The sequence below is a fragment of the Streptodolium elevatio genome (genome assembly GCF_053592165.1).
This window is the reverse complement of record NZ_JBSFVE010000012.1, coordinates 99,526-214,868: the sequence shown is the minus strand read 5'-3', so window position 1 is coordinate 214,868 and position 115,343 is coordinate 99,526. Positions and strand designations below refer to the sequence as shown.

Below are 115,343 nucleotides of genomic sequence, written 5' to 3'. Positions count from 1 at the left end.
GGCTCGACCGGTTGGGCACCTGGCGGTCTTCTGCTGACGCAATCGGGTGGTCCGCTTCGTTGGCACGGCATGTCAGCGACGGCGGGCCGCCCGTCTGCGTCAGCCTCGTCGCCATGCGCCCGACCAGCCGCAAGACCGGCCGCCGCGTCCGCCGCCGTCGTTCCGCGTCCGCTGTCGCGGCGTGCGCGGCGCTGCTGCTCCTGCTGCCGCAGGCGGCGGCCGAGGTTGCGCGACGCGGTGCCGCCCGGCCTCGTCGCCGCGACGGCGGCGAACCGGGCGCTGACGGCCGGGCACCTGGACTGGCTGACCGCGCGGCTGGGCGCGTACCCGTTCGACACCTACGGCCTGCTGGTGGCGGACACCGACCTCGCGGTGGCGCTGGAGACGCAGACGCTGTCGCTGGTGCCGGGCGGCGAGCTGTCCGGCGACCGGGTGGCGGCCGAGCGGACCATGGTGCACGAACTGGCGCACCACTGGTTCGGAAACGACGTGGGCATCGCCACGTGGTCTGACCTTTGGCTGAGTGAGGGCCACGCGCGGTTCTACGAGCGGCTGTACTCCGAGGAGCACGGCGGCGACCGGTTCGAGGACCGGATGCGCGACGCGTACCGCCAACACGACGTCTGGCGCCGGGACTTCGGCGCCCCCGCCGCGCCGACGGAGCCCGCGCTGTTCAAGCGCATGCGCTACGACGGCTCGGCGCTGGTGCTGTACGCGCTGCGCGAGGAAGTCGGCGAGGCCGTCTTCGCCGACATCGAGCGCAGGTTCTTGTCGTGCTTCCGGGGCCGCGGCGCGAGCACCCGGGACTTCGTCGGCGTCGCCTCGACCGCCGCGGGCCGCGATCTGGCCCCGTTCCTGGAGGCGTGGCTGTACGGGACGACCACGCCTCCGATGCCCGGCCACCCGGACTGGACGACCGATCCGCTACCCCCGGCCGGCACGGCGGCCGCGCGCGTCGCGGGAGACCCGGCGGGAGCCTGACGGCTTGTAGACGGACAGGAACGTGGCGACCACGAGCGCGGTGATCTGCACGCCCACGGCGCCGAGTTGCAGCCACTGGAAGGTGGCGATGCCGGACGCATCGGCACCCGGCGCGCTCTTGTCCTCCAGCGTGCGGACCCACTGCGAGACGGCGCCCGCGCCGATCCCGATGACCAGGAACAGCAGCACGATCTTCACCTGGATCCACAGGTGCTTCCACAGCCCCCACGGGGTCCGCAGGCACAGGACCACCCCGGACACGAGGGCGAGGACGGCGAGCGGAATCCCGGCGGCGTAGACGAGGCTGCGCATCGTCTCGTACGTCATGTGCCGCACCGCGTCGTCGCCGGTGTTCCGGGCCATCAGCCCCAGCATGACCATGACCAGTTCGACGCCGACCAGCCCGACCGCGGTGACGACGTGCGCGGAGTTGACCGCGCGCCGCACGCCCCGCGAGAAGTGCCGCGGATTGCGCCGAGGGGAGGCCTTCGCCGCGGTCCCGGCGGCCGAGGGTGTCACGACGGTGCTCACGATGCCTCCTGGGGACGTCTCCTGCCGACGTCCTCAAGGCTTCCGCGCCGGGGCCGCCGAAACGTCCGGCACCGGAAGGCACTCGTCCTGCTCTCACCGCCGGCGGGGGCGGTCGTCGCGGTACGGGTGCCTACTCCCCCGGGAGTAGGCACGCCCGCGCCGCCTGCGGACCGCCGGGCCGCGGGCCCGGCCCGCGGTTCACCGCGCCGCGGCCGGACGCCACCCGGGGTCGCGGCCGGACAAGGCCAGCGCGCGGTCGAACGCGGAGGCCCCGGCGGGCAGCTCCACGGGATCGGCGAAGCCCTTGTACTCGCGGTAGGTCTCGGCGTACTCCTCGACCACGGCAAGGACGATCTCCGCGGTCTCCGGGGCGCACACGATCTCCTGGCCGGACGCCTTGGCGACGTCCCAGCCGTGCACCACGAGTTCCTTGACGATCATCTTGGCGATCTCCGGTGCGGGCATCGCGAAGCCGTCGCCGAGCGAGATCTCGCCCTCCCAGACGGCCGGGTCGGCCCACGCGGCGACCGCGCGGTCCAGCTGCGCCGCGTATGCCTCGGCCCAGTCGGGCTCGGCGGTGAAGTCGCGTTCGAGCCACTGCGCCGGAAGGGGCTCGCGTCGCGCACGCTTCTCCAGGCCGTACGCCGTGTAGAGGATCCAGTGGTTCAGCAGGGCACGGGTGTCCATCTCCGTGCAGGGGGTGGGGCCGTCGAGTCGGCCGGGGGTGACGCCGCGGGCGATCCGGGCCGCCTCTGCGGCACTTGCGGAAAGGTGTTTGTGCAGGTCCATGGCCTCACCGTAGGAAATGCGCGGGAGCCGGATCTAGAAGAAACGCGACAGCTACCCTGTCCGCATGACCGAGGGGACGAAGCCGGAGGATATGGGGCGCGGAGTCCTGTACCCCGAACTCATGGCGACCAAGATCCGGCTGGACCGGCACGAGCCGAGCGCGGCCGTCGCCCGCTTCGTCGAGTACTACTGGGTGGTCGCGTGGGACCTGCGCGGCAAGGCCTCACACGAGTCCAAGACGCTCTCCCACCCCAACGTGCACCTGGTGTTCGAGGAGCCGCACCCGTCGGTCTACGGCATCGTGCGCGGGCCGTTCGTGCGCCGCATCAGCGGGCGCGGCCACGTGCTCGGCGCGCGGTTCCGCCCGGGCGCCTTCCGCGCGCTGCTCGACCGACCCGTAGCCGATCTCGTGGACCGCGTCGTCCCCGCGACCGGGTTGTTCGACGGCGGTGTCCTCGACACCCAGCGGGCGGTGCTGTCCACCGACGACGACGCCGAAATGGTGGCCGCCGCCGAGGACTTCCTGCTCGCCCGGCTCCCCGAGCCGGATCCGGTCGCGGACACCGTGGCCGACATGGTCGCGCGCATCACCGCCGAACCGTCGCTGGTCCGGGTCGACGAGGTGGCCGACCTCCTCGGCGTGCCGGTACGCCGGCTCCAGCGCCTCTTCGCGGAGTACGTCGGCGCCTCCCCCAAGTGGGTGCTGCGCCGGGCCCGGCTGCACGAGGCCGCCGAACGCGCCAAGCAGGGCACCCGTATCGACTGGGCGGCCCTGGCCCTGGACCTCGGCTACTCCGACCAGTCCCACCTGACCCGCGACTTCACCGCGGCCGTCGGCGAGCCCCCGGCCGCGTACGCGAAGTCCTGACGAGGCTCCGGGCCGGCGGTTCAGCCCCGGTGGCCGCGGGCGTGCGGCGGGCGCGAGTCGGCGGTGCCCGGGACGGGGCCGGCGGCGGGATCGGGTTCGGCATCGGGCAGCACGGTCTTGGCGCCCCACGTGTGCAGCCAGTCGGTGAGCGCCGCCTCGAACTCCGGGTCCATGTGGGCGCGAGCGGCCAGGGCCTGGGAGAGCGACTCGGCCCTCACGGGGTCGTGCGGCGACTGCGCCAGGGCGGTCAGGGCCGCGTCCCCGGCGGTTCCGGAGCGGCGGGACGCCTGGCGTACCAGCGCCCGCAGGGCGACCCACGCGTCGGGGCCGTCGCCGCCCCCGGCGCCCGTGGCAACGGCGCCGAGCAAGACCGCCGGTATCGGTTCCACCTCGTACCCCCTGCACTCGTGGGTCGCACCCCTGGTCGACAGGTCCCACGCTACGGTGCGCCCGCCCCCGGCGGGGGAGTGTTCCGGCCACTTGCCGACCTTGCCGACAGGGAGGGAGGTCGGGCCGGGGCGGCCCCGGGCGGTCCGGTGCGGCGCCGCCGCCGGGCCGGTCAGGCCGAGCCGGCCGCGTCCTGTTCCGCCGCCGGGACCCCGGCCTCGGCCTCCGGCGCGGCCCACAACGACCGGATATGACCCAGGTGTTCGCGCATCGCGGACTCGACGCGCTCGGTGTCGCCCGCGATGATCAGGTCGAGGATGCCCTCGTGCTCCCGCGCCGACGCGACCAGCGCCCCGCGGGCGGCGAGGTTGTCGAGGCCGTGGAGGCGGGAGCGCTTGCGCAGGTCGCCCACGACGTCGACGAGGCGCCGGTTGCCCGCCAGGCTCAGCAGACCGAGGTGGAACTGCCGGTCGGCCTCCAGGTAGCCGATGAGGTCGTGGGCCTCGGCGGCCCGGACGATCTCGGCGGCGACGGGGCGCAGCGCCTCCAGCGCTTCCCGGTCGGCCGTACCGGCCAGCCGGACCGCCACCGGGACCTCGATCAGCGCCCGGATCTCGGTGTACTCGTCCAGGTCGCGCGCGGACAGCGCGGTGACCCGGAACCCCTTGTTGCGCACGACCTCGATCAGGCCCTCTTTGGCCAGATCGAGCATGGCCTCGCGCACCGGCGTCGCCGAGACGCGGAACTGCGCCGCGAGCGTCGGCGCCGAGTAGATCGTGTCGGGGCGCAGCTCACCCGCGACGAGCGCGGCACGCAGCGCGTGGGTCACCTGATCGCGGAGGCTGCGGTGCTCCTGGACCGTGGGCAGGTTCAGCGACCCGCTTCCGGCGGTGGGGGCGAATCCGCCGATGCGGTCGACACTCACGGGCTGTTCCTCCATCCGGGCAGGCTACTGCCACGCGCCTCCGCCCCGTCGGAACGCACGTCGGGCCCGGCCCCCGCCCGGTGGTCGCCGCCGAACCCGGTCGGCACTCGACGTGTCGAGCCAGGCCCAGGTCGTCAACCTGCTCCTGCGGCGGGACCTGGGCACCGCGTTCGTCTTCATCGCCCACGACCTGGCGGTGGTACGGCACTTCTGCGAACGTGTCGCGGTCATGTGCCTGGGCCGGATCGTGGAGGTCACGACCCCGGCGCCACCCCCGGCCACCAGGTGGCCTGCCACTTCCCGACCCCGTTCGGCGAGGCGGTAGCGTGACGGCTACCGCCTGATTGTCCGGGAATATGCCACGCCCCGCAGCCGCCCTGCCCGGCCCGTGCCCCGCCGCAGACCCGGCGGAGCGCCGCCACCACCGACTGGAGGAACCTGTGACCCAGGACCCGTCCCGGCCCGCCGACTCCGCACCGGCCGACCGCTTCCACACCGGCAGCCACGACCTACCGGTCTCGGACGCGCTCGCGGCGTTCATGAGCGGCGGTTGGGCGCCCAGTCCACTGCCCGACCTCACCCTGGCCGAGATCTCGCCGTGGACCGCCAAGCGGCGGGCCCGGCTGTCCGCGCGGTTCCCGGGCGAGCGGCTGGTGGTCCCGTCCGGCGTGCTCAAGGTGCGCAGCAACGACGACGACCACCGCTTCCGCCCGCACACCGCGTACGCGTACCTCACCGGCGAGCAGGAACCCGGCGGCGTGCTGGTGATGGAGCCCGTCGGCGGCACCCACGAGGCCCGGCTCTACCTGCGTCCGCGCTCGCCGCGCGACTCCGGGGAGTTCTTCCGGGACCGTCGGTACGGCGAGTTCTGGGTCGGCCGCCGTCCCACCCTCGACGAGGCGTCCGCGCTGCTCGGCATCGAGACCGTGCACCTGGACCGGCTCCCCGACCTGTTCCGCGGCCCCAACGTGGCCACGCGCGTGTTGTCCGGCGAGGACCCCGCGGTGGACGCGCTCGTGCCGGTGCGCGGGGACACCGAGCAGAACCTCGAACTGGCTTCGTACCTCTCGGAGATGCGTCTCATCAAGGACGAATGGGAGGTCGCGCAGCTCCAGTTGGCCGTCGACCACACCGCGTCCGGATTCGAGGACGTCGTACGCGCACTGCCGCAGGCGCTGCGCCACCCGCGCGGCGAGCGCTGGATCGAGGGGGTATTCCGGCTGCGCGCCCGCGCCGAGGGCAACGGCACCGGCTACGAGACGATCGCCGCGTCCGGCGCCCACGCGTGCGTGCTGCACTGGATCCGCAACGACGGTGCCCTGGACCGCGACAAGCTCCTGCTGCTGGACGCGGGCGTGGAGACCGACTCGCTCTACACCGCCGACATCACCCGCACACTGCCGCTGTCCGGGCGGTTCAGCAGCGCGCAACGGGACGTCTACCAGCTGGTGTTGGACGCCCAGCAGGCCGGCATCGACGCGCTGCGGCCGGGGGCCAGCTTCCGGGACTTCCACCAGGCGGCGATGCGGGTGATCGCGACCGGGCTGCACGAGTGGGGCGTCCTGCCGGTGGGCGCCGAGGAGTCGCTGCGCCCGGAGAGCGGGCTGCACCGCCGCTACACGCTGTGCAGCAGCGGCCACATGCTCGGCATGGACGTGCACGACTGCGCCAAGGCGCGCGCCGAGACGTACCTCGACGGCAAGTTGGAGGTGGGGCACGTGCTGACCGTCGAGCCCGGCCTGTACCTCCAGCCCGACGACGAGACACTGCCGCCCGAGCTGCGCGGCATCGGCATCCGGATCGAGGACGACCTGGTGGTCACCGAGGACGGCGCCCGCCTGATGTCCGCGGCGCTGCCGCGCGACCCGGACGCGATCGAGGAATGGATGGGCGGCCTGATGGGCTGAACCCGCTGTCGTCACGCGTGCGCCGGCGGACCCGTGCGTCCGCCGGTGCACGCTGCTTTGTGCCGGTCGCCGCCAATGCACACAGTTATGGGCATCGATACGGGGTTGTACGTCATCCGCATAGCGCGGCCAGATCCGCGCGGGCGAGACGATGGAATATGCAATCTGGCTCCTCAGCTATGTTCCGTCTCAACCCCGCGGGCTTGAATTGAGTCAGGCAAGAACGCGGAGCACCGCGCGGAACACCACATGGACCACAAGCTGAGGAGCCTGAAATGACGGACACCATCCTGGTTCTGGGCGGCAACGGCAAGACCGGCCGCCGCGTCGCCGAGCGCCTCGCGGCCCGCGGCACCGACATCCGGATCGGCTCGCGCAACGCCGCGATCCCGTTCGACTGGAACGACCCGTCGACATGGAAGGCGGCGGTCGCCGACGTCTCGGCCGTCTACATCACGTACGTGCCGGACCTCGCCGTCCCGGGCGCCCCGGACGCGGTGGCCGCCTTCACCGAGACCGCGGTCGGCGCCGGGGTCCGCCGCCTGGTGCTGCTGTCCGGGCGCGGCGAGGTCGAGGCGCAGAACGCCGAGGAGCGCCTGCGGGTGGTGGCCGAGGGGGCTGGCGCCGAGTGGACGGTCGTGCGGGCCTCGTGGTTCGCCCAGAACTTCAACGAGAACTTCCTGATCGAGCCGATCCTCGCCGGTGAGGTCGCGCTGCCGGTCGGCGACGTGAAGGAGCCCTTCATCGACGTCGAGGACATCGCGGACGTCGCGGTGGCCGCGCTCACCGAGGACGGCCACAACGGCGAGGTCTACGAGGTCACCGGGCCGCGGCTGATCAGCTTCGCCGAGGCGGTGGCGGAGATCGGGACGGCGACCGGGCGCGAGATCGCGTACGTGACGGTTCCGATGGAGGCCTACGCGACGGTGCTCACCGAGGAGGCCGGCCTCGACGGGGAGACGGTCGGGTTCCTGACCTACCTGTTCACCGAGGTCCTGGACGGCCGCAACGCACATCTGTCGGACGGCGTGCAGCGTGCGCTCGGCCGCGAGCCGCGCGACTTCTCCGACTTCGCCCGGGACGCGGCGGCCACCGGCGTCTGGACCGCCTGACCGCCGAACGACAAGCGACAACCGACGACCGACGACCGCGACCGATTGCCCGGAGGGCAGCACTATGGACGGAACCCTGTTCGCACTGACGCTGGCCACCGCGCTCGGCAGCATCGCCATGGGCGGCGTGTTCTACGGATTCTCGGTACTGGTGATGCCTGGCCTGGCCCAGGTCCCGGCCAAGGACGCCACGGGCGTGATGCAGAGCATCAACCGCTCGGCGATCACCTTCCGCTTCCTGTCCGTGTTCATGGGCACCACCGTGGCGTCGCTGGGACTCGGGATCTGGGCGCTGGTCGACTGGCACGGCGACTACTCCGGCTTCCTGGTCGCGGGGGCGGCGACGTACCTGGTCGCGGGCTTCATGCTCACCGCCGGTTACCACGTGCCGCGCAACGAGGCACTGGACAAGGTGACCGCCGGCACCCCCGAGGCGGACCGCATGTGGGCGGCGTACCTGGTCGACTGGACGCGCATGAACCACGTGCGCGGCCTGGCCGGCATCGTCGCGGGCGGCCTGCTGATCGCCGGGATCGCGGCCGGCTGACCGAATCGACCCGGGTTAACCTGATCCGGCACGTCGTTCACGAGGGCCCGGACGCCAGTGGCGTCCGGGCCCTCGCGGCGCCCTGCGACCGTCCGCCGGAAATTCCTCCGACTTTCTCCGCGCCGCCGGGCAACCCGTATCGCCCCGGCCGTACTCGTGCTGCATGAAGGAGGTGCCGATTGAGCCCGGACGAGGCGGCACAGTTCCACGAGTTCGTCCAGGCACGCTGGGCGCGGCTCGTGCGCACGGCGTACCTGCTGACCGGCGACCACGGCGAGGCCGAGGACCTGGCGCAGAACACCCTGGTGAGGGTGTACGGCGCCTGGCACCGCGTGCAGTCCGCCGACAGCCCCGACGCGTACCTGCGCCGCATGCTCGTCAACGCGAACGCCGCGAGGTTCCGCAAGAAACGCATCACCCAGCTCCTGGGGGCGGAGGCCCCGGAGCGGGGCGAGGCGGACTCCGCGGACCGCATCGGGCAGCGTGACGCGCTCATGCGGGCGCTGGCACAACTGCCGCCGAAGCAGCGCGCCGCCGTGGTCCTGCGCTACTGGGACGACCTGCCGGAGACGGAGGTGGCCGAGATCCTCGGCTGCTCGGTCGGCACGGTCAAGAGCCAGGCGTCGAAGGGCCTCGCGAAGCTGCGCGCGGACCCCGGACTCGACGGGCCGCAATGGCACTCCAGCCCGCACGAGAACTCGGAGGAGCTGGTCCATGACCGGTCGTGACGAAGGACAGTGGATGCGCGAGCGGTTCGAGCTCGGCATCGGGGAACTGCCGGACATCCCGGTACCGCACGAGGCGATCGTGCGCCGCGGACGAGCCCGGCGGCGTACCCGCAACGCCGTGGCGGGCTCGGTCGCCTCGGTGCTGGTGGTCGCCGGGCTCGTGGCCGGCTTCACGCTGCCGGGCGGCGGCGGGAAGCAGACCACCGCCACCGACCCGATCCCACCGCCGACCCCGGCGAGTACGGCACCACCGCAGACGACCCCCACGCCGCCGAACCCGCTGGGGCTGGGCCGCGTGCCCCTGGCGTCCGGCCCGATGGACGGGCACACCTGGGAACTGACCCGGGTGCGGACGCAGGGCGAGTACGAGGAGGACACCTACGTCCTGCCCGGGGAGCCGACGCGCGCACCGAAGAAGCAGCAGGGCTACTGCGAGACGTTCGAAATCGCGGTCGACGGCCGGACGGTCGGCGATACCGGGCGCCAATGCGGCGACGCCCCGGACTGGGCCGGTGCCGACCGTGTGCCGGGCCAGATCAACTTCCTGACCGTGGAGGTCGACGACAAGCCGGACCACACGGACCTCGGCTTCGGCACGTTGGGCGCCGTCACGTGGGGTTTCGTGTCCCCGAACGTCGACAACGTCCGCGTGACCTTCAAGGACACCGGCGAGACCAAGACGCTGGCGCCGCAGTCGGCCGCCGGCGTGTCCGAGCGGTTCTACTTGCTCACCGTGGACCACGAGACCGGTTACGGGCGGAACGCGGACCTGGTGGCGTACGACGCCGCGGGCAACATCGTCGCCCAGGAACTCAACCGCCAGGTCAGCGCGGACTAGAAGCGCCTTCGTCGGGTGCGCCGGCGGGCCGTCCTCGACGCCCCCGCCTTGGACGGGCCCGCCCGCCCGTCGGCGCTCGTCGGGCCGACGCCCCTGGCCCCACGAGGAACTGCCGCCCCGGGCCGTCCGTTCGGCGGATATGGGGACCAACACGCGAACAGGACGCAAGGGAACGGGACCCGGCGCGATCACCCCGGACGGCTGCGCGGTCGAGCTCTACACGCGCCTGCCCGCCGCGGCCGAGCCGGACATCATCGCCGCGGCGGTGCCGGCGGGTGCGCGCGTCCTCGAACTGGGCTGCGGCGTCGGCCGGATGACGCATCCGCTGGTCGCCCACGGCTTCACCGTGACGGCCGTCGACGAGTCCCGGGATATGCTCGACCACGTCCGAGGGGCTCGGACCGTCCACAGCTCCATTGAACTCCTGGACCTGAGCGAGCAGTTCGACACGGTCGTCCTCGCGTCGTTCCTGGTGAACACCGGGGATGCCGACGAGCGGCAGGCCCTCCTGCGCACCTGCGCACGACACCTCGCGCCGGGCGGCCGCGTGCTGCTCCAGCGCGAGGGGCAAGGGTGGCACACGAACCTGCCGAGCGAGCGCGTCGACCCGGCCGGCTTCACCGTGCGCATGGTGTCGTCCGACCCGGTCGGCGACGGGGTGAACTCGATATACGCGGAGTACGAATTCCCCGACGCCACCTGGACCCAGACATTCCTTTCCCGACCGCTGACGGACGATCAGCTCGATGCGGCACTCGCGCAGGAGGGCCTCGCGGTGGACGCGTACCTCACCGACGACCGCACGTGGGTCTGCGCGCGCCGAGCCGCTTAGCCTGCCGCGCCGCGCCGAGCCGCGCGGCCGTGGTCCCGGGGCCACCGCCGCGCGGCGCGTACGGGAACCGGCTCGGCGGGAACCGCTCGGGGGAACCGGCTCGGGGGAACCGGCTCGGCCTCCGCTCCGTCACATCGGCGCGGGTCGCGGTTTCTGGTTCCTGTCGAAGGAGTGGACGTGTTGCGCTGGACCACAGGGCTTTCCATGCGATCGGGCATGTTGGCGGTGGGACTCGCCTTCGCGGTGGGATGCGGGTCGTCCTCGTCGTCCGGCGACGGGCGGCAGTGCACGATGATCGGGTCGCGCGTCGGCGTCGGGCTGGAGATAGCGGCGCAATACGCGGAGCGGACCGCCGCCGCGCACATGCGCGCCTGCGCCGGGGATGTGTGCCGCGAGGGCAACCTGCAGTTGTCTCCGTCCAGTTCCGCCGTCCCGCTCCCGTGCACCGGCGAGGTGTGCGGGGCGCAGGCGACACCCACCGGCGCGAAGAACGGATTCCTCGGCGTCCCCGAGCTGACCGGCGCACCGCTACGGGTGTCGCTGACGCTGAGCGACGCGGCGGGGGCCGAGGTGCTGGTCCGGGAGATCGAGGTGACGCCGGCCCAGACGTATCCGAACGGACCCGACTGCGGTCCCGGCGGATTCCAGGCGTCTCTGGCGGTGGGAGCGGACGGGGTGCTCGCGGCGCGCTGAGGCCGTCCGCGCACAATTCGCTTGACTTCAACCGAACTTCAAGTTGCATCGTGAGGGTGAGCGCGGTGCGTACGGCGACCGCGCCCGAACCGACGGGATGTGGCCCATGCACGCTGTGTTGCTCACCGAATTCGGCACGCCCGACGTGCTGCGGCTCACGGAGGTGCCCACCCCGGAGCCCGGGCCGGGCGGCATCCGGGTTCTGGTACGCGCCGCGGGCGTGCAGCCGGCCGACACGATGCTGCGCCGCGGGTTCGGGCCGCCGTCGATGGCGGTCGACCTCCCTCTCGTGCCGGGCAACGAGTTCGCGGGGGTGGTCGACGCGGTCGGGGACGGGGTCACCGAATTCTCCGCCGGGGACGAGGTATTGGGCTGGTCGATGCTGGGGTCGTACGCGGAGGCCGTTGTCGTGCCCGTCGACCAGGTGGTCCGCAAGCCCGCGTCGATGCCCTGGGAGGTCGCGGGCGTGATGTCGGCGTCCGGCCAGACCGCGCACCGTGCGCTGCGCGAACTGCGGGTGGGTCCCGGCGACACCGTGCTGGTGCACGCCGCCGCGGGCGGGGTCGGTACGGCGGCGGTCCAACTGGCCGTCGCCTGGGGCGCCGTGGCCGTGGGCACCGCGAGCGAGGCCAACCACGACTACGTGCGGGCGCTGGGCGCGACCCCGGTGGTGTACGGGGACGGTCTCGCCGCCCGGGTGCGAGCCGCGGCCCCGCAAGGCGTGGACGCGGTGCTGGACGCCGCCGGGCGCGGGGCGCTGGACGCGTCCGTCGAGCTGGTCGCCGACCGTTCGCGCATCGGCACGATCATCGACTTCGAGGGCGCCGAGCGCCTCGGTGCCGTGGGCCTGCGCGGCGGCCCCGGGGCCCGCACGACCGCTCGGCTGGGCGAGTTGGTCGACTTGTACGAGAAGGGTGCGCTCGCGGTCCACGTACGGCAGCGGCTGCCGCTCGCCGAGGCGGCGGAGGCGCATCGGATCGTCGAAGCGGGGCACGGTCGCGGGAAGGTCGTGCTCGTCCCCTGAGTCCGGCCGTCGGCGCCGTCCCGACCGCGGCAGCGGCAGCGGGCTTCGACGACTGCGCTTGTCGCCTGTGGCCTGTCGCTTGTCGCTTGTCGCCACTGTCATTGCCATCACAGTCGTCACAGTCGTCGACGACGTCACTGAGACCGTCGGCCGTGTGCCGTGCCCGTTTTCCGTCTTCCCACGGGCACGGCGCACGGCCGACTTGCGTTCTCGTGCGCCCACTTCGTCCCACGGTGGCTCGCACGCCCGACAGCAGGTACGTCAGCGGAGGCGCGGCCCGAGCGTCACAGGAACGGCGAGAACGGTTCACCCCCGAGACGCAGGTCGCCGACCGCCTCCAGCATGCGGTCCTGGACGGCGATGTGCTGCGACGCCGTGGCGATGTCCCGCAACTGGCGGTCCAGTGGCGTGCGGTCGGTGTAGACGGCGCTCGACCCGGCCAGGTCATACAGCGTCTGGACGGCCTCGCGGCAGGCACGGAAGGCGTACCGGCGGGCGAGCGCGCCCGGTCCGCGGTCGGGCGTGCCGCCCGCGGCGAGCGTCGCCCAACTGTCCTCCAGCGTGGTGCGCACGTACGCCCGGGCCGCGCCGACCAGGGTCTCGGCGTGCGCGAAGCCGGCCTGCACGCGCGGGTTGCGGCCCACCTTCTGACGGGTCATCGAGTCGGTCTTGTCGAGCAGCAGATCGCGGGTGGCGTCCAGCGCCGCCCGTCCGATGCCGAGCGCTACCCCCGCCATCTTGGCGACGAGGTGGTCCGCCGTCGCGTACAACGGGTCGGTGCGGAGCGGCGGATCGGTGAACACGAAGGTGTTCCCGCGGGCCACGAAGGCGTCGTGCACCTCGAAGTCGTGTGACCCGGTGCCGCGGAGGCCGGTGGTGTTCCAGGTCTCCACGACCCGCACCGCCGACGTGTCGAGCAGTGCGACACGCCACGAGGGCGTGTCGTCCTCGGCGAGGATGCCGCACAGGACGTGGTCGGCGGCCTGGATGCCGCTCGCCATCGCCCAGCGGCCCGACACGCGGTATCCGCCGGCGACCCGGCGGCCCCGGCCGAGCGGTGGCAGCACGGCGGCGAGCAGCCGGTCGGGCGAGGGGAAGACCGCCCGTACCTGCTCGTCGTCCCAGTGCATCGCGCACAGCCCGGCGTCGATACCGATCGCGGCGCACCAGGCGACCGAGGCGTCGGCGTACGCCAACTCCTCGATCGCGCTCACGATCTGATACGGCGTCATTCCGGGGCCGCCGAGGTGGGTGGGGAACAGCGCGCCGAGGAGCCCGGTGGCGCGCAGGCCGGCGACGACGTCGTCGGGTACCCGGCCGGCGGTTTCGACCTCGGCCGCTCGCGGTGCCAGCGTCGCGGCGAACTCACGTACCGCTAGCAGAACTTGGTCCGCCACCGGGGGTGATTCCCGGACCGCGGCGGGCGACTCGGCGGCGGCTGCTTCCGCCCTGTTCCGCCGCGTCACCGCGGGCGTCGGTTCCGCCACGCGGGCCGCTTCCGCCGGTGATCCGGGAGGCGTCGCCACGGTGCCGGGGTCGTCGAGGCCGACCGCACGCCACACCAGCGCCGCGACGTCCTTGTGGTCGCCCGCGACGAGCACGGTGGCGAAGCCGAGTTCGGCGGCGGCCGCGATGTTGGCGGGCGAGTCGTCGACGAAGAGCGTCTCCGCGGCCGAGGTCCCGAGGCCTTCGAGGACGGCGTGGTACATCCGCGGATCGGGCTTGCGGGCGCCGAGTTCGTAGGAGCGCACGATGACCGGGAACAGCTCCGCCCACGGGTGGAGGTCCCACCACAGCGGTTCCAGTTCGCGTACCGCGTTGGTGCACAGGGCGAGCGGCACACCTGCCGCTGCCAGGTCGCGGGCGAGGCCGAGGTACGCGTCGTCGAGCGTGAACGGCGGCGGCAACGGCATGCCCGGTGGCAGAGGTGCCCCGGGCGGCGGCAACGGCGGCATGCCGGCGGGTCCGCCCCCGGGGAAGCCGCCTGGGAATCCGGCCGGTCCACCCGGTCCACCGGCGCCCGGCGGGGGCATCGGCGGCATGGGCATGCCGGGCGGCATCGGAGGCAGCGGCATCCCCCCCGGCACCTCACCGGACATCGCCGCCCGGAACAGGTCGGTGAGGGTGATCTCGCCGCGTTCCAGACGGTGCCACGGGTGGTCGCCGTCGGCGCCGGACGGACCGAAGAAGTCCTTGGGCGGCGCCATCGGTCCGCCGGGCGGGTGCGCGAGCACTCCGCCGACGTCGAAGACGACGGCCTTCACCGGACCGGGCGTCGGGTCCTCTGCCATCAGGCGACCTCGGGGTAGTCGCGCAGCCGCCGCGAGTCGAGCATGCGGTGGTAGCGGATGAAGATGGACGTGGCGATGCCCTCGATGGCGGCGCGCGCCGCGTCGACGGTCTCCGGCGCCGCCGCCCAGGTGTCGAACCGCACGGCGTCGGCCTGCGGGTCGGGTTCCATGGCCGGCTCGTGCGGGCTGCGCTTGAGCGTCAGGTAGGGCAGCGGAAGACCGGTCTTCTCCTCGACGCGCCGGGCGAGCGAGCCGACCGCGTCCGCGTACGTCGCGGTCATCTTCTTCAGGGCGACGACCGTCCAGTAGCGCAGCAGGGGGTCGGTGGTGACGTCGATGTGGTGGGTGACGACGGCGCGCAGGTCGCGGTGCGTCTCGGTGGCGCGGTCGAGGTAGATGAACTCGAGGGTGCGGCTCACCGGCCAGTTGAGCCGGTCGTCGAGGCCGAGCGAGCGCCAGTCGACGTACAGCATCTTCGAGCGCGAACCGAAGCGCGCGGCAAGGCGGTTGACGGCGCGTTCGGCGGGAGTGGCCGGGAACGCGTACGGGACCATGTGCCGGTACACGGTCGGGGTGCCCGTGGTGTCGGTGGCCATGAACAGCAGCGCGAGCCGCAGGCGGGCCGCGCCCTCGTCGAGGTCGTCGACGCGGAAGAAGTCGAGGACGCCGGAGTCCGCGACCTTGTCGGTCTCGTGGCGCAGCGCGGCGACCAGCGGTTGCTGCGTTGGATGCGGGTCGGTGGGCCAGAAGTTGAACGTGTAGCCCTCCGGCCACAGGGCGTCGCCCTGGTAGTCGCCTTCGCGTTCGATGGCCTCGACGTCTGTGGGCGGACTGGCCTGCGTACGGCGGCGGAACGCGAATCCGCCCTGCGACAGGGTCTCCTGGGCGAGTTGCAGCATGTGGCTGTTCTGCTCGTCGATGAGCTCGAAGGCGCGTACCGCGAGGCGGATCGCGTCGTCGCGCTGCTCCTGGGTGAGCTCCATGTCGGCGAACACGGCCTCGTGCTCGTCCTCGACGGCGTGGCCGGTCTCGCGTTCGAGGTGGTACTGCCCCCAGTAGATGAGTTCGCGGCCGGTCCTGGCCGTGTAGCGGTCGGCGAGTTGCGAGGTGTGCCGGAACAGGGCGTTGCCGCAGGCTTCGATCGCCTCGACGACGGCGTAGCGTACGGCCGGGTCCTGCGCCTCGATGTAGAGCTTGGTGATCGCGGTGGTGCGGCGGCGCAGTTGCTCGTTGACCTCGCTGCTGAACAGCCAGTGGAAGACCTCCGACGGCTTCCACTCCAGCAGGTCGTCCCAGCCCAGGGTCTTGAAGTCCGCCATGAACAGCCGGGAGTGGGTCATGTCCTCGTCGGCGTGACCGGTCAGTGCGGCACGCGGGGCGTCGAGCGGGGGCGGCGGCGCACCGCTGCCGCCTGCCGGGCTGCCCCCGGGGCTGCCCGCCGGGCCGGCCCCGGGCGTTGTGCCGGTCCCGCCCGTCCCGCCGATCGTCGTCGAGTCGTAGGCGATGTGGTAGATGTTCAGTTCGCGGAAATACATGATGAAGTTCGTGAAGTACAGCGAGAACCAGAGTTTCTTTTCCGGCTCCGTGTCGTCTTCCTCGACCAGCCACTGGTGCAGTGGATGGTCCTCGATCCGGTTACGCCAGTCATCGATGATCTTCCTTACCTGCTCCATGGCGGGCTTTCTAACAGCGCCCGCCACGCACCAAGAAGAGAAAGTTTGACTCGCACACACAATCTCGACAAACGGCGTCCGAACTTCCGTTTGTTTACGGCGATTTAAACGGCGGACTGGCCTCCGTCGACTGCGAGAACCTGCCCGGTGATGTATGAGGCGGCGGGCGAGGCGAGGAACACCGCGACGGCGGCGACCTCCTCGGGCTGCCCCCAGCGGCGCATCGGCACGATGGCGGCGGTCTGCTCGCGAGCGGCCGGGTGCTCCCAGAAGGGGCGGTTGAGGTCGGTGCAGACCGGGCCCGGACAGATCGCGTTGACGCGTACGCCGACCGCCGCCCACTCGGCGGCCAGGCTCCGGGTGAGCGCGACGATGCCGCCCTTGGCGGTTCCGTACGCGGCCAGGAACGGCACGCCGAGCATGCCCGCCACCGAGGTCATGTTGATCACCGAGGCGCCGTTCCGGGACAGCAACTCCGTTGCCAGGGAACGGCATACGTTCACTGCGGAGTCGACGTTCAGGCGCCAGGCGGCCTCCCAGGCGGCCGGGTCGAGGCCGGCCGCCGGACCCGCGGCCGGAACGCCGCCCGCGTTGTTCACGACGGTGTCGACGTGCCCGAGCCCGTCGACCGCGGCCCGGACCGCGGCGGCCACCGCCTCGGCGTCGGTGACGTCGCACGGCAGCACGAGCGCGCGTCGGCCGAGCGCTTTGACCTCGTCGGCGACGACGTCGAGGGCGTCGGCCGCGCGGGCCACGAGCGCGACGTCGGCCCCGGCGGCGGCCAGCGCGAGCGCGGTCGCCTTGCCGATGCCGCGCGACGCACCGGTGACGAATGCCGAACGCCCGTCAAGATCGAACATTCCCATGCCTGTTCCCCCTGCTCCAGGTTTTCGGCCATGATTCCGTGCGGTACGGCACCGGGATGCGGAATCCACCGATACGGATCCGCGGTCCATCATATTTCGGCCATCCGGAGGGGCGATGAAATTCGGACTCACGATGTTCGCGACCGACCTGACAATTACCGTCACCGAGATCGCGGTCGCGGCCGAGGAACGCGGCTTCGCCTCGCTTTTCGTTTCCGAGCACACGCATCTGCCGACGAGCAGGCGCAGCAATCTGCCGATGTTCGACGAACTTCCGGTCGAATACGGACACACGCTGGACCCGCTGATCGCCCTCACCGCGGCCGCTGGCGCGACACGCGGCCTGCGGCTGGGCACCGGCGTGTGCCTGCTCGCGCAGCGCGAACCGATCGTGACCGCGAAGGCCGTGGCGTCGCTCGACCTGCTGTCGGGCGGACGGTTCGAGTTCGGGGTGGGGTTCGGATGGAACGAGGAAGAGGCGGAGGACCACGGCGTGGTCTGGTCGCACCGACGCGGCGCGGTCCGCGAACGGGTCCTCGCCATGCGGGAGTTGTGGCGAGAGGAGGTGGCGTCGTACGACGGCCGGCACGTCCGGTTCTCGCCCAGCTGGTGTTGGCCGAAACCCCTCCAGGCAGGCGGACCACCGGTGCTGCTCGGCGGCTTCGGCGGGCCGGTCCTTGCGGAGCACGTGGCCGAGTACGGGGACGGGTGGCTGCCGGTGGGGAGCATGAGCGTCGAATACGGTCTGCCGCAGATACGCGCGGCGTGCGAGCGCATCGGGCGGGATCCGGCGGACCTGCGCATCATCCCGTGCGGCGGCTTCCCACCCACCCCGGCCGAACTCGAGCGCTACCGCGAACTGGGCGTGATCGAGCAAGTCGTCCTGACAGTCCCCCACGCCCCGAGAGACGAGGTCCTGGCCACCCTCGACCACTACGCAAAGACGTTCCTCCCCGACTAGCGCCGCCCGGCGTCCTCAGGCCGACTCAAGCGCTGTGGTCATTCACCACCAACACCTGAGCCAACCGCACCGCCGCCCCAACCACGGCGGGCCACCCCGCCGCATCCAGGTAGACCTCATCGCACGCATCCGCGCCGACCGCGTCCTGCACCGCCCCGTACGCGACACCAAGCCGTCCCATCAGTTCGACTTCCCCCTCGGTGCGGAGAGTTTGCCCCAGCCAGGGCAGCGGATCGTCCGCGTCGCAGAAGTCGTCGAAGAGCACGTGCACGGCGTAGCCGAGGTCCTCGAACTGATCCGGGTCGAGCCACACTTCCCGCCGCCACGTCGGACTGGCCAGCCCCACGACCGCCGACACGACATGGCGGCGGCAGTGAGGGAAAGGAATCCCGTGATCGGCCACGAGCGCAAGGTACCCAACTCGCAATCGACCGGACCGGTGTGGCGCCGAAGGTTCTTGCCGCAGATGAGAGCTGCCGCGCGGGTCAGAGACGCGAGAAAGAGGTCGGACCTGTCAATGGCTCGTGCTGTCCTGGTCCGGTACGAACAGGCTCAGCCTGTGGGTCGTCGGATGCGTGAGGCGCCCGCAGAACATGTCAATGCGGGTCCTTGACCAGTCGATCTGGTTCTCTCCGGATCGCAGGCGGATCAGCTGGTCACGCCACTCGGACTCGTCTTGAGTCTCAAGAACGACCACCCAGCGACCCGTGCCGGGTGCGGTGCGAGCAGCAAACCGCCGGTACTCGTCCTGCTTCTTGCGCTTCCTGTTCCGTTGCCCCGGCATTGCTCCAGCTTCGCGGACCGCTGCGGCGGTCGTCCACGTGCTGACCACAGGAGTGGGCCCGCGACGCACGTCGGGGCCGGGCCGCGCCCCTGGGGCACAAGACGTACAGCCTGCGGAACGTGGCCGAGTGTCGCATCAACTGGCTCAAGCGGTGGCGTGGTGGCGACTGAGCGTTGTCGTGCCCAGTCGGGCTACCTCCGCCCGGCGGTGCGGCCCTGCCGAGGCGCCGGACCGGACAGTCTCGTCCCCTGTCGCCGGGCGGGGCAGGACAGGCAACACGGGCCGGTCGGGCCGCGGACCGGATGGCCACGAGGGGCCGGTCAGGCCGCGGGCCGGATGGTTCCGGGGCCGGTCGGGCGGTAAGGGCCCGGGCGGGGACCGGCGGGGAACTCCGTCTCTTCCTTATGCGTCACTCAGACTGGGGGGCTGCTGCTGCCGATTTTCCGCGCTCGTGATCGCTCGCCTCTCCTACGGCCACCCCTTCTGAACTGTTTATACGCAAAGTGTGCAAGGGTGGCGTTTTGGGGAGGGGTGCCTCGGTTGCCCCGCAAGGAGGGTCCAGCCGCCTGCGGCGACAGTCGGGAGTACGTCAGACCGTGTTGCGAGTCCTGCTCTTCCTGTGGCGCACGCTCGCCAACGAGTTCAAGTCGATCGTCGTCGCGCCGTTCCGCGAACTGATCGTCAACCGCCGCTGGGGCGGGCTCAACCTCGCGGTGATCGCCTGTCTGGGCGTGATCGTGCTGCACGCGATCCACCTCACCGACTGGGGCTACGACTTCGTGCGCATCATCGGCGGGGTGCAGGCGAGCCTCCCGCTCCCGATCGCGCTGCTCCGCACGCCCGTGTCGCTCTACGTCCCGGCCCTCAACCTCCCGGTCTGGGCCGGCCTCACCCAGTTGTTCATCGCGTTCGCGCTGGCTCAGTTGACCCTGGGCTGGAAGCGCACGCTGCTGGTGTCGTACGTCGCCACGCTCGCCGGCACGATGTCCGCCCGCTTCATGATCTGGCTCGGCCCCGACCACCCGCTCGGCATCGGGCGGCACGAGGCGTACGTCCTGGACACCGGCCCGTCCGCGGCGGTCGTCGGCCTGTTCTCGTACATCGCGGTGGTCAAGCGCGCGCCGGTGCTGTTCTCGCTCACCAGCCTGTCGATGATCATCGAGTCGATCGCCGTCCCGAACCTCGCGGGCCGCGAGCACCTGATCGCGATCGGGGCCGCGATGATCATGGGGTTCGTGCGGCTCTACCGAGAGTCGAAGGGCATCGACGAGGGCGCTTTCGCGCGCGGCATCCGCAAGGCGGCGGTCCGCGGGTACGAGCGCGTACGTCCCCGCGCCGCGCGGCCGGTCCCCGATGCCGCGCCCGCCTCCGCACCGCACAAGCCCCTGGCCGACACGCCCGGGCCGGCGCCGAACAGCCCTCCTTCCGGGTGAAGCCGCGTCGCACCGACCCGTCGGTCGGCTCACCCGGCTACGGTGGGACGCAGTGGACGACAGCACTCCGGACCAGCCGGAGAACTCTCCGGAGCCGCCGCCCGGGTTCCCCGAGGACCTGACGGTGGTCTGTATGACGTGTGACGGCGACGGCTGGCGCTACGTCGGCAGGGCCGCGCGGATCGGCGGACGCATCGCGGCGGTGGGCAAGCAGGAGGCGTGCCTCGTGTGCGAGGCGATGGGCCGGCACAACTGGGACACCGGCCCGGGCGCGTGGGTCAAACGCCATGAGCGCCGCCCGATCCCCGGCTACTGACCGCGCCCGGTTCGCCCGGCTGTCGGGACCGCCGGACCGCACGGATCACCGGCCGCCCTGCTCCCGCATCCCACAGCGTGGTCAGGCTTGGTCCGGGCCGTGGACGGCCTATTGACGATATATGGACGCCGCGCGAATAATCCGAACTGGCGAAGCCGGGGAGGGGGACGACGATGCGCGGCACACGCGGTACGGACTTCCCCCGACCACTCCCCCTCGTCTCCGGGCGCTTTCTGAGGCGCCGTCACATCGATCTCCTCCGGGTCTGCAGCGCGGCCTAGCCTCTGTCGCGCGTCGGCTGTTCAGGCCCGTGCGAACCCGTGAGTGCGTTCTCCGAGCACCGGCCCGTCTGTCCGCCCGCGCGGCAAGACCCCGCGCGCCGCGAGTACGCGCGCCCACGCTCCGCGTCCGTCCGCCCACCGACCCTGTGTCCGCGTACCCGTGTGCCTCGGCCCACCCGTGCCGCCGCACGCACCGCAGTTTTCCCTGCCCGACTCGGCCTCCAGGGAGTCCCGCATGCACGCCCAGCCCCCCGTACGCCTGCCCAGGTCCGCCGACCCCGTCGATTTCCGCGTCCACGGACGCCACCGGACGCTCGGGCGCCCGGCCCCGCGCTTCGGCGGCCGCATCGGCCGCGCCCCGGGCAGCGGATTCACCGCCGACCCGCACCGCTACCACCTGTACGTCTGTCTGGCCTGTCCGCGCTCGCTGCGCACCGCGATCACCCGCAGCCTCTGCGGCCTCGAGGACCGCGTGTCCATGTCCGTCGTCGACCCGGTCCGCGACGGACGCGGCTGGGCCTTCCGCCCCGGCGACGGGCACGGCCTGGACACGGTCGCGGGGTTCGCGCTGCTGCGTGAGGCCTACGAGGCCACCGAGTACCACTACGACGGCCCGGTGTCCGTCCCTGTTCTGTGGGACCGCTGGAGCGGACGGATCGTCAGCAACCAGACGCCGCACATCCTGTACGACCTCGCCACCGCGTTCTCCGACCCCACTCCCGGGTTCCGCATGGGGCACCCGGACGCCGGACCGCCGCACCCCGTGCTCCACCCGACCGGCGCCGCCGCCGATCTCGCGCGCCTCGGTGCGCTGTTCGACGACGACGTATGGGAGGGCGCGCAGCAGGCGGGCCGCGCACGGGCGGGTGCCCGGTACGAAGAGGCGATGCGAACCGTCCTCGACGCCCTCGGCCGGCTCGAACACCACCTGTCGGAGCGCCCGTTCCTGCTGGGCGACCACCTGACCGCCGCCGATGTGCACCTGTGGACCACGCTGCTGCACGTGGACGCGGTGCACCGGCTGCACCTGCGCGCCGAGGACGTGCACCGCATCGCCGACCACCCCGCGCTGTGGAACTACTTCGAGCGCCTGCTCGCGAACCCGTCCTTCGGCGGCAACGTCCGCCTCGACCACATCGCCCGGCACCATACGAGCAGCTGCCGGGGGCCCGCGGCAGGCGGCAGTTCAGTGCCGATAGTGGACTGGCCGCGGCTCACCGGGTTGCCCGATCGCCCGGCCGTCGGCGCGCGGGGGGCGTGCGGCTGACGCTGCGGCCGACGGTGCTCCTGACCACGACAAATACGGGACGGCCGGACGCGGATCGCGCGCCGGCCGCCTGTCCTCCGCAGCCCCCGCCAACCGGCCGGACGTCGTGCGCCGTTGACAGCGTTCGCCGGGCTTCGTAGCGTCTGTCGCCACTTGCACCTGCGTTTCCGCCGCACCCCCGAGGTCCTGTTGGCCGACGTCCCACCTGTCCGAGCTCCGCTGTCCGTCGCCGTCATCGGCTGTGGTCCCGGCGGTACGTCACTGCTCGAACGCCTGTGTGCGAACGCACCCGACCTGCTCGCGGAGGACCGCCAACTGCACGTCCACGTCGTCGACCCGCACCCGCCTGGCGGCGGACGCATATGGCGGCGCGAGCAGTCGTCCTTGCTGTGGACCAATTCGTTCGCGTCGGACATCACGGTGTTCACCGACGAGACGAGCACCTGTGCGGGTCCTGTCCGCCCCGGGCCGTCGCTGTGGGAGTGGGGGCGCGACCGGGCGGCCGAGGCCCGCGAGGGACGGTTGTCCGCCGAACTCGCACCGTTCGCCGAGGAACTGGCCCGGCTCACGCCGCAGTGGTTCGCGAGCCGGCCGCTGCTGTCCGCGTATCTGGCCTGGGCGTTCCGCCGGACGGTCGCCGCTGCGCCGCCGAATGTCCGGGTGGCGGTCCACCGCTCGCGGGCCGTGGACGTGGTCGACGTGCCCGGCGTGCCGCTCCGCCAGCGCGTCGAACTCGCGGACGGGACGCGGATCACGGTGGACGCGTTGGTGCTGACCCAGGGCCACGTCGACGTCGGACCGGAGCCGGAGGAGCGGCGGTTGTCGGCCCATGCCGCCGTGCACAACCTGGCGTTCGTGCCGTGCGGCAACGAGCCGGACGTCTCGGTGCTGCGGCCGGGCGAACCGGTCATAGCCCGCGGTATGGGCCTGGCGTTCGTCGACCTGATGGTGCGGGTGACCTCGGGGCGGGGCGGCCGGTTCGTCCGCGGCACCGACGGCGTGTTGCACTATCGCGCGTCGGGACGCGAGCCGGTGCTGCTGGCCGCGTCACGCCGCGGGGTGCCGTACCGGTCGAAGATCGGCTACCGGTTCGCCGACAGCCGGGTGGCCGCCGCGCCGCGCTTCCTCACCGCCGAAACCCTGCGGCGCCTGCCGCCCCGTCCCGGCGCGGGCTGGGAACTGGACCGCGACATCCGGCCGCTCGTGCACCTCGACATGGCCTGGGCGCACTACCACCGGCTGTTCACCGCGCACCGCGACCGCACGACTGTGGACTGGGACGCCTTCTCCGGCGAATTCGCCCGGCTGGCCGACGATTTCGTCGCAGGCTCCGACGGTACGCGTGCCCTGCCCCCGACCCGCGCGACGTCGTCGCTGGTCGCGCGGACCGTGCCCGATCCGGCGGACCGCTTCGACCACGTCCTGCTGGACCGCCCGCTGGCGGGCCGCAGGTTCGGGGACTTCGCCGCGCTCGACGACGCGATACGCGCGCATGTCGCGGCCGACATCGCACGCCGTGCGGACGCGCGCTTCAGCCCGGACCTCGCGGCGCAGCAGGCGCTGGGGGCGGCGTACAGCACGATCGGCCGGCTGGCCGCCGCGGGGGAACTCTCGGAGCGCTCGCGGCGCGAGGACATGCCGGGCTTCCACGGCTTCTTCAGCTATCTGTCCAGCGGTCCGCCGCGGCCGCGGCTCGAAGAACTGCTGGCACTGTCGCGGGCCGGGGTGGTCCGCTTCCTCGGCGAGGACGTGGCGGTCGCCGCGGACGCGGACGGCTTCACCGCGCAGGGGGCGTCCGTGGCCGCGCCGGTGCGCACGCGCGCGCTCGTCGAGTCCCGCCTGCCGCTGCCGTCCCCGGCGCGTGCTCGGGATCCGCTGCTGCGCGCGCTGTACGCCCGCGGCGAGGCCGCGGACGAGATCCTCGCCGGGCGCCCGTCCGGTCGCGTGCGCACACTCCCCGGCGAACAGCGCCTGGTGGCCGCGGACGGCACGGCGCACCCGGCGCGCTTCGCGGTCGGCCCCGGCGTGACGGGCGGCGTCACGGTGCACGGGTTCGCGAAACCCGGGCACGACGCACAGGCGTTGCTCGTCAGCGACGCGCTGGCGCGTACCGTGCTCACGTCGCTCGTGCGGCGCGGCGAGGCGAGCACGGACCCGGTACGCGTTGCCGTATGACCGACTCCCCGTGACCCGACTCGCCCTGACCGAGTGGGCCTGACCGAGTGGGCCTGACCGAGTCACCACCCTGACCGACAACCTCCGACCGACGCGCTCCGCGTCAACCGGCCACGTCAGCCGGCCGCGTCCTCAGCTCCCACGCGCAGCGACTCGATCGCCATGCGCAGCCCGGTCTCCAGGTACTTGGGGTTCTCGGGTTTGTGCACCAGGAAGTGGAACATCATGCCGTCGATGAACGCGAGCAGCACTTCGCCGTCATTGGCCGCGTCCTGTGACCCGCTGGCCAGGGCCACCAACTCGGTCAGCTTCCAGAACTCGCGCGCCGAACGGCTCATCGCCTCCTGGATCGCCGGCTCGCGCGTGCCCGCCAACTGCATTTCGTAGCGCGCCAGTTGGCGGTCCCGACTGGTGGACCACCAGGCGTGGGTGAGTTCGGCTATGCGCGGGTAGTCCGGCCGGAACGGGCGTACCGCCATCGTGCGCAGCAGTTCGTCGGCGACCTCGCCGGCCTGCCGCCGCTCCAACTCGGTCATGCGGTCGATGACACCGAACACCAGTTGGTCGCGCGTCTTGAAGTAGTACGTCACCGAACCGTGCGGCAGCCCGGCCTCCTGCTGGACGGCGCGATGGGTGAGGCCGCGCAGGCCGTGGGCCGCGAGGACCCGGATCGCCGCGTCGAGCAGTTGTACGCGGCGGCCCGGCGGCCCGCCGGGCACCCGCTCGTGGGCGACATCTTCCGTGGCTGACATCCATCCATTATGCGCACGACTTGACGTGCGTAGAAGTTATCCCTACAAACGTAGAAGTCAGTTCTACGAATGTAGGAGGGGTCCATGCCGACCCACGGCACCGCTGCCACCGCACGCACCAAGACCGTCGATCCCAGATTCGTGCTCCTGCTCGTCTGCACCGCGCAGTTCGTTCTGCTCATCGACGACACGATCGTCAACGTGGCACTGCCGACCATCGGGTCGGACCTGAAGTTCTCCGAGAGCTCGCTGTCCTGGGTCACCAACGCGTACTTCCTGACCTTCGGCGGCTTCCTGCTCATCGGCGGAGGGCTGGCCGACCTGCTCGGCCGGCGCCGCCTGTTCGGCTGGAGCCTCGCCGCCTTCGTCCTGGCCTCGGCAGCGTGCGGCCTGGCCCCCAACGCGGGAACGCTGATCGCCGCCCGCGCCGCGCAGGGCATAGCCGGCGCGCTGCTGTCCCCCGCGGCGCTGTCGATCCTGCTCGCGACCTTCCGGGAGCGCGGGGAACGCGCCCGGGCACTAGGCATCTGGGCGGCCCTGACCGGCCTCGGCGCAGCGACCGGCCTGCTGGTCGGCGGCGCGCTCGTCGAATGGACCCACTGGCGCTGGATCTTCCTGATCAACCTGCCGGTCGGCGCCGTCGCGCTGTTCCTGCTGCCCCGGGTGATCCCGGCCGACGACCGCAGCGCGCCGGTCCGCGCACCGGACTTCGCGGGTGCCGCACTGGGCACCCTGGCGGTCCTCCTGCTCGTCTACACGGTGGTCGAGACCGACACCCACCCGTGGGACTCCGGCCGGACGATCGCCGGCCTCGTCGGCGCCGCGGTCCTCGCCCTGGGATTCGCGCTGCGCCAGCGCTCGGCCGCGGAACCGCTCATCCCGCGCAGCCTGCTCAAGATCCGCCAGGCGGTGCTGGCCCAGCTCATGGTCCTGGTCGCGGCCGGCGGGCTGTTCGCGATGTTCTTCTTCCTCACCCTCTACATGCAGAACGTGCAGGAGTGGTCCCCGCTCCGCACCGGCCTGTCCTACCTGCCGTTCAGCGTCGGTATGGGGGTCGCCAGCGCGGTCACCGCCAAGCTCCTGGCCACGCGCGGACCGGCCGTACCGCTGGCGCTGGGCCCCGCGATCGCCGCGGGCGGTATGTACGCGCTGAGCCGCCTGGACGCCGAAAGCTCCTTCGCGGCCCACCTCATGCCCGCACTCGTCGTCGCCGGACTGGGCCTGGGCATGGCCTTCGTCGCCGTCATCCAGGTCGCCACCGGCGGCGCCGGCGAGGCGGACGGCGGGGTGGCCTCCGCGATGGTCACCACCTGCCAGCAGATCGGCGCGGCCATCGGCATCGCCGTCATCGTCACGATCGCCACGAGCTACCGCGACGAGCGGCGCGCCGCGGGAGCCCACCCGCTCGACGCCGCGGTCGACAGCTTCAGCCGCGCCTTCGAGATCCAGTCGATCCTGATGGGCGCCGCGGCCGTCCTCGGAATCGTCGTCGGCTGGGCCGCGCACCGTGCGGGCCCGCCCGACACCGCGGCCCTCGGGTCAGCCGTCAAGTCCGGCTCCGACGCCCGGCCGCACGCGCAGCCGTCGTCGGTGGGCTGAACCGCACCGCCGACTCCCGCACAACGCGCCGCACTTCGCCCGACACGCCGCACGACCACCCACCCCCGACCCGACGCAACGCCGTCGCACCGTGCGGCCCGGACGCCCGCCGACCCCGGCATCCGGGCCGCACGGCCGCGTCGTACGCCTTTGCGGTCGTACCCCGTCGCCGCGTCGTACGCCGTCGCCGCTCTCGCTGCTCTCGCGCCTCGCCGTCCCCGTCGGCAGCCGACTCCCCTCCACGGCCTTCGCACTCGCGCTCCCGCCCTCGCAACCCGCGCCTTCCGCCTTCGTCGCTACCGACGCGCGACCAGCCCCGCGTCGTACGCGACGATCCCGGCCTGCGTGCGGTTGTCGCAGTGCAATTTGTCGAGCAGGCGCGAGACGTAGCCCTTCACCGTCGCCTCGCTCAGGCACAGCCTCTCGGCGATGTTGGCGTTCGCGAGCCCCTCGCCCAGACACGCGAGCACCTCGCGTTCGCGCTCGGTCAGTTCGCCGATGCGCGACAGCGCGCGGCGGCGTACCGCGTCGTGGTCCGCCGAGGCGCTGACCAGGCCACGCGTCGCCGCCGGGGACAACACCGTGTGTCCCTCGTGGGCCACCCGCACCAGGCCGATCAGCTCCTCGGGAGGCGTGTCCTTGAGCAGGAACCCGGCCGCACCCGCGTGGAGCGCCCGCAGCACGTACTGGTCGGGGTCGATGGTCGTGAGCACGACCACCCGCGGCGGGGAAGGCATGCGCGCGATGCGCCCGATCGCGGTGATGCCGTCAACGCCGGGCATGTGCAGGTCCATGAACACCACGTCGGGCGCCAGGCGGATGACCGACTCCACCGCCTCGGCCCCGTCGTACGCCTCGCCGACCACCTCGATGTCGTCCGCACTGCCGAGGATCGCCCGAAGCATGCGGCACACCATGCGCTCGTCGTCGACGACCAGGACCTTGATCATTTCGCTCCCGCGGCTGCCGCACCCGTTGCGGCCTCCCCGGCGGGGAGGCCGAGCGGGAGATCGGCGGCCACCTCGAAGCCCCCGTCGCCGGTCGGACCGGCGCGCAGTGCGCCGTCGACCATCTCGACGCGCTGCCGCAGCCCGGTCAGGCCGGTGCCCTCCCCCGCGAAGCTGATCTCGTACGGGCCGGTCGGCGCGGTGTTCAGCACGGTGACCCGCAACCACCCGTCGGCGTGCCGCACCCGGACGTCCACCCGCGCACCCGGCGCGTGCTTGTGCACGTTGGTCAGCGACTCCTGCACGATCCGGTACGCGGTCCGCACCACCACCGGCGACGCCACCGGCGGCCCGTCCACGACGTCGAGCTCCACCGCGACACCGGCCGCCCGGGACTCCGCGACGAGCCGCGAGAGGTCCAGCTCCGTCGGCTCGGCGGTGCGCGCCGAGCCGAAGCGGTCCTCGGTACGCAGGATCGTGACCAGGTTGCGCAGCTCTTCCAAGGCCTGGCAGCCGACCAGGCGCAGGTCCTCGAGACCCTCCCGGGTCTCGTCGTCGGACGTGCGGGTCCGCAGCGCGCCCGCCTGCAGCACCATCAGGCTGACCCGGTGCGTCACCACGTCGTGCATTTCGCCCGCGAGCCGGGCGCGCTCCTCCGAGCGGGCCTGCTCGGAACGCAACTCCTGTTCGCGCTCGGCCCGTTCGGCCCGCTCCGCCAGTGCCGCGATGAGGCGCCGCCGGGACGCGGTGTACAGGCCGTACAGCGCGGGGGCCAGGGCGAGCAACGCGGTGGCGATCAGGTCGCCGGTCGTGGTGTAGTCCCACGGGCGCGCCCACACGATGCTGATCGGCACCACGATCGCGAAGACCCGGCGCCGGTCCTCCACGAACAGCGCCACCGCGTACGTCGCGAAGGGCAGCGCGATGACCTGCTCGGGAATCGAGAGCAGCGTGCAGAACACCGCCACCGCGACCGCGCGCCGACGCCGGAACCACAGGGACATGCAGGCCACCAGCTGGGCCACGCCCTTGAGGTACTCGGTCGCGGCGATGCCCTCGTGCCGGTCGTTCCATCCCGCGACGCCGAGCACCACGGCCAGCAGCACCGTGAGGCCGACCGCGAGCACGCGGTCGAACGTCTCGGGGGTCATCCGCGTGAGGGAACGGCTGGTCACGCTCTCCACGGTACCCACCGTCCCCTCTCCGTCATCGCACGTCACCCGCACCACGCAGGCACTCGTCGTCCCACCACCCGACCACTCGTCGTCCGCGCCACGCGCTCATTCCGTACGGATGGCCCCGAGCACCTCCATCCGGGACGCCCGCCTGGCCGGCCAGGCCGCCGCCAGCACGCCCACCAGCCCGGCGAGGACCAGGAACACCCCCATGCGCTCCCACGGCACGACGGGCGTCAACTCGCTGGTGCCCTTGGCGGCGTTGACGCCGAGCACTCCGATCAGCAGGCCGAGCGCCATCCCGAGCACCGCACCGAACACCGAGATCACGACCGACTCCAGCCGGATCATCGAGCGGATCCGCCGGCGGTCCATGCCGATCGCCCGCAGCATGCCGATCTCCCGCGTGCGCTCGAACACCGACATCGCCAGGGTGTTGATGATGCCGATCACCGCAATGACGATGGACATGCCGAGCAATCCGTACAGCAGGTTGAGCAGCAGGTCCACGATCCCGCCGAGTTCCTTGCGGTAGTCGTCGCGGGACATGATCTTGACGGCCGGGTTGTCGCCGAGCGCCTTCTCCAGGTTGCCGCGCAGCTCGCCCGCCGCGCCCGGTGCGGCGCGCACCAGGATGTCGGTGTCGACCACGCGGTCCAGGTGCGGGGTCAGGGTGTCGTTGGACATGACCGCCTCGCCCAGCAGGCCGTCGTCCTCGTATATGCCGCTCAGAACGAGAGTCGTGCGCTGCCCGTCCGGGAACGCCACGGGTACGCGCGACCCGACCGTGAAGCCGCCGTCCTTGGCCTTCTTCTCGCCGAGCAGCAGGCCGTCCGCGAACCCTTCGGGCCCGCCCTTGACGAAGTCCGCACGCAGCAGGCCGAGTCCGGTCCGCGCGTCCATCGACACGACCTCGGTCCCGTCGCCGGACTCGTCGTCGGCAGCCGCCCCGATCCTGACGTGGGCGCTGCGCAACTGGCTGATCTCGGTGACACCCGGGGTCCTGGCGACCGCCTCCGCCATCGCCGGGTCCATCGGGATCTCGCCGATCAGCGACACCCCGTAGTCTGCGGTGATCCCGCGCAGCGCGATGCGGTCCAGCTCCTGCTTGAGCGACGCACCGAACACCGACAGCGTGCTGACCAGGATGAGCCCGATCATCAGCGCGGACGCGGTGGCTGCCGTACGCCGCGGATTGCGCACCGCGTTCTCGCGGGCGAGCCGGCCCGATATGCCGAAGGCCGCGGACAACGGCCGCCCGGCGAAGCGGATGACCGGCGTGGACAGCAGCGGGACGAGCATGATGACGCCGACGAGGGCGACAAAGCCGCCGCCCATGATCAGGTAGACGTCACCCGTCGTCTTGTCCTTGGTACGCCCGACGCCGTAGCAGATGACGATGCCGATCGCGAGCAGGAAGGCACCGATTCCGTTCCGCGTCCGCAGGCTCTTGGCGGTGGGCGGCAGGTCGCTGCGCAACGCCGCGACAGGCGGGATCGACGCCGCCCGGTGGGCCGGCAGCCAGGCGGCCACCACGGTGACCACCACCGCCACGGCCAGCGCCGCGACGACCGCGCTGGGCGCGACGACCACGGGGCCGGGCGGGAGTTCGGCGTCCATGGAGTTGAACAACGAGCGCAGTGCCTCGGACAGGCCGATGCCGAGCACGAACCCGATGGCCCCGGACACCAGGCCCAGGACCGTCGCCTCGACGAGCACCGCACGGGTGATCTGCCTGCGGGTCGCGCCGATCGCCCGCAGCAGCGCGAACTCCCGGGTGCGCTGGGCGACCAGCATGGTGAAGGTGTTGGCGATGATGAACGTGCCGACGAACAGCGCGATGCCGGCGAACACCAGGAGCACCTGGGTGAGTTCCTTGGTCCCGCTTTCGATCTCGTCGGCCTGGTCGGCGCGCAGCTTGACACCCGTGACGGCCTCGGCGCCGGACGGCACCAGCGGGCGCACCGCGGCGAGGACGGCCTCCTCGCTGGTGCCGGGCGCGGCCGCGACGGCGATGTCGTCGTACCGGCCCGGTTCGCTGAACAGTTCCTGCGCGGTGGCCCGGTCGAACAGCGTGATGGTGCCGCCGACCTCGTAGCGGGCGTCGTCCGTCGTGAACACACCGACCAGCACCGAGGTGAGCACCGGCCCGTTCGCCACGACGCGCACTTGGTCCCCGACCTGGTAGCCCGCGTCCTTCGCCGCGCGCTCGTCGATGGCTATCTCGCCCTCGCCCCGCGGCCCGTGGCCGGAGGTGAACCGGTACTTGGGGTCCTGGCCGTCGGGACCGGGCGCGAAGGTCGTGCCCTTGGTGTTGCTGCGCCCGCCGATGCGGTCGCCGTCGCGGTCGACGATCGCGGTGTAGCCGGTGTTGGTGGCCCGCACCGACGCGACGCCGGGCAACCCGCGCAGCGCGCCGAGGAGTCCGTCGTCGAGTGCGGGGACCTGCCCGTCGCGCTCGGCGTCCTCGGTGGGCCGTACGTCGACGGAGACGTCCTGGTAGTCGGTCGCCGAAGCCTTCTTGAACGCTTCGGACAGCGTGTTGCTCAGCGTCAGGACGCCGGAAACGAAGGCGACGCCGAAGATGATCGCGGCGGCGGTCAGGGCGAGCCTGAGCCGGTGCGCCAGGAGATTGCGCAGCGTGGTTTTCAGCATGGTGAGTCCTCGACGCCGAGTCGCGGGGCGAATGGAACAAATGCCAAGATTCAAGGGACAAAAGGACGTTCGCGCACGCCCTTCCGGGCAGGCGACATCAACCCGGCGACCCCACAGCCAGGAGACGGGGTCGACAGGCAGACCGACACACAGCGGAACAGGGAGTGAAACAGGGCGCGAAGAACAGCCGAGCGAAGACCAGGCTGGTGAGGAACAGGCAGGGTCAATCGACTGGACCGCGAGGCAGGGCAGGCTCGTTGAGCACCACCAAGCCGCTGCGCCGCAACACCACGCCCCCGTCGTCACACCGGGGCCCGGGCCGCGCCGCCTGTTGTCACACCGGGACTACCGCACCCGACATCGCGGAACGTGCCCGTCAGGACCCGGCCTCAGGACTTGCCCGTCAGGAACTGCCTGTCAGGACTTGCCCGTCAGGAACTGCCTGTCAGGAACTGCCCCCTCAGGACACGCCCGTCAGAACACACCCGTCAGGACGTGCGTATCGCGTCGAAACGCTTCATGCGCTCCAGCACCCGGTCGGGCGTCGGCGCGTCCATCTCGTCGACTATGCGGCCGTCCCCGAGGAAGACGACCTGGTGCGCATAGGACGCCGCGGTGGGGTCGTGCGTGACCATCACCACGGTCTGCCCGAGCACGTCGACGCTGCGCCGCAGAAAGGTGAGCACTTCGGCACCCGAGCGGGAGTCGAGGTTGCCGGTCGGCTCGTCCGCGAAGATGATGTCCGGCCGCCCGGCCAGTGCCCGCGCGCAGGCGACGCGTTGCTGCTGTCCGCCGGACAACTCGGCCGGACGGTGCGTCAGCCGGTCCTGCAGACCGACCGCCGTCACGACCTGCTCGACCCACTCCGGGTCGGCCTTGCGGCCGGCGATGTCCATGGGCAGCGTGATGTTCTCCTTCGCCGACAGGGTCGGCAGCAGGTTGAACGCCTGGAACACGAACCCGATCTTGTCGCGCCGGAGCTTGGTGAGGTCCTTGTCCTTGAGCCGCGTGATCTCGGTCCCGGCGATCCACACCCGGCCGCGGGTGACCGAGTCGAGCCCGGCCAGGCAGTGCATCAGCGTCGACTTGCCGGACCCCGACGGGCCCATGATCGCGGTCATGCGGCCGCGCGCGATGTCGATGTCGACCGCGTCCAGCGCGACGACCTGGGTCTGGCCCTCGCCGTACGCCTTGGTCAACTGGGCGGCCCGGGCGGCCACTCCGGGACGGACGGGCGGTTCCGGCACGGACGCCGAATCGGTGTGCGATGTGTCGTCGCGACGGTGATCCACGGTTCCTCCCAGGTTGCCGCCGGCGGGTGCCGACGGGTGCCGCTCCGGACCGGCTTGATCCGACACCGTCAAGACTCCTCCGCGACCCCCGCCTCCCGGTAGACCGGATCGGCGGAACCCTCACCTACGAAAGCAGAACCCCCACCTACGAAAGTCGTGAGCCGTCGTCCTCGGGGAGGAGCCCCACCTCGTCCGCAGCCCCCGTCCCCACCCGCGCCCGCCGCGGAACCGCAGCTCATACCGGGTGGCACAGCGCCGGTCAACCGCCTGCGGGTGGCCTCGGCACACCACCGCCGACGCATGAGGCAGGGTGAGCCCCTAGGGGCAGACGTACACCGGCCGCCCCCTACTCCTCCTTGCGTAGGAGCGGCCGTTCCCTTCCTGACGACGATTCATCGGGCACCCGCCGCCCAATACGGTGATCGTGTTCACTCGAACCAGTTCGCCCGCAACGGCGGAGACGCCGTTCGCGGCGTCCCCCCGCATGCTCCGGTGACCGCACCGGTGACCGCGCCCTGCCCGGCGCTCCGATCCGGCGCTCCGATCCGGCGCACCAGCCACGCACACAACCGCAGGAGAGACTCGTGACCACGGCCACGGCAGCCAAGAACCACGCGGATCCCCGGGGGACCGGCATCGCCGCCCGCGCCGCCCAGCTCACCAAGGCGTACGGAGAGGGCGAGACCCGCGTGGTCGCGCTGAACGCCGTCGACGTCGAGATCGCCCGCGGTCAGTTCACCGCGATCATGGGCCCGTCCGGGTCCGGCAAGTCCACGCTCATGCACTGCCTCGCGGGCCTGGACACGGTGACCTCGGGCCGGAGCTGGATCGGCGACACGGAGATCACGCAGCTCAAGGACAAGGAGCTCACCAAGCTCCGCCGCGACAACATCGGCTTCATCTTCCAGGCGTTCAACCTGCTCCCCACGCTGACCGCGCTGGAGAACATCACGCTCCCCATGGACATCGCCGGGCGCAAGCCCGACCAGGCCTGGCTGCAGAACGTGATCGACACGGTCGGGCTGCGTGACCGCCTGACGCACCGCCCGGCCGAGCTGTCCGGCGGCCAGCAGCAGCGTGTGGCGTGCGCCCGCGCGCTGGCCAGCCGTCCGGAGATCATCTTCGGCGACGAGCCGACCGGCAACCTCGACTCCCGCTCGGGCGCCGAGGTGCTGGGCTTCCTGCAGCGCAGTGTGCGCGAGCTGGGCCAGACCATCGTGATGGTCACCCACGATCCGAGCGCCGCGTCGTACGCCGACCGCGTGCTGTTCCTCGCGGACGGCCGCATCGTCGACGAGATGCACCGGCCGACCTCCGAAGCGGTCCTGGAGCGCATGAAGCGCTTCGACGCCGCCCGCACCAGCTGAGGCGGGGCCGACCACCATGTTGAAGGCAAGCTTCAGAAGCTTCCTGTCCCACAAAGGGCGAATGGCGCTTTCCGCCATCGCCATCCTGCTGTCGGTGGCGTTCGTCTCCGGCACCCTGATCTTCACCGACACGATCACCAAAACGTTCGACGACTTGTTCAAGTCGACGTCGGCCGACGTGACCGTCTCGCAGGAGTCCGACAAGGACACCGGCGACCTCGCCGCGACCGGCCGCGTGCTCTCGATCCCCGAGTCGACAGTCGAGCGGGCGGCGAACGTCCCGGGCGTCGCGAAGGCGCACGCCTCGGTGAGCGTCGAGAACATCACCGTCGCCGACAAGAACAACAAGGCGATCGGCTCATCGACCGGCGCGCCGACGATCGGCGTCAACTGGTACGAAAGCGACCGCTCCGCGGTCAAGCTGACCAGCGGGCGTGTCCCACAGGCTCCCGGCGAGGCCGTCGTCGACGCCGACACCGCCGACCGCAAGAAGATCAAGATCGGCGACCCGCTGCGCATCATCGCGCCGGCGGGCGGCTCGTCCGACGCCACGGTCGTCGGCATCGCGACGTTCACCACCACCAACCCGGGCGCCACGCTGCTGTTCCTGGAGACCGAGTTCGCGCAGAAGGCGCTGCTCGGCTCGACCGACAAGATCTCCTCGGTGGAGCTCGACGCCGCGTCCGGCGTCAGCAACGACCAGCTCAAGGCCAACGTCCAGAAGGAACTGGGCGCCGGCTTCGACGTGAAGACCAAGGCCGAGGCCGCCAAGAAGGCCGCGGACGACGTCGGCCAGTTCATCGACTTCATCAAGTACGCGATGCTCGGCTTCGCCGGAATCGCGGTCCTGGTCGGCATCTTCCTGATCTTCAACACCTTCCAGATGCTGGTCGCGCAGCGCACCCGTGAGCTCGGGCTCATGCGCGCGATCGGGGCGAGCGGCAAGCAGGTACGCCGGTCGGTCCTCCTCGAGGCGATCCTGCTGGGCCTGGTCGGCTCGACGATCGGCCTCGCGGCGGGCTTCGGCCTCGCGGTCGGGCTCAAGGCGCTCATCGGCCTCGCCGGCATGAACCTCAAGGGCACGTCCCTGGTGTTCAAGCCGTGGACGCCGATCGTGGCGTACCTCGTGGGCACGCTCGTCACGGTCGTCGCGGCGTACATCCCGGCGCGCCGCGCGAGCCGCGTGTCGCCGATGGCCGCGCTGCGCGAGGCGAGCGCCCCGGCGCAGAAGTCGCTCAAGGTCCGCACGATCATCGGCCTGGTCCTCACCGTGGTCGGCGTGCTGGCCCTGGCCGGCGGCGCGTCCGCGGACAGCGGCGCCACCGGCGGCGGCCTGCTCGGCCTGGGCGTCGTGCTGACGCTCGTGGCGTTCGTGGTGCTCGGCCCGGTGCTGGCCCGGACGGTCATCCCGGCCCTGGCCGCGGGCTACCCGAAGCTCTTCGGGTCGATGGGCAAGCTGAGCCGCGAGAACGCGATGCGCAACCCGCGCCGCACCGGCGCGACCGCCGCGGCGCTGATGATCGGTGTCGCACTCGTGGCGGCGCTGTCGGTGGTCGCCGCGTCCATGAACGACTCGATCTCGAAGCAGATCGACGAGTCGTTCGGCGCCGACTTCACGGTGCAGAGCCAGGGCACCGCGTTCCCGACCGAGATCGCCGACAAGATCCAGGCGACCGACGGTGTCGGCACCGTGGTCCGGGTCCGGGTCCTCTCCGAGGACGACGTCGAGGTCAGGTACCCCGACGGCAAGACGACCGACAACGCCATCGGCGCCGAGCAGGGCTTCGACACCGTGTGGAAGCGCGCGGTGGTCTCGGGCAACGGCGGCGACATCGGCGCCGACGGCAAGGTCGCGGTGAGCGAGAAGGTCGCCAAGGACCACAACCTGAAGATCGGCAGCCCGGTCGAGGTCGTGTTCAAGGAGAAGAACCAGACCGTCAAGGCCGAGGTCGGGGCGATCCAGGAGAACGAGGACCCCGGGGTCGGCTTCGGCGAGGCCGTGGTGCTGCCGCTCGACATGATCAAGCAGAACCTGCCGGAGGTCCAGGACTTCATCGTCTTCGCCAACTCCAAGGCGGGCGCGGACAAGACGCAGGTCAGTGAGTCGGTCAAGCGCACCATCGACCCGTACCCGCAGGTCAAGGCGCGTGACCAGGCCGACTACAAGAAGCTCGTGCAGGAGCAGATCAACATCCTGCTCTACATGATCTACGGCCTGCTCGGTCTCGCGATCATCATCGCGATCCTCGGTGTCATCAACACGCTGGCGCTGTCGGTGGTCGAGCGGACCCGCGAGATCGGCCTCATGCGGGCGATCGGTGCCTCGCGCCGGCAGATCCGCCGGATGATCCGCCTGGAATCGATGGTGATCGCCGTCTTCGGCGCTCTCATCGGCCTGGCCCTGGGCCTCGCGTGGGGTGTGGTCGCACAGCGGCTGCTCGCCTCCGAGGGGCTGGACGTCCTGACGATCCCGTGGAGCACGGTGATCACCGTGGTGGTCCTGTCGGCGGTGGTCGGCCTGCTGGCCGCGCTGCTGCCGGCGCTGCGGGCCTCGCGGATGAACGTGCTGAACGCGATCGCCACCGAGTAGCGGCCGCGATACGCGAAGGGCGCCCGTCCCCGGGATCCGGGGACGGGCGCCCTTGCCGTGTACGGGAGTCCGGTGGCCGACGGTCCGCGTGGGGTCCGAACTCCTACCCCGTTGTACGCGCTTCCGCTGCCGCCGCAGCGAGCGCCGCGCGGCACGCACCGTCCGCCTGCCGGGTCGTCTCCGGCAGCCGGAAGTGCGGGCTGAGCGCCAGGACGTGGCGGCACGCCTCGGCCAGGTCGAGGCCGTGTCCCACCGACACGAACACCGGCTTGACGTCGCGCTGGGTACGCAGCACGGCACCCACCACCTCGCCGTCGAGCACGAGGTCGGACGACTCGCCCCGGGCCGGGCCGGGCGCGTCGAACGTACCGACGAACGCGGTCTTGCCGACGCCGATGCTCGGGATCCCGGTGTGCACGCCGAGGTGGCACGCGAGGCCGAACCGGCGCGGGTGCGCGAGGCCTTGCCCGTCGCACACCAGCAGGTCCGGCGCGGTCCCGAGGCCGTCCAGCGCCTCGACCAGGGAGGGCAGCTCGCGGAACGCGAACAGCCCCGGCACGTACGGGAACCGGGCCCGGCCGAGGACGACGGACCGCTCCAGGAGGGTGAGCGTGTCGGCGTCCAGGACCACCACGGCCGCGGCGAGGCGGTCGGAGTCCTCCGCGTACGCGACGTCGAGGCCCGCGACGCGGCGTACCGCACGCGGCCCCGGACCGGTCGTGTCGACGAGCGGACGCAGCCGGTCCTGGAGGGCCAGGGCCTCCTCGACGGTCTCGGGCCACGGCTCGGACCGGGGTTCGGACCGGGGTTCGGACCCCGGCTTGGACCGGGAGTCAGGCCGGGGTTCGGGGGTCACGGGGATCGGCACACCATCCACAGTAGGCCGGACGCGTTGCCCCACCTACCGGATATCCCCGGGTATCGGCTCCCGGCTCCGGGCCGCCGGCTGTCCCGGGTGTCGCGTCGGCCTCACTGCTCCCGCGTGTGCGCCACCGGGCAGCCGCCGGTCAGCTTGCCGAGGAACGCGTTGGGGTCGTAGAAGTGCTCGACGTCGACCAGCCGGAGATCGTCGCTGACCTTGGCGACGCTCACGCCGAACATCTCCACCCTCTCGTTGCTCGGCTCGAAGCCGTGGTACTCGCCTTCGAACGTCCCCCAGTGGCGCCACTTGAACGTCACCACCGGCGGCGGGGACAGGACCTCCAGCACCTCCCAGAAGAACCCCTCGGGGAAGGCGTCGTGGAAGATGTCGTGCGAGGACTCGAAGCTCTCCTCGCCGGTCCGGTAGAAGATGCTGTCACCGATGAGGATGTTGTAGCTGCCCTGCTCCGTGATGTCGGCGGCGTTCGCCCACGGACCGCCGTTGACACGTGTGCGGAACCGGTCGGTGACCATGGACACCCAGGTCGCGGGGTCCTTCTTGTGCGAGACCTCCATCTCGAAGACCTGCACGATGCTCTCGACGACGGCCTCCAGCGACCCCGCCTCGAACTTGTGGGTGCGCTGCGCCGGCATCACGGTGTGGGACAGGTGGTAGTCGGGGGCTTCCGCACGCCAGTCGCCGGGAGCGGCGGCGGCCACCACCGCGTCGCGGCCCTGGAGCCACAGCGGAGTCTCAGGGGCTTCGGTGCTTTCGGAAGTCGTCATGCGGGCGATCCTGACCTCTGGCGCGCGCCATGGCAACCCTCCGGATGGCAACTCTCCGTATATCTCCGCGAGTTACCGCAATGCGCGGTTGACTCGCGTTGCGAGGGAAGGCTCCGCGTTCGCCCCCGTGGCCAACTCCCTTGGCATGCAAGGGAATTGCAAAGAGATGCGGAATGGAGAATACCGGTTCAGGCGGCGGAGGCGCTTACCGGGGAGCACCGCGGCAGAGGCAGGCGCGCATGCACTCCGTGTCCGGAGCGGTGGATCCGGAATTCCGTGGCGTCGAGCCGGGCCCGGGCCGCCGCGCGCGGTACACCGTACCTGCCGAGCAGGAGTTCCAGTGCCTGCGACTGGCACTGCGCCAGGGCCCGGTCCACGTCGGCGTCCAGACCGAGCGGCACCAGGTGGTCCGGCGTGGTGACGTACGGCCGACGCCCCGCCCCCGACCAGTGGCGCACCTCGGCCTGCGGGATCACGTCCAGCCGCACCGTCGCGCGCAAGGGACCGTGCCACACGAGGCCGGGCACGCCGCGCAGCGTCCCGTACCGCGGACCGCCCAGGTGGAACAGCGCACCCGGCACCTGGACGGGCAGGTGCAGCGTTGCCCCGACGGCGAGTTCGGGCAGATCCAGGTTGCCGCCGAAGGATCCGGCACGTGTCGAGTGCCGGCGCAGCCCGTCCGACGTGGCCGCCCCCATCACGCACAACGAGGGCCGGAATTCGAGCGGCGTGCCGTCGCCCAGAGCCCCCATGCGCGTCACCGGGTCGAGGTGGCACAGCCGTTCCGGTCCCAGTCGCCCGCGCGGCGCGACGACCCCGTACCCGGACCGCGGGGCCAAGTCCTCGATGCGCACCGCGAGTACATCCCCCGGCCGGGCCCCGCGCACCTCGATCGGACCCGTGACGACGTGCGGCCCGTCGACGGCCGGCTCGTGGGCCGCCCCCGACTCGGCGAGCGCCCGCAAGTCCGCGGGAACGTCCTGCGGATCGATCCCGAAACCCCCGAAGTACGCCACCGGGTCGCGTCCTTGATCCCCCGTCAGACCTTGGTGGGGAACCGTGTCCACGAGTACGGTGTCGCCCGTCCCGACACTCATGACGGGTCGGTCGACGGCGCCCGGCAACCACCCCCACAACACGGTGCCGGGCCGCGACACCAGCAGATCTCGGGACATGTCCGAGGTTGTACGCCCGGCCCGTAACCGGCTCGGGTCGGCGCGGTTACGTACCGGTTTCGCGGCGGATCGCCGGGGCCGTAACCCCTCGGTAACCCGACGGCAACAGCCCGCCTCCACAGTGGTCGCACAACACTGTTCACCCGCACCGGAACCATCCACGCTCCCCGGCGCATGAGGAGATGCCGTGACCGACACGACCACTTTGACCGGCGTGATGCTGCCTGATGGTCGCGTCCGCAACGTCGTCCTCCGGCACGGCAGCGTGAGCCACATACGTCCGGTCGGCATACCCGATATCGGGCAGTCCGCGATCGACCTGACCGGCTATCTGCTGCTCCCCGCGCCCGTCGAACCGCATCTGCACCTGGACCGCGCGCTCACCTGGGAGCCGATCGGCAGCGACCCGGACGGGCGGGACGGCGCGGTGCGTTCGTGGCGTGCGTCGCCTTCCCGGTACGGCACCACCGACCTGCGGCGGCGGGCACACAGCGCACTCCAGGCGATGTCCGCGAACGGCGTCACCGCGGTACGCACGCACATCGACATCGGCGTGGGCGCCGGCGCTCCGCTGCGCGCCGTCGAGGTCCTGCGGGAACTGCGCGAGGACCTGCACCGCGTGCTCGACCTCCAGATCGTCGCGGTCCCTTCCCCCGACCTGTCGGACCGCTCCGCGTTGGAGGCCTTCTCCGCGGGTGCGGGCCTGCTGGGCGGCCGTCCGCACCGCGCGGCGGACCCGCGTGCGGAGACGCGGCGGCTGCTGCGTCTCGCGGACCGTGCCGAGGTCGATCTCGACCTGCACCTCGACTACCAGCCCGACAGGCGCGTACTCGCGGTTGCCGATCTCGCCCGGCTGCTGCGCAAGTCGGGCTTCGGGCGGCAGGTGACCGCGAGCCACTGCGCGACGCTGGGCCTGTTGCGGCCGCCCGCGCTGGCGAAGGTCGTGGAGGCCATCGCGGCGTCGCGGATGGCGGTGATCGGCCTGCCGTCGACGCCGCGCGACGACGCGCGGGCGGCGGTGGCGCCGTGCGGGGGCCCGGGCCCGTTGCACGCGCTGCTGGAGGCGGGGGTTCCACTCGCGGCGGGCGGCGACCACGTGCGCGACGCCCTGCACCCCATGGGCCGCGCGGACGCCCTGGAGACCGCCTCGCTGCTGATGACGACGGGTCAGATCAGCGCGGACCAGGCGTACGCCGCGGTCAGCACCTCCGCCCGGGCGATCATGGGACTGCCGGTGGCCGGCACCGAGCCCGGGGCCGTGGCCGACCTCCTGGCGGTACGCGCGAGCAGCCTCGCCGAGGCCGTACTCACCACTCCCGCCGACCGTGTCGTGCTGCGCCGCGGGCGCGTCGTAAGCCGTACCTCTGGGCGGCGCACGCCCGCACTCCAGGGCCGGTCCGACAGCGGCTACGGCCGTCGCCGCGGCCGTGTCCCGGCGGGGGCCCGCTGACGCCGACGACCGATGCTTCCCCTGGGCCAGCCGCCGTCCGCCACTGGGATACGTCACGATCAGTCCCTATTTGACACTGCCTTGCCGCCCGCGGCGGACATGATCATCCGTCCGAATCGCTATGGCCATCGCTCCTTGCTCATCGCATGATGACCCGCGGGCCCCTCCCGGCCCACCGGTCGACGGCACGACGGCACGACGGCAAGGAGCGCGGCATGGGCACAGTAGAACTTTTGGACGGGCACGACACGGTCGGCCTCGCCGAGCTGGTGCGCACGGACCAGGTCAAGCCCGCGGAGCTCCTCGACGCGGTCGTGGCCCGGATGGAGGAGCGCAACCCGGCACTGAACGCGGTGGTGGCCACGCGGATCGACGCCGCGTACCGCGAGATCGAGGCGGGGCTGCCGGACGGTCCGCTGCGCGGCGTGCCGTTCGCGGTGAAGGACCTCGGGTGCGACGTCGCGGGACTCGCGACGACGAACGGCTCCCGGCTGTTCGCGAACAATGTCGTCGCGCACGACGGGATCCTCGCCGGCCGCTACCGCGCGGCCGGGCTCGTCATCGTCGGCAAGACCAACACCCCTGAGTTCGGCAAGAACGCGAGCACCGAGCCGCAGTTGTTCGGCCCGACCCGCAACCCGTGGAACACCGCGCACTCGCCCGGCGGTTCGAGCGGCGGCTCGGCGGCCGCGGTGGCCGCGGGCATCGTGCCCGCGGCACACGCCAACGACGGCGGCGGCTCGATCCGCATCCCCGCGGCATGCTGCGGCCTGTTCGGCCTGAAGCCGTCGCGCGGGCGGGTGCCGAACGACGGGGGCAACGCGGCGTTCGCGTACCCGCTCTCCATCGCCAACGCGGTCACGCGCACGGTACGCGACAACGCCGCGCTGTTGGACGCGGTCGCCGGCCCGGTACTCGGCGACGCCACCCTCGACCCGGCGCCGCCCGGCTCCTTCCTCGCCGCACTCGCGGAAAAGCCGGGCCGGCTGCGGATCGGCTTCGCGACGGCCGCCGCGGACGGCACACCGGTGGCCCCGGCGGGCGCCGAGGCGGTCCGGCGTACGGCCGCCCTGCTCGCCGAACTCGGGCACGACGTCGAGGAGTCCGCGCCGCGGTGGGACATGTCCGATGTCGTGTCGGTGCTGAGCCAGGTGATGGGCGCCGCGACCGGCGCGCAGATCGAGGACCACCTCGCCGCGCTGGGACGCGGGCTCGCCGACGACGACCTCGAACCCGCCACCCGCTGGCAGCACGACCGCCTGGCCTCCGCGACGGTCACCGACCTGAGCCGCGCGCTCCGGCTCGCCGAGACGCTCGGGCGCCAAATAGCCCCGTGGTTCGCCGAGTTCGACGTCTGGCTGACCCCGACGCTGGGTCTGGACGTGCCGGAGTTGGGCTGGATGGACACGACGCGCCTGGAGACCATGGCCAATGCGGGCAAGATGACGTGGTTCACGTCCGTGTTCAACGTGACAGGCCTGCCCGCGGCCTCCGTGCCGGCCGGGTTCGACGGCCGGCGTCTGCCGGTCGCGGTGCAACTCGCGGGCCGCATGGGCTCCGAGGCGACACTGCTGCGCGTCGCCGCGCAGTTGGAGGAAGCCGCGCCTTGGCCGTGGCAGGCCCCCTGGAACCCGGGCGCCTGACGCGCCGCGCGATCTGGTGCACGCGGCCCGGTGCCCGCGGCGGGGAATCCCGCCGCGGGCACCGGGTCCGAACTCACGCGGTGCCCGCGCTCATTCGCGATTCGAGGTCACTCGAGAACTGAGACCACGCGACACCTGAGGTCGTTCAAAACCTTGGGCTCATGCGCGGTCCGACGTCACGCCGCCGCTTCGGCCGGGGTCGGCTTGATCGGCGTGCTGGCGCGGCCGTCGACGCCGACCGGGATGTCGCCGTCGACCGTGGTGCGGTGCAGGACCCGGGTGACCCGGCCGAAGTCCGAGACCGCGCGGTGCTGCGTCGCCCGGTTGTCCCAGATCGCGACGTCGCCCGCCTGCCACGACCAGCGCACCGTGTTCTCGATGCGCGTGACGTGGCCCTGGAGCAGGTCGATCAGCAGCTTGGAGTCCTCGCGCGAGTAGCCCTGGATGCGCTGCACGAATCCGCCGAGCAGCAGCGTGCGTTCGCCGGTCACCGGGTGCACGCGGACCACCGGGTGCTCCGTCTCGTACTTCGTCGACGCGAAGACCTCCTGGTACTTCTTGAACGCCTCGGGGTCCTTGTCGGGCGAGAAGCCCGCGTAGTCGTACACGTTGGTGTGCACCGCCCGCAGGGAGTTCGCCAACTCCTTCAGTTCGGGCGTGAGTTCGTCGTACGCGGTGGCGGTGTTGGCCCACACGGTGTCGCCGCCGGCCTCCGGAATCTGGATGCCGCGCAGGATCGAGGCGAGCGGGTAGGCCGGCACGAACGTGACGTCGGTGTGCCACTGGTCCGCGGCGCCGCCGTACTCGCTGGTGATCGGCAGGACGTACTCGCCCTCCAGGTTCACCGTGGGGTGGCCGATCGGGGTGCCGAGCAGGCGGGTGAACTCCAGCTGCGTCTCGTCGGTCAGGTGCTCCTGGCCGCGGAAGAACACGACCTTGTGGGCGTGCAGCGCGTCGCGAATTGCCTGCACGGTGGCTTCGTCGAGGTCGCCGGAGAGGCGGACTCCGCCGATGACGGCGCCGATACGTCCGGCGACCTTCGTGACGGTGACGCCAGTGGCGGCAGCGGTGGCAGCAGGGGTGGTGGTGGTGGTGTCGAGCGTGGTGGCGGTCACGGGGATTCCCTTCCAACGGGTCACATGGCATGGCGGACAGGCATGGATCAGGCGGCTCAGGCGAGACGGAAGCCGGCGTCCGCGAACGGCGTACGGGGTGGCGTACGGGATCGGGACACACGGCAGCGCGCGACCGCCGCGCCATGGGCGCGGGAAGGCGTACGGCAGGGGCGGCGCGCGTCGGTCAGCGACAGTGCGCGCCGGGAGGCACAGGCAGATGGGAGATGCGGTGGCGGATCAGCGCGCGCATCGATGCTCCCCTCAGGCCCGGCAAGACCGCGGGCATGGGGCCCGCGTCACGTCGATTGTGGGCGAGATAGGTGCACTGGTCAACTATTAACGGATAGACATACCGCGACACACCCGTTTGAGTGTTGCTATTTCTGATGAACCATGACATTCGCGTCTTACTGTGAGGGTCCATCAGATTTCTGACCCTCCGGACGAGGTGAGTCGTGCGCTCCGCTCGTGGTGCAGCCCTGCTCGTCGTCGTCGCGGTCCTGGCCGCCGTGGGATTCGTGTTCCTGGCCAAGGACAGCGACGACAAGAGCGCCAAGAACGACAGTTCCAAGGCCCCGGCCGCGGGCAAGGACGACAAGTCCGTGCAGGCCGCCCCGCCGCCCGCCGGCGCCGTGACCCTGATCGGCGACGGTTCGACGTCCAGCACCGGCGTGCAGCCGAACCGCATGCCGATCGAGAAGCTCAAGCCCGGTGAGACTCCCCCGCAGTTCGTGGTCTTCTCGTGGGACGGCGTGGGCGAGGACAACCAGAAGCTCTTCTCGCATTTCCGCAAGGTCGCGCAGGAGTCCAACGCGACGATGACGCTGTTCCTCAGCGGCATCTACGTGCTCCCGGCCAGCCAGCGGGCGCAGTACCAGGGCCCGAACAAGGCCGTCGGCCAGAGCGACATCGGCTTCCTCGACGCCAACGAGGTGCGCGACACGATCGAGCAGCTCGGCCTCGCCTGGAAGGACGGTCACGAGGTCGGCACGCACTTCAACGGCCACTTCTGCGGCCCGACGGGCGGCGGCTCGTGGTCGGCCGCCGACTGGGTGAAGGAGACCGAGCAGGCGCTGAAGTTCGTCCAGACGTGGCGCACCACCACCGGCATCACCGACCTCCCCGCACTGCCCTTCGACTACAAGAAGGAGCTGGTCGGCGGGCGGGCGCCGTGCCTGGAGGGCCAGAAGGCGCTGCTGGAGGCCGCGCCGCAGCTCGGCTTCCGGTACGACTCCAGCGGGCCGGGCGGACGCCAGATCTGGCCCGCAAAGGCGAACGGCATCTGGGACATGCCGCTGCAGTCGATCCCGTTCCCCGGACACAAGTTCGAGGTCCTGTCGATGGACTACAACGTCATGATGAACCAGTCGCGGACGGTCAAGGGCGACCCGTCGAACCACGCGGCATGGGAGAAGCAGGCGTACGAGAGCTTCATGTCGGGCTTCAACCGCGCCTACAGCTCGAACCGGGCGCCGCTGATCATCGGCAACCACTTCGAGAGCTGGAACGGCGGCATCTACATGAAGGCCGTCGAGCGGACGATGCGCGACGCATGCGCCAAGGAAGGCGTGCGCTGCGTGTCGTTCAAGCAACTCGCGGACTGGCTCGACGCACAGGACCCGGCGGTCCTCGCCAAGCTCCAGAAGCTGAACGTGTCGGAGAAGCCCGACTGGGCGACCTTCCTGACGCCGGCCGCGCCTGCCGCGCCCCCCGCGGTCCCCGCGCAGCCGGTGCCGGGCGTACCGGCCGCGGTGAAGCCCGGCACCTGAGCCATCACCCGTACGAGGGGTGCCCCGGCGTCGACCACCGCCGAGGCACCCCTCGTACGCGTTCCGGGCGCGGGGGGCGTCCGGCGTGGGACCGCAATCAGCGGCGGAAATAAGAAAGTTCGTCGAAGGAGTCGGTCGGCACGGCCAGGCCGCCGGTGTCCATGACCGTCTCGAAGCCGTCGAGAAGCGCCCGCATCGGCGCCTCGGCCGCCTCACCGTCGGCCCTGTGCAGCCCCGGCGTGACCCCGAGCACGACGCGCGCCACACGTCCCGCCCCCACACTGAACAACTCACCGGTGCACGGCGCGAGTTCGTGGGCCAGCAGCCCGACGCACGCGGCCGTCTGCCCGGCGCGGAAGGCGTCCCGGAACGGCGGTGCGCCCTCGGGGCCGAACTTGGCGTCGTAGACCTGCTCGAAGCCCGATGCCGTCATGCGCGTCCAGGCCACCGGGAGAACGGCGTTGACCCTGATGCCGTCCGGGGCGCCCTCGATGCCGAGTACCCGGGTGAAGCCGATGATCCCGGATTTGGCGGTGGCGTACGGCAGCACGAACGGCATGCCGAACACCGACCCCGAGCACGTGTTGACCACGCGCCCGTACCCGGCAGCGCGCATGTGCCGCCAGGCAGGGCCGGTGACATGGAACGCTCCGTCGAGGTGCGTCCCGAGGACCCTGCGGTACTCCTCCTCGCCCAACGTGTCGACACCCGCCCCGCTCGGCGCCACACCGGCGTTGTTGACGACGATGTCGACGCGTCCCCAGGTGTCGAGGGCCGTCGCGACGATCGCCTCGCCGCCCTCGCGGGTGGCCACCGTGTCGGTGTTCGCGACCGCCTCGCCGCCCGCCGCGACGATCTCCGCGACCACCTCGCGCGCCGGTGAGCCCACGTCGCCGTCGCCCGCGTCCGCGCCCTCGCGCGCGCCCCGGATGTCGCCGCCGATGTCGTTGACGACGACGCGGGCGCCGTGCCGGGCGAGGTGCAGCGCGTACGCGCGACCGAGCCCGCCACCTGCCCCCGTCACGACCGCGACGCGTCCGTCGAAAGCCAACTCGTCCATGCCCTGCTCCCTCCCGTTCCCCAAATACTTGACCAAAGCAGGTACCTGGACACCGCAAGAGGCCGCGCCTAGCATCGACCGTCATGACCGACCCGGCCGACCACCGCCCCGCTCCGGCGCCACCGTCCTTCCACGGCCGGGCGGTTCTCGTCACGGGGGCGTCGCGCGGCATCGGCCTCGCGACCGCCGAGGCGTTCCTGCGGGCCGGTGCGGACGTCTGCCTCACCGCCCGCAAGCAGCACGAACTCGACGAGGCGCTCGCCCACCTGGACGGGATCGGCGCACCCGGCCGGGCCGTCGCGTACGCGGGCTCCGCCGGCGAACCGGAGCAGGTCGACGCCGCGGTCGCGTACGCCGTCGCCGCGTTCGGCCGGGTCGACGTCCTGGTCAACAACGCCGCGACCAATCCGGCGTTCGGCCCGCTGATGGACGTCTCGCTCGGCGCGTGGCGCAAGACCTTCCAGGTCAACCTCGACGGCCCACTGCTCTTCGCGCAGGCGGTGTGGCGGGCGTGGATGCGCGACAACGGCGGCGTCATCCTGAACATCAGCACCGAGGGGACGTACGGCGTCGCCCCGATGATCGGCGCGTACGAGATCAGCAAGGCGGCACTCGCCCACTTCACGCGGCAGCTCGCCGGCGAACTCGCTCCGGGCGTACGCGTCAACTCGCTCTCCCCCGGCCTGGTCAAGACCCGCATGGCGCGGGCCATCTGGGAACCCGACGAGGCCAAGGCCTCCGCCGGGATCCCCCTGGGCCGCATCGGTATGCCCGACGACATCGCGGGCGCGGCCCTGTGGCTCGCGTCCGACGCCGCCGCGTGGATCACCGGCGCCGACCTGATCATCGACGGCGGGTCCCGGGTACGCGCCGCCGCCGCGAAGCCCGCCGGCGGATCCCACGACGGCGTCGCCGACAACCTCCGCGGAGCCGCCACATGACCGCCACCCCCGCCGCGCCGCTCCTCGACCCCGCCCGGCTGGGCACCTGGCTCGACGGCCTCGGCCTCGCCCCGGGCGAGCCGGTCGAGCACTCCGCGCTGTCCGGCGGCAAGTCCAACGCCATGTTCCAGATCCGGCGCGGCGAACACGCCTGGGTGCTGCGCCGCCCCGCCGGCGTCGCCCTCGACCGCGCCGAAGACGGCCTGCGCCGCGAGTTCCGCATCTTGACCGCCCTCGCGGACACCCCTGTCCCGCACCCGCGCGCGGTCGCCTTCTGCGACGACCGCGGCGTCCTTGGCAGCGCGTTCTACCTCATGGCCCGCGTCGAGGGCTTCGCCCCGTTCCCCGAGGCCATCCCCGCGTCCTTCGGCACCGCCGGCACTCCCGGCACCCCCGGCACCCCTCCCGGCTCATCCCCCGGCCGTGAGATCGGCCTCGCCATGGCCGACACTCTCGCCGACCTGCACGCGCTCGACCCCCAGGCCGTCGGCCTCGGCGACCTCGGCCGCCCCGACGGCTTCCACGAACGCCAGGTCGGCCGCTGGATGAAGCAGTTGTCCGGCTACCCGGAGCAGGGCACGCTGCCCGGCGTCGAGGTCGTCACCTCGTGGCTGGGGAAGAACCTCCCGCCCGCGTTCACCCCCGTACTCATGCACGGCGACTACCACTTCGGCAACGTCCTGCTCGCCCCCGACCCCCCGCCGCGCGTCACCGCGATCGTCGACTGGGAGACCGCCACCATCGGCGACCCGCTGCTCGACCTCGCCGGGTTCCTCCGCATCTGGTTCGAGACCGGCCCCGCGGAGGGGAGCTCCTGGGACGAGATGGCCGCCCGCTACGCGACCCGCGCCGGCCGCGAACTCCCGGACCTCACCTACTACATCACCCTCTCGCGCTTCCGCCTCGCGGTCCTCCTCGAAGGCATCCACCAACGCGCCAAGTCCGACCCCACCCGCACCCCCCAACCGGGAATCGGCACCTACGCCCGCCGCCTCATCACCGACGCCGTGAAGTCACTCCGCTAAGCCGCGACCCACAACAGCCTCAGGGCCGGCCCGAGTAGCCACTCACGGCGTCCGGCCCGGGCCATGACGCCGGGAACGCATCGATCGAGGCCCGGTCTTCGAACAGAGCCACGAGGAACGCCGTCAGCCCGCCGTCAAAGGTCGACCATTCCGCTCCCTTGTCGCCGCAGACCACCACCGTCCAGTCATCCGGGTCGTCCGACTGCACGTTCCAGCAGCATTCGTCGCCGTTGATCGTGATCCCCCACACCAACAGTCCGCGCTGACCGTCGAACGGCGCGAAAGGGATCATGTCCTCCCAGTCCGGATCGGCGATCATGTCGTCCAGCCAGTCCTTGAAACCCGCCGAGGCCCTGGCCACATCGTCGAGTCCCGAACTGTCGACAACGGGCGGGATCACCAGGAGAAAGCCCCCGACCGACAGCCCGGGCAAACCTTCCGAGATCGCCTTGTAGTCACCGGGCAGCCGCGCACCAAGACGAGACTCGATCGCCGACCAGTCGTAGTCCCGACGATCGTCCGTGCCCGGCCGAAGGCCAAGCACTCGACTAATTGCCGCAAGTGTCTCGCACATACTTCGTCACCGACGCGTTGAGCGCGTTTCCTTCCTTCTTACCAGGCAGGTTGGGGATGATGACGTTACAGAACGGCGTGGTTGCGCCAGTCTTCCGGTCCATCAGGTACACCTGCATCATCACTGCCGACGGCTCCAGGTCCGTATCCCGGACGTAGATCGGCGTGGCCATGTACAGGGCCGCATACGGAACGTCAGCCCCGGACTTGTTCAGCTTGCGCCACGTGCGGTTTTCCACAGTCTGCATCCACGAGTTGTTCGTCGCGTGGTGGTAGCACGTGAAGAGATTCACCCGCTCGTCGCCAGTGCCCCCAGTCGCTTTGCGATGAAGTGGCAGCGGGCCCGGAAGTTGTCGCCGGGCGTATTCGGACTGGGCAGACCCGGCGTGTCCACGTCGGCATGGCTGCCGTCCGGATCGCCCTGGCAAATGATCCCCCACGCTCCGGTCGGTGTCGGTTCGGAGGCGTTGGGACCGTTGTTGCTGTAGGGGTGGTAATTGAGCCTCGCATCCTGAGGAGCACGACAGTGTCCCTGTCGTCATCGCCATCAGATCCCGACCCGGGAACCTGCGGGAAGCGGTCGAGGTCTTCGACGAGTTGGTCGGCGAATTCCTGTACGTCTTGGTCCGCCGACATTTGGTCGATGTGTTCCTGCGGCGGCGTGTAAGGCTGACCGGCGACCACTACGTCGGCGACGGACTGGAGGATCGCGCCTACCTGAAGGCCGGCTCGGATCATCGCGGCCACTGCTGCGGCCTGGTCCACCACTGCGGTTGCCGGGGTCGGCGGGCGGTTGGTGGGGGCGGTGGGGCGGTGCGGGGGCTTGGGCTTGACGGGGGGCTTGGGCTTGGTCGGGGGCCGACCGCTCGGGTTCTTCGGCGGCCTGGACGGACCCCGCGGGCCGGACGGGCCGGGCGGCGCGGTCGGGGTGGTGTAGGAGACGAGCGGAGGTGTCGGGAAGACGCACCAGTAGCAACTGTTGGCGACTCCGGCGGCGTACGCCAGGTCTGCGTCACCGCTGTACTGCGGGGATTGCCCGCCGCCACTGCCGCCGCTGGGCCCGTCGCCACTGCACGCGCCCGTGTAGTGGTCGGCGACCTCCCAGCCGACGTCCCACGCGACGGTTGCGATCAACCCCCAGGCTCCCCCGCGACGGGACACGGTCTTCACGGTCTTGGTGGTCCGGCTCTTGGTCCACGCCGGGACGCAGTGGCCCGTCGGGTCGGTGTTGCCGAGCGGATCGGCGTTGGCGTACCCGTATCGGTTGGCGTTGCCCGAGGGGCTCGGGTCGAGGGTCCAGGTGTCGCGGCTGCCGAAGCCGCCGGTTTCCGGGTCGTACCAGCGGGAGGCCATGTTGACCTGTCCGGTGGCCGGGTCGGTGTAGCCGCCCTGGTAGCCGAGGCTTCCGTTGGCGCCGGCCTGTGCGGTCACCTTGCCGAAGGGGTCGTAGGACTTCGATCCCGCGACGGCGACGGAGTCGTCCGGGGTGGTGGCCAGTCCGGCGACGACGTCGCCGTGCTGGTCGGCGATGGTGAGTTCCACCGAACCACCGTTGGCCGGGTCGCCGTTACGGGCGGAGAGCAGGGCGCCGTCCGGGTCCCTGGCGAACCTCGAATCCCCGGCCTTGACCAGGTTGTTCGTCGCTCCGTCGTAGCTGTAGTCGCCGTCACCGTCGCGCTTGGCCACGCGTCCGAGGGCGTCGTACTCGTAGGTCGTGTTGCCGTCTTCGAGCAGTTGCTCGAACGCGTCGTACTTCGAGGTGAAGACGAGTCCCGGCACCGTGGTCGTGGCGCGCGTGCCCCGCGGGCTGTAGGTGTACGACGTCGTACCCGCCGTCAGGAGGCGGATGCGTTCGTCGTACGTGGCCGTCGTGGCTCCCGCCTTGGTGCGGTTCCCTGCCGCGGGGTGTAGTCGATGTCGAGCTTCACGCCGTTGTTCGGCGCGGTGTCGAACTTCTTCCAGGTCCTGGGGTCGTTGAGGGCGGTGCGCACGGTGAGCCCGTGGTTCGGCTGTCCGTTGGCCCAGCCCTGGATCGCGTTCGCCCCGGCGGTGCCCAGGTCGACGACGCCCCAGCCGTCACCGCATCCGTCGCTCTCGTTGCCGCGGCCGAAGGTCGCGGAACTGAGGGCGCCTCCGTAGGAGGGCCCCGGGTAGCGCACCGTGCTCGGGTTCCACGCGGCCGTGTTCGCGTGCACGGTGACGGCGCGAGGGGCCTGGCAGTCGTACGTGTGCACGTTCCAGAGGTTCAGGCGGGCCCCGGTGATCAGGTGATCCTTCAGCGTCGTGGAGACCGAGCCCGTGTTGAGCAGGATCGCCGCGTTGTTGCAGACCCCACCGTCGCAGTTGTAGCCGAGGCGGTAGACGTCCGTCTGGAAGTAGTTGCGACCCTGGACGATGCTCACCGAGTTGGCCGCGGGGGTGACCTGCAGGGTCGGGTCGACCTTGACGGGGTACACGCGCCGGGGGTCGTCCAGCCACGCGCGGTCGAGCGTGACCTTGAGTGCCCACGCCCCCGGTGCGCGCTCGATCAGGGCGTACGAGACACCGCCCGAGGTGACGCCGTCCCCGGTCGCGGGGTTGACGGCGGAGTCCATCATCCAGCCCGCCGGAATGACGGCCCGGACCTCGCCGGCGGCGTCCTTGAGAGCGACGTTGCCCGCCTCGTCGAGGCTCGGCAACAGCCCTTCCAGCGCGAGCGGGAACGTCCATGTGTCGGGCGATTGGCGGGACTGGAGGTGGATCGTTTCCTTGAGGCTTCCTTCGTTCGCCTGGAGGGTCAGGTCGGCCATGTCACGCACACCTGAGAAGGTCACGGTGTCCCGGTCCGCGCGGCCGGTCGCGGGAGTGGCTCCGTCGAGGCCGAATCCGGCGGACTGCCCGTTTCCGACCCGCATCGTGGCCAAGGTAGGCGAGTTCGCCGCGCCGGCGATCGCGACCGGGTAGGCGCCGGCCTTCGTCTGCCAGCCGCCCTGGACGCGGCCTTGGTCGGCCGAGGCGACGCCGGCGCGTGCCGACGATCCGGGAGCGGTCACGAGTGTCGTGTCGATCGGCTCCCAGCGGCCGTCCTGCGTAAGAAAGTTGACCGGTTCCTCGGACACGCGCAGGGTGCGCGACCCATCGGCGTTGTCGAAGACCTGCGTACGTTCACCGCGTTCCGCGACCACCTCGGTGCTGGTGGCGGGGTCGTACGACGAGGACGCGGGGGCCTTGGGTGTCCGGGGCGGCGCGGACGACGGGTTCATGCCGACCGCCGGCCCCTGTTGGTGGGACGGCACGGACTGGACGACCGGTGCCGATTGCGAGGGCTCCGGGGAGTGGCCCTTGGACTCGACCGGGACCGGCAACAACGATTCCTCAGGAGGAAGCTCGTTCGACGCGGGGGCGCCGGGTCCGCCCGCCGCGGATTCGTCGAACCGCGTTTGCTCGGTGCCCACTTCATGGGGACGGCCGGCGGCCGATCCGGTTTCCTGGGTGGGACGTGGCTTGTCGGGGCGCTCCACGTCGGGTGCACCCGTCGCGGCGGCCGCCGAGACTCCCCCGAGCGAGAGCCCGGCCACCAATGCCAACACCACTGACACTGCTGCGAAACGGCGTGCGGGCGTGCGCGGTCCAGCCGACATGCGGAATCCCCCCAAGGAAGCCCACCGTAGGTTCGGCAGATCCAAGCGCAGCTTGATCAGCGAAATCAAGGTGCCTTCAGGGATATGTCGATATCCCATGTCAACTAACCGGTGCTCTGCGGTATTTGCCGCCCGAAGTCACCAACTCGCGGTGTTGAGGCGGCTCGTGGGTGGCGCCATGCGAACCTTCCGCAGGCCTGCGGCGGCTGGATAGCGGCACGTGGGTGGGGTCGGGAGGATTGGGCCGGCGTTCGGGGGGCTGGGGGCCGGGGCGCTTGGCGAGGCCGGTTCAGGAGGCTGCGTGCAGCGGTACGACGGGGGTCGCGGGCTGCGGACCGGACTCGGGTTCGCGGTTGCGGCACAGTTGATCTGGGGTCTGCAGCCTTTGTTCTGGCCGCTGTTGGACGGCATGACCACGGCGGAAATGCTGGCGCATCGGGTCTTGTGGTCGTGGGCCGTGGCCATGCTGGTGGTAGCCCTGCGGACTCGAACTCGGCGAGGCGTCAGGGAACTTGTCCGGGACCGACGGGCCGGGTGGACGTTGGCCTGCACCGGATTGCTCATGGGATGTGCTTGGGGGCTCTACATCTACGGCGTGGTGACCGGCCGTGTCGTGGAGACGTCGTTGTCCCTGTTCGTCGGACCGCTCGTCACGGCTGTGCTGGGGGTGGCGGTTCTGCGCGAACGACTGCGCGCGTACCAGTGGTTCGCGGTTGCGGTATCTGCGGTCGGCGTACTGGTGCTGGGGTGGGGGTACGGGGGTGTCCCCTGGGTCGCGCTGCTGATTGCCGGCACGGTGGCGCTGTACGGGCTGGTCAAGAAGCGGCTCGCAGTACCTGCCGTCGAGGGCATGGCGGTCGAGACGGTCTTCCTGACCCCGTTGGCGATCGGCGGCCTGCTGTGGCTCGGCGTCACGAATCGCCTTGTCTTTCCCGGCACATGGGGCGTCGCACCACTGGTGCCGCTTGCCGGGGTCGTGAGTACGCTGCCGCTCCTCTTCTTCGCCGCGGCGGTCAACCGCGTGCCGCTGTCGACGTTCGGACTGGTCATGTACCTGAACCCGGTGATCCAGTTCGCCATCGGGGCCTGGGTACTCGGTGAACCGGTGACGCCGTCGCGGTGGCTCGGATTCGGTCTCCTGTGGGTCGCGCTCGCAGTCTTCGCGCTGGGCGCGGTGCGCACGGCGAGGCGGGCGGTGGCGCACGAACCGGAGCCCGCGGACCCGGTGGCTGCCGGTCAGTGGTCTTCGCGGAGGGGCTGGGGGAGGTAGAGCGCTCCGGAGCCGAAGCGGGCGGCGGTGTCGTCGGGGTTGGAGATGGCGCACCGCTGGAGGGAGAGGCACCCGCAGCCGATACAGGATTCGAGGCCGTCGCGCAGGGTGGTGAGGGCGGCGATCTCGGCGTCGAGCCGGGAGCGCCAGCCGCGTGAGATGCGGGCCCAGTCGGCCTTGGTGGGGGTGCGGGACTCGGGGAGGGTCGCGAGCGCGTCGCGGATCTCGTCGAGCGAGAGGCCCACGTGGCGGGCGGCGCGGATGAAAGCGAGCCGGCGCAGGACGTGGCGCTCGTAGCGGCGCTGGCCGCCGCCGGTGCGGTGGGCGGTGAGCAGCCCCTCGCGCTCGTAGAACCGCAGCGCGGAGGCCGCGAAGCCGCTGCGTTTGGCGACTTCGGCCACGGTCAGCTGGTCGGTGTCCTTCATGGCCGCGAACCTCTTCCTGGCAAAGCTTGACCTGAAGTCAACTTTAACTTGCAGCATGGGTGACGGAAAAGGCCACTGACGAACCATCACAGGAAATGGGGATGATCCTCATGCCCGTCGCCCTCATCACCGGCGCCTCCCGCGGACTCGGCCTCTCGCTCGCACACGGACTCGCCGAGCGCGGCTGGACCCTCGTCGTCACGGCGCGCGGCGGCGACGAGCTCGCCTGGGCCGCCGCCGACCTGCGGACCGAGACCTCGGTCGTGACCGTCACCGGCGACGTCTCCGACCCGGGGCACCGCCGCGAGCTCGCCCGTACCGTCGCCGGCCTCGGCGGCCTGGACCTGCTGGTCAACAACGCCGGGACACTCGGCGTCAGCCCCCTCCCTCCGATCGCCGAGTACCCGGCGGCCGACCTGGAGTCCGTCTTCCGCATCAACACGGTCGCCCCGCTCGCACTCGTCCAGGCCCTCCTGCCGCAGCTCGACGCCGCGAAGGGCACCGTCGTCAACATCACGTCGGACGCGTCGGTCGAGGCGTACCCGGGGTGGGGCGGGTACGGCGCCTCCAAGGCCGCGCTCGACCACATCACCGGGACGCTGGCCGCCGAGAACCCCGGCATCCGGTTCTACGCCGTCGACCCCGGCGACATGCGCACGGTGATGCACCAGGACGCGTTCCCGGGCGAGGACATCTCGGACCGCCCGGAGCCGGGCACGGTCGTGCCGGCGCTGCTCGCGCTGCTCGACCGGCGCCCGGAGAGCGGCCGCCACCGCGCGTCCGACTTCACCGAGTCCGACTTCACCGAGTCCGGCATCACGGAGTCCGACCTCCGCGTGTCGGCCGACTCGACTTCCGACTCCCCTGCCGTTCCCGTCCCGACGTCCGTCGAGGAGCTGTCGTAATGAGCGTGATCGATTTGGCCACCGCCCGCACCCGGTTCACCCTTCCCGACGAACTCCACGCCTCCGAGCCGCCCGAGGCGCGCGGACTGTCCCGCGACGAGGTGCGCCTGCTGATCACCGACGGCCGGGCCGGCCGCGCCGACGACAGTGGTTCCGCCCCCGGAGCCGGCGGAGGCGAGGTACGCCACGCGCGCTTTCGGGACCTCGGCGGCCACCTGCGCGCCGGCGACCTCCTGGTCGTCAACACATCCGCCACCCTCCCGGCCGCGGTCGACGCGCAACGCTCCGACGGACGCGGTGTGATCGTGCACTTCTCCACCGAACTGGACGACGGGCGCTGGCTCGTGGAGATGCGTCCGCCGGAGAACGGCGGCGGCCCGGTCCCCGACGGCCGGGCGGGCGAAGCCGTCGCGCTGCCCGCGGGGGTGGAGATGACGGTCGAGGAGGCGTACCCGGATCCGGGCCTGACCAGCGGCAGCCGCCTGTGGAAGGTGCGGGTCGGCGCGGCCGTCCCGGCATACCTCAACGAGCACGGACGCCCCATCACCTACGGCTACCTGCGCGGGCGCTGGCCCCTCTCGCACTACCAGACCGTGTTCGCCCGCGAACCGGGCAGCGCCGAAATGCCCAGCGCGGCCCGCCCGTTCACCAATGACCTGGTGCTGGACCTGATCGCGCGCGGTGTCGTGGTAGCGCCGGTCACCCTGCACACCGGCATCTCGTCGCTGGAGGCGGGCGAACCGCCGCTGCCCGAGCGGTACCGCGTCCCCGAGCAGACCGCGCGGCTCGTCGAGTTGACCAAGCGCAACGGCGGAAGGGTGATAGCGGTCGGTACGACGGCGACCCGTGCGCTGGAGAGTGCGGCACTTCCGGACGGCACCGTGTTGCCGAGCGAGGGGTGGACGGAACTCGTGCTGGGTCCGGACCGGTCGGCGTACGCGGTCGACGGCCTGATCAGCGGACTGCACGCCCCCGACGCCTCCCACCTGCTGCTCCTGGAGGCCGTCGCCGGCCCCGACGTCGTCGGCCGCGCGTACGAGGCCGCGCTTGAGAAGCGCTACCTGTGGCACGAGTTCGGCGATTCGAGCCTGCTGCTCCGGTAGGCCCGCCACCCTCCCTGCCGCGATCGAGAGCAGAGCACAGCCCGGCGCAGCACCACGCAACACACCCACATGTGCTCCACCGCGCGAACCCAGATGAGGGGGTCCGCGCGGTGGAGTTCCCCCTTTTCACGGGTTTGTCCTCGGTACAGCCGGTGGGACACGCAGGTCGCGAAGCTCTCGTACGTCCCGAAGTTCGCGGACGAACCGCAGGCTGGGACGGCCGTCGACCTCCTCCTCGCCGACCGCCTCGAACCCGGCGCGGGCGAGCACGGCCAGCGACGCGGGGTTGTCGAGTGTGGTGACGGCACGCAGCGACAAGAGGCCGTAGGCGGCGCCGGCCCGCACGCAGACCGTGCGGACCGCGGCCGTGGCCACCCCGCGTCCGGTCGCGCGCTCGGCCACGCGGTAGCCCAACTCCGCCGTTCCGTCGGCCACATCGACGAGGTCGACGCGACCGACGACCTGTCGGGGTGCCTACGCCGCGCTGGGTGGAGGCCATGACACACCGGAGGAAACGACCGAGACCCTGATCCTGGGGAACACCGTGTACAGCAGGGCGGATCCGGCATCGGTGCTGTTCAACGGCGAGAGGCCGTGGTGGAGGTGCACGGTCGAGTCGCCGCTGCCCTCTGCCCCGCAGGGCACCGCGGCCGCCGGTACACCCTGGGACGACGGGCCGATGGCGGGCGCCTGCGTCCGCTGATCGACTCGGGAGAAGTCGGCGTTGTGGGACGGGAAGTCGTCGACGGCGTACAGACCGTCCACTACGCCGAAACCCTCTCCATGCAGGTCATGCTGGAGAAGAACCCGGCGATGACCGACAAGGCGCGTGAAGAGGTCCTTCGCTCCCGGCTGGTGCTGGGTGAGGATCCGGTGGCGATCGACGTGTGGATCGGGCCGGACGATCTGCCCGTCAAACAGGTCTCCGTCAACCTGCTGCGGACGCCCGGCCCGGCCAAGTCGGTCAGGGCGGCCCAGCCGGTGGTGGTCAGCACCACGTCGTACTACTCCGGCTGGGGCGAACCCGTGGACCTCACGGCGCCGCCCGCGAACGAAGTCAGGGATGCCGGGGAGGCTTTGCCGCCTCCCCTGGATCCCAAGGTGTCGGCCGAACCTCCGGCCGCGGTGTCTCTGCCGGACCCTCCGGACGACGCGCCTTAGCAGCAGCGGCAGATGGGGGTCTCCTCTCGCCTCCGCCGGCGCCACGCCTCGTACTCGCGGCGCGTGGGCGAGGGCCGGTCGGGATTCTCGCGGCGGTGTCGTTCGCAGTGCCGCTCGTAGGCGGCATCGCCGGAGACCTCGCGCAGGTACCAGCGCACGGCGGCCAGAAGGCGGCGCGGATGCAGGCCGCCGCCCGCGGCTTCGCGGTCGGGCCCGGGGGCCGTCACGCCCGGTCCGTCTCGGACGCGGCGACGGTCGCGGGCTTTCGGGCGCCGGGCAGCGACACGTGGAGCTGCGATTCGACGTACGGGGTCTCCGTCGTGGGCAGCGAGCCCGCGCGGATCGCCCGGACGCAGATCACCGCCGCATTGACGATCACCACCGCGACCAGGACGAGGAACACGGCGATAAGCACGCCGTCGACCGTGCTGTTGAGCACGACCGTGTGCATGTCGTCCATGTTCTTGGCCGGGCCGAGCACCTTGCCGTCGCCGATGGCGTCGGCATAGCGCTCGCGTTGGGCGAAGAACCCCACGCGCGGGTCGTCGGAGAAGATCTTCTGCCACCCCGCGGTGTAGGTGACCGCGACGTCCCAGACCAGGGGCACCCCGGTGACCCACGCCCAGCGCAGCTTGCCGCGCTTGATCAGGATGGTGGTGGCCACGGTGAGCGCGATGGCGGCGAGGAGCTGGTTGGCGATGCCGAACAGCGGGAACAGCTGGTTGATCCCGCCGAGCGGGTCGGTCGCGCCGGCGTAGAGGAAGTAGCCCCAGCCCAGCACGACGAGCCCGCTGGCGATCCAGATACCGGGCTTCCAGTTGACCCGGCCCATCGGCTTCCAGATGTTGCCGAGCATGTCCTGCAGCATGAAGCGGCCCACGCGCGTGCCGGCGTCGACCGTGGTGAGGATGAACAGCGCCTCGAACATGATCGCGAAGTGGTACCAGAACGCGCGCAGGCTGTCGCCGCCGAAGACCTCGGAGAAGATGTCCGACATCCCGACCGCGAGCGTGGGCGCTCCACCGGTACGCGCGATCAGGCTCGACTCCTCCACCGCCTGCGCTGCGGACCGCAGTTGCTCGGGCGTGATGGTGAAGCCGAGGTTCGCGACCGCCTGCGAGGCACTCTCCGCCGTCGAACCCAGCACGCCCGCCGGCGCGTTCATCGCGTAGTAGAGACCCGGGTCGATGACGCAGGCGGCGACCAGCGCCATCACCGCCACGAACGACTCCATCAGCATGGCGCCGTAGCCGATGGCCCGGACCTGCGACTCCTTCTCGATCAGCTTCGGCGTGGTGCCGGACGCGACCAGGGCGTGGAACCCGGACAGCGCGCCGCAGGCGATGGTGATGAACAGGAACGGGAACAACGCGCCCGCGAACACCGGCCCTTCGCCCGAGCCCGCGTACTTGCTTACCGCGTCCGCCTGCAGCGTCGGCGCGGAGGCCAGCACCCCCACCGCGAGCAGCACGATGGTGCCCACCTTCATGAAGGTGGACAGGTAGTCGCGCGGCGCGAGCAGCAGCCACACCGGCAGCACGGAGGCCACGAACCCGTAGGCGACGAGGCAGAACACCAGGGTCTTCGGACTCCAGGTGAACGCCTCCGCGAGTCCGGAGTTCTCCACCCATCCGCCGGCCACGATCGCGAGCAGCAGCAGCGCGACGCCGATGACGGTGGTCTCGACGACCTGTCCCGGTCGCAGGAACCGCAGGTACACGCCCATGAACAGGGCGATCGGGATGGTCATCGCCACCGAGAAGGTGCCCCACGGGGAGTCGGCCAGCGCGTTGACCACCACGAGGGCCAGCACCGCGAGCAGGATGATCATGATGGCGAACACCGCGAGCAGCGCCGCCGCTCCGCCGACGCGCCCGATCTCGTCGCGTGCCATCTGCCCGAGGCTCTTGCCGTCCCGGCGCATCGACAGGAACAGGACCACCATGTCCTGCACCGCCCCGGCGAAGATCACCCCCACGACGATCCAGATCGTCCCGGGCAGGTACCCCATCTGCGCCGCCAGCACGGGTCCCACCAGCGGTCCGGCCCCGGCGATGGCGGCGAAGTGGTGCCCCAGCAGTACGCGTCGGTCGGTGGGCTGGAAGTCGACTCCGTCGTCCAGGCGTTCGGCGGGCGTCGCGCGCGTGTCGTCCGGTTCGAGGACGCGCCGGGCGATGAAGCGCGAGTAGAACCGGTAGGCGATCGCGTACGACGCCAGCGCCGCGACGATCAGCCAGACCGCCGACACCTCCTCCCCCCGGGCCAGGGCCAGCACGCCCCAGGCGATGGCCCCCACCACCGACACGGCGGTCCACACCAACACGGTCCGCGGCGCCACGGCACGGCGCCGCATGCCGGTCTCGGACATACAAACTCCTCGGGTTGCGGCGGCACTTCACCGGCGCCTGGCCGGGTGGCCACCGAAGTCGGACGCGCGCACAGCGCTGTGCCCGGGCGGTGCGACGGCAAACGCAGCGGCTACGGGTGCCGGGGCCCGGCGGGGCACATGTCAGGAAGCGGCGGTGGACGGCGCCTTGGGCGCGTACGGCAACACCGCGGCGGCGGCACGGCACGCCGATATGCAGGCTCGCACGCGCACCTCCTCATGCCCGTCCCACACGGACCGATCGCCCCGCACCGGGCGGCGCACGTGTCGCGAACCGCCGTCCCGGCGAAACGGAGTCCCGGGCATTCTCCCACTGTTCGCGACGCACGAGCCGCAAGCGCCGCCGCCCCCGACGGGCACTCGGCGTCGCGCCCGCGACACCGCGAAGGATTCAGGAGTGTTCACTTTGGAGCCGCCACGTGGCGCCAAAAGGTCTGGTCACGCGGCACCTCAGCCGGTGCGATGGGCGCATGCTCACGCTGCCCATCGATCACCTCGGAAGGCGGACCATGCGCAGGAAGCGCTTCTTCACCACGGCTCTGTACGCCGTCGTCCTCGGCGTGTCCGTGTCCGCCTGCGCCTCTGGAGGCGGGTCGTCGGAGGCGAAGGGCGACACGGCGAGTTCCGCGAGTTCCGCGAGCACGGGGAGTTCCGCCGTGCCGTCCGCCTCCGAGACGGCATCCGCGGCAGCCGGTACCGCCGGAGCGGCAGGCGGTGGAGCGAACGTCTCGGCGCTCGCGGGCAAGGTCGCCACTGCACGTGACCAGGCCGCCCACCAGCAGACGTACAAGAGCAAGACCGTGCTGGAGTACAACGGCGAACTCGCCTCGGTCACCGAGAGCCAGGTACGCACCTCCGACTCGGCCCAGCGCACGCTGACGACCACCTACCCGGCCGCCTACACCGCGATCGGGGCGCCCGAGGAACTGCGACGCGAGTCGACGTCCGAGAGCCTGATCCTCAAGGATGCCGTCTACTCGAAAAACGACCTGAATTCGCCGCTGTTCAAGGACGCGAAGCCGTGGTCCAAGAGCACCCTCGAAGAGCCGCTGGTACCCACCCCGGAAAGCACCGCGGCCGATGCCGGGCAGAACAACGGGCCGCTGACGCACCTGGACAAACTGATCGACTCCGGGGAGATACGCATAGCGGGGCAGGAGGTCGTCAACGGCGTGCAGACCACCCACTACGCCGGCACTATCTCGTTGGTGCGCCTGGTGCAGGACACCGATCAGACCGACGAGGCCCGTGAACAGACACGACAGCTGTACGAGGCACTGGGACTGGACCGCACGGCCGTCGACCTGTGGATCGGGCCGGACGACCTGCCGGTGAAGGTGGTGACCGTGGCCCCGATCAAGCTGGCCAAGCCGATGGTGGCGAAGACCACCGTCACCTACTCCGACTGGGGCAAGCCCGTGGACCTCACACCGCCGCCCGCGAGCGATGTCGAAGACCTCGGAGTCCTGCCGCCGATCCGCCCCAGGCCCACCGGCCCGGCAACCGCCCTGCCGAGCACGATGACGCACTGAATCCCGGGTGCGGGGCCCCTTCTGTACGTGTCTCTATGAGTCTCTATGTGACGACGGGCGGCGTGTTGTCGGGGACGCGGTCCAGCACGATGCCGAAGTGCTCCCGGTACGCGGCCAGGATCGCGGCGTCGTCCGGCAGTTCCTCCTGGTGTCGGCCGTCCGGGCCGGTACGGATGAGCGTACGGCCGGCGAGGGTGATGCGGCCGCCCTCCGGTGTCATGCGGGTGCAGACCGGGCCGCGCGTGAAGTGGGACAGCGGGGAGGTCTGGTGCCACCAGGCTCCGGCCGTGAAGTCGACCAGCTCACGCGGCCGGATCTCCATACGGAACTCCGGACCGCCGTCGCCGTGTACGTCGACGTCACCGTCCGGGCCGTCGACGATCCGGAACACGCCTTCCGCGTCCGCCTGTTCGTCCCGTACGTCGAACCGCAGCGGCTCGCGCGCGAAACGGCCGAAGCCGACGTCGGCCAGCCACGGTTCGTCGAGGCGGACGAGCAACGTCATGTGGTCGTACGGGATCCCGACCGACGCCCCGCCGTCCACGAACACACGGGCCGCGAGCAGGGACACGTCGTAGCCGAGTGCCCGCAGCAGGGCGCCGAAGGCGCCGTTGAGTTCGTAGCAAAACCCACCGCGGCGGCGGTCGACGACCTTGGCCACCAACTCGTCCTCGACGAGGCGGATCGGTCGGCCGAGGTGGATGTCGAGGTTCTCGAAGGGGACGGCGGCCAGGTGGCGCCGTTGGAGTTCGGCGAGCAGCGCGGCGTCCGGCGCACCCTCGGGACGCGCCACCCCCAACAGGGCCAGGTAGCCGTCAAGGTGTTCCTGCCGCACGCCGCGCTCCCGTCGTTCCACTCGTCGCCGTCACACATCGGGCATCACGCAACGCCGTCACTCGTTGTCGTCCACAGGCCCGCAGCGCTGCCAGAACAATACGCACTTACCGGGCCCGGGTCCGGTGTGCAAGGCGGACCGCCGCGCGTCGGGTTTCGGCGACGGCGCGCGCCTGGTGTCGCCCCGGCTTCGAGTCTCGGCCGGACCTGCGGTGCGCGGGGGAAGCGAGTGTGCTCCACGAGCGTGGAGCCGTCGCGTCGCCATCGGGCAGAGCCGCCGCGATACGCACGACAGGTGCGGGGAACGCGGGCGCGGGAACGGCAAGACCGGCGACGGGGAACTGCACGGGCGACTCCTGGAGAGGCGTGACTGCGGGGGTGACAGGGATGGCGGGGGTGACGGGGGTGACGGTATCGGGGGTGACGCGGGTGATCGGATCATCTGCGGGGTGTGTCAAAGTGCGTTCCTTTCAGACGAGGTAGTCGCGGAGCAGGGACGCCCGCGACTTCATACGGAGCTTGGCCATGGCCTTGACCTCTATCTGGCGGATCCGCTCCCGGGTCACGCCGAAGCGGCGGCCTATCTCCTCGAACGTCTTCGGCTCGCCGTCACCGGCCAGGCCGAACCGCAGCGTGACGACCTCGGCCTCACGTTGCGTCAGGTCGGCCAGCACGCGGTCGAGTTCGGCGCGCAGGCCGGCCATGGCGACCTGGTCCTCGACGGGGGCGGAGGCGGTGTCCTCGATGAGGTCGCCGAGTTCGCCCTCACCTTCGGAACCGATGGGCATGTGCAGCGAGACGGGGCGCCGGTCGTACCCCTGAACCTGCGTCACCTTCTCGGCGGTCAGGTCGAGTTCGGCGCCGATCTCGGCCGCCGTGGCCGGGCGGCCGAGGTCGCGTTCGAGGCGGCGGCTCGTACGGTCGACCTTGGCGATCAGCTCGGCCATGTGCGACGGCACCCGGATCGTGCGCGACGTCTCGTCCACGGCGCGCTGCACCGCCTGCTTGATCCACCACATCGCGTACGTCGAGAACTTGAACCCGCGCTCGTGGTCGAACTTCTCGACCGCCCGGATCAGCCCGCAGTTGCCCTCCTGGATCAGGTCGGGGAGCGGAACACCTGTGGCGGCGTAGCGCTTTGCGACGGAGACGACGAGGCGCAGGTTGGCCTCGATCATGTGCTGCTTGGCCATGCGCCCGGCTGCCGCAAGCCATTCGAGGTCGGCGCGGGCGGCGGCGGTGAGGGTGTGGTCCGTGTCCAGGCGGTCCTGTGCGTACAGCCCCGCCTCGATCTGCCGCGCCAGCGCGACCTCCCGCTCGGCGTCGAGCAACGGCGTGCGGCCGATGCGCTTGAGGTAGTCGGCCACGGAGTCGGTGCTCGCGGCGGCGACCGGCGGTACTGCGGTACGGAAGGTCATGCGGCTCCTCGGCCCGGCGGATCATTCAGTAGGACGAACATAAAATTAGGCTGGGCAAGGTCACCTGTCAAGCATAAAAATAGGTCCACTACAAAAAAGTGTTGGACCTATGAGAGGATGCCGCCCATGACCTCGACAGAGCCGGTCGGCCTGCGCGCGCAGAAGAAGCTGGAGACGCGCCAGGCGATCTCCGACCACGCGACGCGCCTGTTCATCGAGCGCGGTTTCGACGCGACGACGATCGCGGACATCGCGAGCGCCGCGCGCGTGGCCAAGATGACGGTGACGAACTACTTTCCGCGTAAGGAGGACCTCGCGCTCGACCACGCGGACGCGTTCGTCGCGAGCCTGGCCGGGACCGTCGCGGCGCGCTCGCCGGGGCAGTCGGCCGTCGCCGCGCTGCACGACGCCTTTCGCGAGGCACTGGCGACGCGCAACCCCGTCCTCGGGTTCAGCGGCCGGCCCTTCGCGCGCATGGTGGCGGAGAGCACGGTGCTGGTCGCGCGGCTGCGCGAGCTGCACGAGAAGAGGGAAGAGGCGTTGGCGGAGTTGCTGGCGGCCGAGGCGCGGGAGGCGGGGGGCGGCCGTCCGAGTGCGGGCCGAACGGGGGAAGCGGGCCCGAGCGGAGCGGACGAGCTCACGCCGTACCTCGCGGCCGCGCAGATCGGCGGCGTCCACCGCGCGCTCTTCCAGGAACTTCAGCGGCGCAGCGTGGCCGGCGAATCCGAGGAGTCCATCGCCGCGGCGGTCACCCCGGCGGCCGAGGCGGCATTCGCGCAGCTCACCCGCGCGCTGGGCGACTACGCCGTACGACCTCAGCCGCCCGCCACAGCCGACGGCGCCGCCGCCGACGCCGACAAAAAGGCCGACGAAGAGGCCGACGAAGACGACGAGGCCGAGAACTCCTGATCATCCGAACGGGGCGATGCCGCGGCGATTGCGTCCGCATACGCCGCGAGATCCGCCGGTCGGCCCGGCAGGTGAGCCGGGCCGATCCGCGGATCTCGGTGCGGACAGTGGCACTGTCAGTAAAGACAGTAAGGACGCGCGGTCGGGCCGACGGGTCAGCCGACGGATCAGACGCCGTAGCCGCCGTCGACGTCGAGCTTCTGACCGCTGATGAATCCCGCCCGGTCCGAGGCCAGGAAGCAGACCGCCTCGGCGATGTCGGCCGCGATGCCGAAGCGGCGCAGCGGGATGTTGTTGCGGGCCACGTCGAGCGCGCGCTCGTCGAGGTCCCCGCTGCCGATGAGCTCGGCGGCCATCCCGTCGGTGAGCATGCCGGGGCCGACACAGTTCACGCGTACGCCGAACCGGCCCTCCTCCGCCGCCAGCGCCCACGCGACCTGCTCGACGGCGCCCTTCGGCGCGGACGACAGGCCGTCCCGGATCGGGTAGCGCTTGGTGGCCGCGGTCGTGACCGCGACAATGCTGCCCTTGCCGGCGCGCAGGTGCGGGAGTGCCGGGTGCACGAGGTTGAAGAAGGCCACCGCGTCGTTGTCGATCTGGCTGCGGAACTGCTCGGGCGAGACGCGGCTGAGGTGGATCATCGGGACGTGCGGGCCGGAGGCGTACACGAGGGTGTGGATGCCGCCGAACTCCGCGGCGGCCTCGTCGAGCACCGCGGCCACCCCGGGCGCGTCGGTGAGGTCCGCGCGGTACGCCTTGGCCCGCCGCCCGTGCTTGACCCGCGCCTCGTCGGCGATCTCCTCGGCCGCACCCGCGTTGCTGCGGTACGTCAGGACCAGGTCGCTGCCCCGCTCCGCCAGCATGCGGGCGATCGACGCGCCGAGTCCGCCGCTGGCGCCGACCACGACCGCCGCCCCGGCCTTCGCCGCGAAATCCTCAGCCAAGCCGGTCATCGGCGCACTCCTCACCTAGATCTGATTACCCGTCAGATCTACGCGGGCGAGCGCGCGTTGTCAATCGTCGCCAGGCGGGCCGTGAGCGGGGCGACACGGCAGGCACAGCGGCGGGGTCACCCGACCGGAGCAAGCTCACACGAGGGGACGAGCGGCAGCGTGCACCCGCACGCCGCGGCAGCCGCCGCGCCGCCCCTCACGGGCACGGTCACCCAGCCGGGGCAGCCACCTGGGACCCGGGCTTATTCGGTGTCGAGCACTCTCCGAGATCGGGTACTATTTTTCACGCAGCAAGCGCCGCTAGCTCAGTTGGTTAGAGCAGCTGACTCTTAATCAGCGGGTCCGGGGTTCGAGTCCCTGGCGGCGCACCAAGTCCAAGGCCATCCATGTCCGCAGAGAGCGCGGAGTGGGTGGCCTTGGTTTTTTTGTGCGCGGCTTCGCCGCGCTTTGTGGGGGCTTCGCCACCCACACCCCCGGCGCCTGGCATTCGCTGGGGTGGGGGGTCGGGCGGCGAGATTGAGGGGTTCGCTACCACGCCCCCGGCGCCCGAAGTGAGCTGAGGCCCGGCGGCCAGGCGGCGAGAGTTCCTCTTTGGGGCTTCACCGCCCACCCCCCTGCGCCTGACGTTCGCTGGGGCCGGTGGTCGGGGGGCGAGAGGTCTTCTTGGGGGTTTCGCCGCTCATATCCGCGGCGCCTGAGCTCGTGCGGTGTCGTCTACGCGGATCTCGATCCGTGCGCACTCGGTGCTCGCCGCGACCTGATCCAATGCGAACGGGAGCGTCGATCTCAGTCGCCCGATGCGGGACACCTCGGCCTCGCATTCGGTCTGGGTGTGCACTGCCGGGCGGAAGGTCACGTACGACGGGTCGAACGCGGTGGGCTGCGCTCGCATGGCGGTCAGGAACCAGTGCCTGTTCACGCCGATCCACCGGCCATCCGCCCCTGGGCTCGGCTGTTCGGGTGACCGGCGCACCGGGTGCGCTTGGCGGACGCCTGTTCAGCTGTGGGGTGTTACTCCTGTTGGCTCAGCGGTGGCGGGGGTGGGCCGGGGCGGGCACCGCGGGTCGCGCAACCGGGGGCTGGGGCTATCAGGCGTGCCGCATACCACAGTTGGTGGCATTTCGTGGCTTCCTCGGCATTTGCGGGGTTTCAAAGTGCATTGCCGCAAAAGTCTGCTGATGATGAGTGAGGTCCCACGGGGTCCAGTGCGGTCATCGACGACCGCAACCGCCGTGGCTGCCGAAAGGAATCCTTGTCATGCGTCGTGCCTGTACTTACGTCCTTGGCGCTTCCTCCGCGATAGCCCTGCTCGCCATCGCCCCCACTGCCGCACACGCCCAGGGTGCCGAGGTCTTCCCCGGCTCCGGTGCTCCCGGCACCTCGATCACCGTCAACGACGGGAACCTCTGCGCCGGGACGGCGGCCAGCGCCACGTCCGAAGCATTCGGGACCATCACCCTGTCCCAGGGCACCGAGACCATGGTCGGCACCGGCACCGTGAGCAACGTGGCGGCCGGCTCGTACGCCGTGCGGCTCACCTGCGGCAACGGCCGGACCGCGTCCGGCACCTTCATGGTGACCGGCGGCACCGCGACCGCCACCCCGACCACGACCGCGACCGCGAAGCCGATCGGCGGCGTCGGCGCCGGTGGCGGCGGCACCCAGAGCGACATCAGCGCCGCGGGCCTGGCCGGCGGCGGTGCGCTGCTGGTCGCCGGTGGTGCGCTCGGCGTGTACGCGATGCGCCGCCGCGGCATGGGCCGCCACACCGCCTGACGGCAGCACCAGCCGGTATCGAGCCGGTGGTCCCGCCCCGTACGGCGTCATCGTCGCCGTACGGGGCGGGACTCTGCCACGCGCCACTCGACACACCCACGAGCCGATCCAGGAGGACCTGGTGGCCAACGCCGAGCGACAGAGCGGGCGTTCACCCGGACGGCCGTCGCGCCTCCTCGTGTTCGCCGCCGTCCTGGCCTTCGTCGCCTTTCTGGCCGGCGGAACCCTCGTCCTCCGGGCGTTCTCCGAGGGCGACGGCGGCCCGCCGGTCCCGCCCGCGTCGGCCGCGCGGCCGAGTGCGGCTCCGGCCGGTGGAAGTGCCGGAACCCCGGCCGTACAGCCGGCAGTTCGACCCGACACGGCCCAGCCGCCGGTCGTACCGCTGCCGCCGTCCCCGCCGACCCGTGTGGTGATCCCCAAGATCGCGGTGGACGCCCCCTTCGTCGCGCTGGGCCTCGAAGCGTCCGGCGAACTGGCCGTCCCCGACCCGAACAACCGCAACCTGGCGGGCTGGTACAAAGACGCCGCCACCCCGGGCGCGGTGGGCACGGCCGTGGTCGTGGCGCACGTGGACACCAAGTCCGGCCCGGCCGCCTTCTACGGCCTCGGTGCGCTCCGCCCCGGCGACACCGCGGACATCGTGCGATCCGACGGGATGGTCGCGACGTTCCGCATCGAGTCGGTCGAGGTGTTCGACAAGAAGAACTTCCCGGCCGACCGCGTGTACGCCGACACGTCGGAGGCGCAACTGCGCCTCATCACCTGCGGGGGCACGTTCAAGAAGGGTGCCGAGGGCGGCTACGAGGCGAACGTCGTGGTGTTCGCGAAGCTGGTCTCGACGCGCAGGGCCTGAGCGGCGGATCAGTCGTCGGACGTGTCGCCGTACGCCGCCGCCGTCTCGATCTGGTCCTCCATCGCGTCCAGCGTCGCCTGCGGCAGCCGGGTGTACGACAGCAACCGCCCGCCCGCCTCGCGGATCCGCACCGCGACCTCGCGCGCCCACACGTTCTCCACGAACACGACGACGACCAGCGAGTCCGGCGGCATGATCAGGCCGATCTGCTCCGCGTCGCTCTCCCCCGCGAGCCCGAGCATGCGGCGGGCCGCGACCTCGGCGGCCATGTCGCGCAGGTCGTCGTACTCGCTGATCTCGTGGTGGGTGATGTCGCCGTGCACGTCCTTGACCACGATGAGCATGTCGATGACCCGGACGTCGCCGCGCGCCTCGACCTCGTCGACGGCGTCGAGGACGGAGCGGGTCAGCCGCTGGCCCGGGAACCCCAGCACGATCGCGTCGACCGGACCAAGCTCGCCCATCTCCATGCCTCCTCCAAGACCGTCACCGGCAATACGCTTTCGCGGCCCGCCGTGCGGGCGCGTCTTCCACGCTAAGCGGGTACGCGCGGGGGCGCATGTGGATCCCGGATTCGCCGCACCAGCGCGCGGTCTGCATCCACGCGTTCGCAGTAGCGGCCGAACTCGCCGGGCGGACGCGCCCCGCACGCGCCGCGAACACGCCACGGACGCGGCGGGGACGCGGCACGGTCCAAGGGCGTGGACCGCCGTGGAACCGGCGTGGAACCGCGGTGGAACCCCGGTGGAACCGGGCGGGGAGACGATCACCGGGCTCCGTCTCCCCAGCTGACCGCCGAGAAAGAGGACCGCCCCGTGCTCCGTTCCAAGATCGCCAAGACCCTGGGCGCGCTCGGCGCCGCCGTCGCGCTCACCGCCCTCGCGCAGAGCCCGGCCGCCGCGGCGCCCGTGCCCAAGAACTGGACCACGACGTATCCGACGTGGGGCAACGCGAAATGCTCGTCGCCGGTGCAGCTGACTGACAGCCGGCACGTGATCATCGCGTGTATGGAGTACGGCAACGGCTACGTGCAGCCGTACGCCATTGTCATGAACTCCAACGCCGACGCTCGGTACGTGCCCGAGACTCTGCTCTCCTCTTTCTCGGACGCGAAGTGCGCCGTGTCGTCGATGCCCAAGAACAGCACCCGCATCTGCAACGGCAACATCGAGCAGGCCCCCGCCGGATGCAACGACGTCGGGGGCCTCATGAACTACTTCTGGTACACGGACCACTGGATGTTCCTCCCGGTCGTCAGCGTCTGCCGCTGACACCCCGGCCCGGAACTCGGCCGACGAACCGCCGCACCCGGCGACGGGCTATCCGCAACGACAGCCTTTCGCCGGGCGCTCGCCGCGCAGTATGCGCTGGTGCACGCGCCGCGCCTCGGGCCCGGGCTCGACTCCCAGGCCGTCGACCAGCAGCGTGCGCAGCCGCTGGTACGTGTGGAGCGCGTCGGCCCGCCGCCCCGCGCCGTCCAGCGCGAGCATCAGCCGCGGCCACCACGGCTCGTGCCACGGGTTCCCGGCCACCAGGCCGGACAGTTCGTCGATGACCTCGCGGTGCCGCTCCAGCGCCAGATCCGCGTCGACGCGCGACTCCAGCGCGGTGACGCGCAGCCGGGCGAGGTGCGCGCCGTGGCATGCGACCGGGCCTGCGGGGTCGGCGCATTCGACGCCGTCGTACGGCTCCCCGCGCCACAACCCCAGGGCCCGCCCCAGCAGAGCCGACGCCGAGGCCGCGTCGCCGCACGCCAGTCGGGCGCGGCCGCGTTCGACCAGCAGCCCGGCGACGATCGCGTCGATCTCCATGTCGGGGATCCGCAGTTCGTAGCCCTGTGGCCGGGTGGCGATCAACACCCCGTGCCGGTCCCCGAGCAGGCGCCGCAGCCGGTGCACCACCTGGGCGACGGCTTTGGTCCGCATCGCGGGCGGTTCGTCGGGCCAGACGTCGGACAGCAGCCGCTCGGTCAGCACGACGCGGCCGGACGCGGCGACCAGGCGGGCCAGGAGTGAGCGGGGGCGCGTACCGGGGACCGGGCGCCAGCTGCCGGACTGGGCCGGGCGTAACTCCACCGGCCCGAGGACACCGATTCCCGCCGTGCCCCGCACAGGACCGGCCGCGGCTCCCAATTCCGACGCCGCAATGGCGGTACGCGCCATCCGACACCTCCCCCGGGCTGTCTCGGCTTGCCCCGGCAGGCTAGGCAGTCGACACGTGCCGACACGCAGATGTATCCCGAAAGCGCGGCCCCTGTCCGGCAGTTCGCCCCGAAAGCGCTATGCGCGCAGGCCGACCGCCTGCTCGCACCGGGAGGGCCCACGGTCCGGGACGCCTCACCGGGACGACCACCGGGACGCGCGCCTACCAGCGGTTCCAGTGGAGGACGTGTTCGCGGGGTATCCGCTTGGCCGGTTTGAAGTCCGTGCCGATCGTGTAGGCGAGCGGGATGAACGCGGCGAGCATGACGTCGTCGTACGGGACGCGGAGCACCTGGGCCAGTTCGCGTTCGAGCGGCGCCTGCGCGGTCGTCCACACGGTGCCGAGGCCGCGGGCGCGGGCGGCGAGCATGAAGCTCCATACCGCCGGGAGTATCGAGCCCCAGGTCCCGGCCTGGGTGGCGACCGGGGCGCGATCGGTACGGCCCTCGATCGCCGGGATCACAAATGCGGGGACCCGGTGGATGTTGTCGACGAGGTGCCGCAATCCGTCAAACACCCGCCGCGTCGAGGTGGGGTGGTGGTTCATGCGCCACAGATCCAGGTCGGTGAGCGGCTGTCCGCCGCCCTGCGCCAGCGAGCGCACGAATATGTCCGCCACCGCGCGACGCTGCGCGGGCTCGGTGACCACCAGGAAGTGCCAGCGCTGCCGGTTGCGCCCGGTGGGCGCCTGGACGGCCAGGTCCACGCACTCCTCGATCAGCTCGCGCGGTACTGGCCGGTCGAAGTCGAGACGCCTGCGCACCGCGCGGGTGGTGGAAAGCAGTTCGTCGGGGGTGAGGTCTAGGAGCATGCGTTGCCTCCGGGCGCCGATGAGCCGTGGCCGATGCCAAAACCGTATGTGCGCCAATCATCTGCCGTCAAACAATTGGCGCGCAGATCGAATTGCTAGAGTGGGCGGCGCGACGCGACGCGGAGGGACGCCATGCCGACGAGAACGACAAAGAAGACCGGGACGGCCGAGGCGGCCGACGCGGCCCCGGCGGCCGGCGGACCCGCGCGCCCGAGTTACTTCCCACAACTCGCCGCCGAACGTCCTGACATCGCGCTGTGCCGGGCCTCGACCGCCGTCGCGCGCGCCGCCGAGGCTCACGCGGGCGCGCAGGGCCTCGGGGTCGGGCAACACCTCGTCCTCAAGATGCTGGCCGCCGTCGGCCCGTGCTCCCAGCAGTCGCTGAGCGAGGAACTGCGCATCGACCGCAGTGTCATGGTGGGCCTCTGCGACGACCTGGAACAGGGCGGCCTCGTGCGGCGCGAGCGCAACCCGCGGGACCGGCGCTCGTACGCCGTCACCGTCACCGAATCCGGCCGGGCCGTGCTCGCCGACGCCGAGACGGGCGTCGCCGGCTACCTCGACACGGTGTTCCTGCCGCTCGATCAGGACGAGCGCCGCCAACTCGCCGGGCTGCTGGGCAAGCTGCTGGCGGGGCCGGGGGCCTGACGGCCGCGACTTTCCTCGGGCGTGAGGGAAATCCCGCTGGATCCGGGGGGTCCGCTGCGGGACGATGAAGGGCTCTCACGGCCCCGGAATGTCCCAGGAGTGTCCCAGGTCGACAAATGTCCACCAAGCGCGCGCGTCGCACGGCCCAACGGGGCGGGTGCTGGCATACAGTGCGGTCGAGTGGAGGACAAAGAGATAACCCGGACGGGGCCGGGACGAGCGGAGAGGGAGGTGCCCATGGGCGCATTGCGCAAGGCCGGCTCCTGGCTCGGGCTCGGTTCGGGGGACGAGGACGACGACATGTACCGCACCGGCAGGGGCGCGTACGACACAGGCTCCTACGACGAGGACGACGACGTGGACGCCGGCTGGGTCTACGACGACGAGCCGGAGGACCGCTCCCGCCCATTGGAGGGCAGCGTAGTGCCGGCCTCGGAGATCTTCGCCGCCCGCGCGGCGGCGGCAGCCGAACTCACCAAACCGACCTCACGGATCTCGGTCGTACACCCGAAGAGCTACCACGAGGCCCGCGCAATAGGCGAGTACTTCCGCCAGGACATCCCGGTCATCATCGATCTGACCGCGATGGACGAGTCGGATGCCAAGCGCGTGGTCGACTTCGCCTCCGGTCTCACCTTCGGCCGCCGGGGCACGATAGAGCGTCTCGCCAAGCGGGTGTTCCTCCTGCTGCCCGGCGACGTCGCGCTGCTGACCGGGGATCCCGGCAGCAACAATCACGACGGGTTCTTCAACCAGGCATAGCCCGCGGGCACCGACCGGGATCACCCCCGGGACCACGGGAACAAGCTGGAAGCCAAAGGGTGTGGGGACGAACGAACGGTTCGTCCCCACACCCTTCGGCATGCACGAAGTCGGCATGCACGAGGTCGGAGCGTCGTCTCCCGGACCCGCGCGCCGCCCTGCGGGGCCGAGGGGTCACCTAAGGCGCAGGGCCAGGAAGAAGTCGACCTTGTCCTCCAGCCGCGACAGATCCCGTTGCGTCAGTTCCTCGATGCGCCCGATCCGGTAGCGGAGCGTGTTGACGTGTACGTGGAGCCGCGCCGCGCAGCGCGTCCACGACCCGTCGCAGTCGAGGAACGCCTCCAGCGTGGTGACCAGGTCCGCCTGATGCCGTGCGTCGTACGCGCTCAGCGGGCTCAGCAGGCGGTCCCGGAACCCGCGCCGCACCCCTTCCGGCGCCGCCGCCAACACCAGGACGTGCGAGGCCAGTTCGCCGTGCCCCACGACCTCGAACGAGCCCGGCCGCCCTTCCGCGATGCGCGCGGCGTGCCATGCCTCCTCGAGGGCTCCGCGCAGCGCGTCGGCCCGCGCCACCGGGGCGCTGACACCGAGGCTGAGGCGGATGCCGTCGCCCGCCGAGCCTTCCAACCCGGCCAGGCGCGCGCGCAGTTCGGCGGCCACGTCGTCCGACGAGCCGGGACCGTCCGCCGAGCCGGGGACCAGGGCCACCGCGCCGTAGCCGATCGCCGCCACCAACGCCTCGCTTGGCAGATCCGCCAAAGCCTCTTCGAGAAGCGTGCGGGCCATGCGCCCCGCGGTGTTCGCCCCGGACGAAGTGTGCACGGGTGCGGCGGCCGCCGCCTCCGATCCGGCCGTGCGCGGCGCGCGGGTGGGGGGTGGGCTCCCCGGTGCCGCGGACTGCGGATCATCCGGGGTGCCCGGCACGGTGACCGCCGCCGCGACGAGCTGCCAGGTCACCGGCGACGCGGCGGCCGGTTCGGCGACCCGCAGCCGGGCCGCGATCTCGCCGGGATCGGCTCCCGAGTTCAGCAGCGCGAGGACGTCCTCGGCGAGGCGGCGGCCGAGCCGCCGGTTGTCCTCGACGCGGTCGGCCTCGACCGCGACGAGCCGGGCCAGCTCGTCCAGCAGGCCGCGGCGCTGCTCGGGCCAGTCGGCGACGTCCTCCTCCACGACGAGCGACCATTCGCTCCACACGCCCTGCTCGGCGGCGAGCGAGCCGTCGTCGCGGTCGACCGGGAGCATCGAGAAGACCCGGCCCGCGGTGCGCTCGCGGTACGGGGGCCGCGCCCGCCGGGCCCGGGCCGCCAGGTGGGCGCGGGCCAGCACGGTCCGCAGCTCCGCGTCCAGCGGGTCCGCCCCCGCCGCGACCTGACGGCCGGTCAGCGACAGCACCCAGCAGCGGATGTCGATGTCGGCGGCGACCAGCCCGAGGATGCCGTCCAGGCCCGCGCCCCCGGTGGCCGCCTGCACGAGGCGGCGGTGCCGGTCGACGACGGCCGTCAGATCGCTCGCCCGTTCGGTGGACACGCGGCGCACCACAAATTCGGTGAGCCGGGCGAAGGACATCTCCTCGTCGACCATGAACAGCGGCAGCCGGTGCCGTGCGCACGCCTCGACCAGGTCGTTCGGGACGGGGCCGACCTCGGTGATCCCGGCGGCGAGGCCCGCGGCACCCGCGCCCACGAGGACGCGTACGAAGTTCTCGGAGTCCGCCGGGTCGGACCGCCACAACATCCCCGTGAGCACCAGCTCGCCCCCGGAGAGGTACCGGCTCGGGTCGTTGAGGTCGGTCGTCATCACCCCGCGTACGCCGCGATCGAGCTCGTCCTCGCCCGTGAGGAGCCGGATCCCCGGAACCCCCGCGTCGAGCAGTGCCCGCAGCCGCACGTCCTCGCCTCCCACCACTTCTTTCCCGACCATGATCTCCTACGTCCACGCGTCCGGGTCTGCGTGTCCTGTCATACCGGGGGCGGCCGTGGGTCAACGATTAGATGAACCTACGAGAACTTGCAGGCATCCGAGGCCGACGCTTCATGGTTTCCGTGGCTACTGCGATCGTGCCGGGGCTGTGTGTACTGGGTCACACCCCGCAGGTCCGAAGCAGCGCACGGCACCGCCCCTCCCGCGAACGAGCAGCACCCCCGGCACAACAGGAGGAGAACCCCGCTATGGAGTTCCTGCGCCCCGCGACATGGGACGAGGCACTCGCCGCGAAGGCCGAGTACCCGACCGCGGTACCCATCGCCGGCGGCACGGACGTCATGGTCGACCTGAACTTCGACCGACACCGTCCGGCGGCGCTGATCGACCTCAACCGCATCCCCGAGCTGCACACCTGGGAGATCGGTGCCGACGAGGTCGTCCACCTGGGTGCCTCGGTGCCGTACACGAGGATCATCGACCACCTGACCGACCGCCTGCCGGGCCTGTCGCTGGCCTCGCACACGGTCGGCTCGCCGCAGATCCGCAACCGCGGCAGTGTCGGCGGCAACCTGGGGGCGGCGTCGCCCGCCGGCGACGCGCACCCGCCGCTGCTCGCGTCGGGCTGCCAGGTGGAGGTCGCCTCCGCGGCGCGCGGGGCGCGCCTGATCCCGATCGACGAGTTCTACCTCGGCGTCAAGCGCAACGCGCTGCAGCCGGACGAGCTGATCCTCGCCGTGCGCATCCCGTCGGCGACCGCCCCGCAGCAGTTCGCCAAGATCGGCACGCGCAACGCGATGGTGATCGCGGTGTGCTCGTTCGGCATCGCGCTGCACCCGGAGGCCGGGACGGTACGCACCGGCATCGGCTCCGCCGCACCCACCCCCCGCCGGGCGGCCGCCGCCGAGGAGTTCATCGCCGCCGAGCTCGCCGACTCCGGCCGGTGGGCGTCGCGCGCCGAGCTGGCCGCGTCGACCGCCGAGCGGTTCGGCGAGCTGGTCGCCGAGGCCGCGTCGCCGATCGACGACGTACGCGGCTCGGCCGCGTATCGCCGGCACGCGCTGTCGGTGATGGCGCGCCGCACGCTGACCTGGACCTGGAACGACTACCGCGCAGCCGGGAGGGCAGCCGCATGAAGGTCACATTCACCGTGAACGGCCGCCAGGCCGAGGCCGAGGACGTCTGGGAGGGCGAGAGCCTGCTCTACGTGCTGCGCGAGCGCGTCGGCCTGCCCGGCTCGAAGAACGCCTGTGAGCAGGGCGAATGCGGCAGCTGTACGGTCTACCTCGACGGCGACCCGGTCTGCGCCTGCCTCGTCGCGGCCGGCCAGGTGCAGGGCCGCGAGGTCCGTACCGTCGAGGGCCTCGCCGACGGCGACACGCTCGACCCGGTCCAGCAGGCCTTCGTCGACGCGGGCGCCGTGCAGTGCGGCTTCTGCACGCCGGGTCTGCTCGTGCAGACCCACGATCTGCTGGAGCGGCGGGCGCGGCCGAGCGACGCGGAGATCCGCGAGGCGCTGTCCGGCAACCTGTGCCGCTGCACCGGCTACGAGAAGATCATGGACGCGGTCCGGCTCGCCGCCGCCCGCAAGGCGGAGGCGCCCGGAGCGTCCGCCGGAGCGGGGGCCTGACATGGCCGCCACCGCACGGGCCGTCCCGAGGAACCTGCAGGAGACCCACGCGCCCGGCACGGACGGCATCGGCGCGTCGACCCTGCGCCCGGACGGCGTCCTCAAGGTCAGGGGCGACTTCGCGTACTCGTCCGACCTGTGGCACGAGGACATGCTGTGGGGCATGGCGCTGCGCAGCCCGCACCCGCGGGCGCGGATCCGGTCCCTGGACATCTCGGCGGCCGTCGCCCAGCCGGGCGTGTACGCGGTGCTGACGCACGACGACATCCCCGGCTCGAAGTTCTACGGCCTGGAGGTCGTCGACCAGCCGGTGCTGGCGATCGACCAGGTGCGCTTCCACGGCGAGCCGGTCGCGCTGGTCGCGGCCGACCACCCGGAGACCGCGCGCCGGGCGCTCGCCAAGATCCGGGTCGAGTACGAGGTCCTGGCGCCGATCACCACCACGGCCCAGGCGCTCGACGTCGACGCCAACGGCTATGTGCACGCCCCTGACGAGTACAAGGCGCACGCGTCCGGCAACGTCGTGCACCGCCAGCGCATCGTCTCCGGCCTCGGCGTGACCGACGAGGTCCGGGCGGCGGCCGACGTGGTGGTCCGGCACGACTACGAAGTGGGCATGCAGGACCAGGCGTTCCTGGGTCCCGAGTCGGGGCTCGCGGTGCCGGCCGAGGACGGCGGTGTCGACCTCTACATCGCGACGCAGTGGCTGCACGTCGACCGGGACCAGATGTGCCCGGTGCTCGGGCTGCCGCCGGAGAAGGTGCGGCTGGCGCTCGCGGGCGTGGGCGGCGCGTTCGGCGGGCGCGAGGACATCTCGATGCAGGTGCACGCGTGCCTGCTGGCGCTGCACACCGGCAAGCCGGTCAAGATCGTGTACGCGCGCGAGGAGTCGTTCTTCGGGCACGTGCACCGCCACCCGGCGGTGCTGACGTACGAGCACGGCGCCACGCGCGACGGCAGGCTCGTGTACGTCGAAGCGTCCATCAGCCTGGACGGCGGCGCCTACGCCTCGTCCTCCCCCGCGGTGGTCGGCAACGCCTCGTCGCTCGGCATCGGCCCGTATGTGGTGCCGAACGTCGAGATGAACGCCGCCGCCTACTACACCAACAACCCGCCGTGCGGCGCTATGCGCGGCTTCGGCGCGGTGCAGGCGTGCTTCGCGTACGAGAGCCAGATGGACCGGCTGGCCGCCGAACTGGGCATGGACCCGGTGGAGCTGCGGCAGCTCAACGCGGTCGAGGAGGGCTCGGCGATGCCGACCGGGCAGATCATCGACTCGCCCGCGCCGGTCGCCGAACTGCTCCGGCGGGTCAAGGACATGCCGCTGCCGCCCACCCGGCCGTGGGAGTCGGACGGCGGCACCGACGTACGCGAGCTGCCCGGCGGGCTGTCGAACACCACGCACGGCGAGGGCGTCGTACGCGGTGTGGGCTACGCCGTCGGCATCAAGAACGTGGGCTTCTCGGAGGGCTTCGACGACTACTCGACGGCGCACGTGCGCCTGGAGGTCGTCGGCGGCGCCCCCGTCGCCTCGGTGCACACGGCCGCCGCCGAGGTGGGCCAGGGCGGCATCACGGTCCACGCCCAGATCGTGCGCACCGAACTGGGCGTCGAACAGGTGACGATCCATCCGGCGAACACCCGGGTCGGTTCGGCCGGCTCGACGTCCGCCTCGCGGCAGACGTACATGACCGGCGGCGCGGTGAAGCTGGCCGCCGAGGCGGTGCGTGCCTCGGTGCTCACGCTGGGCCGCGAGCGGTACGGCTGGTCGGCGGATCTGGTCGCGGGCCTCCGGCTGGAGGCCGGAAAAGTCGTCGTCGGGCGGGGCGAGGTGGTCGCCGACCTTGTCGACCTGCTCGGGGACGACGCGGTCGAGGCGACCCGCGAGCACCACCACCGGCCCACCCAGGCGTTCGACAGGGTGACCGGGCAGGGCTTCGGCCACGTCCAGTACACCTTCTGCGCACACCGCGCGGTCGTCGACGTGGACGTCGACCTCGGCCTGGTCAAGGTGGTGGAGTTGTCCGCCGCCCAGGACGTGGGCGTGATGCTCAACCCCTTGTCGGTGCTCGGCCAGATCCAGGGCGGCTCGACGCAGGGGCTGGGCCTCGCGGTCATGGAGGAGATCCTCGTCGAGGACGGCAAGGTCAGGAACCCGTCGTTCACGGACTACCTGATCCCCACCATCCTGGACACTCCGCCGATGCGGATCGACGTCCTCGAACTGGCCGACCCGCACGCGCCGTACGGCCTGCGCGGTGTCGGCGAGGCCCCCACGCTGTCCTCGACGCCGGCCGTCGTGTCGGCGATCCGGGCGGCGACGGGACTCGCGCTCAACCGTGTTCCGGTACGCCCGGAACACCTCACCGGGACCTGAGGCCGACCGCTTCCGCCCGTCACGCAACACCACGTGCACGACTACACGTGGCCGAAACGCGCCCCCGAACGCACACCCCCGCCTCGCGCGGGCATGCACCGGCTTTGGCATGCTCGCGCGGGGCCGGATTCCAGCACCACCCCAACAACACCTCAGACACTTGGGAGTGGTCCATGACGCAGATATCTGTGCACTCGGACTCAGAGCAGGGCCCCAGAGAACCCGGATCCACCGGAACCCAGCCGGCCCCTCCGGCCGGGAACGGTTCGTTCCTGGACACATATTTCAAAATCAGTGCGCGTGGCAGCACCGTCGGCCGGGAGTTCCGCGGCGGTGTGACCACGTTCATGGCCATGGCGTACATCCTGCTGCTCAACCCGATCATGTTGAGCGGCGCGGACGTCCTGGACAACAAGCTCAACCCGGGCCAGGTCACCGCGGTGACCGCACTGGCCGCGCTGATCACCACGGTGCTGATGGGCGTCATCGGCAACGCGCCGCTGGCACTCGCGGCGGGCCTCAGCGTCTCCGGCGTCCTCGGCACGGCCGTCATCGCCGAGATGACCTGGCCGCAGGCGATGGGCCTGTGCGTCATCTACGGCGTGATCATCATGATCATGGTCTTCTCGGGGCTCCGAGAGACGATCATGAACGCCATCCCGATGTCGGTGAAACACGCCATCACCATCGGCATCGGCCTGTTCGTCGCGATGATCGGCATGGTGAACGCGGGCTTCGTGCAGGAGAACGCGGCACCGGGCGGCGGCCCCGTCGTGCTGGGTCCGTCGGGCGAGCTCAAGGGCTGGCCGGTCGTGGTCTTCGCGGTCACGCTGCTGTCGATCTTCATGCTGATGGCCCGCAAGGTGCGCGGGGCGATCCTGATCGGCCTGGTGATCGGCACCGTCGTGGCGATGGTCGTCAACGCGGTCGTGGACGTACCGGCGAAGGCGTGGGGCCTGGGCGTACCGGAGTTCCCGGACAACGTCGTCGAGACACCCGACTTCTCGCTGATCGGCGACGTCAGCGTGTTCGGCGGCTTCGGCGAGGCCGGGGCCATCACCGCCTCCGTACTGGTGTTCACGCTCGTCTTCGCGGGCTTCTTCGACGCGATGGCCACGATCATCGGGATCGGGTCGGAAGCCAACCTGGTGGACGAGAAGGGCCGCATGCCGGGCCTCAACAAGGCCCTGGCTGTGGACGGCGCCGGCGGCGTCATCGGCGGTGTGACGGGTTCGTCGGGCCAGACGGTGTTCGTCGAGTCAGCGACGGGCGTCGGCGACGGCGCGCGGACCGGTCTGTCCAGCGTCGTGGTCGGCGGGCTGTTCGGCCTGATGCTGTTCTTCACGCCGATCGCGGGCATGGTGCCCAGCCAGGTCGCGGCCGCGGCGCTCGTGGTCATCGGGTCGATGATGATCACGCAGGTGCGGCACATCGACTGGGAGGACCTGTCGTCGTCCGTCCCGGCCTTCCTGACGATCGTGATCATGCCGTTCACGTACTCGATCACGGCCGGCGTGGCGGCGGGCGTGATCTCGTACACGCTGATCAAGACCGCGCAGGGCAAGTGGAAGGATCCTGGAGTACTGATGTGGATCCTCAGCGTCGCCTTCGTGGCGTGGTTCGCGCTGCACCCGATCAAGGAATGGCTGGGGGTCAGCTGACGGGCCGCGCCGCTCGGGCGGCCGAGCCACGGACCGGGCGGTTGATCCGCCGCGCGATCCGAGTAACCGTAGGGAGATGACGATGTTCGACATCGTGCCCGAGCTCACCGCTTGGCGCGCCCAGGGGACGCGCTTCGCGCTGGCCACGGTCGTCGACGTCGCCGGCAGCGCGCCCCGGCTCCCCGGGGCGGCGCTAGCCGTGAGTGCGGACGGCGAGGCCGTCGGCAGCATCTCCGGCGGATGTGTGGAAGGCGCGGTGTACGCGCTGTGCAGCGAAGCGCTGGAGTCCGGGACACCCGTGCTCCAGCGCTTCGGGTACAGCGACGAGGACGCCTTCGCGGTGGGCCTGACCTGCGGCGGCATCATCGACGTGTTCGTGCACCCGGAGCCGGACGTGGACGCGGCCATCGCGGCTTTGACGGCCCGTACGCCGGTGGCGGTGGCGCGGGTTGTGGCGGGGCCGGCGCATCGGCTGGGCGCGACGCTGGTGCACCACGGCGGTGCGGCACCGTCGACGGGCTCGCTCGGCGGTACGCCCGCCTTCGAGGCGGCGGTACGGGCCGAGGTCGCCGCGATGCTGGATTCCGGACGGGGCGGGATGCTGACGTACGGGCCGGACGGGCGCCTGTGCGCGGCCGGGCCGGACACCGCGACGGTGTTCGTGGAGGCGTACACGCCGCCCCCGCGCATGATTGTCTTCGGTGCGATCGACTTCGCCGCGGCGGTGGTGAAGGTCGGCAAGTTCCTCGGTTATGAGGTCGTCGTGTGCGACGCCCGCGAGGTCTTCGCGACGCGGCGCCGGTTCCCGGACGCGGACGAGGTCGTGGTCGACTGGCCGCACCGGTACTTGGACTCGATCGAGGTCGACGGCCGGACCGTGTTGTGTGTGCTCACGCACGACGCGAAGTTCGATATCCCGTTGCTGGAACGGGCGTTGCGCCTGCCGGTGGCGTACGTGGGGGCGATGGGCTCGCGGCGTACGCATGAGACCCGCTTGGAGAAGCTGCGCGCGCTGGGCCTGACCGAGGCGGAGTTGTCCCGTCTCCGCTCCCCCATCGGCCTGGATCTGGGAGCGCGCACGCCCGAGGAGACGGCGATTGCTGTCGCGGCGGAGATCATCGCCCACCGCCGCGGCGGATCAGGGGCACCTCTGTCGGTGACGGAGGGCCCCATTCATCACGACGGCAAGGGCTCGATCCAGTCGGTGATCAGGACGTCCCCAGACCACCACGCGGCGTAATGCTCCGCGGTTCGGCGGTGTGGGCTACCGGAGCTGCCCGGTGAACCCGGCCCACGCCTGCTCGGGGATCATGAGGTGGCCGCGGGCGGTGTCCTTCGAGTCACGGACTGGGACCTGGGCGTCGGCAACATCCGCGACCTCAACGCACTCACCACCGCTCGCCCCGCTGTACGACGACTTGCGCCAGACGTGCACTACACCGACACAGTTTGCACCGCTGCCGGAGGACTTGCTCCACACGACTGGAGGTTGCGGGTTATCCGTCACTCGAAGTCCTCCGCCAGACGCTCGATCATGGTCAGCGAATCACAGGGCGACATCGCCGCTGCCCTCACATGATCGTAGGCCTGTTGCGCCGCCGCGACCACAATCGGATCATCCAGCAGATTGCCCGTCAGAACCCCTTCAACATAGGCAACTGATGGAGCGTCAGCAAACGACATGAGGTAGATCGAGCCCTCCATCAGCGCATGGGCCCCCGCCGCGACGGGAAGCACCTGCGCGATGATCCGTCGTTCTCTCGCGAGAGTGGCAATGTGCCGAAGCTGCTGCCGCATCACCTCCGGCCCACCTACCGGCAGCCTCAACGCCGACTCATGCAGAACCACCCACAACTCCGGACGTGTTGCGGCCTCCAACAATCGCGTTCGGTCCATCCTCGCCCGGAGACGGCCATCGATATCCGTCTTCGAGGCCCATGGCAGACCCGCCTCGAAGACGGCCAAGGCATACTTCTCGGTCTGGACCAGCCCGGTGATCAGCGTCGGCGCGAAGGCACTGATCGTCGCTGCCAGGCACTCAAGTTCCGCAGCATCCGCGAAGTGGTCCGCATGGCGCGACTTGTTCGCCAACACGCACAGGCGTCTCAGCAAGCCGTCCGTGCCGAAGACCGCGTCCAGTCGGACCGACATGTCCAACTGGGGCTTGCGTACCGCCGATTCGATCTGGCCGATATATGCGCCTGAGCAGATGACCATCTCGCCCAGCTTCTCCTGCGACAGACCCGCCGCCTCGCGCAGTCTGCGCAACTCCGAGCCATAGAAAGCCCGGGGTGAGCGCATCGGGTCGACGTCTTTCGGGTGGGCCATCCGGTCCCCTCCGCCTACAGAACAACTGTTGGGATTCAGCCACTCCCCACGCTAACTCCAGACCGCGACGCTTGGCGTACTAAAAGTGACATCCACCGAGAGGCGTCCGGTTCATGAGCAAGCCCATCACGCGAAGCTACGTACTCCCCGACGCGCCCGGGTCCGCCAAGCTCGCGCGAGATCACGTACGGGCTCTGCTGTTCGCGCAGCGATTGCCGCACCTGACCGACGACGCCGCGCTGCTCGCCTCCGAGTTGACCACCAACGCGGTCCTGCACGCGTCCGGCCGACCTGAACTGCGGCTGCGGCTCGACGAGTCCACGCTGCGAATCGAAGTGGTAGACAGCGGCCAGGGCGTACCCGGTACACCTCCGCCCAGCCTCGACCGCACCTTCGGTCGAGGACTGTGGATCGTCGAACGCCTCTCCACCCGCTGGGGATTCACCCGCGGCACCGAATCAAAGTCCGTGTGGTGCGACCTGCGTACCAGATCCGACCTTCCCCTGTGAGTACGCGGCTGAACCGCGACACCCCCGCGGCTCAGACCCCACCGGGGCGCCAGGAGCCGGGTCCGCCGATTAGGCATCAGGGCCTGGCCGCGCTGACACGTGTCTCAATTCCCTTGCAGCACATGAGACTTCGAACCAACCAACCGTTATACCTTGTCCCCATTCTGACTGTGTGTCAGCCTGCTGGCCGCACCACACAGCGTCTCCTGAGTACCACCTGCCCCACGCAACAGCGCACGGCGGTGCTCAGGCCATGGGCACCGAGTCTGTCCATGCGAGAGGACGCAGATGCGAATACGCAGACGTACCAGAACCGCGTTCGTGGCGACCGGCATTGCCGCCCTGCTGAGCCTTCCCACACAACCCGCGGGCGCCGAGGACTCGTCCTCGGCGCCCGCGGTGTCCGTGGACGTCCGGGAACTGGGCGCCCAATCCGAGGCGTTGCCCAACGAGCAGCCGCGTGTGACCCCTGACGCGACCGTCACGCTGATCACCGGCGACAAGGTGACCGTGCGCATGGAGGACGGCAAGCCGTCCGTCAGCGTGCGGCCCGCCGAAGGCCGCGACGGCATCCCCATGCACATTGCCAACGACGACTCCGGTATCGCGGTCGTGCCGCACGACGCGGTGCCCGCGATCCAGACCGGGAAGGTCGACGCGCGCCTGTTCAACGTCACGCAGCTGGTCGAGTGGGGTTACGACGACGCGCGGTCGTCGTCGATACCGCTGATCGGCAAGCGGCCCGCGGGGGTTGACGCCAAGACGGCTCCGCCGAAGGGCGTGCAAAAACTACGTACGTTCAGCGACCCCGGCAACTCCGGCTTCGAGAGCCTGAAGGCCGACAAGGCCGCCGTCGACGATCTCTGGAACGAGCTGGTCGGCAAGGTTCCACACGGCCGAACAACTGACCGCAGCAAGCCGCTTGGCGGCGAGAAGGTCGACAAGATCTGGATCGACGCGAAGTCCAAGGTGTCACTGGACGCGAGCCGGTCCCAGGTGAACGTCGGCCCCGCCTGGCAGCAGGGCTATAACGGCAACGGCGTGACGGTGGCCGTGCTCGACTCCGGATACGACGCCACGCACCCTGACCTGCAAGGGGTGGTGACGGCCGCGCAGGACTTCACGTCGTCCGCGAGCGGTACCGACGACGAGCTCGGGCACGGCACGCATGTCGCGTCGATCATCGCCGGGACCGGAGCCGCGTCCAACGGCAGGTACAAGGGCGTCGCGCCGGGCGCAGAGCTTGCCGTCGCCAAGGTCTGCGACGACGCCGGGGACTGCCCGGACTCGGCGGTCATGGCCGGCATCCAGTGGGCCGCGGGACTGAACATCAAGGTCATGAACCTGAGTCTGGGACGTCCCGCCGCACCCGGCTCCGACCCGCTCGTCGACATGGTCAACACGCAATCGATGTGGGGCGGCCGGATCATGGTCGTGGCGGCCGGCAACTCCGGTTCCGGTTCGCGAACGGTCGAGGCCCCCGGCACCGCCGCGGCGGCGCTGACGGTCGGCGCCATCTGGTCCGGCGACCGGGTCGCGGGCTTCTCCAGCCGTGGACCGTCGATCGACAACAACGTCAAGCCGGACATCGTCGCGCCCGGTGCCGGTGTGGTCGCTGCCCGCGCTGCGGGCAGCACGATCGGCTACCCCGTGGACGCGAACTACGTCGGACTGGACGGAACTTCGATGGCCGCCCCGATGGCAGCCGGAGCCGCGGCCATCCTCGCCCAGCAGCATCCGACCTGGTACGGCTGGCACATCAAGGGCGCGCTGACGGAGTCCGCACGCAAACTGCCGGGCGCCAACGCGTTCCAGCAGGGTGCCGGCCTGCTCGACATCGGCGCGGCGGCCACGCGCAAGGTCGTGCCCTATCACGTGAACCCGATCCCGCTGCCGTTGCCGCACACCGCGGGGCAGAACGCTTCATCGTTGGCGTACTTCATGAACGACCTGCCGCAGGCCGTCACGCTCACCTTCACCGTCGAGGCGTTCACCGAACTCGGCGCGCCGACATCCGCAGGACTCGCCACCGTTCCCGCGGCTCCGACGACCATAGCCGCGGGGCAGTTGGGGAGTGTCTCGGTGACGGCGAACGCGGGCGCCGCGCCGCCCGGCGCATACTACGCGCGGGTGACGGCGCGGGACACGAACGGGGTCGTGGTCGCATCGGTGTACGTCGCGATCGACATCGAGGCCGCCAAGCCCACGCTGACGGTCAGCGCACTGGACCGCAGCGGCGCGCCCGCCAACGGCGTGCTGCAGGTCTACAGCCACGACCGCGGCGAGGCACAACTGTTCCCCGTCGCAAACGGCGCGCTGAGCTGCTCCGGGGTTCCCTGCACGGTCCCCGCCGGCCAGTACTCCATGCTGGCGCTTCTCGACGAGCCGCAGGCCGGCGGGTCGGGGATCGCCGGATACAACGTGGCGTTCCGAAAATTGAACGTCGCCTCGAACACGGCGCTCACCTTCGACGCCCGGCAAATGGTGCCCACCGGTGGCTCCGTGGACACCGCGGGAGCCGTGCGGACCAGCACGAGGCTGTCCGCTCTCACGGGCAGTGGCCAGATCCCGAGCCTCACCTTGGTCATCAACAGGGGCGGCGGCGCGGTCCCGGCGATCGACAACCTCCGTGTGCTGCCCGTCAGCACGCCCGGCATGACCTACCTGAACCTCTCGACCTGGTCGAACAACACTGGCAGCAGCCCCTACCGCTACGAGGTTCTGGAGGCCCGCGAGAACGGCGTCCCGACGAACCCCGGACTGGCTGCGACCAAGGCGACCATGGCGCACCTCGAAACCGTCTACAAGGCGCAGGGCGTGGCCGCGAATGGCGCGGTGGCATACGGCGTGCGGTACAAGGGGATTGAGGTGGGCAGCGGGTTCTACGAGAACATCCCGGTGCCCCACCGCGTCGACGAGTATCTGACGTCCAACGCAGACACGACGTGGAAGGGGTACTACGACACGCATGCGCCGGGTGCCTACACGCACAGCATGCACGACAAGACGTACTCGACCTACTCGGTCGGGACGGTGAGCATGATCCGCGGTTCCGCCGTCATCGGACCGACACTTCCGACCACTGTCGGGACCCGCCAGGGTGACGTCATCAGCTTCGGGCACACCAACTTGCCGTCACTTCTGGGCGACGGGTGGACCGGGGGCCTCGGCATGGCCATCCCGGACCCGGGCGCGGAGGCGACGCTCAGCAGCGGCGGCCAGGTGCTCGGATCCGTGCACCCGTACGCCGGCATGTTCAATATGGCCCTGGAAGTGCCGGTCTCGTCCTCGGCCGCGACGTACACACTCTCCGCGTCGATGTCCCGGACAGTGCCATATGCCGCACTGTCGACCCGAGTTCGCGCGGACTGGACCTTCAGTTCCGCGCACACCGACCCGGCAACAGGCACTCCGCTGCCGCTGTTCGGGGCCAGGCCCATCTGCGGTCTGCAGAACATGAACGACTACAACCAGGTCACCGCGAACACGAACTTGCTGTGCTGGCTGGCGTTCGAGTATCAGCCCGGCGTGGGACCGACCTACGCATCGGTTTCGTCCGGGACCGTGCAGTACTCCACCAACGACGGGCAGACCTGGACCAACCTGCCCGCCATCTCGGCCCCCAGCGGCGTCACCGGCATCACCATTCCCAACCCGACGCCCGGATTCGTGTCGCTGCGCATCTCCGGCACCGACACCTCCGGCAACTCGGTCACCTCCACGGTGATCCGCGCGTACCAGGTCATCTGACCCGGACATGACGGCGCCGGGTGCGTGGAGAAGTTCTCCGGGCACCCGGCGCCGATCTCGTCAGATGAGGGTCAGGGTGAGCGTTCCGGAGTACGCGCCTGCGGCGGCGAACTGCGGTGTGGTGAGGGTGATTTGGGCGTCAGCGGTGAACTTTCCTCCGGTGGTCCCGCCGCCCGCGGCCACACTGCACAGCACGGCAGCGGCCGAACCCAGCGGACCGGCCGTACCGTTGGCGACCTCGTCCAGACTTCCCGGGGTCGCCGCGCACGACGGCGTCCAGGCGAGGTTCCCCGCCGGGATCTTGTCCGTGCCGTTCGCCGCCACCAGATCGGTCATCGCGCCGGTCAGCGACCAACCCAGGTTGCCGCCACGGGCGTCCGTGACCGTCACCTGGTTGAGGCTCGCGGTCAGCGTCTGCGCCTCGCCGTTCAGCGTCGCCGACCCGAAGTCGATCCCGGTCCCGGCCTGCGACATCGACAACGTCCCAGGAGCCAGCGTCACCGTGGGCGCCTGCGTGCCCTGCGCGGTGGCGATGTGGAAAGGCAGGATCGCCGCGGTGGAGTCGTCGGTCCCGGCCCGTACCCGGATGAACGACGTCCACGGGTCGGTGACGGTGAACTCCGTGGGAGGGACGGTGCCGTCCGGCAGGCTCGTCAGGTTGACGAAGCCCTCGAGGTCGAACTGGTCGGCGTCCAGCGCGCTGATGTTGATGTTGCCGTTCGGCGGCAGGTTCTCGGCGGTGACGGTGACCACCGTGCCGAGCGGTCCGCTCGATGTGCTCAGGAACGCCCTCGGCGGACCGTCGGGCACGAAGTTCTTGAGCGTGACCGTCGCCTTGCCGGCGCCGGTGCCGTCGGTGACCTGGACGACGTGCGGCCCTTCGGAAGCGGAGGGCGAAACCGTGGCCGTGCCTGTCAACTTGCCCGCGCTGTCGACCACCAACGTATGGGTGGTGAATCCGCTGGTCTGGCACGCATTTCCGGCCGCGTCGCACAAGGTCAGATGCGGCGTCGCGTTCGGCGTGTAGTCGGCGCCCGACAGGTCGATGGTCGCGCCCGGACGTACCTCGCCCGAGGGGGCGGTGAGCGACGGGCCACTCGACTGCCCATCCTGCACGGTCAACGTGGCCACGGTCCCGGGCGCGGCGCCCAGGGGCTCGCACCGTGTCTCGGCATCGATCCCAAAGGCCTCGATGAACGTGAACGTACGGTGGTTCTTCGGCGCGAGGTCGACCGTGCCGGCCGCGTTCAGGGTGAACGTTCCGGTCATGTCGCTGAGGATCAGGTCGGTACCGACCGGCGCCTCGGGGTTCAGCCGCGGGCCTTCGACCGTGACGGTCCCGGTCTGTGCTCCCGTCAGTTCGAGGTTTCCGACGGGCTTCGTGGAGTCCTTCGGAATGGAGGGCAGGCCGGCGTTGGGGACCTTGCTGTACGACTTCCACTTCCAGCTCACGGTGACGAGGTCACCGACGGTGTAGACGTCCTTGACCGGCGAGACCGTGACGTCGACCTTGGTCTCCGACGGCGGGATGTCCAGCCCGGTGGCTATCTGGTTCACGCACTTCGATGTCCAGGTCGTCTCCTGCGCGTTCGCGGCAGGCGCGGTGAACACGATCGCCCCCGCGAGGGCGAGCACCCCCGTCGCCACGACCGCCGCGGCTCTTCGGGGAATCAGTTGTCTCGCCACAGTTCTCCTCCATCGCACGAGGCCGAAACCATGGGGCCTCAGATCAGGGTCAGGGTCAGGGTCAGGGTCAGGGTGAGCGTTCCGGAGTACGCGCCTGCGGCGGGATGACGAGCCTCAGCACCGCGTTGGGGGCGCCCCCGCCGGTGGCCTCGGCGTCCGCCGACTGGCTGCACCGGTCGACGGGGCCGCCGATGCGCCCGGCGTGCGGCCGGCCAAGGTGCCGAGGCCCCCTGGCTCGCGGCGCACGAAGGGGGCAACGAGATGGTCCTGGTGAACTGACGCCCCCCGCCGATGCCCCCACCACGAGCGAACTTCGCCACCGGCCGAACGCCATCAAGGTGTTGTCGGCAAATGGTGTTCCGGGAATTGGCACGGAATGTGCTCGGTCGACGAGGGGAAGTCAATAGCGGTTGACTTCCCTGTTCGGTCGACACGTGCCAACGGGACGGCCCTGCATCCCTTTCACGGAAATCCGTTACTGCACCCTGCAGTTCGTGATCAGCCGGTGTCCGTGAGTGCATGCTCCGGCTCGGCCGCCGGACCAAGGCGGATCGGCTCGGTCCCACTACGGCGTCGCCGCAACCCGGCGCCGGCGTTGCGGTCCATGCCACAAATGCCGTGCGGCACACCCGAGTTCCCGGGTGTGCCGCACAACCGCGCAGTAAGCGGATTCAGCGATCGGTCACGGGGTGTACGTGAACGGCGCCGATGCCTTGATGCTGGAGTTGAAGGTCTCCTCCGCGACGATCCGGACGGTGGTCGGGTCGTTCAGGTACATCCAGGTGATCCAGTTGCCGGCGCCGTCGGCGGCGGCGTAGTTGTAGTCACCGGTCTTCTGGCCGGCCGCGTTCACGCCGTACAGCTTGATCCACGCCCAGTCGGCGAAGTCGTCACCGGTGATCCAGGTCTTCGTGCCCAGCGGGCCGGAGCTCGGGGACAGCGAGATCGAGTGCTTCTGCACGGTCAGCGGAGTGGTGGCCGAGATACCGCCCGCGGTGACCTTCACGGTGTAGTTCGCGGGGGTCACGCTTCCGGCGACCTTGACCGAGCCGCTCAGCGCGCCGGCCGCGGAGACCGTCAGCGTCGAGTTGGTGAGCGAGGCCGCGTTGCAGTTGTTGCCGGCGGTGTCACACAGTGCGGCGGTCGGCGAGGCGCTGCCCGGCCAGTTCGAACCCGACAGCGTCACGACGCCGTTGCGGTACGAGACCGCCGGCGAAGCGGCGACGGTCGGCGGTGCGGTCGCGACGGTGAAGGGCACGAACGTCCGGTTGGCAGGGTTGGCGCCCTCGCGAACGCGGATGCTGGCGGTCGTCGGCGCGGAGATCGTGTACTGCCCGGTGAACGTTCCGTCCGGCGTCGTGAACGCGTTCACGCTGCCACTCACCGCACCGTTCGCCCCATCGACCGCGGTGAGGCTCACGTTCGAGTTGGGCTCCCAACCGCTGCCGTTGACGGTGACGACGGTCCCGACCGGGCCCGAGGTCGGGTTCACCGTGCCATTCCGGACGCCGGGCACCGGCACGAACGCCTGCACGGTGATCGGGCTGGACGCCTGCTTGGTCCCGGCGGTCACCGTGACGTTGTAGTTCCCGTTCGGAATGCCGGAGATCGCCAGGGTTCCGGTGCCCGAGAGCGCGCCTTGCGCGGACACGGCCAGCGTGCTGTTGGTGATCGGGTTGACGACACAGGCGCCGCCGCCGACCGGGCATACGTCGACGGTCGGGGTCTGGCCGGTCGGCCAGCCCAGCCCGGCGAAGTTGAGCGTGTATCCGGGGCGCACCGTGCCGGTCGGCGAGCTCAGCGTCGGCTGCGCGGAGCCCGGGCCCTGGACGTTCACGGTGCCGATGCTGGTGGCTCCGGACACCACGTCACACGGGGTCTGGTAGGTCCCGCCGAACACCACGGTCTGGGTGTTGGTCCGCACAGGGGTGAAGGAGACCAGCCCCGACGCGGTGCTCGGAACCACGAAGTCGCCCGCGTAGGTGGGGATCGGGACCGGCTGTCCGGCCGTGGTGTTGATCGGGATGGTCGGCCCGGTCACCGTCACTGTGCCGGTTGCACCCCCACTCATCGCCAGTTGGATCGAGGGGGTGGTGGGAATGTTGCTCAGGGTCTGCGTGCTGTTGACCGGGCTGAGCCCCAGCGTGACCACCGCGTGCACCAGCGAACCCGGCGCGGCGTTGGCCGGGGTCAGGGTCACGTCCATGGTCTGCGGGCCGGTGCCCTCGCCCTGCCCCACGGGCAGGACGCAGTGCACCGTCGGTGTCGTCACACCGGCCGTGGCGGTTGGCGCCAGGGCGGTGAGCCCGGCCCCGGCGAGCACCAGGCCGGCACTCGCGAACACGGCGCCGGTGCGCCGCGTCAGGACACTTGAGAAACGAGACACGGGTCTCCTCAACTCCTCGCATGCGAAACGAACAGGGGACGATCGGCCGAGTGGCCGCGGACTCGCCGATGCCGGGCCCGACTACCCTCGGATTTCTTCGCGGTGAACATGGCGAGCCCCCGGCGCATCGCGTTCCTCGATTCCAGGATCTGGAGTCGTACGGTGCACCGGGGGCCCGGCAACTCAGCCCCCTGAAGGGGGTTTGCGCCCTAAGGCGTCAGATGAGGGTCAGCGTGAGCGTCCCCGTGTAGGTCCCAGCAGCAGCGAACTGCGGGGTGGTGAGGGTCACTTGAGCGTCAGCGGTGAACTTTCCACCGGTCGTCGTGGTACCCGGAGCCTGGCTGCACAGCGCAGCCGGGCTCGAACCCAAAGCGCCGGGCGAACCGTTCGCGACCTCGCTCAGGCTGCCCGGTGTCGCGGCGCACGACGGCGTCCACGCCACATTGCCCGCCGGGATCTTGTCCGTGCCGTTCGCCGCGACCAGGTCGGTCATGGTACCCGTGAGGGACCAGCCCAACTTGCCGCCGCGAGCGTCCAGGATGGTCACCTGGTTCAGGTTCGCCTGGAGGGTCTGGGCCTCACCGTTCAGCGTCGCCGAGCCGAAGTCGATCCCGTCACCGGCCTGCGACATCGACAGCGGACCCGACGCCAGCGTCACCGTCGGGTACTGCTCCCCCGTTGGGACGGTACGCACCGTGAACGGCACGAAGACCCGCAGTGAGGTGTCGGCACCGTCGCGGAGCCGGAACTGGGCGGTGTCCGCACTGGTGATCGTCACCTGAGTGGAGAATTTGCCCGTCGCGTCGGTGAAGGCGTTCGCCGACGAGGCGACTCCGCTGCCAGCGGCGTTCATCGGCGTGATGCTGACGTTGCTGTTGGGTGTCCAGCCGGTGCCGCTGACCGTCACCACATCACCGACGCCGGCAGCGGCCGGGTTGACGGCCCCGTCCCGGGGAGTCGGCGAGACGTACGGGGTGATGGCCAGCGGGGACAGAGCCGCCTTGGTCCCGTCGGAGACCCTGACGGCGTAGGCGCCGTCAGGTATGCCAGAAGGTGCCAAAGTGGCCTTGCCGGTCAGCTTGCCCTGCCCGTCGATCGCGAGCGTGTTCGCGGTGAACGAACTCGCCGAGCAGTTCGATCCGTCCGGCGCGCAAAGCGAGAGTTGCGGCACGGCACTCGGCGCGAAGTTGCTGCCGGTCAGGTCGATTTCGAAGCCGCGGTGCGACTCCGCCGGCCCGTTCAGCACCGGATCGGCCGTCTGCGCGCCTTCGACCGTCAGCGTCGCGACGTCGCCGGGAACCTGTCCAGCCACCGGCTGGCAAGTCGTCACCGACTGGATGCCGAACACCGTCGACACGGTCTTGTAGCCCTTGGGTGCCAGGGTCAACGTGCCCGGCGCGGTGAGGGTGAAGGTCCCGGTCATGTCGGGGACCTTCAGCTCTTCACCGGCATTCGCCGGGGGGTGTTCCTGGGGCCCGGTAACCTGGACGACCTCAGTCTGCGCACCGGTGACCCCGACATCGCCGAACGGCTTCGTCGAGTTCTCCGGCAGCGTCGGGATCGGGCTGGACAGCGGAACCTTGGGGAAGGCGACCCACTTCCAGTTGACGGTCACCACGTCGCCGACCGTGTACTTGTCCTTCACCGGCGACACGGTGACGTCGTACTCGCTCGGGACTTCGCCCACCGGACCGACGAAGTCGTTGACGCACAGGGACGTGTACTTCACCACGGTGGCGTTGGCGGCCGGTGAGACGGCCACCAAGACCCCCGTTACGGCCAGGACGCCCGTGGCCACGGCGGCGGTGAGCCTTCGGGGCTTCATTCTTCGCAACACCAGGATTGTGCTCCTTCGTGAGCGCCTGGCGCCGGGGGCGCCAGGGAGGTCGACCGCGGCCCATTGCCCAAAATCAAGATCCCCAGCCGGCGAACCGATTAGTAGGCGGCGTGCGGAGGTCCAATGGTTCTCGCGGAACCTGCCCGGAAAATCAATCGAAGTCAATAGGAGAATCGTGGTCGACCCACTCGACACGTGTCACCGGCAAACGTGAGGTCGACACCCTTGAAACACGCCCGACGGCAACCGAGCATGAGATCGCAAAACCCGTCGATAAACACGGCGAAGAATATTGACGACAAACAGATCAAGCGCTTGAATGCCTAGTGGGCCGCCTAGGCTCCGCACGGCCCGCACCCGTCACCCCCGGCACGGAACGGCCGTTCTGCACCCCCGAGGACACCGCGTTCCCTGCCTCCAAGAAGAGGAAGGCACACCCTTGTCCAAGATCAAGAGTCTCGCCGTCGCCGCCGCCACGGCCGGCTTCACTTCGGCCGCGGTCATGTTCGCCGCGCCGGCCATGGCCGCCGAGGCGAACGCCACCTACAGCTGCGGCGCCTACGGCACGATCAGCGCGAACTTCGAGCGCATCGGTGCCACCGGCCTTGAGATCAACGCGACGATCCCGGGCGGCTTCACCGCACCGTCGCCTGGCAGCACGAGCATCACGAGCAAGCTGAACGGCACGACCGGTCCTTCTGCCAGCCTCTCGCCCGGTACCTACGGCAGCATTCTGCTGTCGGGCACCTTCGGCACCTTGAGCTCGGCACCCTCGACCATCCAGCTGACCGCCAGCAACAGCGCCGGAACGACCATCATCAACTGCACCCTCTCCTCCGGTGGCAGCGGCTGGCCGATCTGACACACCCTGGCCACTGATGCAGGCGCATCGTCCGCGCCGGCCTCGAGTGCTCGCGGTTCCGCTCCTCGTACTCCTAATACGAGGAGTGCCGCGAGCACTCTCGGCCCGGACGCGCCGCACTCGCACTGCGGGTTGCGGCGAGCACACGGAGCGCAAGCGTAACAACTGCGTGAGTCGGGCGGGTTAACCCGTCGCGGCACGCGTGGCAGTGCCCCGCCGAGCCTCGGCGGGGCACTGCCGCGTTCCGGCAGGAGCCACCCCCGACCGATCCTCCGCACTCGTTCCCACGTGCGCTCCCGGACGGTTTCGCGCGGTCCGCGATCTTCGGTATTTGTCGATTCTGAACGAATCCGACCGGTGACACGTGCCGATTCTCCGAACGCCAGGCGCTCCGCGCCGGCTCGAAAGAATCTTGGACATCAGTTGTTGACATGCGACGAAGACATCGGTTAAATAGGCTGTTGCAAGTTTTGCATTGATGATTTTTCCGCAGCATATCGGCGACGCAGGGATAAAATTCGCCGCGCCCGGTCCACGGGTACGGGATTCGCTCGCAGAGGAATTCTGCGCGCCGCGCCGTGGCAGATGATATTTCCCTCCTGCAACCCGGAGGAATCATCGCCCGTGCCGCGCGAGCGTGCGTCGCGCGGTCGGCCGACGAATTCGGCGTCCGCGTCAAAAACACCTACACGTGTCATCACGCTGGGCGCAGCGTCGACAACGTTTCGACGTACCAAGATCCGCTCCCCGTCTCATCGGGAGTCGGACGAAGCCTCCGCCGGAGAATCGGAGGATGCGCCGAGGGGCACTTCGAGAAGTGCCTGCACTCGACGTGAGAACTCGTGGGTCAGGTCGCCGTCGAGACCCCCCAGGGGGGCGACAAGTCGGTCCAGGAGTTCATGGACGACGCTGATTGCCGCCTGGGTCTTCTCGCGGCCCCGCTCCGTGAGTCCCAGCCGGATGGCCCGGGTGTCCATGGGGTCGCGGGTGCGTTCGATGAGGCCGTCGGACTCGAGGGTGCGGGCGAGTTTGGAGACGTACAGGGCCTCCAGGCCGGCGTGATCGGCGAGTTCGCGCTGCGTGGGGCTCGCGCCGGACCGGGTCATGCCGAACAGCGAGGCGAGCAGCGCGTATTGCGCGTGCGTGAGGCCGAGGGGCGCAAGGGCGCGGTCGACGGCGACGCGCCACTTCATGGAGAGCCGCCAGACCAGGAAGCCGGGGGTGGGTCCTAGGGGCTCGTCCGCCAGCTTGTCATCCGTCATGCAGATACTATACATGGCTACTAAATTGCGTGCCGGGGACACCCCTGAAAAGGGCGCCCATCACGGTGCGGGCGGCACTCTCCGCGAATGCCGCCCGCGTGCCGCGGTCACAGCGCCAAGTCGTGGCCCGTCGTGCTGTCGACGTGGTCGGGGATGTCGCCCTCGTGGCGGTTGCCCGTCGTGGCGGTGCCGGAGGGCTCGAACATCAGGATCGACCCGCCGGGCGAAGTCGGCTTGTGCTCCGTGCCCTTGGGGACGACGAACGTGTCCCCCTTGGTCAGCACGACGGTCCGCTCGTTGCCGTCGGCGTCGCGCATCGCGATGTCGAAACGGCCGTCCAGGACGAGGAAGAACTCGTCGGTGTCCTCGTGCACGTGCCAGACGTGGTCGCCGAGCGTGTGCGCGATGCGTACGTCGTAGTCGTTCATGCGGGCGACGATGCGCGGGCTGTACACGTCGTCGAACGAGGCGAGGGCGGCGGTGAGGTTCACGGGTTCCATGACCCGATCCTCACCGATCGGGCCGCTCGCGGCACGGATTATTCGTACGCGCGGTCACACCTCCAGCGTGACCGGGTACACGTCGTCCGCAGGGTGGCCGGCCATCGCGTGCACGCGGCGCACGGCGTCCGCATCAGGCCCCTCGGCCAGGCAGAACACCATCCCGGAGTCCGGGTCGGCCCACGCGTGCTTGAACTCCACGTGCTCCATGTCCTGGAGCGCCAAGTCCTGCTGGTGGGCGGCCTTCAAATCGTCGGCGCTGATCCCCCGCATGTTGCGGTGCACATCCATGAAGACAGGCATGGTCTTGCTCCTCACCGTCGGCAGGCGTCGGAGAAGTCGACCCTTCAAGTCAAGCACTCATACCGGTACAGATCTATACGAAACGGCTATTGGTCGATGCCACGCACCCCATGGCGCGACTTCGCCGCCTGCCGGGCGAAGCGCTCCTGAATGTCGGGGCGCTTCGCCAGCTTCGCCGGGTAGCCGGGGCCCATCCGCATCGACGTGTCCTCGAAGCGGAGCCGTTCGCCGCACGACGTGCAGTGCGTGTCGGGCTCGGTGACGTTGCCGCAGCGGTCGTGGTGCACCAGGACCGGCGGGCCGGACTCGTCGGTCGTCCAGCGGTCGCCCCAGCGCATCATGGCGACGAGCACCGGGAAGAAGTCCGTGCCCTTCTCGGTCAGCACGTAGTCGTAGCGCACCGGGTCGGTCTGGTACGCCCGCTTCTCCATCAAGCCCTCGTCGACGAGCGTCTTCAGACGGTCCGACAGCGTCGTCCGGGCGATGCCCAGGCCCTGCTGGAACTCGTCGAACTTGCGGACGCCGTAGAACGCTTCGCGCAGCACGAGCGGCGTCCACCAGTCGCCGAGCAGGTCCATGGTCCGGGCGACCGTGCACGGCCAGTTCGCGAAAGACGTACGCCTCATGCCCTCCACCCTACGGTCTTGACGCAGTAAGTCTATCTAGACAACTCTGCTGTTCAGAGAGCCCTCTCGACGGAACGGCCAAGGAGCCCCAGATGGAGTGGACAGGACAGCGCTACGCCGACACCCCGACCGTGGCGGTCGAGACGTACATCGAGGCGCCACCCGCGCGGGTCTGGGAGTTGGTCTCCGACATCCACTTGCTGCCCCGGCTGAGCAGCGAACTGCGGTCCGTCGAATGGCTCGACGGCGCGACGGGCCCCGCGGTGGGCAACACCTTCGCCGGCGACAACGAACACGACGCGTTCGGTGAGTGGCGGACCACGTCGTATATCACCGAGTGCGAGCCGCCGCACCGCCTCACCTGGGCCGTCACAGACCCCGAAGAACCCACCGCCACCTGGCGGTTCACGGTGCGCCCCGAGGGCTCGGGCACGGTGCTGGAGCAGTGGGTGCGCATGGGGCCCGGGCGTTCGGGGCTGAGCGTCGCCATCGAGCAGATGCCGGACAAGGAGCAGAAGATCGTGTTCGTCAGGCTGCGCGAGTTCGAGGCGGGCATCACGGCCAACCTCGCCGCGATCAAGGACTTGGCGGAGGGACGGGCATGACGATGCGTACCGCGACGACGATCGAGGGCTCCGGCGGGCCGAGTTGGGCGGAGACCGTCGACTTCGCCGTCGAGGCGGAGAAGATCGGTCTCGACATCTGCTGGGTGGCGGAGGCGTGGGGGTCCGACGCCCCGTCGACGCTGGGCTATCTGGCGGCCTGCACCAATCGCATGCTGCTCGGCTCCGGCGTCATCCAACTGGGCACGCGCACGCCGGTGGCCGTCGCACAGGCCGCGATGTCGCTGGCGCACATGACCGAAGGGCGCTTTCTGCTCGGCCTGGGGCCGTCCGGCCCGCAGGTCGTCGAAGGGTTGCACGGCGTGCCGTTCGCACGACCGCTGACGCGGATGCGCGAGACCGTCGAGATCGTGCGCAGCGTGTTCGCGGGAGACAAAGTCGCCTACTCGGGCGAGGCGTTCGCGATCCCGCTGCCGGACGGCGAGGGGCGGCCGATGCGCGTGAGCATGCCCTCGGTGGAGGTGCCGGTGTACCTCGCGTCGATGTCGCCGAAGATGCTCGAACTGACGGGACAGGTCGCGGACGGGTGGCTCGGCACCAGCTTCGTGCCGGAGGGCTCGCAGGCGTACTTCGCGCACCTGGACGCGGGGCTTGCCGCGAGCGGGCGTACGCGCGCCGACCTCGACGTCTGCCAGGGCGCGGAGGTCTACTTCGTCGACGACCAGGAGGAGTTGACCGCGTACGTCGGCGAGCGGAAGAAGGAACTCGCCTTCTCCCTCGGCGGCATGGGCTCCGGCCGCACGAACTTCTACAACAACGCCTACAGCAGGCAGGGTTGGGCCGAGGTCGCGGCCGAGGTACGCGAGCGCTGGCAGGCCGGCGACCGCGACGGCGCGGCCGGGCTCGTGACCGACGAGATGGTGCTCGCCACCACGCTCATCGGCACCGAGGACATGGTCCGCGAGCGCCTCCGCGTATGGCAGGACGTAGGCGTCACGACGGTACGCATGTACCCGTCCGGTGCCACGATCGCCGACCGCCTCGACACCCTGGGCCGCGCGATCGAGCTGGTGCGCGAAGTCGGTTGAACCCGTGAGCCGCCTACTCGGTCCCCCACGTGAAGTGGGGCGCGCGGCGTTCGGTGAAGGCGGCGAGGCCCTCGCGTACGTCTGCCGACGCCCGCGAGCGCTGCTCCCACGCGTGCACGCGCTCCGGGTCCGGGGTCGCGGTGCTCAGCAGGTCCTTGGCCGCGCGCACGGTGAGCTGGGAGCGCGACGCGATGGTGCGGGCGAAGGCGTACACGCGCTCCTCGGCTGCCTCGGGCCTGAAGACGTCCTCCACCAGCCCGACCCTCAAAGCCTGCTGACTGTCCATCAACTCGGCCGAGAACAACAGGTACTTGGCGGTCGCGACACCGACGACGCGGGCAAGGCGGGCGGTGGAGCCCGCGTCGTACACGATGCCGAGCTTCGCCGGGGTCACGCCGAACCGCGCGGTGGCGTCCGCGAATCGCAGGTCGCACGCCACGGCGAGTTGGCAGCCGCCGCCCACGCACGCGCCCCGCACGAAGGCGATCGTCGGCTTCGGGAAGGCGGCGAGCGCCTGCTCCGCCGCCGCGTTCAACGCGTGGTAGGCGTCGGCCGACTCGGCCGTGGCGTAGTGGCCCTGGAGTTCGCGGATGTCCGCGCCCGCGGAGAAGACGCCGTCGGTGCCGGTGAGCACCAGGACGCGCACCTCGCGGTCGACCTCCAGGCCGGCGAGGATGTCCGGGATCGCCGACCACATCGCGGCCGTCAGCGCGCCGCGCGCCTCGGGCCGGTCGATGCGCAGCGTCGCGACGCCGTCCTCGACGCCGAGGGCCAGCCCCGCGACTCCGGTGTCCACCTGCCGTGCGCCCATGCCGCTGTCCCGCCTTCCCTCCGCCGTACCGGCCGCGCAAGGGTCCGGTCCCGTGGCGACCACGGTACGGGGGCCGCCCGGCGCTACCCGGCGAGGGGTTCCAGCACGAGCACCGGGATCGTCCGCGCGGTCGCGGTCTCGTAGTCGCCGAAGGACGGCACAAGCGCCTTGTGCGCGGCCCACAGTCGCTCCCGCTCGGCGGGCTCGACGACTTCGGTGGCCCGCACCACGAACGTACGGTCTCCGGCCTCGACGATCGCGGCGGGGTCGGCGAGCAAGTTGCGGTACCACTCCGGGTGCCGGTCCGAACCGCGGTTCGAGGCCGTGACGACGTAGCGGGACCCGTCGCCCGAGTACGCGAGCGGCGACGTTCGCGGCACACCGCTGTGCCGCCCGGTCGTGGTCAGGAGCAGCATCTGCCGGCCTTCGAAGGCCCCGCCGAGACGACCGCCGTTGGCCCTGAACTCGGCGATCAGCGCGGCGTTGAACCGCCTCATGTCCTGCGGGCTCATCAGGGTCCGTTTCTCCGTGTACGCGGTCTCCCGCACGTTAGGCCACGGCCCCCCGGTACCCGCAACGAAACCGGGCGCCGACACGCCCACCGGTGGCCGACACCCGGCTGACATTCGCCGCTTGTCCACTACAAACGGACCAGACACATCAAGAACTGAGAAAGAACCTGATATGCGTAGTCACCTCGTAGTGCCTCCCCTCGTCGCGGTCGCCGCGGCCGCCGGCCTCGCCTCCGCAGCACCGGCCCAGGCCCAGGCCGCCGAACCGCCGCTCGGGGACCTCGCGCTCCGGTCCGACTGCGGCGAGAGCGGCCACGACCTCGGCAAGGCCTTCCACCTCGGCGGACCGCTCCCCATCGACCACGACGGCTGCGCGAGCACCGACCACCAAACCCTCCGCCTGGCCCCGAGCGAACTCACCGGCCTGTAGCGCCGTGACCGGGTTGCCGCGGGGCTCCGACGGCAAGTCGGCCGCCCACCGCTTCCGGCAGTTCTTCCACGCCCGGCATCGTCTTCCACTTCGCCGACCGGCGCGTCAGGCGCCGGGCAGCGCCTTGCCGCCCGGAGCGGACGGGGCGGCGGAGATGTCGCCCTCCAGCGGGGGCGCGCCCACCGCGCAGTTCGTCCGGCAGGCGGGCTCCGCACGCGGCCCGGAGTCCGCGGTGACCTCCAGCGCGTCGGAGCGCACGGTCGTCCAGGCGAGCACGGCTCCGAGCACCAGCAGTCCGGCGCAGATCCACATCGCCTTGTCGAAGCCCGAATCCACGGTCGCCGGGACCCGGTAACCGTCCCCGGTCATGCCCACGATCGCCGGGAGCCCGGCCACCGCCAGCAGGCCGGCCGCGCGGGCGGCGGCGTTGTTGACACCCGAGGCGATGCCCGCCCGGGCGACGTCCACCGACGCCAGCACCGTCGCGGTCAGCGGGGCGACGGTCACCGACAACCCGAGGCCCAGCAGCGCGACACCCGGCAGCACCTCCGTGATGTACGGCGCGTCCGCCCCGATCCGCAGCATCAGCAGCAGGCCGCCCGCGCACAGCAGCGGCCCGACCGTCATCGGCAGGCGCGGCCCCATGCGCTTGGCGAGGTCACCCGCACGTGCGGACAGCAGCAGCATCAGGACGGTGATCGGCAAGGTGGCGAGGCCGGAGTTCTGCGGCGAGTAGCCGGAGACCGTCTGTAGCTGCAAGACCAGGAAAAACAGGACGGCGCTGAGCGCGGCGTACACACACAGGGTCACGATGTTGACGGCGGTGAACTGGCGGGACGAGAACACGTCCAGCGGCAGCATGGGCTCGCGTACGCGCCGCTCGACCATCACGAACGCGACCCCCGCCGCGATGCCCGCGACCCCGGCGACCACCGCGGTCGGCAGCGAGTCGGGGGCGGAGATCAGCGCCCACGTCACCCCTGCGAGACCGAGGGCCGCGAGCGCGGCGCCGCTGATGTCGAAGCGGCCGGACTGCCGGGCGTCGAACGTCTCGGGCACGTGCTTGAGCGCCACCACGATGGTGACCGCCGCGAGCGGCAGGTTGATCAGGAAGATCCATCGCCAGTTGACCGAGTCGACCAGCCAGCCGCCCAGGAACGGCCCGATCGCGGTGGCCACGCCGCCGAGCCCGGACCACGCCCCGACCGCGCGCGGCCGGTCGTCGGCGTGGAAGGTCGCCTGGATGATCGCCAGCGACCCCGGGGTGAGCAGGGCCCCGCCGATGCCTTGCAGGGCCCGGGCCAGGATGAGCATCTCGGCGTTGGGCGCGATGCCGCACAGCAGCGAGGCGACGGCGAACCACGCGACGCCGATGACGAAGACCTTCCGGCGGCCGTAGCGGTCCCCGAGCGCGCCGCCGAGCAGGATCAGGCCCGCGAGGGTGAGGGTGTACGCGTTGACGATCCACTGGAGCGCGGAGACCGAGGTGTTCAGGTCCCGGCCGATGGTCGGCAGGGCCACGTTGACGACCGTGCCGTCCAGCATGACGATGCCGGAGCCGAGGACCGTCGTGAGCAGGATCCACCGTCCGGTGGCCGAGCCGTACCTGATCTCGCCCACCCGCGCCGCATCAGCCATACCCCCGATGATGGTGGGTGCACGGGGCCGCCGCGCGCTGAAGAGCCCGTACGGGCAAGGCCCGCACGGGCTCCGGTGGTGCTTCGGAAGGCGTCCGGCGTCAGCGCACCGGGACGCGTGGCGCGGGGATTATCCGGACCAGCTTCGCGTGCGGCGAGCGGTCCGGGAACGGCACGATCACCATCGCGATGGCCAGCAGGAGCGTCGCGACGAAGGCGTCCAGCCAGTAGTGGTTGGCGGTCACGACGATCACGAGCAGCGTTATCGCGGGATGGAGCCAGATGAGCTTGCTGCCGGCGCGGCGGAGCGGGTCGCGGTTGCACCAGACGGCCATGACGCCGATGGCGACGACGACGGCCCAGCCGAAGTGCAGCGAGGGCATCGCGGCGTACTGGTTCGCGATCTTGGCACCGGCGCCGGAGTAGGGCGAGGTGCCGTCGGCCATGCCGGTGTCCTCGAAGCCGGGCATCATCCGGGGCGGGGCCAGCGGCACCAGGATGTGGATGACCAGCGCGACGCCGGTCATTATGGCCAGCAGATTCCGTATCCACTTGTAGTGGTCGCGGTGCCGGACCCACAGCCAGATCAGGAATGCCACGGTGACCGGGAAGTGCACGTAGGCGTAGTACTGGTTCGCGAACGACCTCAGCCACTCGGACTGAATCCACCAGTGCTGCACCACCGACTCGTCCGGCAGACGCAGCGCGTTCTGGATGTTCAGGACTTCCTTGGCGTTGTCGAAGGCCTTGCTGTCCGCACTGGACGCGAGCCCGCGCCCGAACTTGTAGACCAGGAACAGCGCCGCGACGAGCAGCAGCTCGCGGAAGGCGTCACGCGCGTACTTGCGGCGCTTGGCGCGCTTCGCGGCGGCGGCCTCCTCCGGGGTGAGCGGCTTCGGCTCGGCGACGGATGCGGCGGATGCGGCGGCGGTGGCGAGGTCCGGCTGTCCGGTAGCCCTCGCTTTGAGTCTGCTGATCACCGCTCCCCCATCTCCGTCCTGACGCCCGGTCAGATGTGCCATCTTCGTAACCACTTCATCGCCCACGGTCACCAAGTGGTGAATTTGGGCCGTCGGCCAGCCTAAGCCCGCCGTCAACCTGCAACACAATCAGCGGCCTTGGGCCCGCAACCTCTCAGACACCCCTCGGTGGCTTTCGGTTGCCGGAATCCCCGAAGACGACCCGAAGGCGCCCGAGCACTCCCCTGACGAAAACCGACGAGTCCCCCTGCGAGGAGACCCGAAAAGAAGACTCCACGAGGCTATGGGACTCATCGGCGGGCGGGCATCCGCCTGAGGACGGAGCCTGCCTCCTAAGGACTCAACCTCTGTACCGAGACCTGTGTTCCCTCCGTACGCTGCGGTCCATGACCGACCACAACGCGTCCGCGTCCTCGTCGTCGTCCGCCTCGCCGCCCCGCCCGCCGTCGGCCGGGCCCGCGGCCGCACACGCCGTCCCGGTGGCCGGTCCGGGCGAGCAGCGCCTGGTCCTGGTGGTCGAGGACGAGCCGACCATCGCCGAGGCGGTGGCTGCCCGGCTGCGCGCAGAGGGGTTCACCACCGCCGTCGCGATGGACGGCCCGGCCGCGGTCGCGCTGGCCGAGCAGACACGCCCGGACGTGGTCGTGCTCGACGTCATGCTGCCGGGACTGGACGGCCTGGAGGTGTGCCGGCGCATCCATGCCGCGCACCCGGCCGTGCCCGTCCTGATGCTGACCGCGCGCGACGACGAGACGGACCTGCTCGTGGGCCTCGCCGTCGGCGCGGACGACTACATGACCAAGCCCTTCTCGATGCGTGAGCTGGTCGCGCGCGTGCACGTGCTGCTGCGGCGCATGGAGCGCGCCGAGGCGGCCGCGCGGCAGGCGGCGCCCGAGACGATGCGGCTGGGCGGGCTGCGCGTGGACCGCACACAGCGCCGCGTCCACCTCGACAGCGCCGAGGTGCACCTCACGCCGACGGAGTTCGACCTGCTGGTGTGCCTGGCGTCCCGGCCGCGCGCGGTGCTGTCGCGCGAGCAGTTGCTCGCCGAGGTGTGGGACTGGGTGGACGCGTCGGGCACGCGTACGGTCGACAGCCACATCAAGGCCCTGCGCCGCAAGCTGGGCGCGGAGTGGATCCGGACCGTGCACGGGGTCGGGTACGCGCTGGAGACCCCCGGGGTCCCCGGTGCGCCCGGGCCTGGCGCACCCGGGCCTGGCGCACCCGGGCCTGGCGCACCCGGCGTCGGTGCCCCCGGCCTCCCCGGCACGTCGGGCGGGGTACCGGGCCAGGCCGGCCCACACGGCGGGTGACGGCGGTGCCGCGGCCCGCGTGGCTGCACGCCCGGCCGCTCGACCCGCTGCGCTCGATCAAGACGAAGCTCGGGGTGCTGGTCGTCACCTCGGTGTTCGTCTCGACGCTGCTGATGATCCTGGGACTGCGGGCCGAAGTGCAGTTCCGCTACATGTTCGTGGTCACTTCGCTCGCATGCCTGTCGGTCACCCTGCTGCTCGCGCACGGCATGACGTCGCCGCTGCGCGAGATGACCGCCGCCGCCCGGGCGATGGCCCGCGGCGACTACTCGCGTCGGGTGCGCGACACCTCGCGCGACGAGGTCGGGCAGCTGGCGAGCGCGTTCAACCGCATGGCGTCGGACCTCGAACAGGTCGACCGGCACCGGCGCGAGCTGGTCGCGAACGTGTCGCACGAGCTGCGTACCCCGATCGCCGGACTCCAGGCGCTGCTGGAGAACATGGTCGACGGCGTGCAGGAGCCCGACAAGGAGCATCTGGGCCAGGCCCTCACCCAGACCGAGCGGCTGGGCCGCCTCGTCGCGGACCTGCTGGACCTGTCGCGCCTGGACGCCGGCGTGGTGCCGCTGCGGCCGCGCGAGTTCGCGGTACGCCCGTTCCTGGAGTCCGTGCTGCGCGAGGCCGAGGCACTCGGCCACGACGTCGTCTTCGTCGTGGACGTCGAGCCGGCCGCGCTCAACGCCGTCGCCGACACCGAGCGCCTGCACCAGGTGGTCACCAACCTGCTGGCGAACGCCTGCCGCCACTCGCCGCCGGGTGGCCGCGTCAGCCTGCACGCGCACCAGGAGGACGTGCCGGGCAGCCTGCGCCTGGAAGTGCAGGACCAGGGGCCGGGCATTCCGCGCGAGGAGCGTACGCGCGTGTTCGAGCGGTTCATCCGGGGCGGCGACCGCTCGGCGATCGGCGGCGAGGGCGCGGCGGTGCCGTACCGGGGCGCGGGCGGTCGGCGGGAGGGCGGCGGGACCGGTCTGGGGCTGGCGATCGCGCGCTGGGCGGTGGATCTGCACGGCGGTGAGATCGCGGTCGCGGAGTCGCTCTACGGGTGCCGGATCAGGGTCGTCCTCCCGGCCGACGCGGGCCGTGCGCGGCAGGATGCGGGCTGAGTCCGCGACTGGAAACGTGGACGTCCGATTGATGACGTTCCGTGACGATGACAAATCCTCACAAGACGACTTCTCGCACAGTTGTACTGGCCAAGCACAGGTGGGCGCGTGTTCAGCGCACGGCGGCAACGGAATGTGGATAGGGACCGACGTTCCGGTTATGACGTTCCGTCACCTAGAATCCCCTATTAAGGGACAAATCTCCGCCACTCGGTCATCTCTCTGTGATCTACGCGACGCGTAGGACGTAGGGCCTGCGCACCATGGCCGAAAGGGCGTAGCCTTGTTTCCCGCTGTCCACCACCCCAGGAAGCGGAAGAGGGCGGTTGCCGCCGTGTCGTCACAGTCCCCTAGCAACCCGATGGCCAGCTTCGGCCCCAACGAGTGGCTTGTCGACGAGATCTACCAGCAGTACCTACAGGATCCCAATTCTGTGGACCGTGCCTGGTGGGATTTCTTCGCCGACTACAAGCCCAGCGGAGACGCGGTAACCGCACCCGCCGCAGACTCGTCGAACCGGAGCGGTCCCATCACCACCAGCACTCCGAGTGCGCCCGGCGCCGCCGGCACCGCGCCCGCACCGAGCCAGGCCGCAGCCGCGGCAGCCCCCGCCACCGTTCCCGCGGCTCCGGCAGCCGCCGGTGCGGCGGCGACGACACCGGCACCGGCGTCCAGCCATCCGATGGTCACCAGCGGCGTATCGACCAACGCCGGCGCGACCGCCGGCAGCGCGGCCCCTGCCAAGCCGACGCCGGCCGATCCGCCGCCCGCCAAGCCGAAGTCGGCCGCCCCCGCGCCGGCCCCGGCCGGCGCGGGCCCCGAGACCGTGGCCATCAAGGGCCCGGCCGCGCGCGTCGTGACCAACATGGACGCGAGCCTCGTCATCCCCACCGCGACCAGCGTGCGCGCCGTTCCGGCGAAGCTGCTGATCGACAACCGCATCGTGGTGAACAACCACCTCAAGCGGGCCCGCGGCGGCAAGGTCTCGTTCACGCACTTCATCGGGTACGCGCTGGTCCAGGCGCTCAAGACGATGCCGGCGATGAACCACGGCTACCAGGAGAAGGACGGCAAGCCCTTCCTGGTCAAGCCCGAGCACATCAACCTCGGCCTCGCGATCGACCTGACCAAGCCCAACGGCGACCGGCAGCTGGTCGTGGCGGCGATCAAGAAGGCCGAAGAGATGGACTTCTTCGGCTTCTGGCAGGCGTACGAGGACATCGTGCGCCGCGCCCGCGCCAACAAGCTCACGGTGGACGACTTCCAGGGCGTCACGGTCTCGCTGACCAACCCGGGCGGCATCGGCACGGTGCACTCCGTCCCGCGCCTCATGCCCGGCCAGGGCACGATCGTCGGCGTCGGCGCGATGGAGTACCCGGCGGAGTTCCAGGGTGCGTCCTCGGACACCATGGCCCGCCTCGCGGTCAGCAAGATCCTCACCCTGACCAGCACTTACGACCACCGGATCATCCAGGGTGCGCAGTCGGGCGAGTTCCTGCGTCGCATGCACCAGCTCCTCCTGGGCGAGGGCGGGTTCTACGACGAGATCTTCGCCTCCCTGCGCATCCCGTACGAGCCGGTGCGCTGGGTGCAGGACATCTCCGCGAGCCACGAGGACGACGTCAACAAGACGGCGCGCGTGCAGGAGCTGATCCACTCGTACCGCGTACGCGGCCACCTCATGGCCGACACCGACCCGCTCGAGTACAAGCAGCGCCGCCACCCGGACCTCGACGTCGTCGAGCACGGGCTGACGCTGTGGGACCTGGAGCGCGAGTTCGCGGTCGGCGGCTTCGCCGGGCAGTCGATGATGACGCTGCGCGAGGTGCTCGGCGTGCTGCGCGACTCGTACTGCCGCACCGTCGGCGTCGAGTACATGCACATCCAGGACCCGCAGCAGCGCAGCTGGATCCAGCACCGCATCGAGCTGCCGCACACCAAGCCTGACCGCGAGGACCAGCTCCGGGTGCTGCGCAAGCTCAACGCGGCCGAGGCGTTCGAGACGTTCCTCGCCACCAAGTACGTCGGCCAGAAGCGCTTCTCGCTGGAGGGCGGCGAGTCGACGATCCCGCTGCTCGACGCGATCCTGTCGTCGGCCGCCGAGGCGGGCCTCGACGAGGTCTCGATCGGCATGGCCCACCGCGGCCGCCTCAACGTGCTGACCAACATCGTCGGCAAGAGCTACGCGCAGGTCTTCCGCGAGTTCGAGGGCAACATCGACCCCAAGTCGATGCACGGCTCGGGCGACGTGAAGTACCACCTGGGCGCGGAGGGCACGTTCACCTCCGAGGACGGCGCGCAGGTCAAGGTGTCGCTGGTGGCGAACCCGTCGCACTTGGAGGCCGTCAACCCGGTCCTCGAGGGCGTCGTGCGCGCCAAGCAGGACATCATCGACATGGCCGGAGCCGGCTTCACCGTGCTGCCGCTGCTGCTGCACGGCGACGCGGCCTTCGCCGGCCAGGGCGTCGTGGCCGAGACGCTGAACATGTCGCAGCTGCGCGGCTACCGCACCGGCGGCACCGTGCACGTGGTGATCAACAACCAGGTCGGCTTCACCGCCGCCCCGGCCGCGTCGCGCTCGTCGATGTACGCCACCGACGTGGCCCGCATGGTCGAGGCGCCGATCTTCCACGTGAACGGCGACGACCCCGAGGCGTGCGTGCGCGTCGCACAACTGGCGTTCGAGTACCGGCAGGCGTTCCACAAGGACGTCGTGATCGACCTCATCTGCTACCGCCGCCGCGGCCACAACGAGGCCGACAACCCGTCGTTCACGCAGCCGCTCATGTACGACCTGATCGACAAGAAGCGCTCGGTCCGCAAGCTCTACACCGAGGCGCTCATCGGCCGCGGCGACATCACCGTCGAAGAGGCCGAACAGGCGCTGAAGGACTACCAGGACCAGCTGGAGAAGGTGTTCGCGGAGGTCCGCGAGGCCACCACCGCGCAGCCCTTGGCGCACGCCGCGCCGCAGGAGCTGCCGGAGTTCCCGGCGTCCGCGCAGACCGCGATCGCCGCCGAGACGGTCAAGCGCATCGTCGAGTCGCAGATCTCGCTGCCCGACGGCTTCACCGTGCACCCGCGCCTGCAGCCGCAGTTGCAGCGCCGCGCGGCGATGGTCGAGGACGGCACGATCGACTGGGCGATGGGCGAGACGCTCGCGTTCGGCTCGCTGCTGATGGAGGGCCACCCGGTCCGCCTGGTCGGCCAGGACTCGCGCCGCGGCACCTTCGGCCAGCGCCACGCGGTGCTGGTGGACCGCGACTCGGGCGGCGAGTGGACGCCGCTGGCGAACCTCACGCCCGAGCAGGCGAAGTACACCGTCTACGACTCGCTGCTCAGCGAGTTCGCGGCGATGGGCTTCGAGTACGGCTACTCGCTGGCGCGGCCCAACGCGCTGGTGCTGTGGGAGGCGCAGTTCGGCGACTTCGCCAACGGCGCGCAGACCATCATGGACGAGTTCATCTCGTCGGCCGAGCAGAAGTGGAACCAGCACTCCGGTGTGGTCCTGCTGCTGCCGCACGGCTTCGAGGGCCAGGGCCCGGACCACAGCTCGGCGCGCATCGAGCGCTACCTCCAGCTGTGCGCCCAGAACAACATGACGGTCGCCTCGCCCACGCTGCCCAGCAACTACTTCCACCTGCTGCGCTGGCAGACGCACAACCCGCACCACAAGCCGCTCGTGGTGTTCACCCCGAAGTCGATGCTGCGCCTCAAGGCCGCGGCGTCGAAGATCGAGGAGTTCACCTCCGGCGAGTTCCGCCCCGTCATCGGCGACACCACGGTGGACCCGTCGAAGGTGCGCCGCGTGGTCATGACGTCCGGCAAGTTCTACTACGACCTGGAGTCCGCGCGGACCAAGTCGGGTGTCGACGACGTCGCGATCGTGCGCGTCGAGCGGCTGTACCCGCTCCCGGTCGAGGAGATGCGCGCCGAGCTGACCCGGTACGGCATGGACCGGTACGGCAACGGCCTGGAGCTCGTGTGGGCCCAGGAGGAGCCGGCCAACCAGGGCCCGTGGCCGTTCATCGCGCTCAACCTGGTCGAGGCGGGGCTGCCGACGCCGCGCCGCATCGCCCGCCCGGCGGCGTCGTCGCCCGCGGTCGGCTCGGCCAAGCGCCACGAGGCCGAGCAGCAGGAGCTGGTCGCCGAGGCGTTCAAGTAGCAGCGGTACCCCGGACCGCGCGCGGTCCGGGCGGTATTTCCGACGGGTCCGCCCCGGCGCCTACGATGCGCCGGGGCGGACCCGTCCGTTCGTCCCTCAGTGGGCTCATCTATCGGGAGAGCACGTGTACTTCACCGACCGGGGCATCGAGGAGCTGGAGAGCCGGCGCGGCGAGGAGGAGGTCACCTTCGCGTGGCTGGCCGAGCAGCTGCGTACCTTCGTCGACCTCAACCCCGAGTTCGAGACCCCGGTCGAGCGCCTGGCCACCTGGCTCGCCCGGCTCGACGACGAGGACGACTGACCCGGTCGGTGCGCGGGCGGCCCGCGCAACGCCTCGCGCGACGCCCCCTTGCTCGCCTCCGCATCCGCATCCGTCTAGGCACCCGCACCCGCACCCGGCACGCTCATGCCGACGAGCGCGAGAGGCGCTGGGCGGTGGTGGCGCGCCACAGAAGCCAGGTCGTGCCGTAGAGGAGCAGCGCGACCGCGGTCCAGCGGCCGAAGCCGGTGGCGAAGTAGAAGCCGAAGACGTCGAAGGGCTGTTCGACGTGGGAGTGGGAGGCGCGTACGGCGCCGACCGTGCCCGCCAGGACCAGCGCGCCCGCCACCGCGGCGCGGGCGGCCACCGGGATGCGCATCGCGGGACGGGGCGGATGCGCGGGGAGCGCGGCGTACCGGCGCAGGCCCCACCAGGTGAGGGCGATCAGGCCGACGAAAGTGCTCGTGTACTGGAGCACGCTGAACCACGGGCGGCCGTCGGGCAGGAAGCTCGGCTCGCGCAGCCAGGGCGCGACGTCGGCGACGCCGGGGTCGCCGTGGTGCGTCCAGGCGTCCCAGAAGATGTGGGTCGTCGAGCCGATCCACGCGGACACCGCGAACCAGCCCGCGGTGCCGAGGAGTTCACCGGCGACCGGGCGGCCTTCGCGGCGGGCGGCGCGCAGGTCGGCGGGGAGGCGGGGCAGCAGGGGCGTCTCGACGCGCGCGCGTACCGCCTCCGGCAGGAGGGCCAGGAGCGGGCGCAGGAGCAGCAGGTGCCAGACGGCGACCGCGAGCGCGGTGAGCGCGAGGTTGTGCATCAGGACGCCCGGGACCACCGCGTGGGTGTCCTGCCGGGTGAACGAGAACGGCAGGAAGCCGAAGTCGAAGAAGAGCACCGCGTCCGGGACCATCGTGGCGAAGGCCATCGCCGACGCGACGAGCGGCCCGCGCCGCTCCCCGGCACCTGTCCGCGTCCCCGACTGCATGGGCAGCACGGCGGCGATGTGGCTCACGGTGAACGGCATTCACGGTCCTGGACGTCGGGGGCGTGGTCGTGGGAAGTGCGGCGGCCCCTCGGACGCGTCGTCGGAGCTCCCCGCCCGACACTGCCCGACCGCCATCTCCCCGGTTGTAGGACTCGCGGGAACAGCCGGTGGTTCCCGGCCTCTTGACGCCTCGTCAACGCGATATATCGTGGATGACGGGGGCACGCGATATATCGCGTATCGCGGCCGCCGGACCATCCACCAGGCCATGGTGCGCCCTGCCGCGCACGGCCGGAAGGGGAGGGGGGATTCATGTCCCAGTGGACCGTCGCCGAACCGCAGGTGCTCGACTTCGATCCCGTGCGCGTCGTACGCGTACGCGCGGTCGCCGGAATCGTCGACGTCGTGGGCACGGACGGACCGGCTCGGCTGGAGGTCTCGGCGGTGGAGGGGCCGCCGCTCGACGTCCGCCACGAGGAGGCGTCCGCCGAACTCGTGGTCGGATACGACGACCTCACCTGGAAGAACCCGAAGACCTGGCTCGACCGCCAGGTCCACGGCCGCAGTTGCACGGTCTCGCTGGCCGTGCCGTGGGACTGCACGATCGACGTCGCGGTCATGTCCGCGCACGCCACGGTCTCCGGGATGCACGGCGGTGTGACCGTGCGTAGCGTCGCGGGCGGCATCACCCTGGTCGGTCTGACCGGCTCGGTCGACGCCGCGACGGTGGCCGGCAACCTCGAAGCCGAGTCGCTGGCGGGCGACTTCCAGGTCGCCACGGTCTCGGGCGACCTCACGTTGGTCGAGGGCACCGGCGGCCGCGTCCGCGCGCACTCGGTCTCCGGCGCGATGGTGATGGACCTTGACGCGTTCGGCCGCAACGATGTGCACCTGTCGACGATTTCGGGGGCGCTGACGGTACGCCTGCCGCATGACGGCGACATGGATGTCGACGTCCGCTCGTCGGGCGGCACGGTCGGTTCGGCGTTCGAGGGGCTCACCGCCCGCACCGCGTTCGGAACCTCGCGGCTGGTGGGCACGTTGGGCGGAGGGACGGGCCGTCTGAGGATCAACTCGGTGTCCGGCGACGTCGCCCTGCTGCGGCGTCCCGCACCGGAAGGAAAGGTAAGCGTATGACCCCGGTCTTCGGCCACGGACGCCTTCGGCTGTACCTCCTCAAGCTGCTGGACGAGAGCCCGCGCCACGGGTACGAGATCATCCGGCTGCTCCAGGACCGCTTCCTCGGCCTGTACGCCCCCTCCGCCGGCACCGTGTACCCGCGCCTCGCGAAGCTGGAACAGGAAGGCCTGGTCACGCACTCGGTCGAGGGCGGCCGCAAGGTGTACCGCATCACCGACGCCGGCCGCGCCGAACTGGGCGAGCGCCAGGCGGAACTGGACGCCCTGGAGACCGAGATCCGCGAGTCGGTGTACGAGCGCGCGCGGGAGATCCGCGACGAGGTCCGCACCTCGGCCCGCAACCTGCGCGACGAACTGCGCCAGGCGGCGCGCGACGTACGCGACGACGCGCACCGTCCGGGCGGCGGCCCCGACGGCCGCCCGACCGCTCCCCCGTGGCGTGTCCCCGGCGGGGGCGGCAAGGACGACCCGATGTCGGCGTGGGCCAAGAGCCTCGGCCCCGCGCTCTCGCAGAAGATGGTCGACCTCGCGGAAGGTCTGGCCCAAGGACTTGCCGGCCTCACCGAGCAGCGGGCGCACCTGCTCGAGGAGGAGATCCGCAGGCGCTTCGGCCCGAACCCCGAGACGGACGACCGCTCCGACCCGTGGGCGGCGGAGACCGACCCCACCGACGAAACCGGCGGCGCGGCGGCGGCATCGGGGCCCGCCAAGACCACGGACCCGGCCAGGGGTTCCGGCGGGGACGGCCCGAGGCCGGGCACCGAGTCCGACCCGGGTTCCGGCTCCGGCTCGGAGCCCAGCCCGAGGCCGGGCGCCAAGTCGGGCAGCGGCAAGTCGGGCGGCGGCAAGTCCGGCGGCGACACCAAGTCCGGTGCCGGTGCCAAGTCGGGTCCCAGGGGCGGCGGCAGGCATTCCATCCCCGACCTGGACCGCCACGTCCAGCGCCTCTTCGACCGCTTCCGCACCGAGATCGACACCGCCGCCGGCCACGCCGGCCTGACCCCGAGCCAGGTCGACCGAGCCCGCGACGTCCTCGTCCAGGCCTGCTCCGACCTCAAGACCATCTTCGACGAACACTGATCCGCCGCCCAATTGCACGCCCGCACCGTGACACCGCGAACGCCGGGTGCTCCTCCGATTTCAGGAGGGAGCACCCGGCGTTCGCGTGCACACGGGGTTCCATCGACGTGGGGTTGTCATCTCGGCAGGGCGGGGGAACTTGTGGTCTTGTTGCGCAAACCGTTGGGTTCTCGGATGGAGACACACGGGGTGTCCGGGCGTTCGACCCGGACCGCAGGTGAAGTAGGGTTTGACTGCACACAGTCATCTGACGCAGCGTCATAAAGTTCGGGGGGACAGGGTGTCCGACGATCCGACCAGCGACTGGGCTCCGACCGGGATCGACGTTTCGGTGCCCAGCGTGGCCCGCATGTACGACTACTACCTGGGCGGCAAGGACAACTTCGCCGTCGACAGGGAAGCCTCCGACCAGCTGTCGCTGGCGGCACCCGGCACCCAGGCACTCGCCGTCAACAACCGCCGCTACCTCCAACGCGCGGTCCGTGTCCTGGCCGAGCAGTTCGGCGTACGGCAATTCCTGGACCACGGATCCGGGTTGCCGACCCAGGACAACGTCCACCAGATCGCCCAGCAGGTGCATCCCGCGTCCCGCGTGGTCTACATCGACAACGACCCGATCGTCCTCGCGCACGGCCGCGCGCTGCTGGCCGACAACGCCACGACCACGGTGATCACCGCCGACATGCGCGACACCGACGGCGTCATGTCGCACCCCGACGTCGAGAAGCTCATCGACTTCGACGAGCCGGTGGCCGCGCTGTTCGTGTCCGTGCTGCACTGCGTGCCGGACAGCGACGACCCCGGGGACCTCGTACGCCGCGTCATGGACCGCCTGGCCCCCGGCAGCTTCATCGTCGTGTCGCACCTGGTCTCGGACGACGACCCGGTACGCGAGCGTCTCACCGACTTCATGCTCACCGCCACGCAGGGCAATTGGGGCCGGGTACGCCGCACCGAGGAGGTCACGGCGTTCTTCGACGGCCTCGAACTGCTGGAGCCCGGCCTCGGCGAGATCTCCGCCTGGCGCCCGGACGGCCGCCCGGCCCCGGTCCAGGAGTCCGCCGAATGGATCGAGTTCGGCGGCGTGGCCCGCAAGTCCTGAACAAGTTCGGCCTGTTACGAGAGGGCGCCAACGCACGCGCCCCTGCCGGGAGCACCGTTCGGTGAGGATCGTGACGGCAACAGTGAGGGCCGACGAGCGGGTTGCTCGTCGGCCCTCACTGTTTGTGTGTCAGGCTCCTGGCGCTGCGCACACGCGCCCTCGGCGGGCATCCACACGGCACATGTCACGTGCCTCGCCGACGGGCGGTCGGACACCGGGGGCCGTTCGGAGGGGGAGCCACCCCGCTCGCCGGCCGTACGGCCCCCGGTCGAGGGTGGCGTCCGCCCGGGGCGCGGAGGAACGCTCCCCGGGCGGACGCCTGCTGAGGGGTGGTCAGGACGTCTCGCGGATGGCGCGTACGGCCTCCTCCAGGCGGCGACCGTACTCCGGGTCCGCGGCGTGGAAGTGCGGCAGCACCCGCTCCACGATGTCGTCGCGCTGCACCTGGCCGATGAAGCCCGCAAGGTTGGCGATCAGGCGGGACTTCTCCTCGGCGGACATGAGGCGGTACAGCTCGCCGGCCTGGAAGAAGTCGTCGTCCTTGGTGTGTGCCGGGGCCTCGTGGGTGCCGGTGAAGCCGACCACGGCCGACGGGGCGGCGAGCGGCAGGCCGGTCTCGTACGGGCCGCCGAAGCTGTTCGGCTCGTAGTTCTTCGCCCGGCCGCCGGCGTTGGTAGCCATCGCGCCGTCGCGGCCGTGGTTGCGGGCGACCGTCGCGTGCGGGGCGTTGACGGCGAGTTGGGTGTGGTTGACGCCGAGGCGGTAGCGGTGCGCGTCGGCGTACGCGAACAGCCGCCCCTGGAGCATCTTGTCCGGCGAAGGACCGATACCCGGCACGAAGTTGGCGGGGCTGAACGCGGCCTGCTCGACCTCGGCGAAGACGTTCTCCGGGTTGCGGTCGAGGACCAGGCGGCCGACCTTGATCAGCGGGTAGTCGGCGTGCGGCCAGACCTTGGTCAGGTCGAACGGGTTGAAGCGGTAGTTCGCCGCCTCGGCCACCGGCATCACCTGCACGTGCAGCGTCCACGACGGGAACACCCCGCGCTCGATCGCCTGGTGCAGGTCACGCTGGTGCGAGTCGGCGTCGCCGCCCGCGAGTTCGGCCGCCTGCTCGTTGGTGAGGGAGCGCACGCCCTGATTCGTCTTGAAGTGGTACTTCACCCAGAACGCCTCGCCGGCCTCGTTGACCCACTGGTAGGTGTGCGAGCCGAAACCGTTCATGTGGCGGTACGACGCGGGGATGCCACGGTCGCCGAACAGCCAGGTGATCTGGTGCGTCGCCTCCGGCGAGTGCGACCAGAAGTCCCACACGTTCTCGGCCTCGGTGATGCCGGTGAAAGGGTCGCGCTTCTGCGAGTGGATGAAGTCCGGGAACTTCAGGGGGTCCTTGATGAAGAACACCGGAGTGTTGTTGCCGACCAGATCGTAGTTGCCCTGCTCGGTGTAGAACTTCAGGGCGAAGCCGCGCGGGTCGCGCACCGCGTCGGACGCGCCGAGGTTGCCCGCGACCGTGGAGAACCGCAGGAACGTCTCGGTCTTGCGGCCGACTTCGCCGAGGAAGTGCGCCTTGGTGTAGCGCGACACGTCGTCGGTGACCTCGAAGAAGCCGTACGCGCCCGACCCGCGTGCGTGCACGACGCGCTCCGGGATGCGCTCGCGGTTGAAGCGGGCCAGCTTTTCCAGCAGGTACTGGTCCTGGATCAGGACCGGTCCGCCGATGCCCGCCTGCGCGGAGTTCTGGTTGTCCGCGACCGGGGCGCCGGACTCGGTCGTCAATATCTGGTCGGTCATGGGGTGCTGACTCCCTATCAGGTAACGCGATTCTGCGTTCTGTTCGCGGTGTTCTCGGGCGCGACTGGCGGCGGCCCGCCGGGACAACTCGGTCGCGGGCCGCGCCGGGACAACTCGGTCGCGGGCCGCGCCGGGACAACTCGGTCGCGGGCCGCGCCGGGACAACTCGGTCGCGGGCCGCGCCGGGACAACTCGGT

Annotated in this window: 100 protein-coding genes, 1 tRNA gene and 2 pseudogenes; 54 read left to right on the top strand and 49 right to left on the bottom strand. The window is 70.8% G+C overall.

Annotated features, from left to right (window positions below; genetic code table 11):
- Positions 1-225: 225 nt before the first annotated feature.
- Entirely contained in the window at positions 226-981 is a 756-nt protein-coding gene (locus ACWD12_RS22935; protein WP_450101072.1) for a M1 family aminopeptidase, read from the top strand.
- Here the strand turns inward: ACWD12_RS22935 and ACWD12_RS22930 are convergent.
- A complete protein-coding gene (locus ACWD12_RS22930) occupies positions 925-1,512 on the bottom strand; it encodes a hypothetical protein (protein ID WP_450101071.1) in 588 nt (195 codons plus the stop codon). The two genes, ACWD12_RS22935 and ACWD12_RS22930, sit on opposite strands and share 57 nt — an antisense overlap.
- A 198-nt stretch (positions 1,513-1,710) precedes the next feature.
- A complete protein-coding gene (locus tag ACWD12_RS22925) occupies positions 1,711-2,301 on the bottom strand; it encodes a TIGR03086 family metal-binding protein (RefSeq protein WP_450101070.1) in 591 nt (196 codons plus the stop codon).
- Positions 2,302-2,365: 64 nt separating this feature from the next.
- On the opposite strand from ACWD12_RS22925, the gene ACWD12_RS22920 reads away from it, so the two are divergent.
- Complete coding sequence (locus tag ACWD12_RS22920) at positions 2,366-3,169, top strand: AraC family transcriptional regulator (protein WP_450101069.1); 804 nt, start codon at positions 2,366-2,368, stop codon at positions 3,167-3,169.
- Between the two features lie 20 nt (positions 3,170-3,189).
- Here ACWD12_RS22920 and ACWD12_RS22915 read toward each other — a convergent pair whose 3' ends face one another.
- Both ACWD12_RS22915 and ACWD12_RS22910 read right to left on the bottom strand, forming a co-directional pair.
- Positions 3,190-3,558, bottom strand: a complete 369-nt coding sequence (locus tag ACWD12_RS22915) for a hypothetical protein (protein ID WP_450101068.1) — start codon at positions 3,556-3,558, stop codon at positions 3,190-3,192.
- A gap of 170 nt (positions 3,559-3,728) precedes the next feature.
- Entirely contained in the window at positions 3,729-4,496 is a 768-nt protein-coding gene (locus ACWD12_RS22910; RefSeq protein ID WP_450101067.1) for a GntR family transcriptional regulator, read from the bottom strand.
- 56 nt (positions 4,497-4,552) lie between these two features.
- On the opposite strand from ACWD12_RS22910, the pseudogene ACWD12_RS22905 reads away from it, so the two are divergent.
- The 9 genes and pseudogenes from ACWD12_RS22905 to ACWD12_RS22865 form a co-directional block, all read left to right on the top strand.
- Positions 4,553-4,737: pseudogene (locus ACWD12_RS22905) on the top strand (dipeptide/oligopeptide/nickel ABC transporter ATP-binding protein); the annotation flags it as partial.
- 184 nt (positions 4,738-4,921) lie between these two features.
- Positions 4,922-6,388, top strand: coding sequence for an aminopeptidase P family protein (locus ACWD12_RS22900; RefSeq protein WP_450101066.1), 1,467 nt, complete (start codon positions 4,922-4,924; stop codon positions 6,386-6,388).
- 275 nt (positions 6,389-6,663) lie between these two features.
- Positions 6,664-7,500, top strand: coding sequence for an NAD(P)H-binding protein (locus tag ACWD12_RS22895; protein WP_450101065.1), 837 nt, complete (start codon positions 6,664-6,666; stop codon positions 7,498-7,500).
- Between the two features lie 64 nt (positions 7,501-7,564).
- Positions 7,565-8,047 (top strand): anthrone oxygenase family protein, encoded by a 483-nt coding sequence (locus ACWD12_RS22890; RefSeq protein ID WP_450101064.1) that lies wholly within the window; start codon positions 7,565-7,567, stop codon positions 8,045-8,047.
- 179 nt (positions 8,048-8,226) lie between these two features.
- A complete protein-coding gene (locus ACWD12_RS22885; RefSeq protein ID WP_358346911.1) occupies positions 8,227-8,775 on the top strand; it encodes a SigE family RNA polymerase sigma factor in 549 nt (182 codons plus the stop codon).
- Positions 8,762-9,613, top strand: coding sequence for a hypothetical protein (locus ACWD12_RS22880; RefSeq protein WP_450101063.1), 852 nt, complete (start codon positions 8,762-8,764; stop codon positions 9,611-9,613). The genes ACWD12_RS22885 and ACWD12_RS22880 overlap by 14 nt, the downstream gene beginning before the upstream one ends.
- Positions 9,614-9,752: 139 nt before the next feature.
- Positions 9,753-10,445 carry a class I SAM-dependent methyltransferase gene (locus ACWD12_RS22875; protein WP_450101062.1) on the top strand — a complete coding sequence of 231 codons (693 nt, stop codon included), beginning with the start codon at positions 9,753-9,755 and terminating at the stop codon, positions 10,443-10,445.
- Between the two features lie 204 nt (positions 10,446-10,649).
- The gene (locus ACWD12_RS22870) at positions 10,650-11,138 is read left to right on the top strand and encodes a hypothetical protein (RefSeq protein WP_450101061.1); all 489 of its coding nucleotides are present in this window, start codon (positions 10,650-10,652) and stop codon (positions 11,136-11,138) included.
- A gap of 106 nt (positions 11,139-11,244) precedes the next feature.
- Entirely contained in the window at positions 11,245-12,162 is a 918-nt protein-coding gene (locus tag ACWD12_RS22865; protein WP_450101060.1) for an NADP-dependent oxidoreductase, read from the top strand.
- A 284-nt stretch (positions 12,163-12,446) separates the two neighbouring features.
- Here the strand turns inward: ACWD12_RS22865 and ACWD12_RS22860 are convergent, their stop codons facing one another.
- From ACWD12_RS22860 to ACWD12_RS22850, 3 genes are all read right to left on the bottom strand, one after another.
- On the bottom strand, positions 12,447-14,453 hold the full coding sequence (locus ACWD12_RS22860) for an HAD-IA family hydrolase (RefSeq protein WP_450101059.1): 2,007 nt from the start codon (positions 14,451-14,453) through the stop codon (positions 12,447-12,449).
- Positions 14,453-16,126: a hypothetical protein gene (locus ACWD12_RS22855; protein ID WP_450101058.1), complete on the bottom strand. Its 1,674-nt coding sequence runs from the start codon at positions 16,124-16,126 to the stop codon at positions 14,453-14,455. The genes ACWD12_RS22860 and ACWD12_RS22855 overlap by 1 nt, the downstream gene beginning before the upstream one ends.
- Before the next feature lie 104 nt (positions 16,127-16,230).
- Positions 16,231-16,992 carry an SDR family NAD(P)-dependent oxidoreductase gene (locus ACWD12_RS22850; protein ID WP_450101057.1) on the bottom strand — a complete coding sequence of 254 codons (762 nt, stop codon included), beginning with the start codon at positions 16,990-16,992 and terminating at the stop codon, positions 16,231-16,233.
- A 115-nt stretch (positions 16,993-17,107) separates the two neighbouring features.
- Between ACWD12_RS22850 and ACWD12_RS22845 the strand changes: the two genes are divergently transcribed.
- Positions 17,108-17,953 carry an LLM class F420-dependent oxidoreductase gene (locus ACWD12_RS22845; protein WP_450101056.1) on the top strand — a complete coding sequence of 282 codons (846 nt, stop codon included), beginning with the start codon at positions 17,108-17,110 and terminating at the stop codon, positions 17,951-17,953.
- A gap of 25 nt (positions 17,954-17,978) precedes the next feature.
- On the opposite strand, the gene ACWD12_RS22840 is transcribed toward ACWD12_RS22845, so the two are convergent.
- A complete protein-coding gene (locus ACWD12_RS22840) occupies positions 17,979-18,356 on the bottom strand; it encodes an SCO4402 family protein (protein WP_450101055.1) in 378 nt (125 codons plus the stop codon).
- Between the two features lie 977 nt (positions 18,357-19,333).
- On the opposite strand from ACWD12_RS22840, the gene ACWD12_RS22835 reads away from it, so the two are divergent.
- The 4 genes from ACWD12_RS22835 to ACWD12_RS22820 all read left to right on the top strand — a co-directional run bounded on the left by ACWD12_RS22835 (position 19,334) and on the right by ACWD12_RS22820 (position 24,209).
- Positions 19,334-20,170: a hypothetical protein gene (locus tag ACWD12_RS22835; RefSeq protein WP_450101054.1), complete on the top strand. Its 837-nt coding sequence runs from the start codon at positions 19,334-19,336 to the stop codon at positions 20,168-20,170.
- 52 nt (positions 20,171-20,222) lie between these two features.
- Positions 20,223-20,486 carry a hypothetical protein gene (locus tag ACWD12_RS22830; protein WP_358355793.1) on the top strand — a complete coding sequence of 88 codons (264 nt, stop codon included), beginning with the start codon at positions 20,223-20,225 and terminating at the stop codon, positions 20,484-20,486.
- Between the two features lie 516 nt (positions 20,487-21,002).
- Positions 21,003-22,034 (top strand): glutathione S-transferase C-terminal domain-containing protein, encoded by a 1,032-nt coding sequence (locus ACWD12_RS22825; RefSeq protein WP_450101053.1) that lies wholly within the window; start codon positions 21,003-21,005, stop codon positions 22,032-22,034.
- Between the two features lie 153 nt (positions 22,035-22,187).
- On the top strand, positions 22,188-24,209 hold the full coding sequence (locus ACWD12_RS22820) for an FAD/NAD(P)-binding protein (RefSeq protein WP_450101052.1): 2,022 nt from the start codon (positions 22,188-22,190) through the stop codon (positions 24,207-24,209).
- 116 nt (positions 24,210-24,325) lie between these two features.
- Here ACWD12_RS22820 and ACWD12_RS22815 read toward each other — a convergent pair whose 3' ends face one another.
- On the bottom strand, positions 24,326-24,961 hold the full coding sequence (locus tag ACWD12_RS22815; protein WP_358355798.1) for a TetR/AcrR family transcriptional regulator: 636 nt from the start codon (positions 24,959-24,961) through the stop codon (positions 24,326-24,328).
- An 84-nt stretch (positions 24,962-25,045) separates the two neighbouring features.
- Between ACWD12_RS22815 and ACWD12_RS22810 the strand changes: the two genes are divergently transcribed.
- Positions 25,046-26,560 (top strand): MFS transporter, encoded by a 1,515-nt coding sequence (locus ACWD12_RS22810; protein ID WP_450101051.1) that lies wholly within the window; start codon positions 25,046-25,048, stop codon positions 26,558-26,560.
- A 296-nt stretch (positions 26,561-26,856) separates the two neighbouring features.
- On the opposite strand, the gene ACWD12_RS22805 is transcribed toward ACWD12_RS22810, so the two are convergent.
- The 4 genes from ACWD12_RS22805 to ACWD12_RS22790 all read right to left on the bottom strand — a co-directional run bounded on the left by ACWD12_RS22805 (position 26,857) and on the right by ACWD12_RS22790 (position 32,557).
- Positions 26,857-27,510, bottom strand: coding sequence for a response regulator transcription factor (locus tag ACWD12_RS22805; protein WP_358355801.1), 654 nt, complete (start codon positions 27,508-27,510; stop codon positions 26,857-26,859).
- A complete protein-coding gene (locus ACWD12_RS22800) occupies positions 27,507-28,682 on the bottom strand; it encodes a sensor histidine kinase (RefSeq protein ID WP_450101050.1) in 1,176 nt (391 codons plus the stop codon). The genes ACWD12_RS22805 and ACWD12_RS22800 overlap by 4 nt, the downstream gene beginning before the upstream one ends.
- Before the next feature lie 105 nt (positions 28,683-28,787).
- Positions 28,788-31,337: an ABC transporter permease gene (locus ACWD12_RS22795; protein ID WP_450101049.1), complete on the bottom strand. Its 2,550-nt coding sequence runs from the start codon at positions 31,335-31,337 to the stop codon at positions 28,788-28,790.
- Positions 31,338-31,825: 488 nt separating this feature from the next.
- The gene (locus tag ACWD12_RS22790; RefSeq protein WP_358355850.1) at positions 31,826-32,557 is read right to left on the bottom strand and encodes an ABC transporter ATP-binding protein; all 732 of its coding nucleotides are present in this window, start codon (positions 32,555-32,557) and stop codon (positions 31,826-31,828) included.
- Between the two features lie 656 nt (positions 32,558-33,213).
- Between ACWD12_RS22790 and ACWD12_RS22785 the strand changes: the two genes are divergently transcribed.
- Together ACWD12_RS22785 and ACWD12_RS22780 are read left to right on the top strand one after the other, a co-directional pair.
- Positions 33,214-33,996 (top strand): ABC transporter ATP-binding protein, encoded by a 783-nt coding sequence (locus ACWD12_RS22785; RefSeq protein ID WP_358355807.1) that lies wholly within the window; start codon positions 33,214-33,216, stop codon positions 33,994-33,996.
- Between the two features lie 16 nt (positions 33,997-34,012).
- A complete protein-coding gene (locus ACWD12_RS22780) occupies positions 34,013-36,586 on the top strand; it encodes an ABC transporter permease (protein ID WP_358355809.1) in 2,574 nt (857 codons plus the stop codon).
- Positions 36,587-36,689: 103 nt separating this feature from the next.
- Here ACWD12_RS22780 and ACWD12_RS22775 read toward each other — a convergent pair whose 3' ends face one another.
- The 3 genes from ACWD12_RS22775 to ACWD12_RS22765 form a co-directional block, all read right to left on the bottom strand.
- On the bottom strand, positions 36,690-37,343 hold the full coding sequence (locus ACWD12_RS22775; RefSeq protein WP_450101123.1) for an endonuclease V: 654 nt from the start codon (positions 37,341-37,343) through the stop codon (positions 36,690-36,692).
- 212 nt (positions 37,344-37,555) lie between these two features.
- Positions 37,556-38,233 (bottom strand): SnoaL-like polyketide cyclase, encoded by a 678-nt coding sequence (locus ACWD12_RS22770; RefSeq protein ID WP_450101048.1) that lies wholly within the window; start codon positions 38,231-38,233, stop codon positions 37,556-37,558.
- Between the two features lie 188 nt (positions 38,234-38,421).
- Positions 38,422-39,408, bottom strand: a complete 987-nt coding sequence (locus tag ACWD12_RS22765) for an acetamidase/formamidase family protein (protein ID WP_450101047.1) — start codon at positions 39,406-39,408, stop codon at positions 38,422-38,424.
- Positions 39,409-39,595: 187 nt separating this feature from the next.
- Here ACWD12_RS22765 and ACWD12_RS22760 point away from each other — a divergent pair, with 187 nt between their 5' ends.
- Complete coding sequence (locus ACWD12_RS22760) at positions 39,596-40,858, top strand: amidohydrolase family protein (RefSeq protein ID WP_450101046.1); 1,263 nt, start codon at positions 39,596-39,598, stop codon at positions 40,856-40,858.
- A gap of 215 nt (positions 40,859-41,073) precedes the next feature.
- Positions 41,074-42,501, top strand: a complete 1,428-nt coding sequence (locus ACWD12_RS22755) for an amidase (RefSeq protein ID WP_450101045.1) — start codon at positions 41,074-41,076, stop codon at positions 42,499-42,501.
- A 176-nt stretch (positions 42,502-42,677) separates the two neighbouring features.
- Here the strand turns inward: ACWD12_RS22755 and ACWD12_RS22750 are convergent, their stop codons facing one another.
- Entirely contained in the window at positions 42,678-43,616 is a 939-nt protein-coding gene (locus ACWD12_RS22750) for a TauD/TfdA dioxygenase family protein (RefSeq protein WP_450101044.1), read from the bottom strand.
- A 455-nt stretch (positions 43,617-44,071) separates the two neighbouring features.
- Here ACWD12_RS22750 and ACWD12_RS22745 point away from each other — a divergent pair, with 455 nt between their 5' ends.
- Positions 44,072-45,385 carry a hypothetical protein gene (locus ACWD12_RS22745; RefSeq protein ID WP_450101043.1) on the top strand — a complete coding sequence of 438 codons (1,314 nt, stop codon included), beginning with the start codon at positions 44,072-44,074 and terminating at the stop codon, positions 45,383-45,385.
- A 97-nt stretch (positions 45,386-45,482) separates the two neighbouring features.
- On the opposite strand, the gene ACWD12_RS22740 is transcribed toward ACWD12_RS22745, so the two are convergent.
- Positions 45,483-46,445, bottom strand: a complete 963-nt coding sequence (locus ACWD12_RS22740; protein WP_450101042.1) for an SDR family NAD(P)-dependent oxidoreductase — start codon at positions 46,443-46,445, stop codon at positions 45,483-45,485.
- An 83-nt stretch (positions 46,446-46,528) separates the two neighbouring features.
- Here ACWD12_RS22740 and ACWD12_RS22735 point away from each other — a divergent pair, with 83 nt between their 5' ends.
- Positions 46,529-47,386, top strand: coding sequence for an SDR family oxidoreductase (locus tag ACWD12_RS22735; protein WP_450101041.1), 858 nt, complete (start codon positions 46,529-46,531; stop codon positions 47,384-47,386).
- Positions 47,383-48,411 carry a phosphotransferase family protein gene (locus tag ACWD12_RS22730; protein WP_450101040.1) on the top strand — a complete coding sequence of 343 codons (1,029 nt, stop codon included), beginning with the start codon at positions 47,383-47,385 and terminating at the stop codon, positions 48,409-48,411. Before ACWD12_RS22735 ends, ACWD12_RS22730 begins: the two co-directional genes overlap by 4 nt.
- A 19-nt stretch (positions 48,412-48,430) precedes the next feature.
- On the opposite strand, the gene ACWD12_RS22725 is transcribed toward ACWD12_RS22730, so the two are convergent.
- Genes ACWD12_RS22725 through ACWD12_RS22710 form a run of 4 tightly spaced genes read right to left on the bottom strand, consistent with a single transcriptional unit; the run spans position 48,431 to position 52,556 of the window.
- A complete protein-coding gene (locus ACWD12_RS22725) occupies positions 48,431-48,985 on the bottom strand; it encodes a hypothetical protein (protein ID WP_450101039.1) in 555 nt (184 codons plus the stop codon).
- A complete protein-coding gene (locus tag ACWD12_RS22720; RefSeq protein WP_450101038.1) occupies positions 48,960-49,157 on the bottom strand; it encodes a hypothetical protein in 198 nt (65 codons plus the stop codon). The genes ACWD12_RS22725 and ACWD12_RS22720 overlap by 26 nt, the downstream gene beginning before the upstream one ends.
- 22 nt (positions 49,158-49,179) lie before the next feature.
- Positions 49,180-50,763: an RHS repeat-associated core domain-containing protein gene (locus ACWD12_RS22715; RefSeq protein WP_450101037.1), complete on the bottom strand. Its 1,584-nt coding sequence runs from the start codon at positions 50,761-50,763 to the stop codon at positions 49,180-49,182.
- A gap of 56 nt (positions 50,764-50,819) precedes the next feature.
- Complete coding sequence (locus tag ACWD12_RS22710) at positions 50,820-52,556, bottom strand: DNRLRE domain-containing protein (protein WP_450101036.1); 1,737 nt, start codon at positions 52,554-52,556, stop codon at positions 50,820-50,822.
- Positions 52,557-52,824: 268 nt separating this feature from the next.
- On the opposite strand from ACWD12_RS22710, the gene rarD reads away from it, so the two are divergent.
- The gene (gene rarD, locus ACWD12_RS22705; protein ID WP_450101035.1) at positions 52,825-53,874 is read left to right on the top strand and encodes an EamA family transporter RarD; all 1,050 of its coding nucleotides are present in this window, start codon (positions 52,825-52,827) and stop codon (positions 53,872-53,874) included.
- On the opposite strand, the gene soxR is transcribed toward rarD, so the two are convergent.
- On the bottom strand, positions 53,841-54,299 hold the full coding sequence (gene soxR / locus ACWD12_RS22700; protein ID WP_450101034.1) for a redox-sensitive transcriptional activator SoxR: 459 nt from the start codon (positions 54,297-54,299) through the stop codon (positions 53,841-53,843). The genes rarD and soxR overlap by 34 nt on opposite strands.
- A 110-nt stretch (positions 54,300-54,409) precedes the next feature.
- Here soxR and ACWD12_RS22695 point away from each other — a divergent pair, with 110 nt between their 5' ends.
- Both ACWD12_RS22695 and ACWD12_RS22690 read left to right on the top strand, forming a co-directional pair.
- Positions 54,410-55,204, top strand: a complete 795-nt coding sequence (locus tag ACWD12_RS22695) for an SDR family NAD(P)-dependent oxidoreductase (protein ID WP_450101122.1) — start codon at positions 54,410-54,412, stop codon at positions 55,202-55,204.
- Complete coding sequence (locus tag ACWD12_RS22690; RefSeq protein ID WP_450101033.1) at positions 55,204-56,307, top strand: S-adenosylmethionine:tRNA ribosyltransferase-isomerase; 1,104 nt, start codon at positions 55,204-55,206, stop codon at positions 56,305-56,307. The genes ACWD12_RS22695 and ACWD12_RS22690 overlap by 1 nt, the downstream gene beginning before the upstream one ends.
- Positions 56,308-56,433: 126 nt before the next feature.
- Here ACWD12_RS22690 and ACWD12_RS22685 read toward each other — a convergent pair.
- A pseudogene (locus ACWD12_RS22685) lies at positions 56,434-56,769 on the bottom strand (GNAT family N-acetyltransferase); the annotation flags it as partial.
- Between the two features lie 132 nt (positions 56,770-56,901).
- Here ACWD12_RS22685 and ACWD12_RS22680 point away from each other — a divergent pair.
- Positions 56,902-57,468, top strand: a complete 567-nt coding sequence (locus ACWD12_RS22680; protein WP_450101032.1) for a hypothetical protein — start codon at positions 56,902-56,904, stop codon at positions 57,466-57,468.
- On the opposite strand, the gene ACWD12_RS22675 is transcribed toward ACWD12_RS22680, so the two are convergent.
- Positions 57,465-57,695 carry a CstA-like transporter-associated (seleno)protein gene (locus ACWD12_RS22675; RefSeq protein WP_435839079.1) on the bottom strand — a complete coding sequence of 77 codons (231 nt, stop codon included), beginning with the start codon at positions 57,693-57,695 and terminating at the stop codon, positions 57,465-57,467. The genes ACWD12_RS22680 and ACWD12_RS22675 overlap by 4 nt on opposite strands.
- Entirely contained in the window at positions 57,692-59,836 is a 2,145-nt protein-coding gene (locus ACWD12_RS22670; RefSeq protein ID WP_450101031.1) for a carbon starvation CstA family protein, read from the bottom strand. Before ACWD12_RS22670 ends, ACWD12_RS22675 begins: the two co-directional genes overlap by 4 nt.
- 527 nt (positions 59,837-60,363) lie before the next feature.
- Between ACWD12_RS22670 and ACWD12_RS22665 the strand changes: the two genes are divergently transcribed.
- A complete protein-coding gene (locus ACWD12_RS22665; RefSeq protein WP_450101030.1) occupies positions 60,364-61,386 on the top strand; it encodes a hypothetical protein in 1,023 nt (340 codons plus the stop codon).
- Positions 61,387-61,429: 43 nt separating this feature from the next.
- On the opposite strand, the gene ACWD12_RS22660 is transcribed toward ACWD12_RS22665, so the two are convergent.
- Entirely contained in the window at positions 61,430-62,221 is a 792-nt protein-coding gene (locus ACWD12_RS22660; protein ID WP_450101029.1) for an arylamine N-acetyltransferase family protein, read from the bottom strand.
- Between the two features lie 469 nt (positions 62,222-62,690).
- Positions 62,691-63,638, bottom strand: coding sequence for a sigma-70 family RNA polymerase sigma factor (locus tag ACWD12_RS22655; RefSeq protein ID WP_450101028.1), 948 nt, complete (start codon positions 63,636-63,638; stop codon positions 62,691-62,693).
- Positions 63,639-63,764: 126 nt separating this feature from the next.
- On the opposite strand from ACWD12_RS22655, the gene ACWD12_RS22650 reads away from it, so the two are divergent.
- The gene (locus ACWD12_RS22650; protein ID WP_450101027.1) at positions 63,765-64,547 is read left to right on the top strand and encodes a TetR/AcrR family transcriptional regulator; all 783 of its coding nucleotides are present in this window, start codon (positions 63,765-63,767) and stop codon (positions 64,545-64,547) included.
- A 167-nt stretch (positions 64,548-64,714) separates the two neighbouring features.
- On the opposite strand, the gene ACWD12_RS22645 is transcribed toward ACWD12_RS22650, so the two are convergent.
- Positions 64,715-65,500: an SDR family NAD(P)-dependent oxidoreductase gene (locus tag ACWD12_RS22645; protein ID WP_358365186.1), complete on the bottom strand. Its 786-nt coding sequence runs from the start codon at positions 65,498-65,500 to the stop codon at positions 64,715-64,717.
- 294 nt (positions 65,501-65,794) lie between these two features.
- Between ACWD12_RS22645 and ACWD12_RS22640 the strand changes: the two genes are divergently transcribed.
- Positions 65,795-65,871, top strand: a tRNA-Lys gene (locus ACWD12_RS22640).
- A 308-nt stretch (positions 65,872-66,179) separates the two neighbouring features.
- Here the strand turns inward: ACWD12_RS22640 and ACWD12_RS22635 are convergent.
- Complete coding sequence (locus ACWD12_RS22635; protein WP_450101026.1) at positions 66,180-66,419, bottom strand: hypothetical protein; 240 nt, start codon at positions 66,417-66,419, stop codon at positions 66,180-66,182.
- Positions 66,420-66,757: 338 nt separating this feature from the next.
- On the opposite strand from ACWD12_RS22635, the gene ACWD12_RS22630 reads away from it, so the two are divergent.
- A complete protein-coding gene (locus tag ACWD12_RS22630; RefSeq protein ID WP_358365190.1) occupies positions 66,758-67,276 on the top strand; it encodes a hypothetical protein in 519 nt (172 codons plus the stop codon).
- Positions 67,277-67,397: 121 nt separating this feature from the next.
- The gene (locus ACWD12_RS22625) at positions 67,398-68,129 is read left to right on the top strand and encodes a class F sortase (protein WP_450101025.1); all 732 of its coding nucleotides are present in this window, start codon (positions 67,398-67,400) and stop codon (positions 68,127-68,129) included.
- Positions 68,130-68,137: 8 nt separating this feature from the next.
- On the opposite strand, the gene ACWD12_RS22620 is transcribed toward ACWD12_RS22625, so the two are convergent.
- Positions 68,138-68,593 (bottom strand): DUF6325 family protein, encoded by a 456-nt coding sequence (locus ACWD12_RS22620; protein ID WP_358363113.1) that lies wholly within the window; start codon positions 68,591-68,593, stop codon positions 68,138-68,140.
- A gap of 351 nt (positions 68,594-68,944) precedes the next feature.
- Here ACWD12_RS22620 and ACWD12_RS22615 point away from each other — a divergent pair, with 351 nt between their 5' ends.
- Positions 68,945-69,400 (top strand): hypothetical protein, encoded by a 456-nt coding sequence (locus tag ACWD12_RS22615; RefSeq protein WP_358363111.1) that lies wholly within the window; start codon positions 68,945-68,947, stop codon positions 69,398-69,400.
- A 48-nt stretch (positions 69,401-69,448) separates the two neighbouring features.
- On the opposite strand, the gene ACWD12_RS22610 is transcribed toward ACWD12_RS22615, so the two are convergent.
- Positions 69,449-70,204, bottom strand: coding sequence for an AfsR/SARP family transcriptional regulator (locus tag ACWD12_RS22610; RefSeq protein ID WP_450101024.1), 756 nt, complete (start codon positions 70,202-70,204; stop codon positions 69,449-69,451).
- Positions 70,205-70,493: 289 nt separating this feature from the next.
- Positions 70,494-71,141 carry a nitroreductase family protein gene (locus tag ACWD12_RS22605; protein ID WP_450101023.1) on the bottom strand — a complete coding sequence of 216 codons (648 nt, stop codon included), beginning with the start codon at positions 71,139-71,141 and terminating at the stop codon, positions 70,494-70,496.
- A gap of 132 nt (positions 71,142-71,273) precedes the next feature.
- Between ACWD12_RS22605 and ACWD12_RS22600 the strand changes: the two genes are divergently transcribed.
- Both ACWD12_RS22600 and ACWD12_RS22595 read left to right on the top strand, forming a co-directional pair.
- Positions 71,274-71,789: a MarR family winged helix-turn-helix transcriptional regulator gene (locus ACWD12_RS22600; protein ID WP_450101022.1), complete on the top strand. Its 516-nt coding sequence runs from the start codon at positions 71,274-71,276 to the stop codon at positions 71,787-71,789.
- 237 nt (positions 71,790-72,026) lie between these two features.
- Entirely contained in the window at positions 72,027-72,551 is a 525-nt protein-coding gene (locus ACWD12_RS22595; RefSeq protein ID WP_358363105.1) for a cell division protein SepF, read from the top strand.
- A gap of 174 nt (positions 72,552-72,725) precedes the next feature.
- On the opposite strand, the gene ACWD12_RS22590 is transcribed toward ACWD12_RS22595, so the two are convergent.
- Positions 72,726-74,438 (bottom strand): PucR family transcriptional regulator, encoded by a 1,713-nt coding sequence (locus ACWD12_RS22590; RefSeq protein WP_450101121.1) that lies wholly within the window; start codon positions 74,436-74,438, stop codon positions 72,726-72,728.
- A gap of 281 nt (positions 74,439-74,719) precedes the next feature.
- Here ACWD12_RS22590 and ACWD12_RS22585 point away from each other — a divergent pair, with 281 nt between their 5' ends.
- The 5 genes from ACWD12_RS22585 (at position 74,720) to ACWD12_RS22565 (ending at position 81,379) form a co-directional block, all read left to right on the top strand.
- Complete coding sequence (locus ACWD12_RS22585; RefSeq protein ID WP_450101021.1) at positions 74,720-75,607, top strand: FAD binding domain-containing protein; 888 nt, start codon at positions 74,720-74,722, stop codon at positions 75,605-75,607.
- The gene (locus tag ACWD12_RS22580; protein WP_358363102.1) at positions 75,604-76,101 is read left to right on the top strand and encodes a (2Fe-2S)-binding protein; all 498 of its coding nucleotides are present in this window, start codon (positions 75,604-75,606) and stop codon (positions 76,099-76,101) included. Before ACWD12_RS22585 ends, ACWD12_RS22580 begins: the two co-directional genes overlap by 4 nt.
- Position 76,102: 1 nt before the next feature.
- Positions 76,103-78,478, top strand: a complete 2,376-nt coding sequence (gene pucD / locus ACWD12_RS22575; RefSeq protein WP_450101020.1) for a xanthine dehydrogenase subunit D — start codon at positions 76,103-76,105, stop codon at positions 78,476-78,478.
- A gap of 173 nt (positions 78,479-78,651) precedes the next feature.
- Positions 78,652-80,139 (top strand): NCS2 family permease, encoded by a 1,488-nt coding sequence (locus ACWD12_RS22570; protein WP_358363098.1) that lies wholly within the window; start codon positions 78,652-78,654, stop codon positions 80,137-80,139.
- 82 nt (positions 80,140-80,221) lie between these two features.
- Positions 80,222-81,379 carry an XdhC family protein gene (locus ACWD12_RS22565; RefSeq protein ID WP_450101120.1) on the top strand — a complete coding sequence of 386 codons (1,158 nt, stop codon included), beginning with the start codon at positions 80,222-80,224 and terminating at the stop codon, positions 81,377-81,379.
- Positions 81,380-81,403: 24 nt separating this feature from the next.
- Here ACWD12_RS22565 and ACWD12_RS22560 read toward each other — a convergent pair whose 3' ends face one another.
- Entirely contained in the window at positions 81,404-81,574 is a 171-nt protein-coding gene (locus tag ACWD12_RS22560) for a DUF397 domain-containing protein (RefSeq protein WP_450101019.1), read from the bottom strand.
- 68 nt (positions 81,575-81,642) lie between these two features.
- Positions 81,643-82,467, bottom strand: a complete 825-nt coding sequence (locus tag ACWD12_RS22555; RefSeq protein WP_450101018.1) for a helix-turn-helix domain-containing protein — start codon at positions 82,465-82,467, stop codon at positions 81,643-81,645.
- A 113-nt stretch (positions 82,468-82,580) separates the two neighbouring features.
- Between ACWD12_RS22555 and ACWD12_RS22550 the strand changes: the two genes are divergently transcribed.
- Positions 82,581-82,976, top strand: a complete 396-nt coding sequence (locus tag ACWD12_RS22550) for an ATP-binding protein (RefSeq protein ID WP_450101017.1) — start codon at positions 82,581-82,583, stop codon at positions 82,974-82,976.
- A gap of 321 nt (positions 82,977-83,297) precedes the next feature.
- Positions 83,298-86,726, top strand: a complete 3,429-nt coding sequence (locus ACWD12_RS22545; protein WP_450101016.1) for a S8 family serine peptidase — start codon at positions 83,298-83,300, stop codon at positions 86,724-86,726.
- 60 nt (positions 86,727-86,786) lie between these two features.
- Here the strand turns inward: ACWD12_RS22545 and ACWD12_RS22540 are convergent, their stop codons facing one another.
- The 3 genes from ACWD12_RS22540 to ACWD12_RS22530 all read right to left on the bottom strand — a co-directional run bounded on the left by ACWD12_RS22540 (position 86,787) and on the right by ACWD12_RS22530 (position 92,800).
- A complete protein-coding gene (locus ACWD12_RS22540) occupies positions 86,787-88,412 on the bottom strand; it encodes a WxL domain-containing protein (RefSeq protein WP_450101015.1) in 1,626 nt (541 codons plus the stop codon).
- 682 nt (positions 88,413-89,094) lie between these two features.
- Positions 89,095-90,798, bottom strand: a complete 1,704-nt coding sequence (locus ACWD12_RS22535) for a hypothetical protein (protein WP_450101014.1) — start codon at positions 90,796-90,798, stop codon at positions 89,095-89,097.
- A gap of 217 nt (positions 90,799-91,015) precedes the next feature.
- Entirely contained in the window at positions 91,016-92,800 is a 1,785-nt protein-coding gene (locus tag ACWD12_RS22530) for a hypothetical protein (protein WP_450101013.1), read from the bottom strand.
- 274 nt (positions 92,801-93,074) lie between these two features.
- On the opposite strand from ACWD12_RS22530, the gene ACWD12_RS22525 reads away from it, so the two are divergent.
- Positions 93,075-93,497 carry a hypothetical protein gene (locus tag ACWD12_RS22525; protein WP_450101012.1) on the top strand — a complete coding sequence of 141 codons (423 nt, stop codon included), beginning with the start codon at positions 93,075-93,077 and terminating at the stop codon, positions 93,495-93,497.
- Between the two features lie 752 nt (positions 93,498-94,249).
- On the opposite strand, the gene ACWD12_RS22520 is transcribed toward ACWD12_RS22525, so the two are convergent.
- The 4 genes from ACWD12_RS22520 to ACWD12_RS22505 form a co-directional block, all read right to left on the bottom strand.
- Positions 94,250-94,759, bottom strand: coding sequence for a MarR family winged helix-turn-helix transcriptional regulator (locus ACWD12_RS22520; protein WP_450101011.1), 510 nt, complete (start codon positions 94,757-94,759; stop codon positions 94,250-94,252).
- 107 nt (positions 94,760-94,866) lie between these two features.
- Positions 94,867-95,259: a cupin domain-containing protein gene (locus tag ACWD12_RS22515; RefSeq protein ID WP_450101010.1), complete on the bottom strand. Its 393-nt coding sequence runs from the start codon at positions 95,257-95,259 to the stop codon at positions 94,867-94,869.
- A 54-nt stretch (positions 95,260-95,313) separates the two neighbouring features.
- Positions 95,314-95,562: an SCO4226 family nickel-binding protein gene (locus tag ACWD12_RS22510; RefSeq protein WP_358362765.1), complete on the bottom strand. Its 249-nt coding sequence runs from the start codon at positions 95,560-95,562 to the stop codon at positions 95,314-95,316.
- An 86-nt stretch (positions 95,563-95,648) separates the two neighbouring features.
- Positions 95,649-96,188, bottom strand: coding sequence for a winged helix-turn-helix transcriptional regulator (locus tag ACWD12_RS22505; RefSeq protein WP_450101009.1), 540 nt, complete (start codon positions 96,186-96,188; stop codon positions 95,649-95,651).
- A gap of 92 nt (positions 96,189-96,280) precedes the next feature.
- Here ACWD12_RS22505 and ACWD12_RS22500 point away from each other — a divergent pair, with 92 nt between their 5' ends.
- Both ACWD12_RS22500 and ACWD12_RS22495 read left to right on the top strand, forming a co-directional pair.
- Complete coding sequence (locus ACWD12_RS22500; protein ID WP_450101008.1) at positions 96,281-96,793, top strand: SRPBCC family protein; 513 nt, start codon at positions 96,281-96,283, stop codon at positions 96,791-96,793.
- A gap of 2 nt (positions 96,794-96,795) precedes the next feature.
- On the top strand, positions 96,796-97,839 hold the full coding sequence (locus tag ACWD12_RS22495) for an LLM class flavin-dependent oxidoreductase (protein ID WP_450101119.1): 1,044 nt from the start codon (positions 96,796-96,798) through the stop codon (positions 97,837-97,839).
- 13 nt (positions 97,840-97,852) lie between these two features.
- On the opposite strand, the gene ACWD12_RS22490 is transcribed toward ACWD12_RS22495, so the two are convergent.
- Together ACWD12_RS22490 and ACWD12_RS22485 are read right to left on the bottom strand one after the other, a co-directional pair.
- Entirely contained in the window at positions 97,853-98,650 is a 798-nt protein-coding gene (locus tag ACWD12_RS22490; RefSeq protein WP_450101007.1) for an enoyl-CoA hydratase/isomerase family protein, read from the bottom strand.
- An 83-nt stretch (positions 98,651-98,733) separates the two neighbouring features.
- Positions 98,734-99,162: a nitroreductase family deazaflavin-dependent oxidoreductase gene (locus tag ACWD12_RS22485; protein ID WP_450101006.1), complete on the bottom strand. Its 429-nt coding sequence runs from the start codon at positions 99,160-99,162 to the stop codon at positions 98,734-98,736.
- Positions 99,163-99,334: 172 nt separating this feature from the next.
- On the opposite strand from ACWD12_RS22485, the gene ACWD12_RS22480 reads away from it, so the two are divergent.
- On the top strand, positions 99,335-99,592 hold the full coding sequence (locus tag ACWD12_RS22480; protein ID WP_450101005.1) for a hypothetical protein: 258 nt from the start codon (positions 99,335-99,337) through the stop codon (positions 99,590-99,592).
- A 105-nt stretch (positions 99,593-99,697) separates the two neighbouring features.
- Here the strand turns inward: ACWD12_RS22480 and ACWD12_RS22475 are convergent, their stop codons facing one another.
- On the bottom strand, positions 99,698-101,230 hold the full coding sequence (locus tag ACWD12_RS22475; protein ID WP_450101004.1) for an MFS transporter: 1,533 nt from the start codon (positions 101,228-101,230) through the stop codon (positions 99,698-99,700).
- 100 nt (positions 101,231-101,330) lie between these two features.
- Complete coding sequence (locus ACWD12_RS22470) at positions 101,331-102,209, bottom strand: phosphatase PAP2 family protein (RefSeq protein ID WP_450101003.1); 879 nt, start codon at positions 102,207-102,209, stop codon at positions 101,331-101,333.
- Positions 102,210-102,595: 386 nt separating this feature from the next.
- Here ACWD12_RS22470 and ACWD12_RS22465 point away from each other — a divergent pair, with 386 nt between their 5' ends.
- The 4 genes from ACWD12_RS22465 (at position 102,596) to ACWD12_RS22450 (ending at position 109,091) form a co-directional block, all read left to right on the top strand.
- On the top strand, positions 102,596-103,522 hold the full coding sequence (locus tag ACWD12_RS22465; RefSeq protein WP_450101002.1) for a response regulator transcription factor: 927 nt from the start codon (positions 102,596-102,598) through the stop codon (positions 103,520-103,522).
- Complete coding sequence (locus ACWD12_RS22460; RefSeq protein WP_435839185.1) at positions 103,519-104,625, top strand: ATP-binding protein; 1,107 nt, start codon at positions 103,519-103,521, stop codon at positions 104,623-104,625. Before ACWD12_RS22465 ends, ACWD12_RS22460 begins: the two co-directional genes overlap by 4 nt.
- Before the next feature lie 361 nt (positions 104,626-104,986).
- On the top strand, positions 104,987-108,790 hold the full coding sequence (locus tag ACWD12_RS22455; protein ID WP_450101001.1) for a multifunctional oxoglutarate decarboxylase/oxoglutarate dehydrogenase thiamine pyrophosphate-binding subunit/dihydrolipoyllysine-residue succinyltransferase subunit: 3,804 nt from the start codon (positions 104,987-104,989) through the stop codon (positions 108,788-108,790).
- 124 nt (positions 108,791-108,914) lie between these two features.
- Entirely contained in the window at positions 108,915-109,091 is a 177-nt protein-coding gene (locus tag ACWD12_RS22450; RefSeq protein ID WP_358362786.1) for a DUF6104 family protein, read from the top strand.
- Between the two features lie 103 nt (positions 109,092-109,194).
- On the opposite strand, the gene ACWD12_RS22445 is transcribed toward ACWD12_RS22450, so the two are convergent.
- Positions 109,195-110,073, bottom strand: a complete 879-nt coding sequence (locus tag ACWD12_RS22445; RefSeq protein WP_450101000.1) for a DUF4184 family protein — start codon at positions 110,071-110,073, stop codon at positions 109,195-109,197.
- A gap of 273 nt (positions 110,074-110,346) precedes the next feature.
- Here ACWD12_RS22445 and ACWD12_RS22440 point away from each other — a divergent pair, with 273 nt between their 5' ends.
- The 3 genes from ACWD12_RS22440 to ACWD12_RS22430 all read left to right on the top strand — a co-directional run bounded on the left by ACWD12_RS22440 (position 110,347) and on the right by ACWD12_RS22430 (position 113,355).
- Positions 110,347-111,171 (top strand): DUF4097 family beta strand repeat-containing protein, encoded by an 825-nt coding sequence (locus ACWD12_RS22440; protein WP_358362789.1) that lies wholly within the window; start codon positions 110,347-110,349, stop codon positions 111,169-111,171.
- Positions 111,168-112,253: a helix-turn-helix transcriptional regulator gene (locus ACWD12_RS22435; protein ID WP_450100999.1), complete on the top strand. Its 1,086-nt coding sequence runs from the start codon at positions 111,168-111,170 to the stop codon at positions 112,251-112,253. The genes ACWD12_RS22440 and ACWD12_RS22435 overlap by 4 nt, the downstream gene beginning before the upstream one ends.
- Positions 112,254-112,533: 280 nt before the next feature.
- Positions 112,534-113,355 (top strand): SAM-dependent methyltransferase, encoded by an 822-nt coding sequence (locus tag ACWD12_RS22430; RefSeq protein WP_450100998.1) that lies wholly within the window; start codon positions 112,534-112,536, stop codon positions 113,353-113,355.
- A gap of 333 nt (positions 113,356-113,688) precedes the next feature.
- Here ACWD12_RS22430 and ACWD12_RS22425 read toward each other — a convergent pair whose 3' ends face one another.
- Positions 113,689-115,146 carry a catalase gene (locus ACWD12_RS22425; RefSeq protein ID WP_450100997.1) on the bottom strand — a complete coding sequence of 486 codons (1,458 nt, stop codon included), beginning with the start codon at positions 115,144-115,146 and terminating at the stop codon, positions 113,689-113,691.
- Positions 115,147-115,343: the final 197 nt, after the last annotated feature.

Bases quoted from the DNA above. Each gene is read 5' to 3' on its own strand.
- ACWD12_RS22555 (WP_450101018.1), bottom strand. From the start codon at position 82,467: ATGGCCCACCCGAAAGACGTCGACCCGATGCGCTCACCCCGGGCTTTC.
- ACWD12_RS22440 (WP_358362789.1), top strand. From the start codon at position 110,347: ATGTCCCAGTGGACCGTCGCCGAACCGCAGGTGCTCGACTTCGATCCC.
- ACWD12_RS22570 (WP_358363098.1), top strand. From the start codon at position 78,652: ATGACGCAGATATCTGTGCACTCGGACTCAGAGCAGGGCCCCAGAGAA.
- ACWD12_RS22425 (WP_450100997.1), bottom strand. From the start codon at position 115,146: ATGACCGACCAGATATTGACGACCGAGTCCGGCGCCCCGGTCGCGGAC.
- ACWD12_RS22825 (WP_450101053.1), top strand. From the start codon at position 21,003: ATGCACGCCCAGCCCCCCGTACGCCTGCCCAGGTCCGCCGACCCCGTC.
- ACWD12_RS22485 (WP_450101006.1), bottom strand. From the start codon at position 99,162: ATGAGCCCGCAGGACATGAGGCGGTTCAACGCCGCGCTGATCGCCGAG.
- ACWD12_RS22695 (WP_450101122.1), top strand. From the start codon at position 54,410: ATGCCCGTCGCCCTCATCACCGGCGCCTCCCGCGGACTCGGCCTCTCG.
- ACWD12_RS22665 (WP_450101030.1), top strand. From the start codon at position 60,364: ATGCGCAGGAAGCGCTTCTTCACCACGGCTCTGTACGCCGTCGTCCTC.
- ACWD12_RS22475 (WP_450101004.1), bottom strand. From the start codon at position 101,230: ATGGCTGATGCGGCGCGGGTGGGCGAGATCAGGTACGGCTCGGCCACC.
- ACWD12_RS22690 (WP_450101033.1), top strand. From the start codon at position 55,204: ATGAGCGTGATCGATTTGGCCACCGCCCGCACCCGGTTCACCCTTCCC.
- ACWD12_RS22875 (WP_450101062.1), top strand. From the start codon at position 9,753: ATGGGGACCAACACGCGAACAGGACGCAAGGGAACGGGACCCGGCGCG.
- ACWD12_RS22895 (WP_450101065.1), top strand. From the start codon at position 6,664: ATGACGGACACCATCCTGGTTCTGGGCGGCAACGGCAAGACCGGCCGC.
- ACWD12_RS22855 (WP_450101058.1), bottom strand. From the start codon at position 16,126: ATGGAGCAGGTAAGGAAGATCATCGATGACTGGCGTAACCGGATCGAG.
- ACWD12_RS22890 (WP_450101064.1), top strand. From the start codon at position 7,565: ATGGACGGAACCCTGTTCGCACTGACGCTGGCCACCGCGCTCGGCAGC.
- ACWD12_RS22480 (WP_450101005.1), top strand. From the start codon at position 99,335: ATGCGTAGTCACCTCGTAGTGCCTCCCCTCGTCGCGGTCGCCGCGGCC.
- ACWD12_RS22910 (WP_450101067.1), bottom strand. From the start codon at position 4,496: ATGGAGGAACAGCCCGTGAGTGTCGACCGCATCGGCGGATTCGCCCCC.
- ACWD12_RS22445 (WP_450101000.1), bottom strand. From the start codon at position 110,073: ATGCCGTTCACCGTGAGCCACATCGCCGCCGTGCTGCCCATGCAGTCG.
- ACWD12_RS22725 (WP_450101039.1), bottom strand. From the start codon at position 48,985: ATGTGCGAGACACTTGCGGCAATTAGTCGAGTGCTTGGCCTTCGGCCG.
- ACWD12_RS22600 (WP_450101022.1), top strand. From the start codon at position 71,274: ATGCCGACGAGAACGACAAAGAAGACCGGGACGGCCGAGGCGGCCGAC.
- ACWD12_RS22880 (WP_450101063.1), top strand. From the start codon at position 8,762: ATGACCGGTCGTGACGAAGGACAGTGGATGCGCGAGCGGTTCGAGCTC.
- ACWD12_RS22605 (WP_450101023.1), bottom strand. From the start codon at position 71,141: ATGCTCCTAGACCTCACCCCCGACGAACTGCTTTCCACCACCCGCGCG.
- ACWD12_RS22455 (WP_450101001.1), top strand. From the start codon at position 104,987: ATGGCCAGCTTCGGCCCCAACGAGTGGCTTGTCGACGAGATCTACCAG.
- ACWD12_RS22465 (WP_450101002.1), top strand. From the start codon at position 102,596: ATGACCGACCACAACGCGTCCGCGTCCTCGTCGTCGTCCGCCTCGCCG.
- ACWD12_RS22565 (WP_450101120.1), top strand. From the start codon at position 80,222: ATGTTCGACATCGTGCCCGAGCTCACCGCTTGGCGCGCCCAGGGGACG.
- ACWD12_RS22860 (WP_450101059.1), bottom strand. From the start codon at position 14,453: ATGGCAGAGGACCCGACGCCCGGTCCGGTGAAGGCCGTCGTCTTCGAC.
- ACWD12_RS22735 (WP_450101041.1), top strand. From the start codon at position 46,529: ATGACCGACCCGGCCGACCACCGCCCCGCTCCGGCGCCACCGTCCTTC.
- ACWD12_RS22580 (WP_358363102.1), top strand. From the start codon at position 75,604: ATGAAGGTCACATTCACCGTGAACGGCCGCCAGGCCGAGGCCGAGGAC.
- ACWD12_RS22755 (WP_450101045.1), top strand. From the start codon at position 41,074: ATGGGCACAGTAGAACTTTTGGACGGGCACGACACGGTCGGCCTCGCC.
- ACWD12_RS22730 (WP_450101040.1), top strand. From the start codon at position 47,383: ATGACCGCCACCCCCGCCGCGCCGCTCCTCGACCCCGCCCGGCTGGGC.
- ACWD12_RS22805 (WP_358355801.1), bottom strand. From the start codon at position 27,510: ATGATCAAGGTCCTGGTCGTCGACGACGAGCGCATGGTGTGCCGCATG.
- ACWD12_RS22845 (WP_450101056.1), top strand. From the start codon at position 17,108: ATGAAATTCGGACTCACGATGTTCGCGACCGACCTGACAATTACCGTC.
- ACWD12_RS22550 (WP_450101017.1), top strand. From the start codon at position 82,581: ATGAGCAAGCCCATCACGCGAAGCTACGTACTCCCCGACGCGCCCGGG.
- ACWD12_RS22920 (WP_450101069.1), top strand. From the start codon at position 2,366: ATGACCGAGGGGACGAAGCCGGAGGATATGGGGCGCGGAGTCCTGTAC.
- ACWD12_RS22520 (WP_450101011.1), bottom strand. From the start codon at position 94,759: ATGACGGATGACAAGCTGGCGGACGAGCCCCTAGGACCCACCCCCGGC.
- ACWD12_RS22585 (WP_450101021.1), top strand. From the start codon at position 74,720: ATGGAGTTCCTGCGCCCCGCGACATGGGACGAGGCACTCGCCGCGAAG.
- ACWD12_RS22780 (WP_358355809.1), top strand. From the start codon at position 34,013: ATGTTGAAGGCAAGCTTCAGAAGCTTCCTGTCCCACAAAGGGCGAATG.
- ACWD12_RS22645 (WP_358365186.1), bottom strand. From the start codon at position 65,500: ATGACCGGCTTGGCTGAGGATTTCGCGGCGAAGGCCGGGGCGGCGGTC.
- ACWD12_RS22500 (WP_450101008.1), top strand. From the start codon at position 96,281: ATGGAGTGGACAGGACAGCGCTACGCCGACACCCCGACCGTGGCGGTC.
- ACWD12_RS22490 (WP_450101007.1), bottom strand. From the start codon at position 98,650: ATGGGCGCACGGCAGGTGGACACCGGAGTCGCGGGGCTGGCCCTCGGC.
- ACWD12_RS22720 (WP_450101038.1), bottom strand. From the start codon at position 49,157: ATGGCCACGCCGATCTACGTCCGGGATACGGACCTGGAGCCGTCGGCA.
- ACWD12_RS22595 (WP_358363105.1), top strand. From the start codon at position 72,027: ATGGGCGCATTGCGCAAGGCCGGCTCCTGGCTCGGGCTCGGTTCGGGG.
- ACWD12_RS22765 (WP_450101047.1), bottom strand. From the start codon at position 39,408: ATGTCCCGAGATCTGCTGGTGTCGCGGCCCGGCACCGTGTTGTGGGGG.
- soxR (WP_450101034.1), bottom strand. From the start codon at position 54,299: ATGAAGGACACCGACCAGCTGACCGTGGCCGAAGTCGCCAAACGCAGC.
- ACWD12_RS22620 (WP_358363113.1), bottom strand. From the start codon at position 68,593: ATGGGCGAGCTTGGTCCGGTCGACGCGATCGTGCTGGGGTTCCCGGGC.
- ACWD12_RS22865 (WP_450101060.1), top strand. From the start codon at position 11,245: ATGCACGCTGTGTTGCTCACCGAATTCGGCACGCCCGACGTGCTGCGG.
- ACWD12_RS22770 (WP_450101048.1), bottom strand. From the start codon at position 38,233: ATGACGACTTCCGAAAGCACCGAAGCCCCTGAGACTCCGCTGTGGCTC.
- ACWD12_RS22515 (WP_450101010.1), bottom strand. From the start codon at position 95,259: ATGGAACCCGTGAACCTCACCGCCGCCCTCGCCTCGTTCGACGACGTG.
- ACWD12_RS22740 (WP_450101042.1), bottom strand. From the start codon at position 46,445: ATGGACGAGTTGGCTTTCGACGGACGCGTCGCGGTCGTGACGGGGGCA.
- ACWD12_RS22505 (WP_450101009.1), bottom strand. From the start codon at position 96,188: ATGAGGCGTACGTCTTTCGCGAACTGGCCGTGCACGGTCGCCCGGACC.
- pucD (WP_450101020.1), top strand. From the start codon at position 76,103: ATGGCCGCCACCGCACGGGCCGTCCCGAGGAACCTGCAGGAGACCCAC.
- ACWD12_RS22510 (WP_358362765.1), bottom strand. From the start codon at position 95,562: ATGCCTGTCTTCATGGATGTGCACCGCAACATGCGGGGGATCAGCGCC.
- ACWD12_RS22795 (WP_450101049.1), bottom strand. From the start codon at position 31,337: ATGCTGAAAACCACGCTGCGCAATCTCCTGGCGCACCGGCTCAGGCTC.
- ACWD12_RS22670 (WP_450101031.1), bottom strand. From the start codon at position 59,836: ATGTCCGAGACCGGCATGCGGCGCCGTGCCGTGGCGCCGCGGACCGTG.
- ACWD12_RS22925 (WP_450101070.1), bottom strand. From the start codon at position 2,301: ATGGACCTGCACAAACACCTTTCCGCAAGTGCCGCAGAGGCGGCCCGG.
- ACWD12_RS22850 (WP_450101057.1), bottom strand. From the start codon at position 16,992: ATGGGAATGTTCGATCTTGACGGGCGTTCGGCATTCGTCACCGGTGCG.
- ACWD12_RS22495 (WP_450101119.1), top strand. From the start codon at position 96,796: ATGCGTACCGCGACGACGATCGAGGGCTCCGGCGGGCCGAGTTGGGCG.
- ACWD12_RS22630 (WP_358365190.1), top strand. From the start codon at position 66,758: ATGCGTCGTGCCTGTACTTACGTCCTTGGCGCTTCCTCCGCGATAGCC.
- ACWD12_RS22815 (WP_358355798.1), bottom strand. From the start codon at position 24,961: ATGTCAGCCACGGAAGATGTCGCCCACGAGCGGGTGCCCGGCGGGCCG.
- ACWD12_RS22650 (WP_450101027.1), top strand. From the start codon at position 63,765: ATGACCTCGACAGAGCCGGTCGGCCTGCGCGCGCAGAAGAAGCTGGAG.
- ACWD12_RS22810 (WP_450101051.1), top strand. From the start codon at position 25,046: ATGCCGACCCACGGCACCGCTGCCACCGCACGCACCAAGACCGTCGAT.
- ACWD12_RS22435 (WP_450100999.1), top strand. From the start codon at position 111,168: ATGACCCCGGTCTTCGGCCACGGACGCCTTCGGCTGTACCTCCTCAAG.
- ACWD12_RS22870 (WP_450101061.1), top strand. From the start codon at position 10,650: ATGCGATCGGGCATGTTGGCGGTGGGACTCGCCTTCGCGGTGGGATGC.
- ACWD12_RS22655 (WP_450101028.1), bottom strand. From the start codon at position 63,638: ATGACCTTCCGTACCGCAGTACCGCCGGTCGCCGCCGCGAGCACCGAC.